Annotated in this window: 101 protein-coding genes, 3 rRNA genes and 3 pseudogenes (2 of these 107 cut by a window edge); 59 read left to right on the top strand and 48 right to left on the bottom strand. The window is 57.6% G+C overall.

The window, feature by feature from the left end:
• The 3 genes in view from znuB to zur are tightly spaced (each overlapping or abutting the next) and all read right to left on the bottom strand, a layout consistent with a single transcriptional unit that may run on beyond the window.
• Positions 1-113, bottom strand: partial view of a zinc ABC transporter permease subunit ZnuB gene (gene znuB / locus ACX3YD_RS16245; RefSeq protein ID WP_090327107.1) — the 5' portion only. The gene continues 676 nt to the left of window position 1, outside the view; the window shows 113 of its 789 coding nt (coding positions 1-113); its start codon is at positions 111-113; its stop codon lies off the left edge, out of view.
• Positions 106-891 carry a zinc ABC transporter ATP-binding protein ZnuC gene (gene znuC / locus ACX3YD_RS16240; protein ID WP_103405372.1) on the bottom strand — a complete coding sequence of 262 codons (786 nt, stop codon included), beginning with the start codon at positions 889-891 and terminating at the stop codon, positions 106-108. Before znuC ends, znuB begins: the two co-directional genes overlap by 8 nt.
• Positions 891-1,373, bottom strand: coding sequence for a zinc uptake transcriptional repressor Zur (gene zur / locus ACX3YD_RS16235; protein ID WP_103405371.1), 483 nt, complete (start codon positions 1,371-1,373; stop codon positions 891-893). The genes znuC and zur overlap by 1 nt, the downstream gene beginning before the upstream one ends.
• Positions 1,374-1,439: 66 nt before the next feature.
• Here zur and ACX3YD_RS16230 point away from each other — a divergent pair, with 66 nt between their 5' ends.
• Positions 1,440-2,360 (top strand): zinc ABC transporter substrate-binding protein, encoded by a 921-nt coding sequence (locus ACX3YD_RS16230; RefSeq protein WP_458960503.1) that lies wholly within the window; start codon positions 1,440-1,442, stop codon positions 2,358-2,360.
• 45 nt (positions 2,361-2,405) lie between these two features.
• Here the strand turns inward: ACX3YD_RS16230 and ACX3YD_RS16225 are convergent, their stop codons facing one another.
• Both ACX3YD_RS16225 and ACX3YD_RS16220 read right to left on the bottom strand, forming a co-directional pair.
• Positions 2,406-3,356 carry a homoserine kinase gene (locus ACX3YD_RS16225; protein WP_103405369.1) on the bottom strand — a complete coding sequence of 317 codons (951 nt, stop codon included), beginning with the start codon at positions 3,354-3,356 and terminating at the stop codon, positions 2,406-2,408.
• 57 nt (positions 3,357-3,413) lie between these two features.
• A complete protein-coding gene (locus ACX3YD_RS16220) occupies positions 3,414-3,704 on the bottom strand; it encodes a DUF2782 domain-containing protein (protein WP_103405368.1) in 291 nt (96 codons plus the stop codon).
• A gap of 74 nt (positions 3,705-3,778) precedes the next feature.
• Between ACX3YD_RS16220 and polA the strand changes: the two genes are divergently transcribed.
• On the top strand, positions 3,779-6,583 hold the full coding sequence (polA, locus tag ACX3YD_RS16215) for a DNA polymerase I (RefSeq protein WP_458960502.1): 2,805 nt from the start codon (positions 3,779-3,781) through the stop codon (positions 6,581-6,583).
• Positions 6,584-6,874: 291 nt separating this feature from the next.
• Here the strand turns inward: polA and yihA are convergent, their stop codons facing one another.
• The gene (gene yihA, locus ACX3YD_RS16210) at positions 6,875-7,516 is read right to left on the bottom strand and encodes a ribosome biogenesis GTP-binding protein YihA/YsxC (RefSeq protein ID WP_047535804.1); all 642 of its coding nucleotides are present in this window, start codon (positions 7,514-7,516) and stop codon (positions 6,875-6,877) included.
• A gap of 191 nt (positions 7,517-7,707) precedes the next feature.
• Here yihA and ACX3YD_RS16205 point away from each other — a divergent pair, with 191 nt between their 5' ends.
• From ACX3YD_RS16205 to ACX3YD_RS16175, 7 genes are all read left to right on the top strand, one after another.
• Complete coding sequence (locus tag ACX3YD_RS16205) at positions 7,708-7,998, top strand: c-type cytochrome (protein ID WP_458960501.1); 291 nt, start codon at positions 7,708-7,710, stop codon at positions 7,996-7,998.
• Between the two features lie 46 nt (positions 7,999-8,044).
• The gene (locus ACX3YD_RS16200; protein ID WP_047535802.1) at positions 8,045-8,668 is read left to right on the top strand and encodes a c-type cytochrome; all 624 of its coding nucleotides are present in this window, start codon (positions 8,045-8,047) and stop codon (positions 8,666-8,668) included.
• A gap of 199 nt (positions 8,669-8,867) precedes the next feature.
• Complete coding sequence (gene dsbA, locus ACX3YD_RS16195) at positions 8,868-9,509, top strand: thiol:disulfide interchange protein DsbA (protein ID WP_103405364.1); 642 nt, start codon at positions 8,868-8,870, stop codon at positions 9,507-9,509.
• 14 nt (positions 9,510-9,523) lie between these two features.
• Positions 9,524-10,402 carry an endonuclease/exonuclease/phosphatase family protein gene (locus ACX3YD_RS16190; RefSeq protein ID WP_103405363.1) on the top strand — a complete coding sequence of 293 codons (879 nt, stop codon included), beginning with the start codon at positions 9,524-9,526 and terminating at the stop codon, positions 10,400-10,402.
• Entirely contained in the window at positions 10,399-12,459 is a 2,061-nt protein-coding gene (locus tag ACX3YD_RS16185; protein ID WP_458960500.1) for a GGDEF domain-containing protein, read from the top strand. The genes ACX3YD_RS16190 and ACX3YD_RS16185 overlap by 4 nt, the downstream gene beginning before the upstream one ends.
• Positions 12,460-12,562: 103 nt before the next feature.
• Positions 12,563-13,342 (top strand): N-acetylmuramoyl-L-alanine amidase, encoded by a 780-nt coding sequence (locus ACX3YD_RS16180; RefSeq protein ID WP_458960499.1) that lies wholly within the window; start codon positions 12,563-12,565, stop codon positions 13,340-13,342.
• 76 nt (positions 13,343-13,418) lie between these two features.
• On the top strand, positions 13,419-15,032 hold the full coding sequence (locus tag ACX3YD_RS16175; RefSeq protein WP_458960498.1) for an EAL domain-containing protein: 1,614 nt from the start codon (positions 13,419-13,421) through the stop codon (positions 15,030-15,032).
• A 6-nt stretch (positions 15,033-15,038) separates the two neighbouring features.
• On the opposite strand, the gene ACX3YD_RS16170 is transcribed toward ACX3YD_RS16175, so the two are convergent.
• Positions 15,039-16,829 carry a KinB sensor domain-containing domain gene (locus ACX3YD_RS16170; RefSeq protein ID WP_458960497.1) on the bottom strand — a complete coding sequence of 597 codons (1,791 nt, stop codon included), beginning with the start codon at positions 16,827-16,829 and terminating at the stop codon, positions 15,039-15,041.
• 7 nt (positions 16,830-16,836) lie between these two features.
• Positions 16,837-18,183: a sigma-54-dependent response regulator transcription factor AlgB gene (gene algB, locus ACX3YD_RS16165; protein WP_047535787.1), complete on the bottom strand. Its 1,347-nt coding sequence runs from the start codon at positions 18,181-18,183 to the stop codon at positions 16,837-16,839.
• Between the two features lie 382 nt (positions 18,184-18,565).
• On the opposite strand from algB, the gene ACX3YD_RS16160 reads away from it, so the two are divergent.
• The 6 genes and pseudogenes from ACX3YD_RS16160 to ACX3YD_RS16135 all read left to right on the top strand — a co-directional run.
• The gene (locus tag ACX3YD_RS16160; protein WP_047535784.1) at positions 18,566-18,853 is read left to right on the top strand and encodes a hypothetical protein; all 288 of its coding nucleotides are present in this window, start codon (positions 18,566-18,568) and stop codon (positions 18,851-18,853) included.
• 72 nt (positions 18,854-18,925) lie between these two features.
• On the top strand, positions 18,926-19,090 hold the full coding sequence (locus tag ACX3YD_RS16155) for a DUF1328 domain-containing protein (protein WP_003170804.1): 165 nt from the start codon (positions 18,926-18,928) through the stop codon (positions 19,088-19,090).
• Between the two features lie 2 nt (positions 19,091-19,092).
• Positions 19,093-19,203: pseudogene (locus ACX3YD_RS16150) on the top strand (inhibitor of vertebrate lysozyme family protein); the annotation flags it as partial.
• Between the two features lie 751 nt (positions 19,204-19,954).
• Positions 19,955-21,286 carry a glutamate/aspartate:proton symporter GltP gene (gene gltP / locus ACX3YD_RS16145; RefSeq protein WP_103405359.1) on the top strand — a complete coding sequence of 444 codons (1,332 nt, stop codon included), beginning with the start codon at positions 19,955-19,957 and terminating at the stop codon, positions 21,284-21,286.
• Between the two features lie 226 nt (positions 21,287-21,512).
• Positions 21,513-22,742, top strand: coding sequence for a nucleoside recognition domain-containing protein (locus ACX3YD_RS16140; protein ID WP_047535748.1), 1,230 nt, complete (start codon positions 21,513-21,515; stop codon positions 22,740-22,742).
• Positions 22,743-22,774: 32 nt separating this feature from the next.
• Positions 22,775-22,852 (top strand): annotated as a pseudogene (locus ACX3YD_RS16135) (outer membrane lipoprotein carrier protein LolA); the annotation flags it as partial.
• Between the two features lie 17 nt (positions 22,853-22,869).
• On the opposite strand, the gene ACX3YD_RS16130 reads toward ACX3YD_RS16135, so the two are convergent.
• The 9 genes from ACX3YD_RS16130 to ACX3YD_RS16090 form a co-directional block, all read right to left on the bottom strand.
• On the bottom strand, positions 22,870-23,496 hold the full coding sequence (locus ACX3YD_RS16130) for an ABC-type transport auxiliary lipoprotein family protein (protein ID WP_103405358.1): 627 nt from the start codon (positions 23,494-23,496) through the stop codon (positions 22,870-22,872).
• Positions 23,493-24,431 (bottom strand): MlaD family protein, encoded by a 939-nt coding sequence (locus tag ACX3YD_RS16125; RefSeq protein ID WP_130208020.1) that lies wholly within the window; start codon positions 24,429-24,431, stop codon positions 23,493-23,495. Before ACX3YD_RS16125 ends, ACX3YD_RS16130 begins: the two co-directional genes overlap by 4 nt.
• A 1-nt stretch (position 24,432) precedes the next feature.
• A complete protein-coding gene (locus tag ACX3YD_RS16120; RefSeq protein WP_103405356.1) occupies positions 24,433-25,236 on the bottom strand; it encodes an ABC transporter ATP-binding protein in 804 nt (267 codons plus the stop codon).
• Complete coding sequence (locus ACX3YD_RS16115; protein WP_103405355.1) at positions 25,233-26,381, bottom strand: ABC transporter permease; 1,149 nt, start codon at positions 26,379-26,381, stop codon at positions 25,233-25,235. Before ACX3YD_RS16115 ends, ACX3YD_RS16120 begins: the two co-directional genes overlap by 4 nt.
• Positions 26,382-26,435: 54 nt before the next feature.
• Positions 26,436-27,464, bottom strand: a complete 1,029-nt coding sequence (locus ACX3YD_RS16110; protein ID WP_103405354.1) for a DUF5924 family protein — start codon at positions 27,462-27,464, stop codon at positions 26,436-26,438.
• Between the two features lie 174 nt (positions 27,465-27,638).
• On the bottom strand, positions 27,639-29,015 hold the full coding sequence (locus ACX3YD_RS16105) for a M16 family metallopeptidase (protein ID WP_458960496.1): 1,377 nt from the start codon (positions 29,013-29,015) through the stop codon (positions 27,639-27,641).
• Between the two features lie 102 nt (positions 29,016-29,117).
• Complete coding sequence (locus tag ACX3YD_RS16100; protein ID WP_458960495.1) at positions 29,118-30,776, bottom strand: Na/Pi cotransporter family protein; 1,659 nt, start codon at positions 30,774-30,776, stop codon at positions 29,118-29,120.
• Between the two features lie 288 nt (positions 30,777-31,064).
• On the bottom strand, positions 31,065-31,832 hold the full coding sequence (locus ACX3YD_RS16095; RefSeq protein ID WP_103405351.1) for a TerC family protein: 768 nt from the start codon (positions 31,830-31,832) through the stop codon (positions 31,065-31,067).
• An 85-nt stretch (positions 31,833-31,917) separates the two neighbouring features.
• On the bottom strand, positions 31,918-33,225 hold the full coding sequence (locus tag ACX3YD_RS16090; protein WP_047535731.1) for a CitMHS family transporter: 1,308 nt from the start codon (positions 33,223-33,225) through the stop codon (positions 31,918-31,920).
• Between the two features lie 321 nt (positions 33,226-33,546).
• Between ACX3YD_RS16090 and ACX3YD_RS16085 the strand changes: the two genes are divergently transcribed.
• Complete coding sequence (locus tag ACX3YD_RS16085) at positions 33,547-33,948, top strand: GFA family protein (RefSeq protein WP_103405350.1); 402 nt, start codon at positions 33,547-33,549, stop codon at positions 33,946-33,948.
• Here ACX3YD_RS16085 and ACX3YD_RS16080 read toward each other — a convergent pair whose 3' ends face one another.
• Positions 33,949-34,275 (bottom strand): DOPA 4,5-dioxygenase family protein, encoded by a 327-nt coding sequence (locus tag ACX3YD_RS16080; protein WP_090466149.1) that lies wholly within the window; start codon positions 34,273-34,275, stop codon positions 33,949-33,951.
• A gap of 84 nt (positions 34,276-34,359) precedes the next feature.
• Here ACX3YD_RS16080 and ACX3YD_RS16075 point away from each other — a divergent pair, with 84 nt between their 5' ends.
• Entirely contained in the window at positions 34,360-34,518 is a 159-nt protein-coding gene (locus tag ACX3YD_RS16075) for a hypothetical protein (protein ID WP_458962112.1), read from the top strand.
• On the opposite strand, the gene ACX3YD_RS16070 is transcribed toward ACX3YD_RS16075, so the two are convergent.
• On the bottom strand, positions 34,508-35,434 hold the full coding sequence (locus ACX3YD_RS16070; RefSeq protein ID WP_458960494.1) for a choline sulfate utilization transcriptional regulator: 927 nt from the start codon (positions 35,432-35,434) through the stop codon (positions 34,508-34,510). The genes ACX3YD_RS16075 and ACX3YD_RS16070 overlap by 11 nt on opposite strands.
• 114 nt (positions 35,435-35,548) lie before the next feature.
• Here ACX3YD_RS16070 and betC point away from each other — a divergent pair, with 114 nt between their 5' ends.
• The 3 genes from betC (at position 35,549) to ACX3YD_RS16055 (ending at position 39,677) form a co-directional block, all read left to right on the top strand.
• Entirely contained in the window at positions 35,549-37,063 is a 1,515-nt protein-coding gene (betC, locus tag ACX3YD_RS16065) for a choline-sulfatase (RefSeq protein WP_458960493.1), read from the top strand.
• Positions 37,064-37,079: 16 nt separating this feature from the next.
• Positions 37,080-38,000, top strand: coding sequence for a choline ABC transporter substrate-binding protein (gene choX, locus ACX3YD_RS16060; RefSeq protein WP_458960492.1), 921 nt, complete (start codon positions 37,080-37,082; stop codon positions 37,998-38,000).
• Between the two features lie 108 nt (positions 38,001-38,108).
• Positions 38,109-39,677 (top strand): SulP family inorganic anion transporter, encoded by a 1,569-nt coding sequence (locus ACX3YD_RS16055; protein WP_458960491.1) that lies wholly within the window; start codon positions 38,109-38,111, stop codon positions 39,675-39,677.
• A 65-nt stretch (positions 39,678-39,742) separates the two neighbouring features.
• Here ACX3YD_RS16055 and aroE read toward each other — a convergent pair whose 3' ends face one another.
• Both aroE and hemF read right to left on the bottom strand, forming a co-directional pair.
• A complete protein-coding gene (aroE, locus tag ACX3YD_RS16050) occupies positions 39,743-40,564 on the bottom strand; it encodes a shikimate dehydrogenase (protein WP_103405345.1) in 822 nt (273 codons plus the stop codon).
• A 13-nt stretch (positions 40,565-40,577) separates the two neighbouring features.
• Complete coding sequence (gene hemF, locus ACX3YD_RS16045) at positions 40,578-41,492, bottom strand: oxygen-dependent coproporphyrinogen oxidase (RefSeq protein WP_458960490.1); 915 nt, start codon at positions 41,490-41,492, stop codon at positions 40,578-40,580.
• A 165-nt stretch (positions 41,493-41,657) separates the two neighbouring features.
• Here hemF and ACX3YD_RS16040 point away from each other — a divergent pair, with 165 nt between their 5' ends.
• Complete coding sequence (locus ACX3YD_RS16040) at positions 41,658-42,635, top strand: NADPH:quinone reductase (protein WP_103405344.1); 978 nt, start codon at positions 41,658-41,660, stop codon at positions 42,633-42,635.
• Positions 42,636-42,765: 130 nt separating this feature from the next.
• Here the strand turns inward: ACX3YD_RS16040 and ACX3YD_RS16035 are convergent, their stop codons facing one another.
• The 3 genes from ACX3YD_RS16035 to ACX3YD_RS16025 form a co-directional block, all read right to left on the bottom strand.
• Complete coding sequence (locus ACX3YD_RS16035) at positions 42,766-43,323, bottom strand: L-threonylcarbamoyladenylate synthase (RefSeq protein ID WP_047535709.1); 558 nt, start codon at positions 43,321-43,323, stop codon at positions 42,766-42,768.
• A 54-nt stretch (positions 43,324-43,377) separates the two neighbouring features.
• Complete coding sequence (gene dprA, locus ACX3YD_RS16030; protein ID WP_458960489.1) at positions 43,378-44,484, bottom strand: DNA-processing protein DprA; 1,107 nt, start codon at positions 44,482-44,484, stop codon at positions 43,378-43,380.
• Between the two features lie 81 nt (positions 44,485-44,565).
• Complete coding sequence (locus ACX3YD_RS16025) at positions 44,566-45,591, bottom strand: LysM peptidoglycan-binding domain-containing protein (protein ID WP_458960488.1); 1,026 nt, start codon at positions 45,589-45,591, stop codon at positions 44,566-44,568.
• 171 nt (positions 45,592-45,762) lie between these two features.
• On the opposite strand from ACX3YD_RS16025, the gene def reads away from it, so the two are divergent.
• The 5 genes from def to ACX3YD_RS16000 all read left to right on the top strand — a co-directional run bounded on the left by def (position 45,763) and on the right by ACX3YD_RS16000 (position 50,422).
• Positions 45,763-46,269, top strand: coding sequence for a peptide deformylase (gene def / locus ACX3YD_RS16020; protein ID WP_034149418.1), 507 nt, complete (start codon positions 45,763-45,765; stop codon positions 46,267-46,269).
• A 70-nt stretch (positions 46,270-46,339) separates the two neighbouring features.
• The gene (gene fmt, locus ACX3YD_RS16015) at positions 46,340-47,299 is read left to right on the top strand and encodes a methionyl-tRNA formyltransferase (protein ID WP_458960487.1); all 960 of its coding nucleotides are present in this window, start codon (positions 46,340-46,342) and stop codon (positions 47,297-47,299) included.
• Positions 47,296-48,606, top strand: a complete 1,311-nt coding sequence (rsmB, locus tag ACX3YD_RS16010; RefSeq protein WP_458960486.1) for a 16S rRNA (cytosine(967)-C(5))-methyltransferase RsmB — start codon at positions 47,296-47,298, stop codon at positions 48,604-48,606. Before fmt ends, rsmB begins: the two co-directional genes overlap by 4 nt.
• 22 nt (positions 48,607-48,628) lie before the next feature.
• Entirely contained in the window at positions 48,629-50,002 is a 1,374-nt protein-coding gene (trkA, locus tag ACX3YD_RS16005) for a Trk system potassium transporter TrkA (protein ID WP_047535697.1), read from the top strand.
• A gap of 102 nt (positions 50,003-50,104) precedes the next feature.
• Positions 50,105-50,422 carry a tetratricopeptide repeat protein gene (locus tag ACX3YD_RS16000; RefSeq protein ID WP_161793959.1) on the top strand — a complete coding sequence of 106 codons (318 nt, stop codon included), beginning with the start codon at positions 50,105-50,107 and terminating at the stop codon, positions 50,420-50,422.
• Here ACX3YD_RS16000 and ACX3YD_RS15995 read toward each other — a convergent pair whose 3' ends face one another.
• From ACX3YD_RS15995 to tag, 3 genes are all read right to left on the bottom strand, one after another.
• A complete protein-coding gene (locus ACX3YD_RS15995; RefSeq protein WP_103406833.1) occupies positions 50,423-50,662 on the bottom strand; it encodes a PilZ domain-containing protein in 240 nt (79 codons plus the stop codon). It lies immediately after the preceding gene.
• A gap of 175 nt (positions 50,663-50,837) precedes the next feature.
• Positions 50,838-51,725: a lysophospholipid acyltransferase gene (locus ACX3YD_RS15990; protein ID WP_047535688.1), complete on the bottom strand. Its 888-nt coding sequence runs from the start codon at positions 51,723-51,725 to the stop codon at positions 50,838-50,840.
• Between the two features lie 40 nt (positions 51,726-51,765).
• Positions 51,766-52,323, bottom strand: coding sequence for a DNA-3-methyladenine glycosylase I (gene tag, locus ACX3YD_RS15985; RefSeq protein WP_103406832.1), 558 nt, complete (start codon positions 52,321-52,323; stop codon positions 51,766-51,768).
• Positions 52,324-52,403: 80 nt separating this feature from the next.
• On the opposite strand from tag, the gene glyQ reads away from it, so the two are divergent.
• The 4 genes from glyQ to ACX3YD_RS15965 all read left to right on the top strand — a co-directional run bounded on the left by glyQ (position 52,404) and on the right by ACX3YD_RS15965 (position 56,825).
• Positions 52,404-53,357 carry a glycine--tRNA ligase subunit alpha gene (gene glyQ / locus ACX3YD_RS15980; RefSeq protein WP_003213601.1) on the top strand — a complete coding sequence of 318 codons (954 nt, stop codon included), beginning with the start codon at positions 52,404-52,406 and terminating at the stop codon, positions 53,355-53,357.
• Positions 53,354-55,408, top strand: a complete 2,055-nt coding sequence (gene glyS / locus ACX3YD_RS15975) for a glycine--tRNA ligase subunit beta (RefSeq protein WP_458960485.1) — start codon at positions 53,354-53,356, stop codon at positions 55,406-55,408. Before glyQ ends, glyS begins: the two co-directional genes overlap by 4 nt.
• Positions 55,409-55,414: 6 nt before the next feature.
• Positions 55,415-55,954, top strand: a complete 540-nt coding sequence (gmhB, locus tag ACX3YD_RS15970) for a D-glycero-beta-D-manno-heptose 1,7-bisphosphate 7-phosphatase (protein WP_047535681.1) — start codon at positions 55,415-55,417, stop codon at positions 55,952-55,954.
• Positions 55,955-56,045: 91 nt separating this feature from the next.
• Positions 56,046-56,825, top strand: coding sequence for a lysophospholipid acyltransferase family protein (locus ACX3YD_RS15965; RefSeq protein ID WP_047535679.1), 780 nt, complete (start codon positions 56,046-56,048; stop codon positions 56,823-56,825).
• A gap of 191 nt (positions 56,826-57,016) precedes the next feature.
• Here the strand turns inward: ACX3YD_RS15965 and ACX3YD_RS15960 are convergent, their stop codons facing one another.
• From ACX3YD_RS15960 to ACX3YD_RS15905, 12 genes are all read right to left on the bottom strand, one after another.
• Complete coding sequence (locus ACX3YD_RS15960; protein ID WP_458960484.1) at positions 57,017-57,988, bottom strand: oligopeptide/dipeptide ABC transporter ATP-binding protein; 972 nt, start codon at positions 57,986-57,988, stop codon at positions 57,017-57,019.
• Positions 57,988-58,971 carry an ABC transporter ATP-binding protein gene (locus ACX3YD_RS15955; RefSeq protein ID WP_047535672.1) on the bottom strand — a complete coding sequence of 328 codons (984 nt, stop codon included), beginning with the start codon at positions 58,969-58,971 and terminating at the stop codon, positions 57,988-57,990. Before ACX3YD_RS15955 ends, ACX3YD_RS15960 begins: the two co-directional genes overlap by 1 nt.
• Positions 58,972-58,973: 2 nt before the next feature.
• Positions 58,974-59,855 (bottom strand): D,D-dipeptide ABC transporter permease, encoded by an 882-nt coding sequence (ddpC, locus tag ACX3YD_RS15950; protein ID WP_047535662.1) that lies wholly within the window; start codon positions 59,853-59,855, stop codon positions 58,974-58,976.
• Position 59,856: 1 nt separating this feature from the next.
• Positions 59,857-60,873 (bottom strand): ABC transporter permease, encoded by a 1,017-nt coding sequence (locus ACX3YD_RS15945; protein WP_047535659.1) that lies wholly within the window; start codon positions 60,871-60,873, stop codon positions 59,857-59,859.
• A gap of 74 nt (positions 60,874-60,947) precedes the next feature.
• Complete coding sequence (locus ACX3YD_RS15940; RefSeq protein ID WP_103406888.1) at positions 60,948-62,528, bottom strand: ABC transporter substrate-binding protein; 1,581 nt, start codon at positions 62,526-62,528, stop codon at positions 60,948-60,950.
• A gap of 153 nt (positions 62,529-62,681) precedes the next feature.
• On the bottom strand, positions 62,682-63,242 hold the full coding sequence (gene ddpX / locus ACX3YD_RS15935) for a D-alanyl-D-alanine dipeptidase (protein ID WP_047535651.1): 561 nt from the start codon (positions 63,240-63,242) through the stop codon (positions 62,682-62,684).
• A 29-nt stretch (positions 63,243-63,271) separates the two neighbouring features.
• Positions 63,272-64,132, bottom strand: a complete 861-nt coding sequence (locus ACX3YD_RS15930) for a MurR/RpiR family transcriptional regulator (RefSeq protein WP_103406887.1) — start codon at positions 64,130-64,132, stop codon at positions 63,272-63,274.
• A 409-nt stretch (positions 64,133-64,541) separates the two neighbouring features.
• A 5S ribosomal RNA gene (gene rrf / locus ACX3YD_RS15925) occupies positions 64,542-64,657 on the bottom strand.
• Between the two features lie 149 nt (positions 64,658-64,806).
• A 23S ribosomal RNA gene (locus ACX3YD_RS15920) occupies positions 64,807-67,698 on the bottom strand.
• A gap of 310 nt (positions 67,699-68,008) precedes the next feature.
• Positions 68,009-69,545: ribosomal RNA gene (locus tag ACX3YD_RS15915) — 16S ribosomal RNA — on the bottom strand.
• Together the 16S, 23S and 5S rRNA genes form the textbook arrangement of a ribosomal RNA operon.
• Positions 69,546-69,935: 390 nt before the next feature.
• The gene (locus ACX3YD_RS15910) at positions 69,936-70,541 is read right to left on the bottom strand and encodes a hypothetical protein (protein WP_458960483.1); all 606 of its coding nucleotides are present in this window, start codon (positions 70,539-70,541) and stop codon (positions 69,936-69,938) included.
• Between the two features lie 809 nt (positions 70,542-71,350).
• The gene (locus ACX3YD_RS15905; RefSeq protein WP_103405974.1) at positions 71,351-72,178 is read right to left on the bottom strand and encodes an AraC family transcriptional regulator; all 828 of its coding nucleotides are present in this window, start codon (positions 72,176-72,178) and stop codon (positions 71,351-71,353) included.
• A 116-nt stretch (positions 72,179-72,294) separates the two neighbouring features.
• On the opposite strand from ACX3YD_RS15905, the gene ACX3YD_RS15900 reads away from it, so the two are divergent.
• Positions 72,295-73,176 carry an EamA family transporter gene (locus ACX3YD_RS15900; RefSeq protein ID WP_103405973.1) on the top strand — a complete coding sequence of 294 codons (882 nt, stop codon included), beginning with the start codon at positions 72,295-72,297 and terminating at the stop codon, positions 73,174-73,176.
• Positions 73,177-73,835: 659 nt separating this feature from the next.
• On the opposite strand, the gene gyrB is transcribed toward ACX3YD_RS15900, so the two are convergent.
• From gyrB to dnaA, 4 genes are read right to left on the bottom strand one after another with little or no spacing between them, the layout of a single operon-like run.
• Positions 73,836-76,253 carry a DNA topoisomerase (ATP-hydrolyzing) subunit B gene (gene gyrB, locus ACX3YD_RS15895; RefSeq protein WP_103405971.1) on the bottom strand — a complete coding sequence of 806 codons (2,418 nt, stop codon included), beginning with the start codon at positions 76,251-76,253 and terminating at the stop codon, positions 73,836-73,838.
• Positions 76,254-76,258: 5 nt separating this feature from the next.
• Positions 76,259-77,362, bottom strand: a complete 1,104-nt coding sequence (gene recF, locus ACX3YD_RS15890) for a DNA replication/repair protein RecF (protein ID WP_047535636.1) — start codon at positions 77,360-77,362, stop codon at positions 76,259-76,261.
• 20 nt (positions 77,363-77,382) lie between these two features.
• Positions 77,383-78,486: a DNA polymerase III subunit beta gene (gene dnaN / locus ACX3YD_RS15885; protein ID WP_047535626.1), complete on the bottom strand. Its 1,104-nt coding sequence runs from the start codon at positions 78,484-78,486 to the stop codon at positions 77,383-77,385.
• Positions 78,487-78,525: 39 nt separating this feature from the next.
• Positions 78,526-80,043: a chromosomal replication initiator protein DnaA gene (gene dnaA, locus ACX3YD_RS15880; protein WP_047535625.1), complete on the bottom strand. Its 1,518-nt coding sequence runs from the start codon at positions 80,041-80,043 to the stop codon at positions 78,526-78,528.
• A 567-nt stretch (positions 80,044-80,610) separates the two neighbouring features.
• On the opposite strand from dnaA, the gene rpmH reads away from it, so the two are divergent.
• From rpmH to ACX3YD_RS15755, 25 genes and pseudogenes are all read left to right on the top strand, one after another.
• Positions 80,611-80,745 (top strand): 50S ribosomal protein L34, encoded by a 135-nt coding sequence (rpmH, locus tag ACX3YD_RS15875; RefSeq protein WP_003213577.1) that lies wholly within the window; start codon positions 80,611-80,613, stop codon positions 80,743-80,745.
• A 16-nt stretch (positions 80,746-80,761) separates the two neighbouring features.
• Positions 80,762-81,163 (top strand): ribonuclease P protein component, encoded by a 402-nt coding sequence (gene rnpA / locus ACX3YD_RS15870; protein ID WP_027926203.1) that lies wholly within the window; start codon positions 80,762-80,764, stop codon positions 81,161-81,163.
• Positions 81,156-81,401, top strand: a complete 246-nt coding sequence (gene yidD / locus ACX3YD_RS15865) for a membrane protein insertion efficiency factor YidD (protein ID WP_081997972.1) — start codon at positions 81,156-81,158, stop codon at positions 81,399-81,401. Before rnpA ends, yidD begins: the two co-directional genes overlap by 8 nt.
• A gap of 2 nt (positions 81,402-81,403) precedes the next feature.
• Positions 81,404-83,083: a membrane protein insertase YidC gene (yidC, locus tag ACX3YD_RS15860; RefSeq protein WP_090466256.1), complete on the top strand. Its 1,680-nt coding sequence runs from the start codon at positions 81,404-81,406 to the stop codon at positions 83,081-83,083.
• Positions 83,084-83,162: 79 nt separating this feature from the next.
• Complete coding sequence (gene mnmE, locus ACX3YD_RS15855; RefSeq protein ID WP_103405969.1) at positions 83,163-84,533, top strand: tRNA uridine-5-carboxymethylaminomethyl(34) synthesis GTPase MnmE; 1,371 nt, start codon at positions 83,163-83,165, stop codon at positions 84,531-84,533.
• Positions 84,534-85,084: 551 nt separating this feature from the next.
• Positions 85,085-86,983, top strand: coding sequence for a tRNA uridine-5-carboxymethylaminomethyl(34) synthesis enzyme MnmG (mnmG, locus tag ACX3YD_RS15850; RefSeq protein WP_103405968.1), 1,899 nt, complete (start codon positions 85,085-85,087; stop codon positions 86,981-86,983).
• Positions 86,980-87,624 carry a 16S rRNA (guanine(527)-N(7))-methyltransferase RsmG gene (gene rsmG / locus ACX3YD_RS15845; protein ID WP_090466262.1) on the top strand — a complete coding sequence of 215 codons (645 nt, stop codon included), beginning with the start codon at positions 86,980-86,982 and terminating at the stop codon, positions 87,622-87,624. Before mnmG ends, rsmG begins: the two co-directional genes overlap by 4 nt.
• An 18-nt stretch (positions 87,625-87,642) precedes the next feature.
• Positions 87,643-88,440: a ParA family protein gene (locus tag ACX3YD_RS15840; protein ID WP_047535615.1), complete on the top strand. Its 798-nt coding sequence runs from the start codon at positions 87,643-87,645 to the stop codon at positions 88,438-88,440.
• Positions 88,441-88,449: 9 nt separating this feature from the next.
• Positions 88,450-89,321, top strand: a pseudogene (locus tag ACX3YD_RS15835) (ParB/RepB/Spo0J family partition protein).
• 148 nt (positions 89,322-89,469) lie between these two features.
• A complete protein-coding gene (locus tag ACX3YD_RS15830) occupies positions 89,470-89,877 on the top strand; it encodes a F0F1 ATP synthase subunit I (protein ID WP_047535609.1) in 408 nt (135 codons plus the stop codon).
• Between the two features lie 16 nt (positions 89,878-89,893).
• The gene (gene atpB, locus ACX3YD_RS15825; protein ID WP_007969902.1) at positions 89,894-90,763 is read left to right on the top strand and encodes a F0F1 ATP synthase subunit A; all 870 of its coding nucleotides are present in this window, start codon (positions 89,894-89,896) and stop codon (positions 90,761-90,763) included.
• Positions 90,764-90,896: 133 nt separating this feature from the next.
• Positions 90,897-91,154, top strand: coding sequence for a F0F1 ATP synthase subunit C (gene atpE, locus ACX3YD_RS15820; protein ID WP_003097235.1), 258 nt, complete (start codon positions 90,897-90,899; stop codon positions 91,152-91,154).
• 58 nt (positions 91,155-91,212) lie between these two features.
• Positions 91,213-91,683, top strand: a complete 471-nt coding sequence (locus tag ACX3YD_RS15815) for a F0F1 ATP synthase subunit B (protein ID WP_047535495.1) — start codon at positions 91,213-91,215, stop codon at positions 91,681-91,683.
• A gap of 12 nt (positions 91,684-91,695) precedes the next feature.
• Positions 91,696-92,232 (top strand): F0F1 ATP synthase subunit delta, encoded by a 537-nt coding sequence (locus tag ACX3YD_RS15810; RefSeq protein WP_047535492.1) that lies wholly within the window; start codon positions 91,696-91,698, stop codon positions 92,230-92,232.
• A 21-nt stretch (positions 92,233-92,253) separates the two neighbouring features.
• Positions 92,254-93,798 carry a F0F1 ATP synthase subunit alpha gene (gene atpA, locus ACX3YD_RS15805; protein ID WP_047535490.1) on the top strand — a complete coding sequence of 515 codons (1,545 nt, stop codon included), beginning with the start codon at positions 92,254-92,256 and terminating at the stop codon, positions 93,796-93,798.
• A 50-nt stretch (positions 93,799-93,848) separates the two neighbouring features.
• A complete protein-coding gene (atpG, locus tag ACX3YD_RS15800; RefSeq protein WP_047535487.1) occupies positions 93,849-94,709 on the top strand; it encodes a F0F1 ATP synthase subunit gamma in 861 nt (286 codons plus the stop codon).
• 27 nt (positions 94,710-94,736) lie between these two features.
• Complete coding sequence (atpD, locus tag ACX3YD_RS15795; protein ID WP_103405966.1) at positions 94,737-96,116, top strand: F0F1 ATP synthase subunit beta; 1,380 nt, start codon at positions 94,737-94,739, stop codon at positions 96,114-96,116.
• Positions 96,117-96,159: 43 nt separating this feature from the next.
• A complete protein-coding gene (locus ACX3YD_RS15790; protein ID WP_047535482.1) occupies positions 96,160-96,585 on the top strand; it encodes a F0F1 ATP synthase subunit epsilon in 426 nt (141 codons plus the stop codon).
• Positions 96,586-96,699: 114 nt separating this feature from the next.
• Positions 96,700-98,067 (top strand): bifunctional UDP-N-acetylglucosamine diphosphorylase/glucosamine-1-phosphate N-acetyltransferase GlmU, encoded by a 1,368-nt coding sequence (gene glmU / locus ACX3YD_RS15785; RefSeq protein WP_103405965.1) that lies wholly within the window; start codon positions 96,700-96,702, stop codon positions 98,065-98,067.
• Positions 98,068-98,265: 198 nt separating this feature from the next.
• Positions 98,266-99,045: a DeoR/GlpR family DNA-binding transcription regulator gene (locus ACX3YD_RS15780; RefSeq protein WP_178083156.1), complete on the top strand. Its 780-nt coding sequence runs from the start codon at positions 98,266-98,268 to the stop codon at positions 99,043-99,045.
• Position 99,046: 1 nt separating this feature from the next.
• Positions 99,047-100,879, top strand: coding sequence for a glutamine--fructose-6-phosphate transaminase (isomerizing) (gene glmS / locus ACX3YD_RS15775; protein WP_458960482.1), 1,833 nt, complete (start codon positions 99,047-99,049; stop codon positions 100,877-100,879).
• Between the two features lie 291 nt (positions 100,880-101,170).
• Positions 101,171-102,022, top strand: a complete 852-nt coding sequence (locus ACX3YD_RS15770) for a TnsA endonuclease N-terminal domain-containing protein (protein WP_454838510.1) — start codon at positions 101,171-101,173, stop codon at positions 102,020-102,022.
• Positions 102,022-104,181, top strand: coding sequence for a Mu transposase C-terminal domain-containing protein (locus ACX3YD_RS15765; protein ID WP_458960481.1), 2,160 nt, complete (start codon positions 102,022-102,024; stop codon positions 104,179-104,181). The genes ACX3YD_RS15770 and ACX3YD_RS15765 overlap by 1 nt, the downstream gene beginning before the upstream one ends.
• Positions 104,182-104,189: 8 nt before the next feature.
• On the top strand, positions 104,190-105,656 hold the full coding sequence (locus ACX3YD_RS15760; protein ID WP_458960480.1) for an ATP-binding protein: 1,467 nt from the start codon (positions 104,190-104,192) through the stop codon (positions 105,654-105,656).
• 160 nt (positions 105,657-105,816) lie between these two features.
• Positions 105,817-107,481, top strand: coding sequence for a TnsD family Tn7-like transposition protein (locus ACX3YD_RS15755; RefSeq protein ID WP_458960479.1), 1,665 nt, complete (start codon positions 105,817-105,819; stop codon positions 107,479-107,481).
• Here ACX3YD_RS15755 and ACX3YD_RS15750 read toward each other — a convergent pair.
• The 5 genes from ACX3YD_RS15750 to ACX3YD_RS15730 all read right to left on the bottom strand — a co-directional run bounded on the left by ACX3YD_RS15750 (position 107,458) and on the right by ACX3YD_RS15730 (position 113,408).
• Entirely contained in the window at positions 107,458-109,164 is a 1,707-nt protein-coding gene (locus ACX3YD_RS15750) for a TniQ family protein (protein ID WP_458960478.1), read from the bottom strand. The two genes, ACX3YD_RS15755 and ACX3YD_RS15750, sit on opposite strands and share 24 nt — an antisense overlap.
• A 427-nt stretch (positions 109,165-109,591) precedes the next feature.
• A complete protein-coding gene (gene copD / locus ACX3YD_RS15745) occupies positions 109,592-110,554 on the bottom strand; it encodes a copper homeostasis membrane protein CopD (protein ID WP_454838515.1) in 963 nt (320 codons plus the stop codon).
• A 3-nt stretch (positions 110,555-110,557) separates the two neighbouring features.
• Positions 110,558-110,941: a copper homeostasis periplasmic binding protein CopC gene (gene copC, locus ACX3YD_RS15740; protein WP_454838516.1), complete on the bottom strand. Its 384-nt coding sequence runs from the start codon at positions 110,939-110,941 to the stop codon at positions 110,558-110,560.
• A gap of 392 nt (positions 110,942-111,333) precedes the next feature.
• Complete coding sequence (locus ACX3YD_RS15735; protein WP_454838517.1) at positions 111,334-112,722, bottom strand: heavy metal sensor histidine kinase; 1,389 nt, start codon at positions 112,720-112,722, stop codon at positions 111,334-111,336.
• Positions 112,719-113,408, bottom strand: a complete 690-nt coding sequence (locus tag ACX3YD_RS15730) for a heavy metal response regulator transcription factor (protein WP_454838518.1) — start codon at positions 113,406-113,408, stop codon at positions 112,719-112,721. Before ACX3YD_RS15730 ends, ACX3YD_RS15735 begins: the two co-directional genes overlap by 4 nt.
• Positions 113,409-113,585: 177 nt before the next feature.
• On the opposite strand from ACX3YD_RS15730, the gene ACX3YD_RS15725 reads away from it, so the two are divergent.
• The 3 genes from ACX3YD_RS15725 to ACX3YD_RS15715 all read left to right on the top strand — a co-directional run.
• Positions 113,586-114,122 (top strand): cupredoxin domain-containing protein, encoded by a 537-nt coding sequence (locus ACX3YD_RS15725; RefSeq protein WP_454838519.1) that lies wholly within the window; start codon positions 113,586-113,588, stop codon positions 114,120-114,122.
• Positions 114,123-114,219: 97 nt separating this feature from the next.
• Entirely contained in the window at positions 114,220-114,471 is a 252-nt protein-coding gene (locus tag ACX3YD_RS15720) for a DUF2933 domain-containing protein (RefSeq protein ID WP_454838520.1), read from the top strand.
• A gap of 2 nt (positions 114,472-114,473) precedes the next feature.
• Positions 114,474-115,343: the beginning of a heavy metal translocating P-type ATPase gene (locus tag ACX3YD_RS15715; protein ID WP_454838521.1), read on the top strand. 1,479 nt of this gene lie beyond the right edge of the window; only the first 870 of its 2,349 coding nucleotides appear in the window; its start codon is at positions 114,474-114,476; the stop codon falls past the right edge of the window.

Genomic DNA, 115,343 nt, shown 5'->3' with positions numbered 1-115,343 from the left:
AAGGTGTCGCCAAAATAAGCCATGCGCCGCCAGACTACGAAGGAACCCAGAGGCCCCGCGACTACCGCCAGGGCCAGACCTGCAAGCAGGGCGTAGAGCAGAAAATCAGCCATGCTTGCAGCTATCTCCATGGACATGGGTATGGCCCGATCCGGGCGCCTTGACCACCGAGCCATGCAGATCGTGGGCGTGGTCGTGATGGTGGTGATAAATCGCCAGGCTTTGTGCGTTTTTTCCGAACAGCTCGACGAAGGCCGGATCGCCGCTGACTTGCTCAGGGTGACCGGAACAGCAAACGTGGCGATTGAGGCAAACCACCTGGTCAGTGGTGCTCATCACCAGGTGCAGGTCGTGCGACACCATCAACACCCCGCAACCGTGGCGGTCACGCAATCGGGTAATCAAACTGTAGAGTTCGGCCTGACCGGCCACATCGACACCTTGCACCGGTTCGTCGAGCACCAGCAGTTCCGGCTCGCGCAACAAGGCCCTTGCCAACAAGACACGCTGCATTTCACCGCCGGAAACACTTTGCACCGGGCTGTCGATCACCTGCCCGGCACCGACTTCCTTGAGGGCCGCCAGGGCCATCGCGCGGTCCACGCCCGGCACCAGACGCAAGAAGCGCAGAACCGAGAGCGGCAGTGTCGGATCGACGTGAAGTTTTTGCGGCATGTAACCGATGCGCAGTTTCGGCTTGCGCCAGACGCTGCCACTGTCCGGTTTCAACAGACCGAGCACAGCGCGCACCAACGTCGTCTTGCCTGCGCCATTGGGGCCGATCAATGTGACGATCTGGCCCGGTTCGACGCTCAACTCGATGTTATCCAGCACACTTTGCCCGGCAAACGTGACGGCAACCTGCTCGAGGCGGATCAGCGCGTTGCTCATCAAGCCCCCTGACAACCTGAGCAAAGACCAATCACTTCGACGGTCTGGCCTTCGACGACGAACCCGACATCCTGGGCGCTGGCGATGATCGCGTCGCTGATGGACTTCTGTTCGAGCTCGATCGCCGCGTGACAGGCGCGGCAAATCAGGAACTGGCCCTGATGCGCGTGCTCCGGGTGATTGCAGCCGATGAAGGCGTTGAGCGAGGAGATCCGGTGAACCAGGCCGTTCTCCAATAGAAAATCCAGCGCCCGGTACACGGTCGGTGGCGCGGCGCGGCGGCCGTCCTGCTCACTCAGCACCGCGAGAATGTCGTACGCGCCCAGCGGTTTGTGGCTTTGCCACACCAGTTCCAGCACTCGCCGGCGCAAGGCGGTCAAGCGCAGGCCCTGGCGCGCGCACAGCGCATCGGCCTCGGACAAAGCGCTGTGAACGCAATGAGAGTGGTCGTGGGGACGGCTGGCAATCGGTGTTTTAGGCATGAGCGGCGACGCGTATGGTGAGAGACGTTATTATGTTACCCGTTCTCGCCTCTTCGAGTGGTCATCGTGTCCCGACTTTTTTCTGTTTTTGTCGCATTTATCGCCAGTTTTCTGCTGATCGGTTCGGCCCACGCCGAAGTAAAAGTCCTCACCAGCATCAAGCCGCTGCAATTGATTGCCACTGCGGTGCAGGACGGCGTGGCGATTCCGGAAGTACTGCTGCCGCCGGGAGCCTCACCGCATAACTATGCCTTGCGCCCTTCCGACGTACGAAAAGTGCAATCGGTGGATCTGCTGTACTGGATAGGTCCGGACATGGAAGGTTTCCTGCCACGCGTGCTGAACGGTCGTACGCTGCCGAGCGTCGCCGTTCAGGATCTGCCGGGGATGAAGCTGCGCCGTTTCGCCGAAGATAGCCACTCGCATGCCGAAGATGCCGACGAACATGATCATGATCACCGCCCCGGCAGCCTGGACGCACATTTGTGGCTATCGCCAACCAACGCCCGTGTCATCGCGGCGAAAATGGCGGCTGACCTCAGTGCCGCCGATCCCGCCAACGCTGCGCGCTATCAAAGTAATCTCAAGGCGTTCGATGAACGTCTCGATGCGCTGGATCTGCGCCTGAAGAAACGTCTGGCCGGCATTGAAGGCAAACCTTACTTCGTGTTCCACGAAGCCTTCGATTACTTCGAGGACGCGTATGGGCTCAAGCACACCGGCGTTTTCAGTGTTGCAGCCGAAGTGCAGCCCGGCGCCCAGCATGTCGCGGCGATGCGCGCGCGGCTGCAGGAAGTGGGCAAGACCTGCGTGTTCAGCGAACCGCCGCTGCGTCCGCGCCTGGCGGAAACCCTGGTGGCCGGGCTGCCGGTGAAACTGGCGGAACTGGATGCGCTGGGCGGATACACGCCCGCGACTGCCCAGGGGTATGAGCAGGTAATGGAAAAACTGGGCAATGACCTGGCAGGCTGCCTGGAGTCGCTATAGGTGACGCGAAATCAGTGGTGAGGGGGCTTACCCCCTCACTACCCATCAAAGAGCGAAAGGTAGCGGCGTATTGACCTTCTGCCGCTGCGCCAACCGCAGTTGGAACTCCATCGGATCATGAATCAACACGTCCTGCCCGGCGAACGACTCCGCTGCGATCAGGCGTGACAGCCAGAAGCGCACGCAAGCCACACGCAGCATGGTCGGCCATAGCTCGGCTTCGGCAGCAGTGAATGGCCGAAGGGCCGCATAGGCCCCCAACAACGCCCGGGCGCGTGGCCCATCGATCAATCCCTCTTCGTCTGAACACCAGTCATTCAAGGCAATCGCCACGTCGTAGAGCATCGGCCCCGAACAGGCGTTGTAGAAGTCGATCAGCCCGGTCAGGTGCGTACCTTCGAACATCGCGTTGTCGCGGAACAGATCGGCATGGATGTTCGCTCGCGGCAGCGCCAGAATTTTCTCTTTTTGCTGAGTGATTTCTTCCAGAGCCCGTTGCAGCAGGTTTTTCTGCTCGGCATTCAGGTGCGACAGAAACTGCGCGCCCTCTTCCTGCATCCAGTCGAGGCCGCGATCGGTTTTGCGCTTGATCATGTTGGCTTGGGTCGCCAGGTGCAGGTGACCGAGCAGCTCGCCGACTTGCGCGCAATGTTGCGCATTGGCTTGCTTGATGTGCTTACCGGCCAGGCGCGGTTGCAACAGCGCTGGCTTGCCGGCCAGTTCGCGCAGGGCAACACCGTCGGTGGTGCGCAAGGCGTAAGGCACCGGCAGATCGGCTTCGTGAAGCACGTCGAGCAGTTCGATGAAGAACGGCATCTCCTGAACTGGACCACGCTCGACCAGGGTCAGGACGAATTCGCCCTGCTCCAGGCTGATGAAGAAATTGGTGTTTTCGCTACCGGCGGCAATCCCCTGGAAATCAAGCAGGCGGCCGAGGCCATAAGGGGCGAGAAAAGCTTCCAGCTCGGGCCGAGCCAGGGGAGTGAACACAGACATGTTTAAACTGCCAGTACGGGCGCCGCCAGTAGGCCAGCGCCGATTGAAATTAAGAAACTATTTCCACTCAAAGATCTTCCACGCCGGAATCAGCATATCCGGCTGATCCGAGCGGATGTAGTTTGCATCGGTGCCATCGGCACGCACAAGAAAGTACGGTTTACCTATTTTCGGCGTGACCTTGATGGCATACAAAAAACCATTCTGCCGATATTCCTGAATGGTTTTATCGCCCTCCGTGCGAATGGTTACTTCCGGATCTGCGGAAGGCGCATTGTCCGCCGCCATGGCGGCTAATGGAGCGATCGCAAACAAGCCAGCCAGCAACAGGCGATTGAGTGTGCACATGATAACCTTGTCCCTTTGTCGTCAACGGTCCCGCTATTCTAGCGCCGGACCCGCCGAAAAGGTTGATCCTGCTCATGAGCCAAGCTCCCCTCGTCCTGGTGGACGGTTCTTCTTACCTGTACCGCGCCTTTCACGCGCTGCCGCCACTGACCACGTCCAAAGGCCTACCGACCGGTGCGGTCAAGGGCGTACTGAACATGCTCAAGAGCCTGCGCAAGCAATACCCGGACAGTCCGTTCGCCGTGGTGTTCGATGCCAAGGGTGGGACATTTCGCGATGACCTGTACGCCGAATACAAGGCCAACCGTCCGAGCATGCCCGACGACATGCGCGTGCAGATCGAGCCGCTGCACCAGAGCGTGATCGCTCTGGGCTTCCCGCTCCTGTGCGTTGATGGCGTCGAAGCCGATGACGTGATTGGCACGCTGGCCCGCAGCAGCGCAGCCGCCAACCGTCCGGTGATCATCTCCACCGGCGACAAGGACATGGCGCAACTGGTCGACGGCCACATTACCTTGGTCAACACCATGACCGGTAGCAGCATGGACGTGGAGGGCGTGAAGGAGAAATTCGGCGTCGCTCCCGAGCAGATCATCGATTATCTGGCGCTCATGGGCGATTCTTCCGACAACATTCCGGGAGTTCCGGGCATCGGTCCGAAGACCGCTTCCGGCCTGCTGGTCGGGGTCAATGGCGGGTTGACCGAGCTCTACGCGCAGCTCGATATCGTACCGACCCTGCCGATCCGGGGCGCCAAGACCCTGCCGGCCAAGCTCGAAGAGCACAAGGAAATGGCATTCCTGTCCTATCAACTGGCGACCATCAAGGTCGACGTGCCGCTGGATATCGGCCTCGACGACCTGAAAATGGGTGACGAAGACCCGGAAAAACTTTACGAGCTCTACAGCCTGCTGGAATTCAAGAGCTGGTTGAACGATCTGCAACGCGACGCCAAGCGTATCGAACTGAGCGCTGCCGCCGAGCCAGAGCCGCTCGCCGATCTGTTCAGCGCCGCCAACGCCGAAGCGCCAGCGGTCACCTCTGAAACCCGGTACGAAACCATTCTTGATCAAGCACGGTTCGACGTCTGGCTGGAGAAACTGCACAACGCCAAACTGTTCGCCTTCGACACCGAAACCACCGGCATCGATGCGCAACAGGCACAACTGGTGGGCCTGTCATTCGCCGTGCAGGCCAACGAAGCGGCCTACATCCCGCTGACCCACTCCTACATCGGCGTGCCCGAGCAACTGGACCGCGACACCGTCCTGCGCGCCCTCAAGCCGATTCTGGAAGACCCGAACAAACTCAAGGTCGGCCAACACGCCAAGTTCGACATGAATATCCTGGCCAACTGCGCCATCGGTGGTGATCAGGCCAACGGCATCACCGTTCGCGGCGTCGCCTTCGACACCATGCTTGAGTCCTACGTGCTCAACTCCACGGCGACCCGCCATGACATGGACAGCCTGGCGCTGAAGTACCTGGATCACACCACCGTGAGTTTCCAGGACATCGCCGGTAAAGGTGCCAAGCAGCTGACGTTCGACCAGATTGCCCTCGAGCAGGCCGGGCCTTACGCTGCCGAGGACGCCGACATCACGTTGCGCCTGCACCAGGCGCTGTTCGAGAAACTCACCGCTATCCCGAGCCTGGCCAGCGTGCTGACCGACATCGAAATCCCGTTGGTGCCGGTGCTGGCACGCATCGAACGCCAAGGGGCTTTTGTCGATGCGGCCCTGCTGGGCGTACAAAGCATCGAACTGGGCGACAAGATGGTAGCGCTGGAGCGCGAAGCCTTTGAGATCGCCGGCGAAGAGTTCAACCTCGGTTCGCCCAAGCAGCTGGGGACCATCCTCTACGAGAAACTCGGTCTGCCGGTGCTGAAGAAAACCGCCAAGGGCCAGCCATCCACGGCCGAGGAAGTACTGGCCAAACTGGCCGAGGACGACTATCGCCTGCCCAAAGTGCTCATGGAATACCGTTCCATGAGCAAGCTGAAAAGCACCTACACCGACCGCCTGCCGGAGCAAATAAACCCGCGTACCGGGCGCATCCATACGTCTTACCATCAGGCGGTGGCGTCCACTGGACGCCTGTCCTCCAGCGATCCGAACCTGCAGAACATTCCGGTGCGCACCGCTGAGGGACGTCGCATCCGCCAGGCTTTCGTGGCCCCGGCCGGTTACAAGTTGCTGGCGGCGGACTACTCGCAGATCGAGTTGCGGATCATGGCTCACCTGTCCCGCGATGAAGGCTTGATGAACGCCTTCCGTCACAATCTGGACGTGCACACCGCGACCGCCGCCGAAGTGTTCAAGGTCGAACTGGCCGACGTCACTTCCGACCAGCGCCGCAGCGCCAAGGCGATCAACTTCGGCCTGATCTACGGCATGGGCGCACAAAAGCTCGGCAAGGACATTGGCGTGGACACCAAGACCGCCAAGGCCTACATCGACACTTACTTCGCCCGTTACCCCGGCGTTCGCCAATACATGGACCGCACCCGCGCACAGGCAGCGGATCAAGGCTATGTAGAGACGTTCTTCGGGCGGCGGCTGTACCTGCCGGAGATCAACTCCAACAAGCCGCAGGAACGCGCCGCCGCTGAACGCACGGCGATCAACGCACCGATGCAAGGCACGGCGGCGGACATCATCAAGAAAGCCATGGTCGCTGTGGATAACTGGCTGGCCACATCCGGCCTCGATGCCAAAGTCATCCTGCAGGTGCACGATGAACTGGTGCTTGAGGTGCGTGAAGACCTGGTCGATCAGGTCAGCGAGGAAATTCGCCTGCACATGAGCGGCGCGGCGAAGCTGGACGTTCCGTTGCTGGTGGAAGTGGGCGTGGGCAACAACTGGGATGAGGCCCACTGAGCCTTTTGACGAGACACTACTCTCCTGCTGCGGCGTAGTGCCGCAGCGGAGCAAGCGAAGGATGATTATTCCGGAAGGCGCTTAGGGTTATTCCAAAGGCATTCGAAAAAAATCTGAACTAATCCGCCAAAACACCACTCAGAGTTACTGAATGGCTGGTGAAGCCCTTCGATGCTCCTATGTTGTGTTAAGTGTTGGCAGATATCTGGACCCCGCCCTAGCGGTCTAGAACTTGAACCCCGGACCTTCCCCCTCCCCATAGAAGTCCGGGGTTTTTTTTGCCTGCAGCTTTTACTCGGCCGCTTCGGCACCCTTGTCCGCCAGCTCCATCCAGTCCGCCAGTACAGTGTAGGCGTCTTCCAGGCCCATGCGTTTTGGCGCCGAAAAAAGCTGAATGGTCACGGCATCGCCCCAACCCTTGCGGATTTCCGACTGCACTTTGAGCAGCGTGTTCTTGGCGGCACCGTAGGTGAGCTTGTCCGCTTTGGTCAGCAGGATATGCATGGGCATGCCGCTGGCGACGGCCCAATCGAGCATCAGCAGGTCGAAGTCGGTCATTGGATGACGGATATCCATCATCAAAATCAGACCCTTCAGGCTTTCGCGGCTGCCCAGGTACGCTTCCAGGTGACGCTGCCAGTGCTGCTTGAGCGGAATGGGTACTTTTGCGTATCCGTAGCCTGGCAGGTCGACCAGACGGCGTTCATCGTCTAGCTTGAAGAAGTTCAACAACTGTGTGCGACCCGGCGTTTTCGAGGTTCGCGCCAGGCTCGCGTGAGTCAGGGTGTTAAGCGCACTGGACTTGCCGGCGTTGGAACGACCGGCGAAGGCCACTTCAAAGCCTTCGTCATCCGGACATTGGTCGACTTTGGCGGCGCTGAGCATGAAGGTGGACTGTTGGCACAGACCGAGGATGGGGTTCTTGAGTTGCATGGGATTTCCGATGTGGGCGGCGCCTGGAATGGGCGCGGCAAGCGGTGTCGCTTCCGTTTCACTGACGCCAGTATATAATGCCGCAGATTTTGTGTGCGCTTTGTCCCAGCGTAGGATGAAGTTCATGAGAGCGATAGACCTTGATTGCGCATTAGAACGCAACACGCTCTCAACCCTGAAAAGGTCGTTTTATGACGAAATGGCTGCTAGTTGCCGGTGTCTTGATGCCGCTTTACAGCGCTCAGGCTACACAGGATCCGGAAGCTGTGTACAACCGTGTTTGTGGTGCCTGTCATTCCGGCCAACTACCCATAGCGCCCCGCAAGGGCGATCAGGCAGCTTGGACGCCGAGGTTGGCGAAAGGTATGGAGACGCTGGTGCAACACGTGACCCAGGGTTTCAAGGCGATGCCGCCGCGTGGTTTGTGCATGGACTGCAGTGCCGAGGATTACCAGGCCATCATCCAGTGGATGAGCGAGTAATCCCGGTCCATAACTCTTTAACCCTTAGCCGTAGTTGGATTAGCTGATGAACAAATTGATCGTGAGTCTGCTGTTGACCGTGGGGATCTCCGGCATTGCCCATGCTGCAGGTGAGCCAGTAAAACCTGGTGACGCCACTGCAGGCCAGGCAAAAGCCGCCGTATGTGGTGCCTGTCATGGCCCGGATGGCAACAGCATGGCGCCTAACTTTCCAAAACTGGCCGGCCAGGGCGAACGCTACCTGACCAAGCAACTGCACGACATCAAGTCGGGCAAGCGCACGGTTCTGGAAATGACGGGCCTGCTGACCAACCTGAGCGATCAGGACCTGGCCGATATCGCTGCCTATTTCTCCAGCCAGAAAGGCAGTGTCGGTGCCGCCGATGAGAAGCTTGTGGCTCGCGGTCAGGATTTGTTCCGTGGCGGCAAAGTGGATCAGGGCATGCCCGCGTGCACCGGTTGCCACTCGCCTAATGGCGCAGGTAACGCGGCAGCCGGCTTCCCGCACCTGGGCGGTCAGCATGCTCAATACGTGACCAAGCAACTGACTGACTTCCGTGAAGGTAACCGTACGAACGACGGTGACACCATGGTCATGCGCAGTATTGCCGCGAAGCTCAGCAACAAAGACATCGAAGCGGTGTCCAGCTACATTCAAGGCCTGCACTAAGACCGGCGAATCGGGCGTTGCGCAGGGAGTCTGTCGCCTGCCACGTTAACGCTCGATTAATCCGTCGCGGCAAGTATAAAAAGGGTGGCTTTGGCCGCCCTTTTTTGTGGCCGCTGCCGTTACACTACAGAACTCAAGCCCGCCAGGACCTGTCTGAAAACAGGTCGCGCGTGGCGATAAAATTGTCCAGGAGTAAAGCATGCGTAATCTGATCATCAGCGCCGCACTCGTCGCTGCCAGCCTGTTCGGCATGACTGCCCAGGCCGCCGAAGCCCCCGTTACCCCTTATGTCGAACTGACTAATCCGGTTCCGGTTGCCGTGCCTGGCAAGATCGAAGTGGTGGAGCTGTTCTGGTACGGCTGCCCGCATTGCTACGCCTTTGAGCCAGTGATCAATCCGTGGGTCGAAAAACTGCCGTCCGACGTGAATTTCGTACGCATCCCCGCCATGTTCGGTGGCCCATGGGACGCCCACGGCCAAATGTTCCTGACCCTTGAAGCCATGGGCGTCGAGCACAAGGTGCACGCTGCGGTGTTCAATGCCATCCAGAAAGAACACAAAAAGCTCACCGACAAGAATGACATGGCGGACTTCCTGGCCACCCAGGGCGTAGACAAGGACAAGTTCCTGGCCACCTTCGACTCCTTCGCCATCAAGGGCAAGATCGTCCAGGCCCGCGAACTGGCCAAGAAATATGAAATCACCGGCGTGCCAACCCTGATCGTCAACGGCAAGTATCGCTTTGACGTCGGTTCTGCCGGTGGTGCCGAACAGGCTCTGCAACTGGCCGACAAACTGGTCGACAAAGAGCGAGCCACCAATAAGGCTGCTGCCAACTAAGCGCGGTACTGAGCATGCGCCGCTGGGGAACCGAACGCGTCGTTGGCCTGCATGATCCGCAGGTCAACGAACACCATCTGGAGTCTACGGGCTTGCCGGCGGACAGCCGTCTTCGCTTGCTCAGCTTCAACATTCAGGTCGGCATCAGCACCGAGCGCTATCGGCACTACCTGACCCGAGGCTGGCAACACCTGTTGCCGCATCCCGGGCGTGCCGACAATCTGCAGAAAATCGGCAATCTGCTCGGCGACTTCGACCTGGTCGCCTTGCAGGAAGCCGATGGCGGCAGCCTACGTTCAGGCTACGTCAACCAAGTCGAACACCTGGCCCAGCTCGGCGCCTTCCCCTACTGGTATCAACAACTCAATCGAAATCTCGGGCGTCTCGCTCAGCACAGCAACGGCGTGCTGAGCCGCCTGCGCCCGTGGGCGATTGAAGATCATCCGCTGCCGGGGCCGAAAGGTCGCGGGGCGATTCTGGTGCGCTTCGGCGAAGGCCCGGAGGCGTTGGTGGTGGTCATGATGCACCTGGCACTGGGCGCCCGCGCTCGCAGCCTGCAACTGGCCTATATCCGTGATCTGATTGGCGATTACAAGCACCAGGTACTGATGGGCGACATGAATACTCATGCCAGCGACTTGCTGCAAAACTCGCCATTGCGTGATCTCGGCCTGCTGGCCCCGCAACTGGAAGCGACCTTCCCCAGCTGGCGTCCGCAGCGCTGTCTGGACCATATTCTGTTGAGCCCGACCCTGACCCTTGAAAAGGTCGAAGTGCTGGCCCAGCCCATTTCCGATCACCTGCCGGTCGCGGTAGAGATTCGTCTGCCGGGTTCGCTCACGGCCGATGCATTGCCCGCGTTGAGTCCTGCCCCTCGCGGATCCCTTGAATGAGCGACGAAACACAGCGCTGGAAAGAGAAATACCTCAAAAGCATCGAACAACAGGAAAAGCTCGAACGTCGCTGGGACGCACGCCTCGACTTGCTGCGCCGCGGCCTGGTACGCAGCACCCTGGCGGCGGAAGGCACCGACCGCGCCGTCGACCAGTGCATGAAGGAAATGCGCGAAGTGGTGCGCACCGACGACATGGACGCCGGCCTGGCCGCCCTGCTCCCGCGCCTGGAAAAAGCCGTGCTCGACTCCGAGCAGCGCCGGGAGACACGTGTCAACCAGACCAGCGCCGCACTGACCGCCTTGGTCACTCAATTGCAAAAATTGCCGCTGCCCCGAGAAGTCCGGCGACCACTGAAGAATTTCGCCAAACAACTGGACAGTCGGGTCAGCCAGGCCCGCGAGATCCCTTTGCTCCTGAGTGAGCTCAGCGGTCTGCAAGGCAAGGCCCTGAGTCAGCTGGATAGCCCGACAGAACCCGATCGACCGGGGCTGTTGCAGCGGCTGTTCGGTCACCGCGAAACCGAGGAAGCGGCCGTCGCCTTGGAGCAGGCCCCCATCGCGCCGTCCGCCGAAGCCGTTTCCGCGCCGGCTGCCGCGACCCCTTCAGTACCTGTGGATCTCGCACCCGCCGTTGACGAACCGCCGAAGGCGCTTCCGGTTTCTCCCGAAGCGGTTTCCACCCCACCGGCCATCGAAACCTCATCGCAAACGACAGAATCGTCAGCCGTACACGCAGTTGTTCCGCCAGCCCCGGAACCTCGACAAAAGCCCGACTCGCCCATCGAGACGACGGCCCCAACTGCTTCAGAGGCACCCAGGGAAGCGGAATCCTCCTCCGTCGCACCAGTGGCGCAGACTGAGCCGGGAACCAACCCTGACGAACTGACCCCGGTGGTGTTTCTCGACACCCTGCCACTTCCGACGCCCATGGCCCAGGCACTGGCGGCCATCGATCCGGAGCAATCCGAGGACGACGTACTCTATGCCCTGCCGGACTCGCCCGAGCCGTCGTACAGCTCGGTCGCCAAACACATCGAAGACACCTTGCTGGGCCTGCTCGACGACCTGACGCTGCCTGAACGTCACCGCCCGCAAGCCGAGTCGATGCGTGACCGCCTGAAAAATGGTTTGAACTGGTACGAATTGCTACCGATCCTCGACGATCTCGCGACCTTGATGCTGGCGATCTCTGATAGCGGTCAGCACGAATTCGAGACTTACCTGCAACGACTCAACGAACGACTCGAGTCGTTCCAGAGCAATCTGCAGGCTGCCAGCGACGGTCATGCCGACAGCCGGTCTGCCGCGCAAGCCATGGACACGCAAATCCGCGAACAAGTCGACGGCTTGCAGAACAGCATGCATGAAGCGGCAGACCTGGATGACCTCAAGCAAGTACTGGAGAACCAGCTCGAAGGCCTGCTGGGCACCATGGACCAGCACCGCAAGCAACGCGACGAGCGTGAGCAGGAGGTGGCGGGCCGCCTCAAAAGCCTGGCCGAACGGGTGGCCCTCATGGAGCAGGAAGCCCTGGGTTTTCGCGAACACCTCGAAGAGCAACGCCAGAAAGCCTTGATCGACCCGCTGACCGGCCTGCCCAACCGCGCCGCCTGGAGCGAACGCCTGGACCACGAAATCAGCGAGTGGCAGCAACACGGCAACACGCTGATGCTGGCGATGCTCGACCTCGATCACTTCAAGCGCATTAACGATAACTACGGTCACCTGGCGGGCGACAAAGTGCTGAAACTCATCGCCAGCGTGCTGCGCAAACGCCTGCGTGGCACGGATTTCATTGCACGCTTCGGCGGTGAAGAGTTTGTCCTGTTGATGCCTTCCACCGTGCCGGCGGCCGGCATGAAGCTGCTGGAGTACCTGCGCGCATCCATTGAAGCCTGCCCTTTCCACTTCAAGGGTGAGCGGGTGACGATCACTATTTCCATGGGCCTGACGGCGTTCAAGCCCGGGGAACATAGCGACCTGGTGCTTAAGAGAGCCGATCAGGCACTCTACCGCGCCAAAAACGCAGGACGAAACCGGGTGGAACTGGGCTGACGGGCAATTGTTCCATTTTGTTTAAAACTGCGCGATGGGCGTCCGCACGCAAGGCAGTACGTTACACTGTTGCATTACTGTCTTGCGTGTATTGCCCTCGACCATGAAATATTTCGCTCTTATCGTGTCGCTGATTCTGCTGGCCGGCTGCGCCAGCGGCCCCCGCTTCGACACCAGCCACCCCTCCGCCAACCACGACAGCCGCATTCAGTTCGTGGTGCTGCATTACACCAATGCATCCCAGGAGCGCTCTCTGCAACTGCTCACCCACGGTGAAGTCAGTAGCCACTACCTGATTGGCGACGACAAGAACGCGACCATCTTCAAACTGATGGACGAAAACCAGCGAGCCTGGCACGCCGGGGACAGCCAATGGCAAGGACGGACCTGGCTCAACTCCAGTTCCATCGGCATCGAAATCGTCAATCCGGGGTTCAAGGACACGCCGACCGGACGTCTCTGGTATCCCTACAGCGAAGCCCAGGTCCAGTCGCTGATCGTCCTGCTCAAGGACATCAGCAAGCGCCACGCCATCAGCCCTCGCAGCATCATCGGCCACAGCGACATCGCACCGCTGCGCAAACTCGATCCGGGGCCGCTGTTTCCCTGGAAACGCCTGGCGAGCGAAGGCATCGGCTTTTGGCCGAACGAGCAAGCCGTCGCGAGGCAACAAGCGATATTCGAGGCACAGTTGCCGAGCATCACCTGGTTTCAGACACAGCTGGCCCGCGTCGGTTACGACACGCCGCAAACCGGCGAACTGGACGTGGCAACCCGCCATGTGCTCGCCGCCTTTCAAATGCACTTCCGGCCGTCACGCTACGACGGAACCCTGGACGCGCAAACGGCAGCCCTCCTTCAGGTGCTTAATCAGACAAAATAATGACGCCCGCCCGGCGGTCAACGCACTTTCTCAATCAGCAGCTATAACTCATTGGTAATCCGTCGGATATTCCAAAATGACTGCTGCTCGAGACATGCTCCGTAGCTGGTTCTATCGCCCCTGGTTTTTGGCGATGCTCGCTGCTGTCTTAAGTGCTTCACTGCTGTTGGCCGGCAGCTACTTCGTGGCCATCCAGCAGGTCGAACAAAACGAAAGTCAGGAAATGAATGCCCAAAGCGAACGTTTCCTCGCCCGCCTGGAGCAACTTTTCGGGCAATTGCGCGAAAGCCTCGATGACCTGGAAGCGCAGCCATTGCGAACCTGCAATGACGAGATGATCGCGACCCTGCAGCAAGTCAGCTTCAATTACCGCTTTGTGTATGAAGCCGCCTATATGGACGCGGAACGGATCTGCTCGAGCCGCCCCCGCCAGGAAGGTTTGTCGCTGACCCGGCCACCGGACATCAAGGGGCCCACCTACAGTTATTGGCTGAACACCACCACTGAACCCGATGAAAACCGTGCGGCGCTGATGCTCGGCCGTGGCAATTTTCGTGTGGCCACGTCTCGCGGCCACTTGACCGACATGGTCGACCTGTCACCGGGCAGCAGTTTGTTGGTGGTTCTCGATCATGGCACCAGGGCGATACCGGTGTTGGGTGACTCACAGGTCTGGTCGCTGACCGAACCTTGGCCACTCAATAGCCGCGACGCACTGCAAGTCACGCAGTACCGTTTGATTTACCGCATGCCCACCGCCAACCCGGAATTCCAACTGGTGCTGATCAGCCCCCGCACGAGCACCCATATACCGCCGATGTGGTGGTGGTTGTTACCGGTCAGTCTGGTGCTGGCTGCCTTTGTCGGCTTCCTGGTGTTCCTGCTGGTACGCCAGCGACAGTCGCTGGATGCGGAACTGACGGGGGCCATTCGCCGCGGCGAGCTGCAAGTGTTGTATCAGCCGATTTTCGATCTCGACAGTCGCAACTGCGTCGGGGCCGAGGCCTTGCTGCGTTGGCGCAGGCCGGACGGTAGCCTGACCAGTCCCGACCTGTTCATCCCCATGGCCGAGAATACCGGCCAGATCCGGCAGATGACCGACTTCGTCCTGCAACGCCTGCTTGAGCAGCTCGGGCAAGTGCTGCGGGCCAATCCGCAGCTCTACATCTCGGTCAACCTGGCGGCGTGTGATGTCATGATCCCGCGCATCGGCCAAGTGATGGCACGCCTGCTCACCTTGCACCGGGTCGCGGCCAAGCAAATTGCCTTCGAAGTCACAGAACGCGGACTGATCGATGTCGAGGTGGCGCGGGAAAACCTGCAAGCCTTGCGGGACGTCGGGCATCAGGTGTTGATCGATGACTTCGGCACCGGCTATTGCAGCCTTGCCTACCTGCAAACCCTGCCCGTGGATTGCCTGAAAATCGACAAGGCCTTTATTGATGCACTGGGTCATGACGCGGCGAGCAGCGGCGTGGCCCCGCACATCATCCACATGGCTCAGTCACTGCACTTGAAGGTCATCGCCGAGGGCATCGAGCATGAATCCCAGGCCGCGTTGTTGAGCAGTGAAGGCGTGAAGTTCGGCCAGGGCTGGTTGTTCGCCCATGCGCTGAGTGCAGTACAACTCATCGAACTGATTACGCGGGGTCGCCGGGTGAACAAGCGACGCCTGGATGACGAGGCCTGAAAGCCGCTACACCGCCAGCGCCATATAGAACTGAGTGCCCTGCCCCGGCCGCGAATAAACCCCCATCCGCCCACCATGCAGCTGCACGATTTCCTTGCACAACGCCAGGCCGAGCCCCGCTCCGCCTTTTTTGCGACCCACCTGCACAAAGGGCTCGAAAATACGCCCTTGCTGCCCGTAGGCGATGCCTTCTCCATTATCTTCGACACTGATAATGACCCGCTCGCCGTGGCGCCGGGCCTGCAAACGGATGAGACCACCACGGGCGGTGTGGCGAAGCGCATTGTCGATCAGGTTATCGAGCACACGGTCCAGTTGCGGCTGGTCGGCCTGCAAGTGCGGCAATGGCCCCTGCATTTCCACCAACAACTCAATGCCCTTCTGCTCGGCGCCCTCGGCAAATCGTAACCGCGCTTGCTCCAAAAGATCCTCGATGGAACAGGGCGCGAGCGTCAGTTTTTGCAAGCCATTCTGGTAACGGGAAAAATTCAGCAGGTCGTTGATCAACTGCATCAGGCGCTGCATCTCTTCGTTCACCGTGTCCAGCAGATCGGCCTCACGGGATTCCGGGGGGAAATGCGTGCGCTCGCGGAACAGGCCGAACGCCATGTGCATGCCGGTGACCGGGGTGCGCAACTCATGGGAAGCGCGCAACACGAACTCGCTGCGTACCCGCTCGAAAGCGCGCTGCTCGGTGACGTCATGCAACACCATCACCGCGCCGAGAATATGGCCCTGGGTATGGCTGACCGGCGTCAGGCTATAGGTCAGCAGGCGCGACTCGCCATCGACCTCGACACTCAAGTCCTCCGGCGCCCGCTCCAGCGTGCCGCCACGCAGCACCAGTTGCAGCTGCTCATCGAGCTCGGGACGCTCCAGGGCGGTGCCCAGCCCTTGGCCGAGGCGATCGGAGTCCCAACCCAGCTGACGTTGCGCTACCGGGTTGAGGTGCTCCAGGCGCCCTTGACGATCTATCATCAGCAGGCCGTCATCGATGCTGTCGAGCACGGCTTGCAACCGCTGCTGGCCCGCCAGCAACTCATCGACGTTCGTGGCCTGATGCTCACGCAGCGCCTCGGCCATGATCCCGAAACGCTTGGTCAACTGGTTCAACTCCACCGCCGAGGAAATCGGCAGCGTGACGTCGAATTTGCCTTGGCCAATATTGTCCGCCGCCTGCGCCAACGCTTCGATGGGCTCCCCGAAACGCCGGGCGATGGCATGAGCGGTCACGAAACCAATGATCAGCACCGCGAGACCGACCAACCCCAGAAGCCCGGCGATCAGCAGCGCTCGCTCACGGGACGAACGCTCCGTGGCGCTGATGTTATCCAGCGCCTGCTTGTGCTCATTGAGCAAACCCGTTCGCAGCGCATTGAATTTTTCAGTGAGCGCCTGGTTGCCACTCAGCACATGCGTCGGTTCATCGGCCGCTTCATACGCCTGGATGAAGCTCAAGTAGTCAGCCTTGGCTTTTCTGAAGCCGTTCTCATTACCTTCGACCGGCGGCTCTTTGGCAATGCCTTGATCCAAAAGCTCGAGGTAATGCTGCTTGGAAGCCTCAAAGGCCGCGGCGTCATGGTTTTCACTGAGCATGATGATCAGTTGATCGCCCAGGGTCTGGCGCAATTTGAGGCCCAGGTCCAGGGTGCTGAAGTTGTTGCGCACCAAGGCTTCCTGGCTCCCGGCCATTTGCATCACGCTGACCAGCCCGAGCAGCAGCCCGAGCAGCGCTACGGTGATGAGCGCGGAAATGCTCAGGAACAGCCGGGTCCGCAACTTCATCGCCAGTTTCATCGGAGGCTCACAAGTTGTACTGCTTGCGTTTGCGGTACAGGGTCGAAGCGTCGATACCCAAAGTCTTCGCCGCTTGATCCAGCGTGCCGGCAGTGGCCAGGACGGCGCCGATGTGGGCCTTTTCCAATTCATCCAGGCTCAACGCCGCGCCGATGCGTGGCGCATTATTGACTGGCGTGTCGGCCATCCCCAGGTGAACGATCTCGACCAGCTCCTGCGGGCAGATAATGCTCGCTCGCTCCACCACGTTACGCAGTTCGCGAATGTTGCCCGGCCAGCGATAGCTCAACAGCGCTTCACGCGCCTCATCGCTGAAGCCCCGGGCCGGACGCGCGTACTCCTTGACGAACCGCGCCAGGAACCGGTCGGCCAGGGTCAAAATGTCTTCTCTGCGTTCGCGCAGCGGCGGCAAGTGCAAGGTGATGACGTTCAGACGATAGAGCAGGTCTTCCCGGAAACGGCCATCGCGGACCATGTCTTCGAGGTTCTGGTTGGTGGCCGCGAGAATGCGTACATCGGCGCGGCGGGTGACCGGATCGCCGACACGCTCGTATTCCTTGTCCTGGATGAATCGCAGCAACTTGGGTTGCAAAATCAAGGGAAAATCGCCGATCTCATCAAGAAACAGCGTGCCGCCGTCTGCCTGATTGACACGCCCCAAGGTGCTTTCGCTGGCCCCGGTGAACGCGCCACGGCTGTGACCGAACAGCTCGCTTTCCATGAGTTCGGCGGTCAGCGACGGACAATTGATGGTGATGCAGGATTTTTTCGCCCGCTTGCTCCAGCCGTGAATCGCCTGGGACAGTTCGCCTTTACCGGTGCCGGATTCGCCGAGAATCAAAATATTGGCATCGGTCACCGCCACCTGGCGGGCGGTTTCGAGCACCACCTTCATCGCCGGACTGTGGGAATCCAGGCCGTCCTTGGGTTTGCGCACTTCGCCTTCCAGGGCTTCCAGACGCGCCGACAATTGCCGGACTTCCAACTGTTTGGCGGTTGCCAGGCGCAATTGATCGGGACTGCAGGGTTTGACCAGATAATCGGCAGCACCGGCCTGAATAGCATCCACGGCAGTGTCCACGGCCGAGTGCGCGGTGACGATCACCACGCGCATCCAGGGTGCCTGAATCCGCATCTGCGCCAGCACATCCAGACCGTTGTCTTCACCCAGACGCAAATCAAGGAAGCACAGGTCGAAGACCTGACGTTGCAACAGCGCGTCGGCCTGCGCAGCACTGTTGGCGGTCGCCACGCTATAGCCCTCGTCTTCCAGGCAATAGCGAAAGGTACGCAGGATGGCAGACTCATCATCCACCAGAAGAATACGACCTTGGTGCTCAGTGGCGGATTCCATTTTCCTACGCTCCTTAATGAATGATCTTGGTTAGTCCCGGAAAAATCGGGCAAGTTGCATGGTTTATTCTGATGCATTCCTTCCATGGCAGGTTAGCTCTCTCCTGACACGATGCCTTGTGTCCATTTCTGACACCTGCGCCCTACGTTCAATTCAAAAATAATGCGACCTGGGTCAAATCGATCGTGCATTACGCACGACGGCGCAAAGGGCCATCGTGCAGGATGCGTCCGCAGCCATTTGCGCAAATTACCTAAAAGATTGATTTATAACGATTTTTATATATAAAAAAGCTGGCATGCAGGCTGCAACAACCTGAGTAATGCAGGGCAACAACAAACGCCCTCAACGAAATGAACCCCAGCGTGGGAGGAGCCTCAGGATGAATTGCCAACGTGCCGCCCAATTGCGTTTCTCGCCACTGCATCTTCAGCAAGGTCTGTTCGCCGTACTCGCGCTGCTGATCACGTTGATCGCCGGCCAGCAGTTCCTGCGCTGGGAGCAGAACCAACAGCAGGAAGCGTCGCGCGTTTCCTTTCAACATCCGACACAGACTCACTTCAGCGCCGCCAGCAGCGGCATGAGCGACAACACCTCCATACGAATGATGGATGTCGATCAGGCTCGGCCAGACGATGAGATGCCTCGTCAGGAGCGCTGGGTGTTCTAGGTTCACACCTTTGGCGCGATCGCCGCGCCGAAACGAGCAACACCTCTAAATAGAAGCGTAAGGAGAATCACCATGTTGAGCTGGGCAATCACATTCTTGATCATTGCCATTGTCGCCGCCGTACTGGGCTTCGGTGGTATCGCGGGCACCGCCACGGGTATCGCCAAGATTCTCTTTGTCGTGTTCCTGGTGATGTTCATTGCTTCCTTCTTCTTTGGCCGTCGCGGTCGAGGCTAAGCATGAACGTTGGGTTAAAGACACTGGCAGCCGCCCTGCTCCTGGGCGGCTGCGCCATCGCCTTGGCTGCCAATGACGGGCAGACGCGGGTCAACCCGCAATGGAATGCCGACTGAAAAAAGATCACGTTGGTATTGAGGCATCGATACCGAATTTGAAACATGAAAGGGGCTAAATGCCTCTTCCACTGCGCCCACCTGAGGAAGGTCGGTGCATGACCAAGGGGTCGGGACGTTCTGCCTGTGTCAGGGGCGGAGTGACCTACGGGCACATGGAGTGCCTGCGCAAGGGCCGGGTCAGGTAAAAGCTGCGACGCAAGTTCGCCGGTCAAGCATGGCTCGACGGACTTGCGGAGAGCTTGCACGCTCACAACGTCGAGCCAGAGCGACGCACTTGTTTAGCCCCCTCCCGCGGAAAATCCCCCTCTCATCCCCTCAAGTACTTTTTCCGGTTGCTCGCGACTGACCGTATATCGAGAAAAATGGCCCTTATTCGCCTGTCAGTTTTCCCTGAACCTCGTGGGATTTTAACGAAATTTATCGTCTATTCTATTGTTCAATAAATAATCAATCTGCGCTGTGATGGCCGGTTCACGGCACTTTTGCCTGCCGAAATGTCACATTCGAACCGATTGGGACGCGGGTTTCAGTTAAAAAACCTCATGCCGATTCGGCATAGGGTAGGCGTTTACGGCATTAGACGTCGCTTCCTTGCATCGGAATAGTTGCGCCTTTTTTCGCCTGCCAGAGAGCCATTAACAAGCGCTCCGGGGCTCCTTATACGGGGGCGGATGCACAGACTTTTTCGCCACAAGCGACCCGGTCCATGCATTCGCTCGAGTCAAACTGAAGTAAGGGTAAAGATATGAAGAAGGCAAAGCTTAGCCTCGCCTGGCAGATCCTCATCGGTCTGGTATTGGGGATAGCAATCGGTGCACTGCTCAACCATTTCAGTGCCGAGAAAGCCTGGTGGGTCAGCAACGTCCTGCAACCGGCAGGCGATATCTTTATCCGACTGATCAAGATGATTGTGATCCCGATCGTGATCTCCTCGTTGATCGTCGGCATCGCAGGCGTCGGCGACGCGAAGAAACTCGGGCGCATCGGCCTGAAGACCATCGTCTACTTCGAAATCGTCACCACCATCGCCATTGTGGTCGGCCTGCTGTTGGCCAACCTGTTCCATCCGGGCTCGGGCATCGACATGAGCACCCTGGGTACCGTGGACATCTCCAAGTACCAGGCGACCGCGGCCGAGGTTCAGCATGAACACGCGTTCATCGAAACCATCCTCAACCTGATTCCGTCGAACATCTTCGCGGCCATGGCCCGCGGCGAAATGCTGCCGATCATCTTCTTCTCCGTGCTGTTCGGTCTTGGTCTGTCGAGCCTGCAACCGGACCTGCGCGAACCGCTGGTGAAGATGTTCCAGGGCGTGTCGGAAAGCATGTTCAAGGTCACTCACATGATCATGAACTACGCCCCGATCGGCGTTTTCGCATTGATCGCGGTGACCGTGGCCAACTTCGGTTTCGCCTCGCTGCTGCCACTGGCGAAACTGGTGATCCTGGTTTACGTCGCCATCGCCTTCTTCGCCTTCGTGGTGCTGGGCCTGATCGCTCGCCTGTTCGGCTTCTCCGTGATCAAGCTGATGCGCATCTTCAAGGACGAGCTGGTACTGGCCTACTCCACCGCCTCCTCCGAAACCGTGCTGCCACGCGTCATCGAGAAGATGGAAGCCTACGGCGCACCGAAGGCCATTTGCAGCTTCGTGGTGCCAACCGGTTACTCCTTCAACCTTGACGGTTCGACCCTGTACCAGAGCATCGCGGCAATCTTCATTGCCCAGCTGTACGGCATCGACCTGTCGATCAGTCAGCAACTGCTGCTGGTCCTGACCCTGATGGTGACCTCCAAAGGCATCGCCGGTGTACCGGGTGTGTCCTTCGTGGTGCTGCTGGCCACCTTGGGCAGTGTGGGTATTCCACTGGAAGGCCTGGCGTTCATCGCCGGTGTCGACCGCGTCATGGACATGGCCCGTACGGCCCTGAACGTGATCGGCAACGCCCTGGCCGTGCTGGTCATCTCTCGCTGGGAAGGCATGTACGACGACGCCAAGGGCCAGCGCTACTGGAATTCCCTGCCGCACTGGCGCAGCAAAGAAAAGCTGCCGGCTGGCGAGATTTCCCGTCACTAACGCAGGCCCCCTGTAAGAGCAGTCGGTCGACGCTCGATTGCTCGCGATGGCAACAGGAGCACCGCGCTCATCCAGAATGCCCGCGTCATCGTTGTCGTTCATCGCGAGCAGGCTCGCTCCTACAGGGGTCCGCGCATGCCGTATTAAACAAACCCCGGAGAATTCCGGGGTTTGTCGTTTCTGGCCACCCCGCTATCATTCGCGCATCTTCTGGGGGATTTAACTGATGCTAAACGGCCTTTGGCTTGGCTTCTTCATCGTGGCAGCCGTGTCGGCGCTGGCGCAGTGGTTGATCGGCGGTAACGCCGGGATTTTCGCGGCGATGGTGGAAAGCATATTCGCCATGGCCAAGTTATCGGTCGAAGTCATGGTCTTGCTGTTCGGCACACTGACCCTCTGGCTGGGCTTCCTGCGAATCGCCGAAAAAGCCGGGATCGTCGAATGGCTGGCCAGGGCCCTTGGCCCGCTGTTTCTGCGCTTGATGCCGGAAGTCCCGCCCGGCCACCCCGCCATCGGCCTTATCACCCTGAACTTCGCCGCCAACGGCCTGGGCCTGGACAATGCCGCCACCCCAATCGGCCTCAAGGCCATGAAAGCCCTGCAAGAGCTCAACCCCAGCGCAACGGTCGCCAGTAATGCGCAGATCCTGTTCCTGGTGCTCAACGCTTCTTCCCTGACCCTGCTGCCGGTGACGATCTTCATGTACCGCGCCCAGCAAGGCGCGCCCGACCCGACACTGGTGTTCCTGCCGATCCTGTTGGCCACCAGTTGCTCGACCATCGTCGGCTTTCTATCCGTGGCGTTCATGCAACGCCTGCGTATCTGGGACCCGGTGGTGCTGGCCTATCTGATCCCCGGCGCCCTCGCCCTCGGTGGCTTCATGGCGCTGCTGGCGACGCTCTCGGCCACTGCGCTGGCCGGTCTATCGTCGATCCTCGGCAACCTGACGCTGTTCGGGCTGATCATGGTGTTTCTGGTGATTGGCGCACTGCGCAAAGTGAAGGTTTACGAGGCATTCGTCGAAGGCGCGAAAGAAGGCTTCGACGTGGCGAAAAACCTGCTGCCGTATCTGGTGGCGATGCTGTGTGCCGTCGGAGTTTTGCGCGCATCCGGAGCCCTGGATTTCGGTCTCGACGGGATTCGTCATCTGGTGCAATGGGCGGGCTTCGACACCCGTTTTGTCGATGCGCTGCCGACCGCGATGGTCAAGCCGTTCTCTGGCAGCGCCGCCCGGGCGATGCTGATCGAAACCATGAAGACCTCCGGCGTGGACAGCTTCCCGGCGCTGGTCGCGGCGACGGTTCAGGGCAGTACTGAAACGACGTTCTACGTGCTGGCGGTGTACTTCGGCTCGGTCGGCATCCAGCGCGCGCGGCATGCGGTGGGGTGTGCATTGCTGGCGGAACTGGCGGGGGTGCTGGGCGCCATCGGCGTTTGCTACTGGTTCTTCGGTTAACGGATCCCCCCGTAGGAGCGAGCCTGCTCGCGATGATCGTGAACGATGACACGGGGCACCTGACACCCCTCGGTGCTCTCAGGTTCATCGCGAGCAGGCTCGCTCCTACAGAGGGTCTGTGTAGACTTCAAAGTCGCGCTGGCGGCGCGAGTTTCTGTCCTTGCTCAACCGCCCAACCTACCACTTGCGCCGTCAGTTGATCGGTCGCCTGACCGAACCCGGTCACTACCGCCGGTACCTTCACATCGCTCAGCGGCTGGCGCACTTCAAAGCGTTTACTGGCGAGGATTCGCTGGTCGGCGCCACGCACCAGCAAGGCATCCAGACGCACCACCACGCTGGCGCTGGTGCCCTGATATTCGGTCTGAAATGCCTGCAGACTGCCGCCCAGCTCCAGGTCTGCCTGGAAATTGCTGTCGTCGGTGCTCAGCAGCGTCACGCGGCCATCACGCTGAAACCCGTCGAGCAGACGATTACGCAACAGCACCGGTGCCGGATCGCTCCAGCGCGACGCCTTGTAGCTGATGATCACATTGCCCTGGGGGATCACCGCAATGTTCGGGCTGTTCAACGCTTCGCTGGCCTGGGGTTTGTTCAGGCGTAACGACCAGCGCTGCGGCGTCCCATGGCTGCTGGTGGCTGCGCTTTGGGCGGACGGCAATCGATAGACATCGAACGGTTCGGACTTGGGCAGGATCGAGCACGAACTGATCAGCGTGAAGCTGGCGAGGAGGGCAAGACGGGTCAGCTTCATGGGGTAAATTCCTTGTTCTTGTCACTGCCCAGCAGGTAGCCGCTGGGGTTGGCCTCCAGACGCTGGGAGATGGCGCGCAGCGAGCTCAGGGTTTCACGCAACTCCCGCACAGCCGGGGCCAGGCCATTGAGGCCCTGCATGCCGCTATTGAGCGAGTCCTGATTGGTGGCCAGCAGTTTGTTGATGGTCGCGCTGCTCTGTTCCAGCGACTTCATCGCCTGCTCGGCGCTGCCGAACATCTGCTTGCCCTGATCATTGAGCAAGCCATTGGCGTTGCGCATCAGCGCCGACGTCTGCTCCATCATGGTGCTGGCCTGCTTGCCGACCGACGCCAGTTGCTTGATCGCCTGACCCAGGTCGCCACGCTGATCGGCGATGGTGCCGGTGGTTTGTTCCAGATGCTCCAGGGTCTTGCTGATGCGCTCGATGTTTTCTTCGGAAAACATCTGATTGGCGTTGTGCATCAGCATGTTCACCCCGGACATCAGGTCATTGCTGTCGTTCAGCAAACGGGCGATGGGCGAGGGTGCCGCGATGATGGTCGGCAATTTGCCGTCCTTACCCTTTAACGCCGGGCTTTGCGGCGTGCCGCCACTGAGCTGGATGATCGACGTCCCGGTCACGCCGGTCAGCGCCAGTTTGGCCTGGGTATCTTCCTTGATCGGGGTGTCGCCACCCAGGCGAATCCGCGCCAGCACCCGGCGCGGGTCTTTCGGGTCCAGTCGCAACGACACCACGTCGCCGACCTTGATCCCGCTGTACTGCACGGAACTGCCCTTGGACAGGCCGCTGACCGCCTCGTTGAACACCACTTCGTAATCCTTGAACTCGGTGTCGACACTGGACTTGGCCAGCCACAGGCCGAAGAGCAGGGCGCCCGTCACCACAATCACGGTGAACAGGCCGATCAATACATGATGGGCTCGGGTTTCCATGTCAGACCTCGTTGAACTGTTTAGCGGCACTCAACGCCGCGCGGCCGCGAGGGCCATGGAAGTATTCGTGAATCCACGCGTCGTCGGTTTCCGAAACCTTGTCGATGGCGTCCGCCACCAGCACCTTCTTCTGCGCCAGCACCGCGACCCGGTCAGTGATGGTGTAGAGCGTGTCGAGGTCGTGCGTCACCAGGAACACGCTCAGGCCCAAGGCATCGCGCAGGGTCAGGATCAGTTGATCGAAGGCCGCGGCGCCAATCGGATCGAGGCCGGCGGTGGGTTCGTCGAGAAACAGAATGTCCGGGTCCAGCGCCAAGGCCCGCGCCAGCGCCGCACGCTTGATCATGCCGCCGGACAGGGAGGCGGGGTATTTGTCCGCCGCCGACAGCGGCAACCCGGCCAACGCCAGTTTCACCGCCGCCAGGTGCTCGGCATCATTGCGGCTCAGGCCGGCGTGTTCGATCAGGGGCAGGGCGACGTTCTCGGTCACCGTCAGCGATGAAAACAACGCGCCTTTCTGGAACAGCACGCCGAACCGCCGTTCGACCAACGAGCGCTCGTGCTCGGACAGGGTCGGCAGGTTCTTGCCAAAGACTTTCACCACACCCTCGCTGGGCTGGCGCAAACCGACAATGCTGCGCAGCAGCACCGACTTGCCACTGCCGGAGCCGCCGACGACGGCAAGGATTTCGCCCTTGTACAAATCCAGATCGAGGTGCTCGTGCACACTCTGGCGACCAAAGCGATTGCACAGCCCGCGGACTTCGATCACCGCCTCGGCAGGCGCTCGGGGTAAACGGCTCACCAGCTCATCTCCATGAAAAACAGCGCAGCCACGGCGTCGAGCACGATCACCACGAAGATCGATTGCACCACGCTCGATGTGGTGTGCGCGCCGACAGACTCGGCGCTGCCGCTGACCTTGAAGCCTTCCAGGCAACCAATGGCGGCGATCAGGAAGGCGAAGATCGGCGCTTTGACGATCCCCACCAAAAAGTGCTGAACACCGATGTCCGATTGCAAAAGCGATAAAAACATCGCCGGCGAAATATCCAGCGTCACCGCGCAGACCACACCACCGCCGACAATCCCCGACAGCATCGCCAGAAAGGTCAGCATCGGCAGCGAGACCAGCAGCGCCAGGACCCTCGGCACCACCAGCAACTCCATGGGATCGAGGCCCAGCGTGCGAATCGCGTCGATTTCTTCGTTGGCCTTCATCGAGCCGATCTGCGCGGTGAACGCACTGGCGGTGCGCCCGGCCATCAGAATCGCGGTGAGCAACACGGCGAACTCGCGCAGAAAAGAAAACGCCACCAGGTCCACGGTGAACACCGTGGCGCCGAATTTGGCCAGCACCGTCGCCCCGAGAAACGCCACCACGGCGCCCACCAGAAACGTCAGCAGGGCAACGATGGGCGCCGCATCGAGGCCGGTCTGCTCGATGTGCGCCACCATCGGCGTAATGCGCCAGCGCTTGGGGCGAAACAGGTTGCGGGCGATGGTTTCCAGAATCAGGCCGACGAAGCCGAGCAACTGCAGGGTGTCTTGCCAGACCGCATCCACGGCACGGCCGATGCGAGTCAGGAGTTGAACGCCGACGCTGATTTCCGGTTCCTTGATCGGCACACAGAAATCCGTCAGCGAGCGGTAGACCGTTTGCAACAACGCGCGGTCGGCAGAAGAAATGGTGCAATCGGGGTGTTCGGCTGAGCGGCCCAGGCGCTCGGAGCCCAAGAGTTCAACCAACAACGACGCACCTGCCGTATCGAGGGCACCGAGGCCGTTGAGGTCGATGCGGGTGCTGTCGTCGTATCGACCTTCGAGCTTTTCGCTCAGCAGTTTGAGGTCGGCGTAATGGGCGAGCGTCCAGTCCCCTGTGACCCGTATCTGGGGCGGGGTGCGCGAGGTATCCAGTTGGGCATTGCCCGCCGCAGTGTTGCTGGTCATAAGCTCCGTGCTTTTTCGGCTGTTACGCTGACCTACGTAATAGCACGAACCGCATTACTTTTCTTTGATCGCTGTGCTGTCGGTGACCTTGAAGCGCAGCACGCCGATCAATTGGCCGTCCTCGGTCAACACCCGAACCTGCCAATTGCCTGCGGGGTTGCCGGGGAAGTTCTGCTTGTGGGTCCAGGCGCGGTAGCCTTCCTTGCGACCGCCATGAATATCCAGAGGGATGCGGTCGACTTCTTTACCGTTGAACTGCCAGACGTGATAAATGCGCTCGTCCAGGCCACGGGGGGCGTTGATCGCAGTGTAGGCGTACAGACCGCCGCCTCGAATCTGCTCGGCGCTGACCTCTTCCAGGCTGTCACCGGGGGTGCGGTCCTGCAATTGCATGCTGATGGCCACGTCGGTCATCCACAGGGTCGCTGGCGGCACCCACGACCGCAGCACCCAGCCAACGCCGCCGATCCCCACGGTAATGCTCAGAATCGCCAAGGCGTTACGCAGGGTCCGAATCGGGAAAATCGAAGCGAGGCTCGGGAACGACAGTACGACGGCGGTGCCCAGCGCCAGTTTGAAACTCTGGGACGTGGTCAGGTGCATGATCACGGGGAGGGCGGTGAGCAAGGTGGCGAACAGCGTCAGGGTATGCAGTGCCAGGAACGCCCATCGCCGTGGCGCCAGCCATTTGTAGTAGAGCGGATCGGTGATGGAAATCAGCGCCGCGATCCCCAGCAACCCGGTGAACAATAATTGGCCGCTGTTCCAGGTGGTGGTGATGAAAAAGAACGGCAGGACGAAAAACAGGCTTTCCTGGTGGATCATCTGCGTCGCATAACGCAGCAGGGGCTGGGGAATTTCCCGCTTGAAGACCTTGGTGAACAGTTTGGTCAGGCTGTTTTCCAGCATCAGCCAGACCCAGCTCACCAGCATGATGGTGGTGATCCAGCTCGCCAGACCTTGCTGACGGTCCACCAGGATGAAGCTGCAGACCCCGGAGATAAAACCACCGAGCGCAATGACCCCGGGGTAGCGCTTCATCAGTTCGAGGATGCGCTGGATAAAAAGGGTCAGGGTCGGCATTCGGCGGTTCACAGTAGTCGTAGGAAAAATCCCCGACAGGTTACCGCTGGCAGGGCAGTGTGGCGAGAGGCCACTGACTTCTGTGGCGCTGGCTGCCAAGGCCCCGCGTTTACCCAGACCACACCCGTTATCGTTAACGGCCTTCGCCGGCAGGCCAGCTCCTACGGGGTTCAGTCATCGGGTGCGGTGAAAGCGCCAAGCCGCCAGGCTCAATAACAGCAGGCCCAACACCCCACCGATCGCCCACAACACCTGGTCATAACTCATCAACGGCTTCTCGATCCGCAGATAGCCGGGTTGCATCAGCAACTCGCGCATGGCCTTGTTGGCTTCCTCCAGCGTTACGCCTTGCAGCTCCCGGGCCGGGTCGACGAAACGTCCGTCCTCATAGTCCCCAAGGGCGCCCCAATAGTAATCGGCCAACGCGCTGTTGCCTTGCACGGCCCAGGCCTGGCGGGCGATGGCGGCCTGTTTGAGGCGGTTGAAGGTCTCGGCATTGAGACCGTCCTTGAGCAACCCGGCTTTCAATTGATCCAGGACCTGTTGCGCCTCGGCCACATCGTCACGCTCCAGATCGGCGTTGAGGCTCATGAAGCCCACGCCACCGAATACCTCGCGCTCGGCCCAGGGGCCATAGGACAAGCCATGCTCCAGACGTAACTGACGATAGAGCGCCCAGTCCAGATAGTCCTTGAGCAGGTCGAAGGTGACATCGTGCTCATCTTCCTGAACCGGCTCCGGTACCAACCAGTGCAGTTTGGCGCCGCCGCCGACAAAGCCCTGGGTCAGGTCGCGCTCATGGGCGGCGCTGGCCTGGATCTGTGGCAGAGGCGGGTGGTCGGTGGGATTGATTGCCTCGAGAGCGCCGTACGTGCGCTCCAGATAGGCCGGCAGTAATCGGTCGAGGTCGCCGACGACGATCAGCGTCATGTTGTTCGGCGCGTACCAGTCCTTGCGCACCTTCTCCAGTTGTTCATGGGTCAGGTAGTCAACTTCTGCCCGCTCCTGGCATTTGAGCCCCAGTTCCACCGCCAGTTGGTTGCTGGCGGTGTGGCCCAGGTCCTGGCGATCCAGCCAGCGCTGCAGGTGAGAGTAATGGCCACCGTCTTCGCGCTCGACCACCTGCTTGGCGGCGTTGATGGCGTTGTCGTCGAAACGGGTCTGGGTCAGCAGCGCCAGCAGCAGGTCGAGCACCTGGCGCTGGTTTTTCGCCGGGGCCTCGATCACGAACGTGGTGTCGGCATTGCTGGTGTAGGCGTTCCATTCACCACCCAACGCCTGCATGCGCTCTTCGAGGCCACCTTCACCGCTGGCGTCGATGCCGCTGAACAACAAGTGTTCAAGCAGGTGTGGCAGTTCCTTATCGGCGCAGCTGAAGTCATCCAGGCCGACGCCCACCACCAGCCGAATCGCCACATGACCGCGTTCCATGCCGGGCTTGAGCAGCAATTGCAGACCGTTGCGCAGGGAATAACCCTCGACCTGGAAGCGATCCAGGGCAAATGAAGGGAATGAGCCAAGCAACAGACAGGCGAACAACAGACAACGCATAACGAGCTTCCCGGCAACCCATCGGAGATCCATTTCGTCCTTGCCCGCGAAGACGGCCTTGGAACTGAATCAATGCTACTGACTGACCACACTGCCAGACGTTCAAGGCGAATGTGTTATGTCGGTCAAATCGTCGACAGCCAGCGCACCGGTTTCGGACGTTTCCAACACCACATAGGCGCTGCTGCAGAACAGTGAGTTCAGACGCTTCATATCGGCGATCAGCTCCAGGTGCAGCGAACTGGTCTCGATACTCTGCACAATCTTACGTTGCAAACGGCTGACATGCGCATGGGCCATGCGGCGTTCCTGAGCGCGAAAGCGACGTTTCTCGCGTAATAACTGACGGGCACTTTCTTTGTCGGCGCTGAGGAACACCGACAATCCCAGGCGCAGGTTGGAGATCAACTGGCTGTGCAACCCTGCCAACTCTTCCACGCCCACTTCGGAAAACGACCGACGCTGGGACGTTTTCTGCTGCTGCACCTTGCGCAGCATGCGTTCGATCAAGTCGCTGGCGAGCTTGAGGTTGATCGCCAGCTCGATAATTTCCGCCCAGCGTCGACTGTCCTGATCGCTGAGGTCTTCCCGGGGCATTTGCGCCAGATACAGTTTGATCGCGCTGTAGAGCGCCTCGACGTCATCGGTCAGACGCCGCATCTCCTGGGTCACGGCCGTTTGCTTGCCGTTCAGCACATCAAGCATGGCTTCCAGCATATTGTCGATCAGATCCCCCATGCGCAGGGTTTCCCGGGCGGCATTGGCCAATGCCAGGCTTGGCGTGTCCAACGCCGTCGGATCCAGGTGCCGGGGTTTGGCCATGCCGTTGGTTTGCGGACGCTCCGGCAGTACCCACGCACAGAACCTGGCCATCGGCCCGACACTGGGCAGCAGGATCAGGCAACGCGCCGTGTTGTAGAGCAGGTGGAAACCAATGACCATTTCCTGCGGGCTGAAGTCCAGGCTATCGATCCAGTGTACCAGCGGGTCGAGCACAGGAATGATCAGCAACAGGCCGATCAGCTTGTACAACAGGCTGCCCAGCGCCACCTGGCGGCCGGCGGCGTTCTGCATGCTGGTGCTGAGGAACGCGAGAACGCCGCTGCCAATGTTGGCGCCGATCACCAGGCCGATGGCCACCGGCAGGCTGATCACGCTGGCGCCGGCCAGGGTTGCGGTCAACAGGACCGCCGCCAGGCTCGAGTAGGAAATCATCGCGAACAGCGCGCCGACCAGGGCATCGAGCAGGATATCGCCGGTCAGCGAGGCGAAGATCACCTTCACCCCTTGGGCGTGGGTGATGGGTGCCGCGGCTTCGACGATCAATTGCAGCGCCAGAATGATCAAACCCAGGCCAATGGCCACACGGCCCATCTGACCCAGCCGGGTCTGTTTGCGCGACAGGAAAAAAATCACCCCGAGAAAGATCAGCAGCGGCGACAGCCATGACAGATCGAAGGTCAGCACCCGCGCCATCAGCGCCGTGCCGACATCGGCGCCCAGCATGGTCGCCAGCGCCGGGGTCAGCGCCATCAGGCCCTGACCGACAAACGAGGTCACGAGCATGGCGGTGGCGTTGCTGCTCTGGACCATGGCCGTCACCACGATCCCCGCGATGAACGCCAGCCCGCGCCTGGACATGTTCTGGCCAATCACGTGGCGCAGGTTGGAACCGTAAACCCGCAGGATGCCGGTTCGGACGATGTGCGTGCCCCAGATCAACAGGGCCACGGCAGATAATAAATTGAGCAGGGTGAGCATACAGGCCCCCTGTGGTGGTAGCGCCCCAAAGGAGCAAGTTGACGGTGCCGCGCTTTTTTCTACGTTCTGTACTTAAGCTGTAGTTGGCTAACGGTCCTGGCGCCAGCATCGCACAGCTAAAGTAGCGATTGAAACAAAACCGTCATGAGACCCTGGCCCTCCGGCCACCCAAAACAACTGTGGGAGCGAGCCTGCTCGCGATGGGGCCCTCACATTCAACATTGATGTTGACGGATGGACCGCTATCTCGAGCAAGCTCGCTCCCACAGGGTGTTGCGTATTACAGGGTTACTGGCCCGGGATGTCCTTGCGCAGTTTCACCGGGTCTCGCTGCTTTTTCTTTTTCGCAATTGCGGTGCGCATCTTGATGTTGATTGCTTCCACCGCCAGCGAGAACGCCATGGCGAAGTAGACGTAGCCTTTTGGCACGTGCACGTCGAAGGATTCGGCAATCAGCACCGTACCGACCACCAACAGGAACGACAGCGCCAGCATTTTCAGCGACGGGTGTTTGTCGATGAAATCGCTGATGGTGCCGGAAGCCCACATCATCACCAATACGGCCACGATGATGGCCGCGACCATGACCGGTACGTGGGAGACCATGCCGACGGCGGTGATCACCGAGTCCAGGGAGAACACGATGTCAATGATCGCGATCTGGATGATGGTGTAGAGGAAGTTGCCCCCCGCGCCACTCGGCTCGTCGTTGGTTTCGTCCTCACCTTCCAGCGCGTGGTACATCTCCTGCGAGCTTTTCCACAACAGGAACAGGCCACCGAAGAACAGGATCAGGTCTCGCCCGGAAATACCCTGGCCGAACACGACGAACAGGTCGGCTGTGAGGCGCATGACCCAGGTGATCGACAGCAACAATAGAATCCGCGTGACCATGGCCAGCGCCAGCCCGAAAATCCGGGTGCGCTGTTGCATGTGCTTGGGCATGCGGCTGACCAGGATCGAAATCATGATGATGTTATCGATACCGAGGACGATTTCCAGGGCGGTCAGGGTAAAGAAGGCAACCCAGATTTCAGGGTTGGTCAGCCATTCCATGTGTATTCCTTTGAGCGAGTGTTAAACCACGAAGGGTCCGGGCCTCAAACCACAAAGCCTGGACCCGAAGTGGTGAGTCTTGGGCTTATAGAGTGCTGAACAGCGGGAAAATCCCCATCAGCAACGCGGCAACCAGTATGCACATGCACACCAGCACTGCCCACTTCAGGGTGAAGCGCTGGTGGTCACCGAAATCGATACCGGCCAGGGCCACCAACAGGTAGGTCGATGGTACCAGCGGGCTCAGCAAGTGGACGGGCTGACCGACGATCGAGGCACGTGCCATTTCCACTGCGGTAATACCGTAGTGGCTGGCGGCTTCGGCAAGTACCGGTAACACGCCGTAATAAAATGCATCGTTCGACATGAAGAACGTGAACGGCATGCTCACCAGCGCCGTGATCACGGCCAGGTAAGGGCCGAGGAAATCAGGGATCACTGCCAGCAGGCTTTTCGACATGGCATCGACCATACCGGTACCCGACAGGATGCCGGTGAAAATGCCGGCGGCGAAGATCAGCCCGACCACCGCCAACACGCTGCCGGCATGGGCCGCGACACGATCTTTCTGCTGTTGCAGGCACGGATAGTTGACGATCATCGCGATACTGAAGGCCACCATGAACAGCACAGGCAGCGGCAACAGACCGGCGATCAGGGTGCACATCAACGCCAGGGTCAGGGCGCCGTTGAACCAGATCAGCTTCGGCCGACGGGCATCCGGAAACTGCGAAACACTGATTTCACTGTGGTCGATTTCATCGCCAACCAGGTGCAGCTCACCCAGACGCGCCCGTTCACGCTTGCCGTAGAAGTAGGCAATGACCAGGATCGCCAGCACACCGGCAGCCATCGCCGGAATCATCGGCACGAAGATCGCCGACGGGTCCACATGCAACGCACTGGCCGCACGGGCCGTCGGGCCACCCCACGGGGTCATGTTCATCACGCCACCGGCGAGGATGATGAGGCCGGCCATGATCCGCGGGCTCATGCCGATGCGGCTGTAGAGCGGCAGCATGGCGGCCACGCAGATCATATAAGTGGTCGCGCCGTCACCATCGAGGGAGACGACGAGCGCCAGTACGGCGGTGCCGACCGAAACTTTCAACGGGTCGCCCTTGACCAGCTTGAGGATCTTGCGCACGGCCGGGTCGAACAGACCCGAGTCGATCATCAGGGCGAAGTACAGAATGGCGAACATCAGCATCACGCCGGTCGGCGCAAGCTTGGTAATGCCTTCGAGCATCATCGGGCCGATCTTCGGGGCAAAACCACCGAATAGGGCGAAGACGATCGGGATGATGATCAGGGCGATCAGCGCGGACAGGCGCTTGGTCATGATCAGGAACATGAACGTGATGACCATGGCGAAGCCAAGGAAAGTCAGCATGGGAATACTCCAGGCGTAGCGCGGCTAGGGAAAGGGCGGATCGCGCGGGATCAGCGCAAAACGGCAAGCACGAGGCGTACGGGCGGAGTTAGAGCGAAGCGGCGGGTAGCAGAGGGCATCAGGATCACCATTGTTGTTGTTAAATGGGCCAGGCGAGCAATCGAACGCTCGTGTTGGCCAACCGGTCTGTGCCGGCAGTGGGGGCGATCCTAATCGGGGAAGCTTTCAGCCAGCTTTCGCCGATGAAAGCTTTGACCGGATGTATAACCGGTCGTCGGACAGGTTTTGAGCCCATCGATTCGGGCCCTGGAGAAAAACGAGATGAATGCGCTTCACACCGGCGGTTGCCACTGCGGACAACTGCGCTATCAATTCAGCGGGCCATTGCACGATATCGCCCACTGCCATTGCTCGATTTGCCGTCGGGTCAGCGGCGGTATCGTGACGACCTGGATCACCGTGCCGGCGTCCGCCTTTCAATGGGTGGCCGGAACACCGACGCGATACGACTCATCGGCAACCTGTGCACGATATTTCTGCGGTCACTGTGGCGCGCAACTGGCGCTGGTGACCCACCTGAGCCCTGCGAGCATCGACGTGACCATCGCCACCCTCGACCATCCCGAACAGGCGCCGGCCGAACGCCATATCTGGACCGACAACCGCTTGCCCTGGCTGCACCTGGATGAGCATTTGCCGGGCGAGCCCGAAGAAAGCATCTGATCAAAAAATAGACAGGTCCAGTGGGCGAATCGCGCCCATCCAGATGGCGTGCTCGCTGTGATCCAGCAGATCGTCGCCGGTGTCCGGGTGCAGGAACACCACAAGCCCCTTGCGGTTGAGCGCCAGCCAGGGCAACACATCGCCGATGAGCTCAGGCTCGAAGGCCAACTGGCAACTCCAGTCCGGATGCGGGCCGACCAAGCGCTCGTGGACGCGGCCCATCTTCAGCGGGAACAGCTGTGCTGCCTGCTCACATAACGCCCGTGCCTGATCGATGGTGCTGGCATCGAAGTAAACATGGGCGTGATAGCCCTTGATCCGTTGCATGTGAATCCCTCCAAAACCCAGTCGAACCCTCACCGTTTCCCACAGCTCACACACCCTATACGCAGGAAATAACGGAGCCTGACCATGAAAAATGCTGAAACACCGGTGGTGAAAGTAGTGCTATATGGTGCCATGAGTAGCCTCGGCCGCGCGCCACGGCCGAGCTTGCGCACCATGACCGACGAGCAGTTTAAGGCCGAGCCAGTCAAACAAAGCGTGGCGTGGCTGACCATTAAGGATTGAGCGATTGCGCACTGCGGGCCTGCTCGGCCATCAACCAGTCGACAAACTGTTGAATCAGCGCCCCGCGCCGCTTGCGTTGCGGCAGGACCACGTAATAGCCCAGCCTGGATATCACCGTCTCGGCGATGGGGCGGCACAACAGGCCCTGCGCCAGCAAGTTATCCACAAGGTGGCGCCAGCCAATGGCCACGCCCTGACCGCCAATTGCGGCCTGTATCAGCAGGGTGTAGTTGTCGAAGCGCAACTGGCCCGGCGCCGGGGCAGAGGTGATGCCCAATTCGCGAAACACGCCGCTCCAGTCAAACCAGTTGCTGCTGTTTTCACCGCGAAGGTGCAGCAACGGAAACTCCAGCAGCGACTGGGCAGGCAAGGGCAGGGATCGCTCACTCAACAACTGCGGGCTGCACACCGGGAACACTTCTTCACTGAATAGCCAATGGCTTTCTCCCTGTTTGAAGCGGCCATCACCGAACAGCACCGCCACGTCGATATCGGTACGTAGCATGTTATGGCTGCGCTCACTGGTCACCAGGCTGACATCCACTTGCGGGTGGGCCTCGTGAAAGCGGTGCAGGCGCGGCATCAGCCAATAGGCCGCGAATGCGAAATCGGTGGCGACCTGCAGCACCTCATGCTGTTGTTGTGCGCTGATAGCGCTTAATCCGGCATCGATTTGCTGCAAACCGAGCTGAACTTGCTCGAAAAGAACCGTCCCGGCCTCGGTCAGTTCGATACCGCGATAGATGCGGTCGAACAGACGGGTCGCCAGTTGCTCTTCCAACCGCTTGATCTGCTGGCTGATGGCCGGTTGCGTGGTGCCGAGTTCAACGGCCGCGGCGGTGAAACTGCGTTGGCGGGCCGCGGACTCGAACGCGCGAAGCAAATCCAGGGACAGATCACCCAGGGCGTCATACATAAGCTGTGCTTATCCTAGTCATTGCCGTGCAGGGGCTTTACCGCAATGTGCATGGGTTACATGCTCGATCGCAGCACTCTCGCATAAACATCCACTATGGAATGCCGCGATCACATGAAGCGCAAGAACATTCTTTTCATCATGGCCGATCAGATGGCCGCGCCAATGTTGCCGTTCTACGGTCCTTCGCCGATCAAACTGCCTCATCTCAGTCGCCTCGCCGCCCAAGGCGTGGTATTCGACGCCGCTTACTGCAACAGCCCTCTGTGCGCGCCATCGCGCTTTACCTTGGTCAGCGGCCAGTTGCCGAGCAAAATCGGCGCCTACGACAACGCGGCGGATTTCCCGGCCGATGTACCGACCTATGCCCACTACCTGCGTCGCCTCGGCTACCGCACCGCGCTATCGGGCAAGATGCATTTCTGCGGCCCGGACCAATTGCACGGCTATGAAGAACGTCTGACCAGCGATATCTATCCGGCGGACTACGGCTGGGCGGTGAACTGGGATGAGCCAGACGTGCGCCCGTCCTGGTATCACAACATGTCTTCGGTGTTGCAAGCCGGCCCCTGCGTGCGCACCAATCAACTCGATTTCGACGAAGAAGTGGTGTTCAAGGCCCAGCAGTATCTGTTCGATCACATCCGCGAAGAGGGCGACCAGCCGTTCTGCCTGACCGTTTCGATGACTCACCCCCATGATCCGTACACCATTCCAAAAGCCTTTTGGGATCTGTACGACGATGCCGATATCCCGTTGCCTGTGACGCCGGATCAACACGAACTCGACCCGCATTCGCAACGTTTGCTCAAGGTCTACGACCTGTGGAACAAGCCGCTGCCTGTGGATAAGATCCGTGACGCCCGCCGCGCCTATTTCGGTGCGTGCAGCTATATAGACAGTAACGTCGGCAAACTCCTGCAAACACTCGAAGAAACCGGGCTTATCGATGACACCATCATCGTGTTCTCCGGCGACCACGGTGACATGCTCGGCGAGCGGGGCCTCTGGTACAAAATGCACTGGTTTGAAATGGCGGCTCGCGTGCCCCTGTTGATAAGTGCCCCGGGGCAATTCAGCGCCGGTCGGGTCAGCGCCTCGGTGTCCACTGCCGACCTGCTGCCGACCTTCGTCGAACTGGCGGGCGGTTCGCTGGAATCGGGCTTGCCGCTGGATGGCCGCTCACTGGTTCCGCACCTGCAAGGGCAGGGCGGTCACGACGAAGTGTTCGGCGAATACATGGCCGAAGGCACCATCAGCCCGTTGATGATGATTCGCCGCGGCGCCTACAAATTCATCTACAGCGAAGACGACCCTTGCCTGCTCTTCGATGTGCACAATGACCCGCACGAATTGGAAGAACTCAGCCAGTCGCCGCAACATCGCCAGCTGTTCGACGATTTTCTCGCCGAAGCGCGGGCCCGCTGGGACATTCCCGCGATCCACCAACAGGTGCTCGCGAGCCAGCGACGCCGGCGTTTCGTCGCCGATGCGCTGACCATCGGCAAGCTCAAGAGCTGGGATCACCAGCCGCTGGTGGACGCCAGTCAGCAGTACATGCGCAACCACATCGACCTCGATGATCTGGAGCGTAAAGCACGTTATCCACAACCCTGCCAAAACCAATAATGTTGAGGGGAAGTCCATGCAAAGGTTATCCACAGTACTGACGGTCGGGCTCCTGGCGCTGGGCAGCGCTTCGGCATTTGCCGACCAGAGCTGCGAGACGGTGAAAATGGCCGATCCTGGCTGGAGCGACATCGCCGCGACTAACGCCATCACCGGGTTTCTGCTGGACGGCATGGGCTACAAGGCCAAGGTCGACACCCTCGCGGTGCCGATCACCTATGGCGGGCTCAAGGATGGCCAGGTCGATGTGTTTCTGGGTAACTGGATGCCGGCGCAGCAGGGCTTCTACGACAAATTCGTCGCCACCGGCGATGTCACGCAACTGGCGAAGAACCTCGACGGCACCGAATTCACCCTCGCCGTCCCGGACTACGTGTGGGATGCGGGTGTGCATAACTTTGCCGACCTGAACAAGTTCGCCGACAAGTTCGACAAGAAGATCTACGGCATCGGCTCCGGCGCGCCAGCGAACGCCTCGTTGCAGGAAATCATCAAGAAGAACGACTTCGACATGGGTCAGTGGAAACTGGTCGAATCCAGCGAACAGGCCATGCTCGCCGAAGTGTCTCGCGCCGTGAAAAAACAGAAGTTCGTGACCTTCCTCGGCTGGACCCCGCACCCGATGAACGTGCAGTTGAAAATGCATTACCTCAAGGGTGGCGAGCAATACTTTGGCGACACGGGCAGCGTCCACACCTTGACCCGCAAAGGTTATGCACAGGCCTGTCCGAACGTTGGCAAGCTGCTGACCAACCTGAGTTTCACCCAGGAGATGGAAAACAGCATCATGGCCGAGGTGGTAAACAAGAAAGTCAGCAATGCCGACGCGGCCAAGGCGTGGATCAAGGCCAACCCGGCGGTGCTGGACCAGTGGCTTGATGGCGTGAAGACCGTGGACGGCAAGGATGCATTACCAGCGGTGAAAGCCAAGCTCTGACAATACCTGTGTGGCGAGGGGGCAAGCCCTCTCGCCACAGCAAGCTCCCTCGCCACATAATTTTTGTCGCCCTGCTACCCTTGCGAAAACCCCCAACCGAGAGGACCCATGGCCCTTCCCAGCCGCCACTCACTCTTTCCGTTCCTCACCTGGTTACCCCGGCAAACCCGCGCCAGCGTTGGTCGCGATCTGATTGTCGGCCTCAGTGGCGCGATTCTCGCGTTGCCACAATCCATTGCCTACGCGCTGATTGCCGGCCTGCCACCGGAATACGGTCTGTACGCGGCGATCATCCCGGTGCTGATTGCCTGTCTGTGGGGTTCGTCGTGGCATTTGATCTGCGGTCCTACGGCGGCCATCTCCATTGTCCTGTACGCCAGCGTCAGTCCTCTGGCCGTCCCCGCGACGCAGGACTACGTCACTTTGATCCTGCTGCTGACATTCCTGGCCGGGATTTTCCAATGGCTGCTGGGTTTGTTGCGGTTCGGCGCATTGGTGAATTTCGTATCGCACTCGGTGGTGCTGGGCTTCACGCTGGGTGCAGCCGTGGTGATCGCCGTCGGCCAATTGCCTAACCTGTTGGGACTGGACTTGCCGAGCCAAGCCACTGCCCTGGACAGCTTCATCAATTTGTTCAGGCATCTCGACAAGGTGGACAAACCGTCGCTCGTGCTGGGCCTGGCCACCGTCGTGGTCGGCGCGATCCTGAAACTGTTGCTACCGCGCTGGCCGACCCTGTTGATCACCCTGATGCTGGGCGCGCTGCTGGTCTGGCTCTGGCCCGCGATGTTCGGTCATGTGCAACGGGTCAGCGCCTTCACCGGAAAGTTACCGCCGTTCAGCCCTTTGCCGCTGGACCTCGACCTGATCTTGCGCCTGCTGCCCAGTGCCGTGGCCGTGGGCATGCTCGGGTTGGTGACCAGCCTGTCGATCGCCCGCTCGCTGTCCGCCCGTTCACAGCAGTTGCTCGATGCCAATCAGGAAGTACGCGCCCAAGGCTTGTCGAACATTGTCGGGGCCTTTTTCTCCGGATCGCTGTCAGCCGGTTCGTTCACCCGCTCAGGCCTGAGCTATGACGCGGGTGCTTGTTCGCCGTTGGCGGGAGTTTTTTCGGCGTTGTGGGTGGCGCTGTTCGCGATCTTCGGCGCCAGCCTGATCGCGCACATCCCGATCCCGGCCATGGCCGGCAGCATCCTGTTGATCGCCTGGGGCTTGATCGACCATCGTGGCATTCGCGCCTTGCTGCGGGTCAGCCGTGCCGAGTTCGTGGTGATGGCGCTGACCTGCGTCGCGACCTTGCTCCTGGAATTGCAGACGGCGATCTATGCCGGCGTGCTGGCCTCGCTGTTCTTCTACCTCAAGCGCACCTCGCAACCGCGGGTTCAGCATATACGCGAGGGTGATGAGGACATTCTGCGGGTCGGCGGCTCAATCTTCTTCGGCGCCAGCCATTACTTGCAGGTGCGTTTGCAACGGATGCACGGCGCGCGGGTAGTGATCGAGGCGCAGCAGATCAACTTCATCGACTATTCGGGCGTGGAAATGCTGCACCAGGAAGCGCGGCGATTGCTGCGCCAGAATCGCAGCCTCACGCTACGACAGGCGCGACCGCAGGTGGTGGAGGAATTGAGAAAGCTCGAAGGGGCGGAGAAATGCCCGATTCGGTTTGAAGATTGAAACGCATCGGCCATTGATAAAAACGGACTCTGTGGCGAGGGGGCTTGCTCCCTCGCCACAAAGGCCTAGAGGGCCAACTGCCGACGCAGCTCGGCCAGCACCGGCGCCGTATCCGGGCGCACACCGCGCCACAGGAAAAAAGCCTCCGCCGCTTGTTCGGCGAGCATGCCCAAGCCATCCATCGCCACCGCTGCACCGTGTTCGCTGGCCCAGCGGCAGAAGGAGGTCGGTTCCTTGCCGTACATCATGTCGTAGCACACCGTTTTGCCCGGCTCGATCAGGCTGCTGGCAATCGGCGGGACTTCGCCCGAAAGGCTGGCGGACGTCGCGTTGATGATCAGGTCCACCGATTCCTGCAACCAGTCAAAACCGCTGGCCGATACCGGGCCCAGGTCGCAGAACAGCTCCGCCAGCAACTCGGCCTTGTCCACCGTACGGTTGGCGATGATCACCGACGCCGGTTGCTCCGCCAACAAAGGCTCCAATGCACCACGCACCGCGCCGCCAGCACCGAGCAGCAGGATGCGTTTGTCCTTGAGGCTGAACCCGGCGTTGACCGTCAGGTCGCGCACGAGGCCGGCACCGTCGGTGTTATCGCCCAGCAGACTGCCATCGGCCAGTTTACTCAGGGTATTCACCGCCCCGGCCCGTCGTGCCCGCGCCGTCAGGCTGTCGGCCAGAAGGTAGGCTTCTTCCTTGAACGGCACTGTGACATTGGCCCCACGACCCTCGAGGAAAAACGCCCGGGCACAGCCGGAAAAATCGTCGAGCGGCGCCAGCGAGGCGCTGTAGTCGAGTTTCTGCCCGGTCTGCTCGGCAAACAGGCGATGGATCAATGGCGACTTGCTGTGACCAATCGGGTTGCCGAATACGACGTAACGGTCCATCAGGATTCCTCGTTCAGGCCTTGACCAACCAATCGCGGTCTTGCAGGAAGTATTCAGTCAGGCGTGCTTCTTCGCTGCCCGGTTCGGCTTTCCAGTCATAACCCCAGCGCACTTGCGGCGGCAGGGACATGAGGATCGACTCGGTACGCCCGCCCGATTGCAGGCCGAACAAGGTGCCACGGTCGTAAACCAGGTTGAACTCGACGTAACGCCCGCGGCGGAACTCCTGGAACTCTCGCTGTTTGGCGGTGAACGCGTCGTTCTTGCGCCGTTGCACGATCGGCAGATAAGCCTCGATATAGGCGTCACCGATGGCGCGCATGAAGGCGAAACTGGTGTCGAAGTCCCACTCGTTCAGGTCATCGAAAAACAAGCCGCCGATGCCCCGTGGCTCGTGGCGATGCTTGATGTGGAAGTAGCTGTCGCACCAGGCCTTGTAGCGTGAATAGACCTCCGGACCGAACGGCGCGCAGGCTTGCTCGGCGATGCGGTGCCAGTGCACGCAGTCTTCTTCATTACCGTAGTAAGGGGTCAGGTCGAAGCCACCACCAAACCACCAGACCGGCTCTTCGCCTTCTTTTTCGGCGATGAAAAACCGCACGTTGGCGTGGGAGGTCGGTACGTGCGGGTTGTGCGGGTGGATCACCAGGGACACGCCCAGGGCTTCGAACCCGCGCCCGGCCAGTTCTGGCCGATGGGCACTGGCGGACGGGGGCAGACCGCTGCCGAAAACGTGGGAAAAATTGACGCCGCCCTTTTCGATGACTGCGCCGTTTTCGATCACCCGCGTACGTCCGCCTCCACCGGCAGGCCGGTTCCAGGCGTCTTCGACGAAGCGCGTGCCGCCGTCTTCGGCTTCCAGGGCAGCGCAAATGCGGTCTTGCAGGTCGAGCAGGTAGGCTTTTACGGCCTCGGTGCGGGTAGTCATGGCATCACCTTGGATCGGGCAAAGCTACACGGCGCTCCATTGGAGCTCAGCCGGCGCAAAAGGGCGCGTAGCATACCACCGCCGATGCGCTCGTCGCAGTTGACGAAGATCAAGCTTAGGAGTCCGATAGGACGCTTTGGTAGAAACGATCTCAGGAGAGTGCAGATGGCAAAGCGTATTCAGTTCCGTGCCCACGGTGGCCCCGAAGTGCTCGAGTATGTGGATTACCAACCCGCCGAGCCCGGCCCGCAGCAAGTTCGGGTGAGCAACAAGGCCATCGGCCTGAACTTCATCGATACCTATTACCGCAGCGGCCTCTATTCGCCGCCGTCCCTGCCATCGGGCGTGGGTGCCGAAGGGGCGGGCGTGGTCGAGGCGGTCGGTAGCGAAGTCACCCGATTCAAGGTCGGTGATCGCGTGGCCTATGGCAGCGGTCCGTTGGGCGCCTACAGTGACGTGCATGTATTGCCCGAAGCCAACCTGGTGCATCTGCCGGACGCCATCAGCTTCGAACAAGCCGCCGGGGTCATGCTCAAAGGCCTGACCGTGCAATACCTGCTGCGTCAGACCTACGAACTCAAGGGCGGCGAAACCATCCTGTTCCACGCTGCGGCTGGTGGCGTGGGCTCCCTGGCGTGCCAATGGGCCAAGGCATTGGGCGTGAAGTTGATCGGCACCGTGAGTTCAGCGCAGAAAGCCGCACTGGCCAAGGCCAATGGCGCCTGGGCGACCATCGACTACAGCCATGAAAACGTCGCACAGCGCGTACTGGAATTGACTGACGGCAAAAAGGTCCCGGTGGTGTACGACGGCGTCGGCAAAGACACCTGGCTGACTTCGCTCGACAGCGTGGCGCCCCGGGGTCTGGTGGTGAGTTTCGGCAATGCGTCCGGTGCGGTGGACGGGGTGAACCTGGGGATTCTGGCGGCGAAGGGTTCGCTGTACGTGACCCGCCCGACACTGGCGACCTACGCCAACAACGCCGAGAACCTGCAGCGAATGGCCGACGAACTGTTCGAGATGATCATCAGCGGCAAGCTGACGGTCGATATCAGCCAGCGTTATCCACTGGCTGAAGCGGCGAAGGCACAGACCGAGTTGTCGGCGCGACGCACGACCGGGTCGGTTGTTCTGTTGCCTTAAGATTTTCAGCGACTGGCAGGGCCTCATCGCTGGCAAGCCAGCTCCCACAGGTTTCGGTGGTGAATACAAATACTGTGGACACCCGAAATCACTGAGGGAGCTGGTTTGCCAGCGAACGATGACGCGAACGTCAACCCGCGCGCATGACCTGTCCGGTCGCCAGATCGCGAATCACACTCGGATTCTTGCGCCCACCCAGATTCCCGCCCAACACCAGATCAAGCTGTCCACGGAAATACTGCTCCACGCGAATCCGCGTGCGCGCCGCCGGCCGACCCTGAGGGTTGGCGGACGTCGATACCAGCGGCCCGACCAGTGAGCACAAGTCCCGCACCAGCGGGTGATCGCTGACCCGCAGGGCCACGGTTTCATGCACCCCGGTAATCCACTGCGGCAACATGTTCTGATGCGGCACCAGCCAGGTGTTCGGCCCCGGCCAGGTGCTGGCCATGCGGTCCATCCACAGCTCTGGGAAGTCTTCGAAGAGGAAGTCGAACTGACGGATGTTGTCGGCGACCAGAATCAGGCCCTTATCCACAGACCGGCCCTTGAGCAGCAACAGCCGCTCCACGGCCTCTTCGTCCCACGGGTCGCAACCCAGACCCCAGACGGCTTCGGTTGGGTAGGCAATCACCGCCCCGGCGCGAATTGCTTGCGCGGCTTGTTGCACACGCCAACTGTTGACCATGAAAAACACTCCAGAATAAGGCTCTGCGCAGTTTACCGATCTTGTTTATAAAACCTAGCTCACTCGTGCAAACCAGCGGCCGTTTTCGCAAACCGCACGCCCCTCCATCTCCAATTCCGTCAATTCCCCCAACACTTTGGGTAAGGGCCAGCCGCACGCATCGGCCAGTGCTTCACTGGAGAGTGGCGCGGCGTGAAGCAGGGTCAGCAACGGATGAGGCGCAGCCGTCGCAGACACTTCTGTGGAAAACGGCAGCTGCTGCCAGCCACGCAGGGCTTCGAGGATGTGCTCGACGGTTTCCACCAGCACGGCACCGTCGCGGATCAGTTGATGGCAACCGCGGGCGCCGGGGTGATGGATCGACCCGGGAATCGCATACACCTCACGCCCCTGTTCCGCCGCGAGCCTCGCGGTAATCAACGAACCGCTGGCCACACTGGCCTCCACCACCAGCACGCCGAGGGACAAACCGCTGATGATCCGGTTGCGTCGCGGGAAGTTGCTGGCGGTCGGACCGGCATCCAGCGGGAACTCCGAAAGCACGGCGCTACCGGTGGCAATCATCGCGTCGGCCAGTCGTCGATTGCGCTGTGGATAAAACTTTTCAAGGCCCGTGCCAAGCACGCCGACCGTTTGCCCGCCAATGTCCAACGCCGCCTGATGAGCGGCCGCGTCGATGCCCAGGGCCAGACCGCTGGTAATGACAAATCCGGCGCCGGCCAGGCTGCGGGAAAACGCTGCGGCGGTGTCCATGCCCGGTCGTGACGCACGACGACTGCCGACCATCGCCAACTGCGGTTTTTCCAGAATGCCGGGGTCGCCGGCGACGAATAACAGCGGCGGCGCGTCGCTGATCTGCGCCAGCAGTGAAGGGTAGTCAGGCTGGTCCCACATCAGTAAATGCTGGCCCGGACGCTCTAGCCAGGCCAAAGCATGACTGGCGCCATCGCGAATTTCAGGGCAGCGCCGGGCCTCGGAACAGGCCAGCGGCAAACCCAGCGCACGCCAGGCACTGGCGGGTGCGCTGATGGCTTTGGACGCCGAACCGAACGCCTCCAGCAGTTTCTTGAAACGCGCCGGCCCCAGTTCAGGTAGACGGTGCAGACGTAAACGAGCTTCCAGTTCCGCAGGGGAAACCGGTGCAGTGGCAAGCATCGACATGGATCATCCTTGATCGTTATGAGCATCCGTACAAACGGGAATAAGCTGTGGATAACTCTGTTGGTAACTTGTGAAGCACGCTTACGGATTTCGTACCTTGTCCATCACCGCCAGCGAGCGCGATGCGTTGAGTACCAGCCCGTAGCTCAGCTTGTCGTAGGTGCGGAAAACCATCAGCAGTCCGGCGCGCTCATCGGGAATTTTCAGCGGCTGGCCGGTGATCCGGTCGCGCACGGTTTCGCCGGTCTTCATTACCTCCAGGACATTGCCTTCGGCCAAACCGTCGCGCTGGCCCTTGTTCAGGGTGACCACGTCGAGCGCGCCCACCTGAGTGACGCCGCGCGGGACATCGATGATCAAGCCGTTGATTTCTTTTTTCGGTGCACTGGGCATGAAGGTCGTGTTGATCGAGCGTTCTTCACCGCCGAACAAGCGGTCGCCGAGGCGCACCTCCTGAGTCGTGCGCTGCAGCGCCAGCGTGGCGACGTCGCCTTCGGTGGCGAGGATTTCGCCGCTGCCGATGTCATCCGCGTTGATCCCCAGAAATGCCTGGGTCTGTGGATCGGTGTAGGTTTTGCCCTGACGGAAGATGCCGTAGACCGGCTGTGCCGGGTCGAATTGGCCGCGAGCGAAGATGCGATCGCCAACGCCGCTGAGCACCCGTTCGGCGTCCCCGGCCACGATGTAGGGCGCCTTGTCGAAATCCTCGACCTTGTCGACGATGCGATTGCTCAGCAGAAAGCTTTTGATCGACCTCAGGGGAATGCTCGGGATGGCTTCCGCCACCGGGCTGCTGCGCACCCGTGGCGAGAGCTTGAGGGTGCCTCGGGACGCACCGCGATCGAGGGTCAACCGTGGCTGGCCATTGACGTAGACGAGCGACAGCGAGTCGCCGGGATAAATGAGGTCGGGGTTTTCGATCCGCGGATTGGCCTGCCAGAGCTCGGGCCACTGCCACGGGTCACGAAGGAATTTTGCCGAGATGTCCCAGAGCGTGTCCCCTGGGACCACTGTGTATTGCTGTGGAAAACCTTCCCTGAGTTGCACTTGCCCATGCGCCCAGCCTGCCGAGGCCAGAAGGAGCAAGGCGAGTAGTGATTTCCTCATGCGGTGAATCCCTTTATTATGTGCGTTCGCGTGAAACGCCAGAGCCGTCAGTGGCTCGCTCCCGGCTTGCTTATGAATAGAAGGGAGCTACGTTTTACATAGATAGCCTGCATCTTCGGACTCGCCAGGCCATCGATCCGACCTTACTTCACACGTGCAGTCATCAAGCTTATGGCCATTTTAAACATCCTCGAATTCCCTGATCCGCGCCTGCGCACTATCGCCAAACCAGTGGCCGTAGTGGACGACGAAGTGCGTCAGTTGGTCGATGACATGTTTGAAACAATGTATGAAGCACCAGGCATCGGCCTCGCCGCGACCCAGGTCAACGTGCACAAACGTATCGTCGTGATGGACCTCTCTGAAGACCGCACCGAACCGCGCGTGTTCATCAACCCGGAGCTCGAGCCCCTGACCGACGACATGGGTCAGTATCAGGAAGGCTGCCTGTCGGTGCCGGGTTTCTACGAAAACGTCGATCGCCCACAACGGGTCAAGGTCAAGGCTTTGGACCGCGACGGCCAACCTTACGAACTGATCGCCGAAGATCTGCTCGCGGTGTGCATCCAACACGAATGCGACCACCTGAACGGCAAATTGTTCGTCGATTACCTGTCGACGCTCAAACGCGACCGGATCAAGAAGAAGCTGGAAAAGCTACACCGCCAGAACGCTTGATGCCCTCCTTCAAAGGCTTGCTGCGGCAAGCCTTTTTCTTTTCAAGATGCTTTGCAATAGAGAGCCCTTCATGACTGAGCCACTGCGCATCGTCTTTGCCGGCACCCCGGAATTCGCCGCTGAACACCTCAAGGCCCTGTTGAACAGCCCTTATGAGATCGTTGCGGTCTACACCCAACCGGATCGCCCGGCAGGTCGTGGCCAGAAGCTGATGCCGAGCCCGGTCAAGCAGCTTGCTCTGGAACACAACCTCCCGGTGCTGCAACCGCCAACACTGCGCAACGAAGACGCCCAGGCTGAACTGGCCGCACTGAAACCGGACTTGATGGTGGTGGTCGCCTACGGCCTGATCCTGCCGCAAGTGGTGCTGGATATTCCGCGCCTGGGCTGCATCAATAGCCATGCCTCGCTGCTGCCGCGCTGGCGCGGTGCGGCGCCGATCCAGCGCGCCGTGCAAGCGGGCGACGCCGAGAGCGGCGTGACCGTGATGCGCATGGAAGCGGGACTCGACACCGGGCCGATGCTGCTCAAGGTCATCACGCCGATCAGCGCCGAAGACACTGGCGGCAGCCTGCACGATCGCCTGGCCGAAATGGGCCCGCCTGCGGTGATTCAAGCCATTGCCGGCCTATCTGCCGGCACGCTGAAAGGCGAAGTGCAGGACGACAGCCTGGCCACCTATGCGCACAAGCTGAACAAGGACGAAGCCCGTATCGACTGGACCCGCCCGGCGATTGAGCTGGAGCGCCTGGTCCGAGCTTTCAACCCATGGCCGATCACCCACAGCACATTGAACGGCGAAGCGCTGAAAGTGTTGGCCGCGAGCCTCACGCAAGGAAAGGGCACACCCGGTGAAATCCTCGGCGCCAGCAAGGACGGGCTGATCGTCGCCTGTGGTGAGCAGGCGCTGTGCCTGACCCGCCTGCAATTGCCCGGCGGCAAAGCGCTGAACTTCAGCGACTTGTTCAACAGCCGTCGTGAGAAATTCGCGGTGGGCACCGTCCTCGGTCAAACGGCGGACGCTCAATGAACCCGCGTCTGGCCGCCGCCAAGGCACTGGCTGCTGTTCTCAGCGGAAAAGCCTCTCTCAACAGTTCGCTGCCTACGCAAATGGACAAGGTCGAAGATCGCGATCGCGGTTTCACCCAGGACCTGGCGTTCGGCACCGCACGCTGGCAACCGCGATTGTCGGCGCTGGCGGCCAAACTGTTGCAGAAACCTTTCAAGGCAGCGGACGCCGATGTTGAAGCCTTGTTGCTGGTCGGCCTCTACCAGTTGCTCTACACCCGCGTGCCGGCCCACGCCGCCATCGGAGAAACCGTCGGTTGCGCCGACAAGCTGAAAAAGCCCTGGGCCAAAGCCTTGCTCAACGCCGTGCTGCGCCGCGCCCAACGGGAGAGCGAAACGCTGCTGGCGGAGCTGGAACACGACCCGGTAGTGCGTACCGCTCATCCGCGCTGGCTGCAAAAATCCCTGAAAGCGTTCTGGCCGCAACAATGGGAAGCCATTTGCACGGCGAACAATGCTCACCCGCCGATGATCCTGCGCGTCAATCGACGCCATCACACCCGCGATGCCTACCTCGGCTTGCTGAGCGAGGCCGGTATCGCCGCCCGTGCATGCCTTTACAGCCGCGATGGCATCATCCTCGACGCCGCCACCGACGTGCGCAGCCTGCCCGGGTTCGCCGAAGGCTGGATCAGCGTGCAGGATGAAGCGGCGCAACTGGCCGCCGATCTGCTTGACCTGGCGCCCGGCCAACGGGTGCTGGACGCCTGCTGCGCACCGGGGGGCAAAACCTGCCACATCCTCGAAGCCGAGCCGGCATTGGCAGGCGTGGTGGCCGTGGATCTGGAAGCCAAACGCCTGGTACGCGTGCGTGAAAACCTCGAACGCCTGGGCCTGAGCGCCGAGCTGATCGCCGCCGACGGTCGCGACACCGCCGCCTGGTGGGACGGCAAGCCGTTCCAGCGCATCCTGCTGGACGCGCCGTGCTCGGCCACCGGCGTGATTCGCCGTCACCCGGACATCAAGCTCACCCGCCAGCCCGATGACATCGCCGCACTGGCGCTGCTGCAAGGCGAGCTGCTGGATGCCCTGTGGAAAACCCTGGAGGTCGGCGGCATTTTGCTCTACGCCACCTGCTCCACACTGCCGACCGAGAACACTGAAGTCATCGGAGCCTTCCTTGCCCGCACGCCGGGCGCCCGAGAACTGGACCTCGCGACGGCGGCCGGGATCAAGCAACCCCACGGTCGCCAATTGCTCGCACAAGAAGGCGGCCACGATGGCTTCTATTACGCCAAGCTGATCAAGATCGCCGCTGCGCGCGGTTAAACGGATTCAATGGAGTGACTGGATGAAAATCATCATCCTCGGTGCAGGGCAAGTCGGCGGTTCGCTGGCGGAGCATTTGGCCAGCGAGGCCAACGACATCACGGTGGTCGACACCGACAGCGAGCGCCTGCGCGATCTCGGCGACCGCCTGGACATCCGCACGGTGCAGGGTCGCGGCTCCCTGCCGACAGTACTGCGCCAGGCTGGAGCAGACGACGCCGACATGCTGGTGGCCGTGACCAACAGTGACGAGACCAACATGGTCGCTTGCCAGGTGGCCCACACCCTGTTCCACACTCCCACCAAAATCGCCCGCGTGCGCGAAGCGGCGTACCTCACGCGCTCTGAACTGTTCGATAACGAAGCGATTCCGGTGGACGTGCTGATCAGCCCGGAACAAGTGGTCACCAATTACATCAAACGCCTGATCCAGCATCCGGGTGCATTGCAGGTGATCGACTTCGCCGAGGGCAAGGCGCAACTGGTTGCGGTGCGGGCCTACTACGGCGGACCGCTGGTGGGTCAGCAATTGCGGCAGTTGCGCGAGCACATGCCGAATGTCGAAACCCGCGTGGCGGCCATTTTCCGTCGTGACCGGCCGATCCTGCCCCAGGGCGATACGGTGATCGAAGCGGACGACGAAGTGTTTTTCATCGCCGCCAAAGCGAACATTCGCGCGGTGATGAGTGAAATGCGCCGTCTCGACGAAACCTACAAGCGCATCGTCATCGCCGGCGGCGGGCAGATCGGTGAGCGATTGGCCGAAGCCATCGAAAGCCGTTACCAGGTGAAAATCATCGAGATGAACCCGGCACGCTGCCGCCATCTCTCGGACACCCTCGACAGCACCGTCGTGCTGCAGGGCAGTGCCTCCGACCGCGACTTGTTGATAGAAGAAAACATCGCCGATGCGGACATCTTCCTGGCCCTGACCAACGACGACGAAGCCAACATCATGTCGTCGCTGCTGGCCAAACGCCTGGGTGCGAAGAAGGTGATGACCATCATCAACAACCCGGCCTATGTCGACCTGATTCAGGGCGGCGACATCGACATCGCCATCAGTCCGCAACTGGCGACCATCGGCACCTTGCTGGCCCACGTGCGCCGTGGCGACATCGTCAGCGTGCACTCACTGCGCCGGGGCGCGGCGGAAGCCATCGAGGCCATTGCCCACGGTGATGCGAAATCGAGCAAGGTCATCGGCAAAGCCATCGAGAACATCGGCCTGCCGCCGGGCACGACCATCGGCGCGATCATCCGCGACGAAGAAGTGATCATTGCCCACGACGACACGGTGATCGAAACTGGCGACCACGTGATTCTGTTCCTTGTGGATAAAAAGCATATTCGGGATGTGGAGAAGCTGTTTCATGTGGGACTCAGTTTCTTCTGATCGGCATTCTGCAGCGGCCTGACTGGCCTCTTCGCGGGCAAGCCCGCGAATGCGATCCACAGAACGCATGGATATCCCTGAATAATCTCAACAAGGAATTCACTGATGATCGAATCCCTGGAAAAAATGCTCGCCAAGGGTGTGGATAACTCATTGCTGCGCTTCGGCCTGGGCAAGGGCTACCTGGATCTGGGGGAGAACGCCAAGGCTGTGGAGCATTTCCAGCGTTGCGTCGAGATTGATCCGAAGTATTCGGCCGCGTGGAAGCTATTGGGCAAGGCTCATCAGGCCCTGGAGAACTATCCCGCCGCAAGACAGGCCTGGGAGCAAGGCCTGGAGGCCGCCAAAGCCCATGGCGACAAACAGGCCGAGAAGGAAATGACGGTATTCCTGAAAAAGCTCGATCGGCAGGCGCACTGATCAGAGATAACGCAAATCAATGCCTTCGGCATCCACTTGCACCACTTCCATGCGCACACGCGGCGCGCCGGCGGGCAAGCCCTGCACCTGTCCGTAAACCACCGCGCCCCTGGGTAGCGCCGACAAGGCCGGATGTTTGACGTAGACACCCGTGGCCGACAGATTGCGCGTCTGGCCCAGGCATTCGCCGAAGCTGTCATGACTGATCTTGATGCGAAATGATTTGCGGTGTTCGGACATCTACAGCGCCCTTATGAACGTACTGTGGATAACTTGTAGGAGCAGGCTCGCTCCGGGCGGCGCTCCGACGATGCTCGTGAACGATGACGCGGGAAGTCTGATTCCCCGTGGTGCCCTCAGGTTCATCGCGAGCGGGCTCGCTCCTACAAGTTATCCACAGACTGTGCCAATTGTTTCAATACCAGCGCTCTTCGCCGGGCGGACGCTTCTTGAAGCGCTTCATGCTCCACATGTACTGGCTTGGATACGCCCGCACATAACGCTCGACCACCTTGCTCATGGCGGCACAGGATTCTTCGGTGTCAGTGCTGTACATGGCCTCTGGCGCGGCTTCGAGGATCACTTTATAGCCTGATCCGTCTGGCAGGCGCAGGGCGTGCAGAAAGACGCCGACCGCTTTGCCGCCCGCGAGCATGTTCGGTACGAATTTGCTGGTCAGTGCCTGAGTGGCGAAGAACGGCACGAAGATCCCGGCGGATTCGGCCGGTTCCGGGTCGGCGGGAATGCCCACTGCACCACCTTTGCGCACTTCCTTGATGACGCTGAGAATGCCTTCCTTGGTGGAAGCGGCCACTTTGTTGCCCAGTTGTACCCGCTGCTTGCGCAACAATTCATCCACCGCCTTCAATTTGGGCGGACGGTAGAAAATGATCGGTTTGCACTGGCTGCAATAAAAGTGGTTGAGCACTTCCCAGTTGCCCAGGTGGCTGGTGATGCCGACCACGCCCTTGCCGGAGGCGAGTGCATCCTTCAGAACGTCGAGCCCCTCGACTTCACGCACCAGGTCGATGGAGCGCTGGGCCGGCCAGATCCAGGCGCAGGCGCTTTCGGTCAGTGACTTGCCGATGTCTTTCAGACTCTGGCCGACCAGACGCTCACGTTCGGCGGGGTCCATCTCCGGAAAGCATTTGGACAGGTTGATCCGCACCACGTCGCGGGAACGGTTAGGGGTTTTCCACATCACCCAGCCAATCGCCGAGCCGACAGCCTGCACCGCCCGCCACGGGAGCAGGGCAAACAGCCGCAGAGCGCCTACCAGCAAGGCGCCTTTAAACTTATCCACAGGTCACTCCTGATCTTGTGCTGTGCGCGAGGCGGCTATTCTAACCGCCGTTCGCCAGCAGCGCGTAGCGGTCGCAATCGCGCGTGTGATCCATGACCATGCCCGAAGCCTGCATCAGGGCGTAGCAAATGGTCGGGCCAACGAAGGTGAACCCCGCCTTTTTCAGGCCTTTGCTCATCGCCACCGCTTCGGGGGTGATGGCCGGGACTTCGGTGCGATCCTTGAAATGATTGACCTTCGGAACACCGCCGACGAACGACCAGAGAAACTCGACAGGGTCTTCCAGCGCCAGCCAGGCCTGGGCATTGCGCCGGGCCGCGTTGAGTTTGAGACGATTGCGGATAATGCCCGGATCGAGCATCAAATCATCGATTTCGGCGTCGCTCATCTGCGCCACGCGCTGCACGTCAAAGCCGTACATCACCCGGCGATAGTGCTCGCGTTTGCGCAAAACGGTGATCCAGGAAAGCCCGGCCTGGAACCCTTCGAGCAAAAGCAACTCGAACAATCCCTGCGCATCGCGTAGCGGCGTGCCCCACTCCTGATCGTGATAAGCCATGTACAGCGGATCTTCGGAACACCAAAAGCAGCGTGGCATAAGGCTCCAGGGGGCGTGCGCAGCAATGAATCGGGTATACTCCCGCTCTTTAAATCGCAGCCCAAGAAACAGGTGAATTCGTGAGCCAGCCTACGCCAGCCGTGCGTACCTTCCAAGACTTGATCCTCGCCCTCCAGCAATACTGGGCCGAGCAAGGTTGTGTGGTACTTCAGCCCTACGATATGGAAGTAGGCGCCGGCACTTTCCACACCGCAACATTCCTGCGCGCCATTGGCCCGGAAACCTGGAACGCCGCCTATGTGCAGCCAAGCCGTCGCCCGACTGACGGCCGCTATGGCGAAAACCCGAACCGTCTGCAGCACTACTACCAGTTCCAGGTAGTCCTGAAGCCGAACCCGGACAATTTCCAGGAGCTGTACCTGGGCTCCCTCAAGCACGTGGGCCTGGACCCATTGGTGCACGACATCCGCTTCGTCGAAGACAACTGGGAGTCTCCGACCCTCGGTGCCTGGGGTCTGGGTTGGGAAGTCTGGCTCAACGGCATGGAAGTGACGCAGTTCACTTACTTCCAGCAGGCGGGCGGCATCGAGTGCTACCCGGTCACGGGCGAGATCACTTACGGCCTCGAACGTCTGGCCATGTACCTGCAAGGTGTGGACTCGGTCTACGACCTGGTCTGGGCTGACGGTCCGTTCGGCAAAGTGACTTACGGCGACGTGTTCCACCAGAACGAAGTGGAGCAGTCGACCTACAACTTCGAACACGCCAACGTCGAGAAGCTGTTCGAGCTGTTCGATTTCTATGAAAGCGAAGCCAAGCGCCTGATCGAACTCGACCAGCCGTTGCCGTTGCCGAGCTACGAAATGGTGTTGAAGGCGTCCCATACCTTCAACCTGCTGGATGCGCGCCGGGCAATCTCGGTGACCGCGCGTCAGCAATACATTCTGCGTGTGCGCACCCTGGCGCGTTCCGTTGCGCAAGCCTACCTGCTGGCTCGCGCCAAGCTGGGCTTCCCGATGGCAACCCCGGACCTGCGTGATGAAGTACTGGCCAAGCTGGAGGCTGCACAATGAGTGCTCTGGATTTTCTGGTTGAATTGGGCACTGAAGAACTGCCACCCAAAGCCCTGAACACCCTGGCCGAAGCGTTTCTGGCCGGCATCGACAAGGGCCTGCAAGCGGCCGGCCTGAACTACGAGACCAAAACCGTTTATGCCGCGCCACGTCGCCTGGCGGTGCTAATCACCTCGCTGGCCACCCAGCAGCCCGATCGCAGCATCAACCTCGATGGCCCGCCACGTCAGGCCGCGTTCGATGCCGAGGGCAATCCGACCCAAGCGGCACTGGGCTTTGCCAAGAAGTGCGGCGTCGATCTGAGCGAAATCGATCAGAGCGGCCCGAAACTGCGCTACAGCCAAAACATCGCCGGCAAGCCGACCGCGAGCCTGCTGCCGACCATCGTTGAAGATTCGCTGAACGACCTGCCGATTCCCAAGCGCATGCGCTGGGGTGCTCGCAAGGAAGAATTCGTTCGCCCGACCCAATGGCTGGTCATGCTGCTCGGTGACCAGGTCATCGACTGCACCATCCTCGCCCAGAAGGCCGGCCGCGATTCCCGTGGTCACCGCTTCCACCATCCGGAAAGCGTGCGCATCGGTTCGCCGTCCAGCTACCTGGCTGACCTGCGTGCCGCTTATGTGTTGGCTGACGCCAACGAGCGTCGCGAGATCATCAGCAAGCGCACCGAAGAGCTGGCCACCCGTCAGGAAGGCACGGCGATCGTGCCGCCGGACCTGCTCGACGAAGTGACCGCGCTGGTTGAATGGCCGGTGCCGCTGGTGTGCTCGTTCGAAGAGCGTTTCCTCGACGTACCGCAAGAAGCCCTGATCACCACCATGCAGGACAACCAGAAGTATTTCTGCCTGCTGGATGCCGACGGCAAGTTGCTGCCACGTTTCATCACCGTGGCCAACATCGAGAGCAAAGACCCGCAGCAGATCATCGCCGGTAACGAGAAAGTGGTTCGTCCACGCCTGACCGACGCCGAGTTCTTCTTCAAGCAAGACAAGAAGCAGAAACTCGAAGACTTCAACCTGCGCCTGCAAAACGTGGTGTTCCAGGAAAAACTTGGCAGCGTCTATGACAAGGCCGAACGCGTTTCCAAACTGGCCGCGTTCATCGCTCAGCGCATCGGTGGCAATGCCGCGTGGGCGGCTCGCGCCGGCCTGCTGTCCAAGTGCGACCTGGCGACCGAAATGGTCGGCGAGTTCCCGGAGATGCAAGGTGTCGCCGGTTACTATTACGCCCTCAACGATGGCGAGCCAGAAGATGTTGCCCTGGCGCTGAACGAGCAATACATGCCGCGCGGTGCCGGCGCCGAGCTGCCGACCACCCTGACCGGTGCGGCCGTGGCCATCGCTGACAAGCTGGATACCCTGGTCGGTATTTTCGGCATCGGCATGCTGCCTACCGGCAGTAAAGATCCGTACGCCTTGCGCCGTGCCGCATTGGGTGTGTTGCGCATTCTGATCGACAAGAAACTCAACCTCGACCTGAACGACGCCGTGGCCTTCGCCGTGAATGCCTTCGGTGCCAAGGTCAAGGCTGCCGGCCTGAACGACGCGGTGCTGGAGTTCATCTTCGACCGTCTGCGTGCCCGTTACGAGGACGAAGGCGTCGACGTCGCGACCTACCTGTCGGTGCGTGCCCTGAAGCCGGGTTCGGCCCTGGACTTCGACCAGCGCGTACAAGCGGTAGAGGCCTTCCGCAAGTTGCCGGAAGCCGCTGCCCTCGCTGCCGTGAACAAACGCGTTTCGAATCTGCTGAGCAAGGTGGAAGGCTCCGTGCCAACCGTCGTGGAAGCCAAGTACTTCGACAATGCCAACGAGTTCTCCCTGTACTCGGCGATCCAGCAGGCAGACCAGGCGGTTCAGCCTATGGCCGCAGCGCGTCAGTACAGCGAATCGCTGGCACGCCTGGCCGCCTTGCGCGAGCCGGTGGATGCGTTCTTCGAAGCCGTGATGGTCAACGCGGAAGACGCGAAAGTTCGCGCCAACCGTTATGCGTTGCTGGCGCGTCTGCGTGGGCTGTTCCTCGGCGTCGCCGATATTTCGTTGCTGGGGTAAGACTGTTTGAAACTGCTGATACTCGATCGGGACGGGGTGATCAACTACGACTCCGACGCTTACATCAAGTCAGTGGAGGAGTGGATACCGCTCCCCGGGTCGATCGAAGCCATCGCGCAGTTGAGCAAGGCCGGCTGGACGGTAGCGGTTGCTACCAACCAGTCCGGCATCGCTCGCGGCTATTACGACATTGCCACCCTGGATGCCATGCACGAGCGCTTGCGCTCGCTGGTGGCGGAGCAGGGCGGTGAAGTCGGCCTGATCGTCTACTGCCCACACGGGCCCGACGATGGCTGTGATTGCCGCAAGCCAAAACCCGGGATGTTGAAAAACATCGCCGCACATTACAACGTATCGCTGACTAATCTATGGTTCGTCGGCGATAGTCTCGGTGACCTGGAAGCTGCCAAAGCCGTCGATTCTCAGCCAGTTTTGGTAAAGACCGGAAAAGGCGTGAAGACTTTGGGCAAGACCCTTCCGGTAGGCACATTGATTTTTGACGATCTGGCGGCGATAGCCGCAGAACTTATCCACACATGCCCTTGAGTAAGTGTGCGCTTCAATTGGTCCTGACCAGGGATGAAAGGGAAGTGCGCTTTATATAGGACGGGCAGTTCCCGCAACGGTAAACGTCACCATGTCGATATTGCAGGCCATCAGAACCTTCCTCTTTTACCTGCTGCTGGGCACCAGTTCGTTGCTGTGGTGCAGCCTGAGCTTTTTTGTCGCGCCGTTTTTGCCATTCAAGGCGCGTTATCGCTTCATCAACGTTTACTGGTGCCGCTGCGCCTTGTGGCTGAGCAAGGTGTTCCTGGGTATCCGTTACGAAGTGAAAGGCGCCGAGAACGTGCCCGACCAGCCCTGCGTGATTCAATCGAACCATCAGAGCACTTGGGAAACATTCTTTCTCTCGGCCTACTTCGAGCCGTTGAGCCAGGTGCTCAAGCGCTCGTTGCTGTATGTCCCTTTTTTCGGCTGGGCCATGGCCATGTTGCGACCGATTGCAATCGACCGTGACAACCCGAAAGCCGCACTCAAGCAAGTCGCAAAGAGGGGCGATGAGTTGCTCAAGGATGGCGTCTGGGTGCTGATCTTTCCTGAAGGAACACGGGTCCCTTACGGCACCATCGGGAAGTTCTCTCGCGGCGGTACCGCACTGGCGGTCAATGCCGCACTTCCGGTGCTGCCCATTGCCCACAACGCCGGCAAGTTCTGGCCAAAAACCGGCTGGGCGAAGAAGCAAGGTGTCATTACCGTGATCATCGGCAAGCCGATGCATGCCGAGGGTAGCGGGCCGCGCGCCATTGCCGAGCTTAACGATCGGGTTCAGGCCTGGAACGAGCAGATGCAACGGGAAATGGGATCACTTCCACCCGCCCCACAAGCCCCGGTGGCCAGCGATCAAGTGGCTGTCTGAGTTCTGTGGATAACCTGTGTGCCGTTTTGCTGATACAGGCCGCATTTTTCTGTTAAGACTATGATTTAACTATATATTTCTTAACTTCATAAAATTCTGAAAAATGTGCATAGGTTTTTCAGAAGGTCAAAAAACCGGCTAATAAAGCCGGTTTTTTTATGCGCCACAACAGGCTGTCCGCCGACAGGAAATCAGCCTTGTAAATGACACCGCGCCCGCTGCCGCTCGTCTCCCTGCAGGACCTGGGGTTTGTCACAGCCAACGGTGCACAGGCTGCACCGTTCTCGAAAGAAGCAGCCAGTCGGCAGATGACGGTTACCCGGCAATTCGGTAGGCGCCGCCACCTGCTCTGCATGCAGCGCAACGCCCAGTCGTGGAACTGCTTCGAGCAACAGGCGGGTATAGGGATGGCGTGGCTGATCGAGCACCTGGGCAGCCTGGCCCAGCTCGACGATTTGCCCCAAATACATCACCGCAACCCGGTCTGCCATATGACGCACGACGGACACGTTATGGGAAATCAGGATGTAGGTCAGGTTGCGGGCGCGTTGCAGCTCTGCGAGCAGGTTGAGGATCTGCGCCTGAACCGAGATATCCAGCGCCGATGTGGGTTCGTCGAGGACGATAATATCCGGGTCGGAGGACAGGGCCCGGGCAATGGCAATCCGCTGACGCTGGCCGCCGGAGAACTGGTGGGGGAAGCGATCCAGGTATTCCGGGCGGATACCGACCTGGGACGCGACCTTGGCTGCCACCTCACGCATCTGTGCCCGATCGCCATGACCCCGGGCGTACAGTGGCTCGGTGATGATTCGCCAGATCGGCAGACGCGGGTCGAGCGAAGACTGGGGGTCCTGGAACACAATCTGCACGTTGTTGCGGCCTTCGCTGCCGGTGCGACTGGCCCAGTTCAAATCGCCGCTGCTGGGCGCAATCAAGCCCATCAACAACTGCGCCAATGTGCTTTTTCCACAGCCTGACTCACCCACGATCCCCAGGGTTTCGCCCGCTCGTACCTGAAGATCAATGCCATTGAGAGCGTGAGCAAAGCCTCGCGGCCGACCCAGCCAGTCGTTACTGACGGGGAAACGCACACGAACATCGTTGATTTGAAGAATCGGGGGAGCCATGTCGATAGCCCTATGAAGGACAGCATTGTTCATCACGAAAGCTCCTTGACGGGCAACCAGCAAGCGCTTTTACGTTGGTCGTTGATGGCATTGAGGGTAGGACGTTTGGCACAGACTGGCATGGCGTAAGAGCACCGCTCCTGAAACGTGCAGCCCTCGGGTAAAGAGGCGAGGTTGGGGACTTGCCCGGGAATGGTCAGCAACGGCTGGCCCGGCTCCACCATTTCCGGAAGGCCGCTGAGCAGCCCACGGGTATAGGGGTGTTGCGGATTGTTCATCACGTCGACGGTGCGGCCTTCTTCGACCACAGCGCCGGTGTACATGACATACACCCGGTCACAGAACTGCGACACCAATGCCATGTCATGGGTGATGAGCAAAATGGCAGTCCCCCGTTGCCTGGCCTTTTCTCGCAGCAGCAACAGCACCTGGCGTTGCACCGTCACGTCGAGCGCGGTGGTCGGCTCGTCGGCGATCAAGAGTTGCGGTTCACAGGAGAACGCCAGCGCAATCATCACCCGTTGACGCATGCCCCCGGACAGTTCGAACGGGTAGCTCTCCAATACGTGCTCTGGGCTGGCGATGTGCATGTCGCGCAACAGGGCAATCGCCTTGAGCCGCGCCTGGGCAGCACTGATTTTCTGGTGATGGATGATCACATCGAGCATTTGTCGACCGATACGCCGGGTCGGGTTCAGGGCGGTCATCGGCTCCTGGAAAATCATCGCCGCATCGCGTCCGCGAATCTGCAGCAGTTCCTTTTCAGGCGTTGTGAGCATGTCGCGGCCGAGCATGCTGAGGCTGCCCGCGGTAATGCGATAGCTGCGCTCGGGCAGCAGACGCATGCTAAGCATGGCCGTGACCGACTTGCCCGACCCGGACTCGCCCACCACGCCGACGATTTCGCCGGGATTGACGTGCAACGTCACGCCGTTCAAGGCTTTCACATTGTTTTTGTAAGCCGGGAATTCCAGGCTCAGATTGTCGATGGCCAGCACTGGGCTCGAAGTCTGCATTGTCATTTCCCCTGTTGCCGTGGGTCGAGCAGGTCGCGTACACCATCGCCCAGCAGGTTGAAACCGGTGGCGGTGATCAGAATCGCCATGCCTGGAAAGGTCGAATACCACCAGTTATCGAGGATGTAATTGCGCCCGGTGGCGACCATTGCGCCCCATTCGGCGGTTGGCTGTTGCGCGCCCAGGCCGATGAATCCAAGGGCCGAGGCCATGAGGATGGCGCTACCGATATCCAGGCTCAGTTGTACCAGCAAGGGCGGCATTGCGTTTCGCGCCACGTGCCAGTGCACCACGTGCCAGCGTCCGGCCCCGAACGTATGGGCGGCCTTGACGTACCCCATCTGTCGAATACTCAAGGCCTGGCCACGGGCCAGTCGTACGTAGGATGGGATTCGCACCAGGGTAATGGCCAGCATGGCGTTGAACAGACTCGCGCCCAATGCGGCCGCCAATGCCATGATCAGCACCAGTGACGGGACCGACAGCATGATGTCCATCAGGCGCATGATGAAGGCGTCGAAACGCCCACCGATCACCCCCGAAAAGCACCCCAGCAGCCCGCCGATGAAACAGGAGGCGAAAGCCACGAACAGGCCGACGCCCACCGACTGCTGGCTGCCGAACAGCACCCGGCTGAACAGGTCGCGACCCACTTCATCAGTGCCAAACCAATGGTCGGCGGATGGCGGCGCCAGGCGTTCGCCAAGGTTCAGTGCATTCGGGTCGTGGCTGGCGAGCCAGGGCGCGAAGATCATGCACAGCAGTACGATAGAAGTGATCAACAGGCCCGCCATGGTCAGCGGGCTCCGGCGGATCTGGTAAGCCAGGTAGGCGAGTTTTTCAGCCCTGCGCGGGCCACGTGCCGCCGTCAGAGTCACAGACATTTCAATTCACCTCGCCGATGCGTGGGTCGATCACGCGATACAAAAGGTCGATAGCCATGTTCAACAGGACATAGATGAACGAAACCAGAATCGCAAAGCCCATCACCGCCGGGAAATCCAGCGACTGGATCGACTTGACCACATAGGCCCCCATGCCGGGCCAGGCAAATACGGTTTCGGTCAGTACCGCGCCGTACAACAAATCACCCAGGGTCAACCCAAGGACGGTCACCGAAGGGATGAGGGCGTTGGGCAGGGCGTGACGCAGGATCACTGTCCACCGGGACAGGCCATAGGCGCGCGCGGTGCGGATGTAGTCTTCGCCTAATTGATCCAGCATGGCCGAGCGGATCTGCCGGGCGACTACCCCCAGGGTCACGAAGCCCAGCGTTGCGGCTGGAAGAATCAGGTGTTCGGCCGCATCGAGAAACAGTCGGACATCGCCCGCCAACAGCGAGTCGATCAGGTAAAAACCCGTGATCGTCGGTGGCGGCGAGAGCCCTTCAGATAGCCGGCCACCACCGGGCAGCCAGCCCAGATGGCCGTAGAACAACACGATTGCACCCAGGCCGAGCCAGAAGGCCGGGGTGGAAATACCGGTGACCGCCAGGGTCCGGGCGATCTGATCGATCAGCCGGTTGTGGTAAACCGCTGACAACACGCCCAGTGGCACACCGACCAGAATCGCTAACGTCAGTGCGACCAGCGCCAGTTCCAGTGTGGCCGGGAAGAACGCTTGCAAGTCTTCCAGGACGGGACGGTTGGTGCGTATCGAGGTTCCCAGGTCCCCGTGCAACAGATCCATCAGGTAGCGACCGTATTGTTGATACAGCGGCAGATCCAATCCCAGTTGATGACGGATGCCGGCCACGAGAGCGTCGCTGGCGCGGTCGCCGGCGATCAATCGGGCAGGGTCGCCCGGGATCAGGTGGGAAATTGAAAAGGTAATCAGCGAAACACCGAACACGACCAACATCAAGCCGAGCAGGCGCTTGCGCAACAATGTCAGGAAGGCCATCTGGCACCTCAGTTACACGAGCGACGAAATCAGAAGCCGCGCCAGCCGCCGGGGGCTGGCGCGAAGGAGCATGTTTACTTGCTCATGCTTCCCAGGTTGAACACCTGTTCGAGCATAGGGTTGAACACGTAGCCCTTGACCGAATCACGCATCGGCAGGGAGTAGCTCTTCTGATAGAGGTAGGCATAGACGCTGTCGTCGAGCACCTTTTTCTGCGCAGTCTGGTAAAGCTCGACGCGTTTGGCGGTGTCGCTGACAGCGGCCGCTTCGCGAATCAGCTTGTCGACTTCCGGGTTGCTATAGAACGAGCGGTTGCCTTGCAGGCCCTGCATCTTGGAGTCGAACCAGAAGTTCATGAACATGTACGGGTCAGCGAAGTCCGGGCTCCAGGTCCCCACCGCGATGTCGTAGTCGGCCTGGCCAACGCGTTCACGCAGGGTGGCGTTGGCGGTTTTCTCCAGTTTGAGGTTGATGCCCAGAGGGGCCAGGGCCGCCTGCAAGGTCAGGCCGATCGGTTCCCAGTTGGCGTCCTTGTCCGAGTACATGTAGTTCAGGTTGGTGATCTTCTGAGGGGCCTTGGCCAGGCTGTTCTTCGCGGCGGCCAGGTCCTGCTTCATCACTGGCAGCGAACTGTCGTAGCCCCACATGCCATCCGGTATCGGCCCGTTCAGCAGCTTGGCCTTGTCCTTGAGAATGCCCTTGACGATGCCGTTGTAGTCCACCGCTTCGGTAATCGCGCGACGGGCGTTGACGTCCGTCAGAGGCCCCTTCTTGTTGTTCAGGTACAGGTAAGTGACGCGCAACGAAGGAAAATCCTTGACCACTACGCCGGGCTTGCCGCCCAGTGCGCCCAATTGGTCTTCGGGCATGTCTTCGATGATATCCAGGTCCCCGCGCTCCAGTTGCAGCCGACGCACGGAGGGCTCCGCAATCGTCTTGAGGATCACGGTCTTGAACGCAGGCTTGGGACCGGCGAAGTAGGGATTCGGCTCCATCGTGACGGACTGGCCCTTTTGCCAACTGGTCAGGCGGAAAGGACCGGAGCCTGCGGTGTGGCTGGACAGCCAGGCATTGGTTTCGGCGCCCTTGTTGGCCACCAGCGGGTTAACGATCGAGGCGCCGTTGTGGGCCAGGGTGAACAGGAAGGGGGCGAACGGCGTTTTCAGCGTAAAGCGGATAGTCTGCGGGTCGATCACCGCCACCACCATGTCCTCCGGGAATGCACCGGACGGCCCTTGCTTGAGGGTCATCAGGCGATCGAAGGAAAACTTCACGGCAGCGGCATCCACTGCGGTGCCGTCATCGAACTTGTTGCCGGGCTTGATCTTGAACTCCCAGACCAGGTTGTCCGGCGACACGGTCCAGCTTTCCGCCAGATCCCCTGTCACTTCGGTGCTGCTCTTGTCACCGTCGGTTTTGTAGCTCACCAGACGCTGATAGGACGGGTAGGTGATGGTCCAGTCGTTGTTATCGAAGGTTACCGCCGGGTCGAGCGTTTGTGGGTCGGCGGGCTTGCCGATGACCAGAGTGTCCTGAGCCGTCGCTGCCGAAGCGGCTTGCCAGGCGCCCAGGCTCATCGCGCTGCACAGTAGACCAAGCAGCAGCTTGCTGGTGCGTGGAGAGGTTTTTCGGGTCACGGTGTTCATTGGGGTCATGCCGGTTTCCTTAATCATTCGATGTATGGAAGTACGTCAGGTTTTTTATAAAAGCTATAACCGGGCAGTTGCAGGTGAAGCAGGTAACGCTTGTTGTTATCGCGTAGCGTTGGCGTCGAAACTCTGTGGTTTCGTTATCGGTTTGTTGCAGTATTAGTTGTTCGAGAATGTGGTCTGGTTGTCTTCCAGCAAGGGGTAATCATCGGCATCCGGAAGTTCGTAATGCCACCATTCAGTGGGAATTGCGCAGAACCCGGACGCGAGCATGATTCCCAGCAACAGCAGACGATTGCGTTGCACGTGAACGGGAAGGTCGGGGTAGAACTGATGGGACTTCTCTTCCATGGTGTCGAAGGCGCTGCCCATATCCAGCGGCTGTCCATCGCTGCCCACCAGGGTCAAATCCACTGCCACGCCACGGCTATGGTGGGAGCCCAAATGGGGATCGCGCACGTAGTTACCGTCAGGCAATGCCTCCCACAATAGAAACTGGGCGAAAGGTGGACGGTAGGCGTCATAAATACGCAGTGTGTAACCGGCCAGCCGAGCCAGTTCACTGGCCTTGCCCAGGCAGTCGGCCGCTTGACGATGCAGCAGGCAACGGGCACTCGGGTAAATCACCTTTCCAGCCAGATTGTCGGCACTGGCGTAGATCAGATCGATTTGCACCTGATATCGCTCGGCATCAATCTCTACAAGGGGGCTGTTGTTCACGCAAAAACTCCAGTTGGGATTGGATGGATCTAGCCTTCGAACTGGCCGAAAGCTTTTTGCAATTGTCGGTTTTTGCTCAGGCGTTCATCGAGGCGGTCGCCGAATTTTTCCGCTACGGCCGACACCATCAGGTTCAACAGGCAGGCCAGCGGGGCAGGGGAGTCCCAGAACTGCCCGACATCGGTTTTGAGTTGCAGCAGATCCAGCGGGTAGTCACGTGCCCACGGGCATTGCAGATCGGTGATCAGGGCCAAGGGCAGGTTGTTATCGATGGCGGCGTCGCAGAAGGTCCGGGTCACACTGGAATAGGCCCGGAAATCCGAAATGATTGCGTAGGGGTTGGCAAAGCCGGAATTCAGGGTTTCGGCGTAGATGCCGGACAAGCCGTCGACGTAGTAGACCTTGGGCCGGATGTATTCGAGGTGGCTATGAAACGCGGTGAGAATCCCGCGGGTCGACTGGATGCCGAGAATGAATACCGCATCGGCTTCGTAGATGCGCTGCACGATTTCAGCGAAGGCACTGCTGCGCGCCAGGCCATAGACGTGCCGGATGGCCTCGATCTCGCGACTCATGGAACGGTCGAGTGCGTCTTCTCGAGTGCTTTCGGTGCGAAAGGCGCCGATCCGGTCGGTGATCAACCACGACGCCGGCGCTTCGCCGCGCAGACTCTGTTTGACCTCATCGATGTTCTGATAACCCAGCGAACGGAAAAAACGCCCCACGGAAATGCCAGTGGTGGATGCCTGCTGCGCGATGCTGTCGGCCGACTCGAACGGTAGCTGATCCGGGTTTCCCAACAGGTAACTGGCAATGCGTTTGCCAGTCGGGGTCAGGTTCGAGAACTCTTGCTCGAGCAACTGAAGGAAGCTGTTCTTTTCTGTAGACATGTCAGCGCACCGATCGAGGGATTGTTATTGCGGTGTCATTATCGTTAAACATGTTACATGTATAACATTTATCATCAAGACAACACCACGTTTTTTTCAGACGCGTTACGCCGAATCCCGAATCCCGGAAAAGTCCGAAAAAAAAACCAGCGCAATGCGCTGGTTTTTTTGTTTGGAAAACTCTCGGGAGGGGGAGAGCTCAGCGAATGTTCGGCGACACTCGCTGCAGGGACAAAATCAGTTCCAGAACGGACGCTATTCCCAACCTAAAGAAAAACCCATGATCGCAGGCGTCATGCAGGCCTTGGCACCGAACAAACCATTTCATCCATACCAATCTCAGGATGCTTTTTCGAGGACAAAAACAAAACCCCTACCTGCATGCGCAGATAGGGGTTTTGGAATTTAATCTTGACGATGACCTACTCTCACATGGGGAAACCCCACACTACCATCGGCGATGCATCGTTTCACTGCTGAGTTCGGGATGGGATCAGGTGGTTCCAATGCTCTATGGTCGTCAAGAAATTCGGGTACCGAACCGTCTTTCGACGCTTCAGCAAATTGGGTATGCGATAGTTTGTGCGGCTTTTGTGAGTGGTTGCGAACTTTCGGTTCATTGCGTCTTCACACACCGCAATCTGGCTCTTAAGCGCAAATTGCTTGGGTGTTATATGGTCAAGCCTCACGGGCAATTAGTATTGGTTAGCTCAACGCCTCACAGCGCTTACACACCCAACCTATCAACGTCGTAGTCTTCGACGGCCCTTCAGGGGACTCAAGGTCCCAGTGAGATCTCATCTTGAGGCTAGTTTCCCGCTTAGATGCTTTCAGCGGTTATCTATTCCGAACATAGCTACCCGGCAATGCCACTGGCGTGACAACCGGAACACCAGAGGTTCGTCCACTCCGGTCCTCTCGTACTAGGAGCAGCCCCTCTCAAATCTCAAACGTCCACGGCAGATAGGGACCGAACTGTCTCACGACGTTCTAAACCCAGCTCGCGTACCACTTTAAATGGCGAACAGCCATACCCTTGGGACCGGCTTCAGCCCCAGGATGTGATGAGCCGACATCGAGGTGCCAAACACCGCCGTCGATATGAACTCTTGGGCGGTATCAGCCTGTTATCCCCGGAGTACCTTTTATCCGTTGAGCGATGGCCCTTCCATACAGAACCACCGGATCACTAAGACCTACTTTCGTACCTGCTCGACGTGTCTGTCTCGCAGTCAAGCGCGCTTTTGCCTTTATACTCTACGACCGATTTCCGACCGGTCTGAGCGCACCTTCGTACTCCTCCGTTACTCTTTAGGAGGAGACCGCCCCAGTCAAACTACCCACCATACACTGTCCTCGATCCGGATAACGGACCTGAGTTAGAACCTCAAAGTTGCCAGGGTGGTATTTCAAGGATGGCTCCACGCGAACTGGCGTCCACGCTTCAAAGCCTCCCACCTATCCTACACAAGCAAATTCAAAGTCCAGTGCAAAGCTATAGTAAAGGTTCACGGGGTCTTTCCGTCTAGCCGCGGATACACTGCATCTTCACAGCGATTTCAATTTCACTGAGTCTCGGGTGGAGACAGCGCCGCCATCGTTACGCCATTCGTGCAGGTCGGAACTTACCCGACAAGGAATTTCGCTACCTTAGGACCGTTATAGTTACGGCCGCCGTTTACCGGGGCTTCGATCAAGAGCTTCGCGTTAGCTAACCCCATCAATTAACCTTCCGGCACCGGGCAGGCGTCACACCCTATACGTCCACTTTCGTGTTTGCAGAGTGCTGTGTTTTTAATAAACAGTCGCAGCGGCCTGGTATCTTCGACCGGCGTGGGCTTACGTAGCAAGTACTTCACCCTCACCGGCGCACCTTCTCCCGAAGTTACGGTGCCATTTTGCCTAGTTCCTTCACCCGAGTTCTCTCAAGCGCCTTGGTATTCTCTACCCAACCACCTGTGTCGGTTTGGGGTACGGTTCCTGGTTACCTGAAGCTTAGAAGCTTTTCTTGGAAGCATGGCATCAACCACTTCGTGTTCTAAAAGAACACTCGTCATCAGCTCTCGGCCTTAGAATCCCGGATTTACCTAAGATTCCAGCCTACCACCTTAAACTTGGACAACCAACGCCAAGCTGGCCTAGCCTTCTCCGTCCCTCCATCGCAATAACCAGAAGTACAGGAATATTAACCTGTTTTCCATCGACTACGCTTTTCAGCCTCGCCTTAGGGACCGACTAACCCTGCGTCGATTAACGTTGCGCAGGAAACCTTGGTCTTTCGGCGTGGGTGTTTTTCACACCCATTGTCGTTACTCATGTCAGCATTCGCACTTCTGATACCTCCAGCAAGCTTCTCAACTCACCTTCACAGGCTTACAGAACGCTCCTCTACCGCATCACCTAAGTGATACCCGTAGCTTCGGTGTATGGTTTGAGCCCCGTTACATCTTCCGCGCAGGCCGACTCGACTAGTGAGCTATTACGCTTTCTTTAAAGGGTGGCTGCTTCTAAGCCAACCTCCTAGCTGTCTAAGCCTTCCCACATCGTTTCCCACTTAACCATAACTTTGGGACCTTAGCTGACGGTCTGGGTTGTTTCCCTTTTCACGACGGACGTTAGCACCCGCCGTGTGTCTCCCATGCTCGGCACTTGTAGGTATTCGGAGTTTGCATCGGTTTGGTAAGTCGGGATGACCCCCTAGCCGAAACAGTGCTCTACCCCCTACAGTGATACATGAGGCGCTACCTAAATAGCTTTCGAGGAGAACCAGCTATCTCCGAGCTTGATTAGCCTTTCACTCCGATCCACAGGTCATCCGCTAACTTTTCAACGGTAGTCGGTTCGGTCCTCCAGTCAGTGTTACCTAACCTTCAACCTGCCCATGGATAGATCGCCCGGTTTCGGGTCTATTCCCAGCGACTAGACGCCCTATTAAGACTCGCTTTCGCTACGCCTCCCCTATTCGGTTAAGCTCGCCACTGAAAATAAGTCGCTGACCCATTATACAAAAGGTACGCAGTCACAGAACAAAGTCTGCTCCCACTGCTTGTACGCATACGGTTTCAGGATCTATTTCACTCCCCTCTCCGGGGTTCTTTTCGCCTTTCCCTCACGGTACTAGTTCACTATCGGTCAGTCAGTAGTATTTAGCCTTGGAGGATGGTCCCCCCATATTCAGACAAAGTTTCTCGTGCTCCGTCCTACTCGATTTCATGACCAAGAGATTTTCGCGTACAGGGCTATCACCCACTATGGCCGCACTTTCCAGAGCGTTCCGCTAATCTCAAAGCCACTTAAGGGCTAGTCCCCGTTCGCTCGCCACTACTAAGGGAATCTCGGTTGATTTCTTTTCCTCAGGGTACTTAGATGTTTCAGTTCCCCTGGTTCGCCTCTTAAGCCTATGTATTCAGCTTAAGATAACCATCTTATGATGGCTGGGTTCCCCCATTCAGACATCTCCGGATCAAAGTCTGTTTGCCGACTCCCCGAAGCTTTTCGCAGGCTACCACGTCTTTCATCGCCTCTGACTGCCAAGGCATCCACCGTATGCGCTTCTTCACTTGACCATATAACCCCAAGCAATCTGGTTATACTGTGAAGACGACATTCGCCGAAAATTCGCATTGCTCAAAGAGCAACTCACAAATTTTACCTTAGCCTGATCCGTTACCAGTGAAAGTAACGTTCAGCCTATCTTTCTATCACATACCCAAATTTTTAAAGAACGATCTAGCCAAAGACTAGAAATCAATATTCACACTGGAATATTCATTTCTAAACTCTAACGAAGCAGACCACCTTAAAAGCTGGCCTCTCGTCTTCTTCAATGAATCAAGCAATTCGTGTGGGAACTTATGGAGCAGCTGAGTCGTCGATTAAGGAGGTGATCCAGCCGCAGGTTCCCCTACGGCTACCTTGTTACGACTTCACCCCAGTCATGAATCACACCGTGGTAACCGTCCTCCCGAAGGTTAGACTAGCTACTTCTGGTGCAACCCACTCCCATGGTGTGACGGGCGGTGTGTACAAGGCCCGGGAACGTATTCACCGCGACATTCTGATTCGCGATTACTAGCGATTCCGACTTCACGCAGTCGAGTTGCAGACTGCGATCCGGACTACGATCGGTTTTATGGGATTAGCTCCACCTCGCGGCTTGGCAACCCTCTGTACCGACCATTGTAGCACGTGTGTAGCCCAGGCCGTAAGGGCCATGATGACTTGACGTCATCCCCACCTTCCTCCGGTTTGTCACCGGCAGTCTCCTTAGAGTGCCCACCATAACGTGCTGGTAACTAAGGACAAGGGTTGCGCTCGTTACGGGACTTAACCCAACATCTCACGACACGAGCTGACGACAGCCATGCAGCACCTGTCTCAATGTTCCCGAAGGCACCAATCCATCTCTGGAAAGTTCATTGGATGTCAAGGCCTGGTAAGGTTCTTCGCGTTGCTTCGAATTAAACCACATGCTCCACCGCTTGTGCGGGCCCCCGTCAATTCATTTGAGTTTTAACCTTGCGGCCGTACTCCCCAGGCGGTCAACTTAATGCGTTAGCTGCGCCACTAAGAGCTCAAGGCTCCCAACGGCTAGTTGACATCGTTTACGGCGTGGACTACCAGGGTATCTAATCCTGTTTGCTCCCCACGCTTTCGCACCTCAGTGTCAGTATCAGTCCAGGTGGTCGCCTTCGCCACTGGTGTTCCTTCCTATATCTACGCATTTCACCGCTACACAGGAAATTCCACCACCCTCTACCATACTCTAGCTTGTCAGTTTTGAATGCAGTTCCCAGGTTGAGCCCGGGGCTTTCACATCCAACTTAACAAACCACCTACGCGCGCTTTACGCCCAGTAATTCCGATTAACGCTTGCACCCTCTGTATTACCGCGGCTGCTGGCACAGAGTTAGCCGGTGCTTATTCTGTCGGTAACGTCAAAACAGCAAAGTATTAATTTACTGCCCTTCCTCCCAACTTAAAGTGCTTTACAATCCGAAGACCTTCTTCACACACGCGGCATGGCTGGATCAGGCTTTCGCCCATTGTCCAATATTCCCCACTGCTGCCTCCCGTAGGAGTCTGGACCGTGTCTCAGTTCCAGTGTGACTGATCATCCTCTCAGACCAGTTACGGATCGTCGCCTTGGTGAGCCATTACCTCACCAACTAGCTAATCCGACCTAGGCTCATCTGATAGCGCAAGGCCCGAAGGTCCCCTGCTTTCTCCCGTAGGACGTATGCGGTATTAGCGTCCCTTTCGAGACGTTGTCCCCCACTACCAGGCAGATTCCTAGGCATTACTCACCCGTCCGCCGCTGAATCAGAGAGCAAGCTCTCTTCATCCGCTCGACTTGCATGTGTTAGGCCTGCCGCCAGCGTTCAATCTGAGCCATGATCAAACTCTTCAGTTCAAACATCTTTGGGTTTTGAGAAAACCCTAAACTTGGCTCAGCAATCGTTGGTTACATCTTTGATTTCTCGCGGAGTAACTTGTGATGCTGATAATCTGTTGACTAGCAGTCTGACTCCACAAGCACCCACACGAATTGCTTGATTCAGTTGTTAAAGAGCGGTTGGTTAAGATCTTTCGTCTCAACCGAGGCGCGCATTTAATAGCGCCCCTCAGACAACACCCTTAAAAGCCACTGATTTTATTAATAAAATCAATTACTTAAGCTTCAAACAACTTCAGGTTGCTCGTTAGCGGGAGGCAAATAGTACAGTATTAAAATGTGCTGTCAACCCCCCCCACCTATAATTTTCCCAGCGAGCTGGCCGTGCACACTGGCACCAGATGTGGGCTAACGGATTTGGCGAATACCCGATGGCCGTGGTAATCGCCGACGATGCTGAGGCGATGTTGTGCAGGCCGGTTTCGTCTTACCTGTCTTCTGCGACTGCAATGCACTCATTGCCGAACGCAGGGCACACAGACACTGATGGGCGCTGACTGGATCGCCGACGCTGTCAGTACAGGCAATTTCAAAGAGCGAAGCCCAGAGCAGTCCGGCACGAGCTAACCGCGCCTCATTGGCCAGGTAGGGAAGAAGATCCTCTTGAGGGATGTCGATAAGTGTGGACAGTACCCTCAATGTTCGGTTGAAACCGAGCGCGCCGAGTTGGTCTGAGGCATCGTTGAGGCAGGGATCGGTTTGCAACAGTACGCAGAAAGCCAGTATGCGCTGCTCGACGGCATCCAACCCGATCAACTGGCCGAGCGCCTGTACATTCGCCTGCAGCCTATCCGGGTAACCTACTAAGAGGAACGTCAGGTCGAAGGCCAGCGCCGGGCTGAAATCGTCTGCATCGACCAACTCTTGCAGGCCAAGCTCTGCAGCGATTTCATCGTCGTTGAAATGATGTCGCTGAATGAAGTTTCGGTGTCCGCCGAGATCGAGCATCAGCATGAACACCCATTTCAGTGACAGCGCACACGTATCGGAGGAGTGTGGCCCTGATGCGCGGAGGGTGGTAGAACTGGCCGAACGACGACGTATGGACAGGAGGCATTTCCTGTACCGAATGTAGCGTCATTCTGGCGCAGGAGCGCGTCATCTTATGTCGCAACCATATGGAAGCAACCTCTAATCCCGTCTAGCGATAGCAGGAGATCCGATCGCTCGTTGCACAGGTAGGTGTTGAGCAGGGCTGTAAGGGCGGGCAAAGAATTCCATTTGAATAAGGTAGGCGCACCACGAGCGCCAAATCGCAGCAGTTTACCGACTCAAATAGAGGTGGGTTTTCTGTCCTAACTTGACGTCGGGGACTTTGGCCAAGTCGCTTAACTTCGACCGAAGCAATTAACTTTGACCACCTACAATGTAGGGTCACAAAATAGACGATTTGGGAGCCCCAGCAAACGCTGGCAGAAAATCATCTTTTTTGTGAAACCGTCGGTTGAGATTCACAAAATAAATGAGAAAAGCCTACTCGCCTCACAGAATAGATGCGTCCGAGTAGAAACGTTCTCACCTTCAGCCTCAACTGTCCAACCGTCCATGCCATTCTGCCTACAAGAAAAAAGGTACGTCCGAATACTGCGAGCCCGATACAAGAGTTGAGAGAGGTCGCAGTTGCTGACTACTCGAAACCATACGCTTTCCAGTACGATCAGGCCTGGTTCGACGCCGCGAAGATCAGCGTCATTCTCTTGATAAGGGGATGCACGGGAAGGGAAGTGCAGATTGGCGAGGGCCACACCTTCCAGATTCCAGCACTAAGGTAATGGTGGTGCGCTGCATTTCTGGTCGAATTTGGACTCCAACACCTTTTGTTCTAAGGCATATCGACTGGGCACTTCACCCAGTACACGCTTGAATACCGTTGCGAATGCACTTGAACTGCTATACCCCAACTCTATTGCGACCTGCGTAACTGACTGGCCGTTTCCAAGTCTAACAACAGCCGCGAGCAAGCAGGCTTGTTGTCTCCATTCGATATAGCTGATGCCGGCTTGTAGTCGAAAGTGGCGGGTAAAGGTGCGGCGGCTCATTCCGGTGCGCTGCGCCATGTCGTCGATGCCGATCTCCAGTGAAGGGTGGGCCAAGAAATCGCGGCACACTCGAGCAAGACGAGGTTCAGTCGGTAAGGGCGCACTGAGCGATAGCGCAGGCATCCCGGCAATCTCGTGCAGCAACAAACCCATCAGATAGCCATCGCGTCCATTTTTGTCATAGCGCACGGGTATATCGATGGCCTTCTCCAATAATTGCCGCAGTAGCGGCGATACATCGAAAACCTGGCAATGAGCCGGTAGTCCCAGGCGCTGCGCAGCCTGTTTGCGGATATAGGTGTTGAGCATCGTGACAGGGCCACGCATTTGCATAGCGTGAGGTCGCTGGGACGGTACCCATATGCCGCGCAGGGGCGGAACGACCCAGCTGCCTTCGTCGGTGAATATAGTGATGACGCCGCGTGCGGCATAAGCGAATTGTCCACGCTGATGGATGTGCGACGGGAACAGCTCACCGTCTGCATAGTCGTTTGCGGTCACGACAGCATCGCGCGGTATGTTTTGGTAGGGATCTAGCGCTGTTGTTTGCATGGCCTAATTTTAATGATATTTGGCCCTCGCCAGAAAGCGGGCCAATCCGATTTCTTGCATATTCCCAGAGGTGCAGAGCATTTAAAACTCACTATTTAGGGAAAGACACGCGAACCATGCAGAAAAAACACTTGTTGCTTGCCGTCTTGGTGACGGCCGTTTGGGGATTGAACTTCCCCATTACAAAACTCGGTCTTACCGATATTGACCCCCTGCTGTTGACTGCGATTCGCTTCACGCTGGCCGCCTTACCCTGTGTGTTTTTCGTGAAGCGTCCGCAAGTTGCCTTCCGCTGGCTTGCGGCCTATGGATTGATCTTCGGCGTAGCGATGTGGGCCTTGATTAACCTGGGTATCGCATTGGGTGTGCCGCCCGGTAGTGCCTCGCTGCTGATCCAGTTCAGTGCATTCTTCACGCTCGGTTGGGGTGTGCTGTTGTTCCGTGAGAGCTTATCAATGCCTCAATTGTTCGGCATCGTGCTGGCTGCGATAGGGCTGGTTGGAATCCTTCAGGGCAGTCCCGGTGAGGCCACCATGATCGGTTTTGCATTAGTGATCGTTAGCGCTGTGGCATGGAGCGTTGGCAATGTCGTGATCAAAATATCAAAGGTGCATCAGATTTTCGCCTTCGTGGTGTGGGCCAGCTTGTTTCCACCAATTCCGCTATTTCTAATGACTTGGTTGTTGCATGGCTCGGCTCCATTTATAGCCTTGCCTTCGCATTTGAATGCGGTTACGACATTTTCACTAGCTTTCCAGGCCTACGGCGCGACGCTCTTCTGCTACTGGGGATGGAACCTGCTATTGCGTGAGTACCCTGCATCGCGGGTGGCGCCGCTGTCGCTGCTGATTCCCGTGTTTGGCATCATCAGCTCCATTCTCATACTCGACCAACGCCCCAGCGTCTCAGGCTGGGCCTCCATCGCATTGATTCTTTTTGCGCTTGCCGTTGGTTCAAGGCCAGGACGTCTCTTGCTGGTACGCCATCGTGGCCTCTGACACGCGATACATGCGACGAAGTTGATGTGGTACGACCGCCCATCTTCAAGATTAAAGCCATCCCACTTCCAATCCTCATTGTCACCCTGAGCGCCTTTCTCTGCCTGAACTGGCGCCAGATCGCCGTTGAATCGATGGGGTCGTAGATGTGAACACCAGTGAATGTCTGGCTTCACCCTGACACTACCTGTTCAGCGCAATAAACACCTTGGTGTTGGCGCTGATGAGATTTTGACCCAGGCTGCTGGAATTCATTGCCCCACCCGAATACTCAGCAAACGATGGCCTTGCTCGGTAAGCGTTCCGGGAACACACCTTCCGAAGTCCAGCGTAACAATGGTGTCCGCTTGTTTTTAAGCGGACGTGACTTGCTCGATATCGACATTGCAGCTACCCGAATCCATTTGTGGAAGAAGTTCACCCATCAGGTTCCCGCCAAACAAAATCCCGGCACAACGGCCCTGATATAGGCGCCTTCCTCGGACACTCCCTAAGCGTGTTGGTCCCAGCACCTTGCCTTGCAGAAGGCAAATACCGAATTTCGAGCGCATAAAAAAGGCCAATACAATGAATTGGCCTTTTTTGTCGCTTCCCTGTCAGAGGAGCGTCTGATCAACTATTTGTTAAAACGATCAACAAATTTGTGATCCTACACTGAATCAGAAGTCCAGGTTGGAAACCGCCAAGGCGTTGCTTTCGATGAAGTCACGGCGAGGTTCGACCGCATCACCCATCAGGGTGTTGAAGATCTGATCTGCACCAATGGCGTCTTCGATGGTGACTTTGAGCATGCGGCGCGAACTTGGGTCCATAGTGGTTTCCCACAGCTGATCCGGGTTCATCTCGCCCAACCCTTTGTATCGCTGGATGGTGTGGCGCTTGGTACTTTCGGCCATCAGCCACTCAAGGGCTTCCTTGAACTCGGTGACCTGCTTCTTGCGCTCGCCACGCTGGATGTACGCGCCATCGTCCAGCAAGGTGCTCAGTTGGGCCCCCAGGGAAACGACGGTTTTGTAGTCATTGCTGCCGAAGAAGTCGCGGTTGAAGGTGACGTAGTTCGACAGGCCGTGGGAGATCAACTCGACCTCTGGCAGCCAGACGTTACGCTCACGGTCTTCACGCAGGCTGGCCTTGTAGACCAGGCCGGACTTCTCGACGGTGCGCAAACGCACCTCGTACTGAGCCAGCCAATCCTGCATCGCTGCGTGATCGGACAGCTGCTCCAGGCTGACGGCCGGCAGGTAGATGAAGTGCTCGGTCAGTTCCTGTGGGTACAGACGCGAAAGACGCTTGAGGGTCTTCATCACCAGGCGGAAGTCATTCACCAGACGCTCAAGGGCTTCGCCGGAGATACCCGGTGCTTCCTCGTTCAAGTGCAGGCTCGCATCCTCCAGGGCCGACTGCGTCATGTACTCTTCCATGGCGTCGTCGTCTTTGATGTATTGCTCCTGCTTGCCTTTCTTGACCTTGTACAGCGGCGGCTGAGCGATATAGATGTAGCCACGCTCAATCAGCTCCGGCAACTGACGGAAGAAGAAGGTCAGCAGCAAGGTACGGATGTGCGAACCGTCGACGTCAGCATCGGTCATGATGATGATGTTGTGATAACGCAGCTTTTCGATGTTGTACTCGTCGCGACCGATGCCGCAACCCAGCGCAGTGATCAAGGTGCCCACTTCCTGGGAAGAGATCATCTTGTCGAAACGCGCCTTCTCGACGTTCAGGATCTTGCCCTTGAGGGGCAGAATGGCCTGAGTCTTGCGGTTACGACCCTGCTTGGCGGAGCCGCCAGCAGAGTCACCTTCCACGAGGTACAGCTCAGACAGGGCAGGGTCTTTTTCCTGGCAGTCAGCCAGTTTGCCCGGCAGGCCGGCGATATCCAGCGCACCTTTACGACGGGTCATCTCACGAGCCTTGCGCGCCGCTTCACGGGCACGGGCGGCGTCGATCATCTTGCCGACCACGAGCTTGGCTTCGTTCGGGTTTTCCAGCAGGAAGTCGGAGAAGTACTTGCCCATTTCCTGTTCAACCGCGGTCTTCACTTCGGAAGACACCAGCTTGTCTTTGGTCTGGGAGCTGAACTTCGGATCCGGCACCTTCACCGAAATGATCGCCGTCAGGCCTTCACGGGCATCGTCGCCAGTGGTGGCAACTTTATGCTTCTTCGCGAGGCCTTCGGCTTCAATGTAGGTGTTCAGGTTACGCGTCAGTGCGGAACGGAAACCCACTAAGTGAGTACCGCCATCGCGCTGTGGAATGTTATTGGTGAAGCACAACAGGTTCTCGTTGAAGCTGTCGTTCCACTGCAGGGCGATTTCCACGCCGATGCCGTCTTCACGCTGGATGTTGAAGTGGAACACCTGGTTGACCGGAGTCTTGTTGGTGTTCAGGTATTCAACGAACGCACGCAGACCGCCTTCGTACTTGAACAGTTCTTCCTTGCCGCTGCGCTCATCCTTGAGGACGATGCCGACACCGGAGTTGAGGAAGGACAGTTCACGAATCCGCTTGGCCAGGATGTCCCAGCTGAAGTGAATGTTCTTGAAGGTTTCGCTGGAAGCCTTGAAGTGAATCTGGGTACCGGTGGTTTCACTGTCACCGACAATCTTCATCGGCTCCTGCGGAACACCATGAACGTAAGTCTGTTCCCAGATCTTGCCGCTGCGGCGTACGGTCAGGACCAACTGTTCGGACAACGCGTTCACAACCGACACACCTACACCGTGCAGACCGCCGGATACTTTGTAGGAGTTGTCGTCGAACTTACCGCCGGCGTGCAGTACGGTCATGATGACCTCGGCTGCCGAAACGCCTTCTTCTTTGTGCACGTCTACCGGGATGCCACGGCCGTTGTCGCGAACGGTGATGGATTCATCCGGGTGGATGATGATGCTGATGTCGTCGCAGTGGCCGGCCAGCGCTTCGTCGATCGAGTTATCGACCACCTCGAACACCATGTGGTGCAGACCACTGCCATCGTCGGTGTCACCAATGTACATACCGGGACGTTTGCGTACGGCATCCAGGCCTTTCAGCACTTTAATGCTCGTTGAGTCGTACGTATTTTCTTCGCTCAATGCCTTCACTCCCGATGGTCGTGGGTCTGGGTGATACGGCCCTGTTCCACGTGGAACAGAGCGACTGGCGTTTCCGTCTGCCAGCCTTCCCTCAATAATTCGTGATCTACACAGGTGATAAACACCTGGCAGCGTAAGTCTTCCAGCAAGCGGCAAAGCGCGCGGCGGTGCTGCTCGTCCAGCTCGGACGGCAAGTCATCCACCAGATAAATACACTGACCGCGACGGGCCTGGCTGACCAGGTGCCCCTGGGCAATCCGCAATGCACAGACCACCAACTTCTGCTGGCCGCGGGACAATATATCCGCGGCATTATGAGCGCCCAATCTGAGGCGCAAATCAGCGCGTTGTGGTCCGGCCTGGGTATGCCCTATTTGCTGATCCCTCTGAAGGGACCCGGCGAGCACAGCGCTCAACTCACGGTCCTTGTCCCAACCCCGGTAATAGCTGAGCGTTAAGCCCTCGAGCTCAACCAGTTCGCTCAAGGTCTGTTCAAAGACTGGTTTCAAGGCTTTGATGTAAGCGCGGCGGTATTCATCAATTTCAGCGCTGGCCTGGCACAGCTCCCTGTCCCAAACCGCTTGCGAAACGGCGTCAAGTGTACCATGCCGCAGCCAAGAGTTTCTCTGGCGCAGGGCCTTCTGCAAGCGCTGCCAGGTGGACATGAAACGGGGTTCCACGTGGAACACGCCCCAGTCGAGAAACTGTCGACGAATCTTCGGCGCGCCTTCCAGCAAGCGAAAACTGTCGGGGTTGATCAACTGCAATGGCAGGATTTCCGCGAGCTGAGCTGCGCTACGAGCGTTCTGCCCATCGATGCGGATCTGAAACTCCCCTTGGCGGTCGCGCGAAATGCCCAACGCACTATGCCCACCCTCGGCCAGCTCAACCTGCCCGAACACCGTGCACGCCAATTGCTCATACTGAATGACCGGTAAGAGGCGGGTGCTGCGAAACGAACGGGCAAGCCCCAGCAGGTGTATGGCTTCCAGAACACTGGTTTTGCCGCTGCCGTTGGCGCCGTAAAGAATATTGATTCGGGGGGAGGGGGAGAAGGTCACCGGGTGCAGATTGCGCACCGCGGTGACCGAGACGCGACTTAAGGACATCTAGCTTCTGCTGAGCATGATTACAGACGCATCGGCATGACAACGTAGGCCGAATCGTCGTTGTCGGACTCTTGCACCAGCGCACTGCTGTTAGAGTCGGACAGGATCAGACGAACCTGCTCGGTAGTCATTACGCCCAGCACATCGAGCAAGTAGCTGACGTTAAAGCCGATCTCGAGGGAGCCACCGTTATATTCAACGCCGACTTCTTCTTCCGCCTCTTCCTGTTCCGGGTTGTTAGCCTGGATCTTCAACTGACCATTCGCCAGTTGCAGGCGGATACCGCGGTACTTCTCGTTGGACAGAATCGCGGTGCGGCTGAACGCTTCGCGGAGCGCCTGGCGGTCACCGAGTACCAGCTTGTCGCCGCCTTTGGGTAGAACGCGTTCGTAATCCGGGAATTTACCGTCGACCAGTTTCGAGGTGAAGGTGAACTCGCCGGTGGTGGCTCGAATGTGGTGCTGACCCAGGACAATACTGACGATGCCGTCCGGTTCAGTCAGCAGTCGGGCAAGTTCAAGGATACCTTTACGCGGCACGATGACCTGATGGCGATCCGGCTGACCTATGTCGGCCTGCATCGAGCACATGGCCAGACGGTGACCGTCGGTGGCGACAGCGCGAATGACACCGGCAGAGACTTCCAGCAGCATACCGTTGAGGTAGTAACGAACGTCCTGCTGGGCCATGGCGAAACTGGTGCGCTCGATGAGGCGACGCAGTTTGCTTTGCTCCAGGCTGCAGGTCAGCGAACCCGGACCTTCTTCGACCGTCGGGAAATCGTTGGCCGGCAGGGTCGACAGGGTGAAGCGGCTACGACCGGCCTTTACCACCAGCTTCTGCTCGTCGAGCTTGATGTCGATCAGCGCGTCGTTCGGCAGGCTTTTGCAGATATCCATCAGTTTGCGCGCAGGCACGGTGATGGAACCTGGTTCGGCAGGCTCTTCGAGTTGAACACGACCGACCAGCTCGACTTCCAGGTCGGTACCGGTCAGCGACAGTTGCTGGCCTTCGACAACCAGCAGCACGTTGGAGAGCACCGGCAAGGTCTGGCGGCGCTCGACGACGCCTGCGACCAGTTGCAGGGGTTTCAACAGGGCTTCGCGTTGAATGGTGAAATGCATGGTCTAGTCCCTTGCCTTAATAAGCTGCGCTGGTGTTCATCAAGTGGTCAGTGTACGCAGCAGGTTCTTGTAGTCCTCGCGGATGTCCGCGTCGGATTCCTTAAGTTCGTTGATCTTGCGGCAGGCGTGCAAAACCGTCGTGTGATCGCGACCGCCAAACACATCGCCAATTTCCGGCAGGCTGTGGTTAGTCAGTTCCTTGGACAACGCCATGGCGACCTGGCGTGGACGGGCGACCGAACGCGAACGGCGTTTGGACAGCAAGTCGGAGATCTTGATCTTGTAGTACTCGGCGACCGTGCGCTGAATGTTATCCACAGAGACCAGTTTATCTTGCAGCGCCAACAAGTCCTTGAGGGATTCGCGAATCAACTCGATGGTGATGTCGCGGCCCATGAAGTGAGAGTGGGCAATCACGCGTTTGAGTGCGCCTTCCAGTTCCCGGACGTTGGAGCGAATGCGCTGGGCAATGAAGAACGCCGCATCGTGGGGCAGTTCGACTTTGGCCTGGTCGGCCTTCTTCATCAGGATCGCCACACGGGTTTCCAGCTCCGGCGGCTCGACGGCTACCGTCAGGCCCCAGCCGAAGCGGGATTTGAGGCGCTCTTCAAGGCCTTCAATTTCTTTAGGGTAGCGGTCACTGGTGAGAATGACCTGCTGGCCACCTTCAAGCAGAGCGTTGAAGGTGTGGAAAAACTCTTCCTGGGAACGCTCCTTGCGGGCGAAGAACTGAATATCGTCAATCAGCAATGCATCCACCGACCGGTAGAAGCGCTTGAACTCGTTGATCGCGTTCAGTTGCAGCGCCTTGACCATGTCAGCCACGAAGCGCTCGGAATGCAGGTACACAACCTTGGCGTTCGGGTTCTTCTTTAATAGATGGTTACCCACAGCGTGCATCAAGTGGGTTTTACCCAAACCGACACCGCCATAAAGGAAGAGCGGGTTGTAACCATGCTTGGGGTTGTCCGCCACTTGCCAGGCCGCGGCCCGGGCCAGTTGGTTGGACTTGCCCTCAACGAAGTTCTCGAAGGTGAAGGTACGGTTCAGGTAGCTGGTGTGCTTGAGCGCGCCTTCGACCTGCACGGTGCGTTGTTCGGAACGAACCGGTGCCTGCTGGGAGCTGGCGCCCGCCATCGGATCGAAGCTGTCGCGCGAAGGCTCTTCTTCAGTAACTTCGGCGACTTTTTGCGTCGCACGCTTCGTCGGTGCCAATGCCGGCGGTGGTGTGCTGACCGGTGCAGCCGCAGCCTGAGCCTGGGATGCTGCAGCCGCCAGCGGAGCATTCGGCGCGGCACGCGGTGCCGAGCTGCGTTTGCTGCCTATTAATAAGGAAAGCGCTGGCGCCATGCCATTGCCATGCTCGTCCAGCAACTCCAGGACGCGGCCCAGGTATTTTTCGTTGACCCAGTCCAGCACGAAACGATTGGGCGCATAGACACGCAACTCGTCGCCTTCGGCTTCGACCTGTAGTGGACGGATCCAAGTGTTGAATTGTTGGGCAGGCAGCTCATCGCGCAATAGCTCCACGCACTGCTGCCAAAGTTCCACTGACACGGATATCCCCTAAGTTGAAAGCCGGTGAGGCAAAAACAAGCGGCCATTGTAGCGACCAGACGCTGACTTATCCACATGAAGCTTGATCACCGGCCAAGAAGAATCAACGCTTTATACGCAAAAAAGACGACCAATGGTCTGTGCATAAGGTCTGTGGATAACCGGGTCTGAGCTCATTGCACAACTGGGGGGGAAACTCGGTGGATAACCTGCCTGTGGATAAGACGCCCTTTCGCACACAGGTTATCCGACAGTGCAGCACAGGCTGAACACGGTTTTCCACTGTAGTTGTCATTCTCTGTACATCAGGTGTTAAAAGGGCTGAAGCCAGTTATCCACAGATGGCCGTGGCCCTAGCTTTTATAAGCTTTACAGAAAAGCTTTAAATACTTTCCTTCTTTAATCTTATGTTTGGCTAAGGCCGGTCGCACCGCAAAACGTCCAGAGATCTATTTATAAGGAAACGTTGGTTGGAAATTGACCTAGAGGCTTGCTTTCTCTAGAATCCCCGGTCTCTTAAAACGGGGGCCATTCCGGCCCGTTGTGGACGAACCAGGTAACACGACAATGAAACGTACTTTCCAACCAAGCACTATCAAACGCGCTCGTACCCACGGTTTCCGTGCTCGCATGGCTACCAAGAACGGTCGTGCCGTCCTGTCGCGTCGTCGCGCCAAAGGTCGTGCGCGTCTGGCCGTTTGATAATCCGGCACTGGAGGTGAGTCAGGACTTCAGTCGGGAAAAGCGTCTGCTTACTCCCCGGCATTTCAAGGCAGTCTTTGACTCCCCTACCGGCAAGGTTCCGGGGAAAAATCTCCTGCTCCTTGCGCGCAACAACGATCTTGATCACCCCCGTCTCGGGCTGGTTATCGGGAAAAAGAGCGTAAAGCTCTCCGTCGAGCGCAATCGCCTCAAACGTCTGATGCGCGAATCGTTTCGCCTGCACCAGGATTCACTGGTCGGTTGGGACATTGTTATCGTCGCGCGCAAAGGTTTGGGTGACGTAGAAAACCCCGAATTGATTCAGCATTTCGGAAAGCTCTGGAAACGACTGGCACGCAGCACGCCGGTACCAGCAGTCAAAACCGAAACTGTAGGGGTAGACAGTCCAGATGCGTAAACTGGCACTCGTTCCGATCCAGTTTTATCGCTATGCCATTAGTCCCCTGATGGCCAATCACTGTCGTTTCTACCCCAGTTGTTCCTGCTACGCGTTAGAAGCCATTGAAAATCATGGCCTTCTGCGCGGTGGCTGGCTGACCTTTCGTCGTTTAGGTCGCTGTCATCCGTGGACTCCCGGTGGTTATGACCCGGTTCCACCTATCCCTACCTCCCGTTCTTCTTCGATGGCCGAGTAATCATGGATATCAAACGCACGATCCTGATCGTCGCCCTGGCAATCGTGTCCTACGTTATGGTTCTTAAATGGAACCAGGACTATGGCCAGGCTGCCCTGCCGACTCAGAATGTTGCTTCCAGTACTTCCGCACCGGGCCTCCCGGATACGGCAACTGGCAATAAAGCGTCCGTCAGTGACGACATTCCGCACGCCGCAAACGATACCAGCGCACCTGCCGAAACTCCGGTAGCGGCGAGCACCGACCTCATCCAGATCAAAACGGATGTGCTCGATCTGGCCATCGATCCACAAGGTGGTGATGTCGCCCAACTGAAGTTGCCGCTGTATCCACGTCGCCAGGACCATCCGGAAATTCCATTCCAGTTGTTCGATAACGGCAACGAGCGGACTTATCTGGCTCAGAGTGGCTTGATCGGCAGCAACGGCCCGGACGCAAGTCCTGCCGGTCGTCCGGTTTACTCCTCGGAGAAGAAGATCTATCAACTGGCTGACGGTCAGGACCAATTGGTCGTGGACCTGAAGTTCAGCAAGGATGGCGTCAACTACATCAAGCGTTTCACCCTGAAACGCGGCCTGTATGACGTAACCGTTTCCTACCTGATCGACAACGAGAGCACTCAGCCTTGGTCCGGTGCAATGTTCGCGCAACTGAAGCGTGATGCCAGCTCTGATCCGTCGTCCAGCACCGCCACCGGCACTGCGACTTACCTGGGCGCCGCCCTGTGGACAAGTTCCGAGCCGTACAAGAAAGTGTCCATGAAGGACATGGACAAAGGGCAACTCAAAGAAAACGTGACCGGCGGTTGGGTAGCCTGGCTGCAACACTACTTTGTGACTGCCTGGATTCCGGCCAAGGGCGAAAACAACGTCGTCCAGACCCGTAAAGACAGCAAAGGCAACTACATCATTGGTTTCACCGGTCCGTCCTTGACCGTTGCGCCAGGTGCCAAGGCTGAAACCAGCGCTGTTCTGTACGCCGGTCCGAAAAGCCAGGCGGTGCTGAAGCAGTTGTCCCCAGGTCTGGAACTGACCGTTGACTACGGCATCCTGTGGTTCATCGCTCAACCGATCTTCTGGCTGCTGCAACATATCCACGCCATTGTGGGTAACTGGGGCTGGTCGATCATCTTCCTGACCATGCTGATCAAAGGGATTTTCTTCCCGTTATCGGCCGCCAGCTACAAATCCATGGCTCGTATGCGTGCAGTGGCTCCGAAACTGGCCGCGCTGAAGGAACAACATGGCGACGACCGGCAGAAAATGTCGCAAGCCATGATGGAGCTGTACAAAAAAGAGAAGATCAATCCGCTGGGTGGTTGCTTGCCAATCCTCGTGCAGATGCCGGTTTTCCTTTCCCTGTACTGGGTTCTGCTGGAAAGCGTTGAAATGCGCCAAGCGCCGTTCATGCTGTGGATTACTGACCTGTCGATCAAGGACCCGTTCTTCATTCTGCCGATCATCATGGGTGCAACCATGTTCATCCAGCAGCAGTTGAACCCGACTCCTCCGGATCCGATGCAGGCCAAAGTGATGAAGCTGATGCCAATCATCTTCACCTTCTTCTTCCTGTGGTTCCCGGCTGGTCTGGTGCTGTACTGGGTAGTGAACAACTGCCTGTCCATCGCCCAACAGTGGTACATCACTCGTAAGATCGAAGCAGCTACCAAAGCGGCTGCCTGACTTACACTGTGGATAACCACTCAAGACGCCCCCTAGTGGGGCGTTTTGCTATCTGTCACTTTTGTCTGGATACCGGTTTATGAGCGCTCCTCGTGAAACCATCGCCGCCGTCGCCACCGCCCAAGGTCGCGGAGGCGTTGGCATTGTCCGCATTTCCGGGCCGTTGGCCAACGCTGCAGCCAAGGCCTTCAGTGGTCGTGAGCTCAAGCCAAGATTTGCTCATTACGGGCCGTTCCTCGGCGCCAATGACGAGGTGCTGGATCAAGGCATCGCGCTGTATTTCCCAGGACCCAACTCGTTCACTGGCGAAGATGTCCTGGAACTGCAGGGACATGGCGGTCCTATTGTTCTGGATATGCTGCTCAAGCGCTGCCTGGAGATGGGCTGTCGCCTCGCGCGGCCGGGTGAATTCAGTGAGCGCGCTTTCCTGAACGACAAACTCGACCTGGCCCAGGCCGAAGCCATTGCTGACTTGATCGAAGCCAGTTCGGCTCAGGCGGCGCGAAATGCTCTGCGTTCCCTGCAGGGTGCGTTTTCGGCACGTGTACATAACCTCACCGAACAACTGATCGGCTTGCGGATTTATGTCGAAGCCGCGATCGACTTCCCGGAAGAGGAAATCGACTTCCTAGCCGATGGCCACGTGCTAAGCATGCTCGACAAAGTTCGTGACGAGTTATCCACCGTGATGCGCGAAGCCGGGCAGGGCGCATTGTTGCGTGACGGCATGACGGTCGTGATTGCCGGTCGACCGAATGCCGGCAAATCCAGCCTGCTCAATGCCCTGGCGGGTCGTGAAGCGGCAATCGTCACCGAAATTGCCGGCACTACTCGTGATGTCCTGCGCGAACATATCCACATCGATGGCATGCCCCTGCATGTAGTCGATACCGCGGGACTGCGTGACACCGACGATCATGTGGAAAAGATTGGGGTAGAGCGGGCATTGAAAGCCATTGGCGAGGCTGATCGCGTGCTTCTGGTCGTCGATGCAACGGCCCCGGAGGCTATTGATCCCTTTGCATTGTGGCCGGAATTCCTCGAGACCCGCCCCGATCCGGCCAAGGTCACGCTGATCCGCAACAAGGCTGATCTCACGGGTGAAACGATCGCCCTGGATATCAGTGACGATGGCCATGTCACCATCAGTTTGAGCGCCAAGTCCGCCGGCGCAGGACTGGAGCTGCTGCGTGATCACCTCAAAGCCTGCATGGGTTACGAACAGACTTCGGAAAGCAGCTTCAGCGCACGCCGGCGACATCTCGAAGCATTGCGACATGCCAGTGCGTCCCTCGAGCACGGTCGCGCTCAACTGACATTGGCGGGCGCTGGGGAATTGCTCGCCGAAGATTTGCGCCTGGCTCAGCAATTTTTGGGCGAAATCACTGGCGCCTTCAGCTCCGATGACTTGTTGGGCCGGATCTTCTCCAGCTTCTGCATCGGTAAATAGTCACCTCGTTGTCCACAGACAGGCCATTCGTGCCTGTCTGTTCCCTCCCTTTTTCACACCAGCCTGCTATGCCGAGCGGAATTCTTTCTGCTCAGGCGGATTTTCTGCGCCCTGGATTCCTTCAATCCGCAGTTTTCTGTGGATTAAGCCCTGTGAATAACCGCCGCTAAGGGCAGTTGATAACAGGGCCTGAAAACTGAAGATAACCGCCTCTGTGGATAACCATCACTTTAATCCACAGGCTTACACCGGTTATCCAAGGGCCTCCTTGGCACATGACCACAGGGTTTTGAATCTCTGTACACATTGAAAATAAAGGCCTGTATCAATCTATCCACAGAAAGGTCGGTCAGTAGAAATAAACATAAAAACAAAGATTTAATAAATTTCTCTCTTTTTAATTTCTATAACTCCGACTTCTCCACAGCTGGTTAAATTTTGTGCAAAGGGTTCTTTAGGAAGGACGAAGTCCCTATACTTGTCGACCAGGTCCGAAAACCTGAGCTCAAACTATTCCTGAATTACCTACTTAAGCAGGCACGAGGTGCGTGGTGGATTTCCCTTCCCGTTTTGAAGTGATCGTCATCGGCGGCGGTCATGCCGGTACCGAGGCAGCACTGGCCTCAGCACGCATGGGGGTCAAAACCCTGTTGCTGACGCATAACGTGGAAACCCTCGGTGCCATGAGCTGCAACCCCGCTATTGGCGGTATTGGCAAAAGTCACCTGGTCAAGGAAATCGACGCCCTCGGCGGCGCGATGGCCATGGCTACCGATAAAGGCGGCATCCAGTTTCGCGTGTTGAACAGCCGCAAAGGCCCGGCGGTGCGCGCAACCCGCGCTCAGGCGGATCGGGTTCTGTACAAGGCGGCAGTGCGCGAAATCCTGGAAAACCAGCCGAACCTGTGGATATTTCAACAGGCTGCGGACGATCTGATCGTCGAGCAGGAGCAAGTGCGCGGTGTTGTCACGCAAATGGGTCTGCGTTTCCTCGCCGATTCCGTGGTGTTGACCACCGGTACCTTCCTCGGTGGACTTATCCACATCGGTTTGCAAAATTTTTCCGGCGGTCGAGCCGGTGATCCGCCGTCGATCGCCCTGGCTCAACGCCTGCGTGAGTTGCCGCTGCGTGTCGGTCGCCTGAAAACCGGAACGCCGCCGCGTATCGACGCCAGGTCTGTGGATTTCTCGGTGATGACCGAGCAGGCCGGCGATACGCCGATTCCAGTGATGTCGTTCATGGGCTCCAAAGAGCAGCACCCACAACAGGTCAGTTGCTGGATTACCCACACCAACGCGCGAACCCACGAAATCATCGCTGCGAACCTCGACCGTTCGCCCATGTATTCCGCTGCGGGTGAAATCGAAGGCATCGGCCCGCGTTACTGCCCGTCGATCGAAGACAAGATCCATCGTTTTGCCGACAAGCAAAGCCATCAGGTCTTCATCGAACCGGAAGGCTTGACCACCAACGAGCTGTACCCGAACGGGATATCCACATCCTTGCCGTTCGATGTGCAGTTGCAGATCGTGCAATCGATCCGTGGGATGGAAAACGCGCATATCGTGCGTCCGGGCTACGCCATCGAGTACGACTACTTCGATCCGCGGGACCTGAAATACAGCCTGGAGACCAAGGTGATCGGCGGTCTGTTCTTTGCTGGACAGATCAATGGCACCACCGGTTACGAAGAGGCCGGCGCCCAGGGTTTGCTGGCCGGAACCAACGCAGCACTGCGTGCGCAAGGCAAAGATGCCTGGTGCCCGCGTCGCGATGAGGCCTACATCGGTGTGCTGGTCGATGACCTGATTACTCTCGGTACTCAAGAACCGTATCGGATGTTCACTTCTCGTGCCGAATACCGTTTGATCCTGCGCGAAGACAACGCCGACCTGCGCTTGACCGAAAAAGGTCGCGAACTGGGCCTGGTGGATGACGAGCGCTGGGCGGCCTTCTGTAAAAAACGCGAAAGCATCGAACTGGAAGAGCAGCGCCTGAAAAGCACCTGGGTACGTCCGGGCACCGAGCAAGGTGATGCGATTGCGGAAAAATTCGGCACTCCGCTGACCCACGAATACAACTTGCTGAACCTCTTGAGCCGTCCGGAAATCGACTACGCTGGTCTGATCGCCGTGACCGGTGGGGGGGCAGAAGATCCACAGGTCGCCGAACAGGTCGAAATCAAGACCAAGTACGCCGGTTACATTGACCGCCAACAGGATGAAATCGCTCGTCTGCGCGCCAGTGAAGACACCAAATTGCCTGTGGATATCGATTACACGAACATTTCCGGTCTCTCCAAAGAGATCCAGAGCAAGCTCGGCGCGACCCGCCCTGAAACCTTGGGTCAGGCCTCGCGTATTCCGGGCGTCACGCCGGCAGCTATTTCGCTGTTGATGATTCATTTGAAAAAACGCGGCGCGGGCCGTCAGTTGGAGCAAAGCGCTTGAGTTCGTTGGTCACCTCGCAACATGCAGAAGAGTTATCCACAGGTGCTCGCCAGCTCGGTGTCGCTCTGACTGAAACCCAGCACGCGCAGCTGCTGGGATATCTGGCCCTGTTGATCAAATGGAACAAGGCTTACAACCTGACCGCCGTGCGCGATCCGGACGAAATGGTGTCCCGGCACTTGCTCGATAGTCTGAGCGTAATGTCGTTCATCGAAAACGGTCGCTGGCTCGATGTGGGCAGTGGCGGCGGTATGCCGGGCATTCCATTGGCGATCCTGTTTCCAGAGTCCCAAGTGACCTGCCTGGACAGCAATGGCAAGAAAACCCGCTTCCTGACCCAGGTCAAACTCGAGCTCAAACTGGATAACCTGCAAGTTATCCACAGTCGTGTCGAAGCCTTCCAGCCTGCACAGCCATTCAATGGGATCATTTCCCGGGCATTCAGCAGCATGGAGAACTTCACAAACTGGACTCGCCACCTCGGCGACACCGAAACACGTTGGCTGGCAATGAAGGGCGTTCATCCCGCTGATGAGCTGGTAGCATTGCCGGCAGACTTCCACCTCGATAGCGAACACGCCCTGGCCGTACCCGGTTGCCAAGGCCAACGCCATCTGCTGATACTGCGCCGCACGGCATGATTGGGAACACAAGCAAGAATGGCTAAGGTATTCGCGATAGCGAACCAAAAGGGTGGTGTGGGCAAGACCACCACCTGCATCAACCTCGCAGCATCCCTGGTCGCGACCAAGCGCCGGGTATTGCTGATCGATCTCGATCCACAGGGCAACGCCACCATGGGAAGCGGTGTGGATAAACACGGTCTGGAAAACTCGGTCTACGACCTGTTGATTGGTGAATGCGACCTGGCCCAGGCCATGCATTTCTCCGAACACGGTGGTTACCAGTTGTTGCCGGCCAACCGCGACCTGACCGCCGCCGAAGTGGTTCTGCTGGAAATGCAGATGAAGGAAAGCCGCCTGCGCAGTGCGTTGGCGCCGATCCGCGAAAACTACGATTACATCTTGATCGACTGCCCGCCGTCGCTGTCGATGCTGACGCTGAACGCACTTGTCGCGGCCGATGGGGTCATTATCCCCATGCAGTGCGAGTACTTCGCGCTGGAAGGGTTGAGCGACCTTGTGGATAACATCAAGCGTATCGCCGAGTTGCTGAACCCCGATCTCAAGGTCGAAGGACTGCTGCGCACGATGTACGACCCGCGCCTGAGCCTGATGAACGATGTATCGGCACAGCTCAAGGAACACTTCGGTGATCAGCTTTACGAGACCGTCATTCCACGCAATATCCGTCTGGCCGAAGCCCCAAGCTACGGCATGCCGGCGCTGGCGTATGACAAATCATCGCGTGGCGCCGTTGCCTACCTGGCTCTGGCGGGCGAAATGGTTCGTCGTCAACGCAAAAACTCACGCATCGCCGCTGCCCAGCCAACTTAAGGAATCCCCATGGCCGTCAAGAAACGAGGTCTCGGACGTGGACTGGATGCACTGCTGAGTGGTCCGACTGTCAGCGCGCTGGAAGAACAAGCGATACAAGCCGATCAACGCGAGCTGCAACATCTGCCGCTGGATCTGCTCCAGCGTGGCAAGTATCAGCCTCGCCGCGACATGGATGCACAGGCGCTCGAAGAGCTGGCGCAGTCGATCAAGGCCCAGGGCGTCATGCAACCGATCGTGGTGCGCCCGATCGGGGGGGGCGCTTCGAAATCATCGCCGGTGAACGCCGTTGGCGAGCCAGCCAGCAGGCCGGTCAGGAAACGATCCCGGCAATGGTCCGCGATGTACCGGACGAAACCGCGATCGCCATTGCGCTGATCGAGAACATCCAGCGCGAAGACCTCAATCCGATCGAGGAAGCGGTAGCCCTGCAGCGTTTGCAGCAGGAATTCCAGCTGACCCAGCAACAAGTGGCCGAAGCTGTGGGCAAATCCCGAGTGACGGTGGCCAATTTGTTGCGCCTGATTTCTTTGCCGGAAGTCATCAAGACGATGTTGTCTCACGGTGATCTGGAAATGGGGCATGCACGCGCTTTGCTCGGTTTGCCGGACAATCAACAGGTTGAAGGGGCGCGACATGTTGTCGCACGCGGGCTGACTGTGCGCCAAACTGAGGCACTGGTTCGCCAGTGGTTGAGTGGTAAACCGGAGCCTGTTGAACCGGTAAAACGGGACCCGGATATCGCTCGTCTGGAGCAGCGTCTGGCCGAGCGCCTAGGCTCTGCGGTGCAGATTCGCCACGGTAAGAAGGGGAAAGGGCAGTTGGTAATTGGCTACAACTCCCTGGATGAGCTACAAGGTGTACTCGCTCATATTCGCTGAAACATTTCCTCATGTAGCGCGCAGTCGGAAATCACTACCTGATAGTTGAATAGGTGCTGAACCGCCCCTATACTCTGCGCGCATTTTGTCGGCACAAATTATGCCAAGTTGTTGCATTTCGGCAGCCGACCATTGGAGAGCAATAGTGATGGAAACCCGCACGCCAAACCGCTTGCCGTTCCATCGTTTGGCAGTTTTTCCGGTGTTAATGGCTCAATTTGTCATTTTGCTCATTGCTGCTTTGGCGCTCTGGCAATGGTATGGAGTCGTTGCCGGGTACTCGGGACTTTGCGGAGGCCTGATAGCCTTGCTGCCCAATGTTTATTTCGCTCACAGGGCATTTCGGTTTTCCGGCGCCCGAGCAGCTCAAGCCATCGTCCGGTCTTTTTATGCCGGCGAGGCGGGCAAACTGATTTTGACGGCAGTGCTCTTTGCATTGACGTTTGCAGGTGTGAAGCCATTGGCGCCGCTAGCTGTATTCGGCGTCTTCGTGTTGACCCAACTGGTCAGCTGGTTCGCGCCCCTGCTGATGAGAACAAGACTTTCGAGACCTTAGGGCGTTTGAGGCAACCATGGCAGAAACAACCGCTTCGGGCTATATCCAGCACCACTTGCAGAACCTGACTTTCGGTCAGCACCCTACCGGCGGCTGGGGCTTTGCCCACACCGCAGCAGAAGCCAAGGAAATGGGCTTCTGGGCTTTCCACGTCGATACTCTCGGCTGGTCGGTCGCACTGGGTCTGATTTTCGTTCTTCTTTTCCGCATGGCGGCCAAGAAGGCGACTTCCGGTCAGCCAGGGGCTTTGCAAAACTTCGTTGAAGTATTGGTCGAATTCGTCGATGGCAGCGTGAAAGACAGCTTCCATGGCCGTAGCCCGGTGATTGCGCCGCTGGCACTGACCATCTTCGTCTGGGTGTTTCTGATGAACGCCGTCGACCTGGTACCGGTCGACTGGATTCCTCAGTTGGCCATCCTGATCTCCGGCGACCACCACATCCCGTTCCGCGCCGTGTCGACCACCGACCCGAACGCAACTCTGGGTATGGCGTTCTCGGTTTTCGCACTGATCATTTTCTATAGCATCAAGGTCAAGGGCCTCGGCGGCTTCATCGGCGAGCTGACCCTGCACCCGTTCGGCAGCAAGAACATCTTCGTTCAGGCCCTGCTGATCCCGGTGAACTTCCTGCTGGAGTTCGTGACCCTGATCGCAAAACCGATTTCCCTGGCTCTGCGTCTATTCGGCAACATGTACGCCGGCGAGCTGGTGTTCATTCTGATCGCCGTGATGTTCGGCAGCGGTCTGCTCTGGCTCAGTGGCCTGGGCGTAGTTCTGCAGTGGGCGTGGGCTGTGTTCCACATTCTGATCATCACCCTGCAGGCGTTCATCTTCATGATGCTGACCATCGTTTACCTGTCGATGGCGCACGAAGAAAACCATTAAGACCAGTCTCGACTAGTCTGATGTCCCTCCCGGTCAAACGGGAGGGTGCTCCTCACGGGGCATCTGAAACGATTTGTTTTACCGCTTTAATCTAAAAAACCTAAACCATACGACGTAAAAGTCGGGAGGAAAGATGGAAACTGTAGTTGGTCTAACCGCTATCGCTGTTGCACTGTTGATCGGCCTGGGCGCACTGGGTACCGCAATTGGTTTCGGCCTGCTGGGCGGCAAGTTCCTGGAAGGCGCAGCGCGTCAGCCAGAAATGGTTCCAATGCTGCAAGTTAAAATGTTCATCGTTGCCGGTCTGCTCGACGCCGTAACCATGATCGGTGTTGGTATCGCTCTGTTCTTCACCTTTGCGAACCCGTTCGTTGGTCAGATCGCTGGCTAATTACTCGGATCTTCCGAGTAATTTGGTGTGATGGACAACGTAACTGCGAGGTGTTGGCGTGAACATTAATGCGACCCTGATTGGCCAGTCCGTTGCGTTCCTGATTTTTGTACTGTTCTGCATGAAGTTCGTATGGCCTCCGGTCATCACGGCACTGCACGAACGTCAAAAGAAGATCGCGGATGGACTGGACGCTGCCAGCCGAGCAGCTCGCGACCTGGAGTTGGCCCAAGAGAAAGCGGGTCAACAACTGCGCGAAGCGAAAGCTCAGGCAGCTGAAATCATCGAGCAAGCCAAGAAGCGCGGTACTCAGATCGTCGACGAAGCCCGTGAACAGGCTCGCGTCGAAGCTGACCGTGTGAAGGCTCAGGCTCAGGCCGAGATCGAACAGGAGCTGAATAGCGTCAAAGACGCGCTGCGCGCCCAAGTGGGTAGCCTGGCCGTTGGCGGTGCCGCGAAGATCCTGGGTGCCACAATCGATCAAAACGCGCACGCAGAGCTGGTTAACCAACTGGCTGCTGAAATCTAAGCGAGGGCGATCATGGCAGAACTGACCACGTTGGCCCGACCTTACGCTAAGGCGGCCTTCGAGCACGCTCAGGCCCACCAGCAACTGGCCAATTGGTCAGCCATGCTCGGCCTGGCAGCAGCGGTGTCGCAAAACGACACCATGCAGCGCGTGCTCAAGGCCCCGCGACTGACGAGCGCAGAAAAGGCCGCCACGTTCATTGACGTGTGCGGCGACAAGTTCGATGCCAAGGCACAGAATTTCATCCACGTCGTTGCCGAAAACGACCGTCTCCTGCTTCTGCCGGAGATCGCCAACCTGTTCGACCTGTACAAGGCCGAGCAGGAGAAATCGGTAGACGTAGAAGTGACCAGTGCTTTTGCATTGAACCAAGAACAGCAAGACAAACTCGCCAAGGTTCTCAGTGCACGACTCAACCGGGAAGTGCGCCTGCAAGTCGAGGAAGATTCATCCCTTATTGGGGGTGTTGTCATCCGCGCCGGCGACCTGGTTATCGATGGCTCGATTCGCGGCAAAATCGCGAAACTGGCCGAAGCATTGAAATCTTGAGTTTGAAGGGGCAGCAGAGCAATGCAGCAACTCAATCCTTCCGAAATAAGTGAAATTATCAAGGGCCGCATCGACAAGCTCGATGTGACCTCCCAAGCCCGTAACGAAGGCACTGTCGTCAGCGTATCTGACGGCATCGTGCGGATTCACGGTCTGGCCGACGTCATGTACGGCGAGATGATCGAGTTTCCGGGCGGCGTCTTCGGTATGGCACTCAACCTGGAGCAGGACTCCGTAGGTGCCGTTGTATTGGGCGCATACCAGTCTCTGGCTGAAGGCATGAGCGCCAAGTGCACCGGCCGCATCCTGGAAGTTCCGGTTGGTAAGGAACTGCTGGGTCGCGTTGTCGACGCACTGGGTAACCCAGTTGACGGCAAAGGTCCGCTGAACAACACCGAGACCGATGCGGTCGAGAAAGTTGCTCCAGGCGTGATCTGGCGTAAGTCGGTAGACCAGCCTGTACAGACTGGCTACAAGGCTGTCGATGCCATGATCCCTGTCGGCCGTGGCCAGCGTGAGCTGATCATCGGTGACCGTCAGATCGGTAAAACCGCTCTGGCGATCGACGCGATCATCAACCAGAAAGACAGCGGCATTTTCTGCGTCTACGTAGCGATCGGTCAGAAACAATCGACCATCGCCAACGTGGTTCGCAAGCTGGAAGAAAACGGTGCACTGGCTAACACCATCATCGTTGCTGCCAGTGCTTCCGAATCGGCTGCACTGCAGTTCCTGGCACCGTACTCCGGTTGCACCATGGGCGAATACTTCCGCGACCGCGGTGAAGACGCGCTGATCGTTTATGACGATCTGTCCAAGCAAGCAGTGGCTTACCGCCAGATTTCCCTGCTGCTGCGCCGTCCACCAGGCCGTGAAGCTTACCCAGGCGACGTGTTCTATCTCCACTCCCGTCTGCTGGAGCGCGCATCCCGCGTTTCGGAAGAGTACGTAGAGAAGTTCACCAACGGCGCAGTGACCGGCAAAACCGGTTCCCTGACCGCACTGCCGATCATCGAAACCCAGGCTGGCGACGTTTCCGCGTTCGTTCCGACCAACGTGATTTCCATCACCGACGGTCAGATCTTCCTGGAATCGGCCATGTTCAACTCCGGGATCCGTCCTGCAGTGAACGCCGGTGTTTCGGTATCCCGTGTGGGTGGTGCCGCTCAGACCAAGATCATCAAGAAGCTGTCCGGTGGTATCCGTACCGCTCTGGCTCAGTACCGTGAACTGGCGGCATTCGCCCAGTTCGCTTCTGACCTGGACGAAGCGACCCGTAAGCAACTTGAGCATGGTCAGCGCGTTACCGAGCTGATGAAGCAGAAGCAATACGCGCCAATGTCGATCGCCGACATGTCGCTGTCGCTGTATGCCGCTGAGCGTGGGTTCCTGACTGACGTCGAAATCGCCAAGATCGGCAGCTTTGAACAAGCGCTGATTGCTTACTTCAACCGCGATCACGCCGATTTGATGGCGAAGATCAACGTGAAGGGTGACTTCAATGACGAAATCGATGGCGGCCTGAAAGCCGGTATCGAGAAGTTCAAGGCCACCCAAACCTGGTAAGCCGCAGCGGGAGCCGCAAGGCTCCCGCTTGCTAACCTGATAGGTGTTACATGGCAGGCGCAAAAGAGATTCGCAGTAAGATTGCGAGCATCAAAAGCACGCAAAAGATTACCAGCGCCATGGAAAAAGTGGCGGTCAGCAAAATGCGCAAGGCACAAATGCGCATGGCTGCTAGCCGTCCTTATGCGGAGCGCATCCGCCAGGTTATTGGTCATCTGGCCAACGCTAACCCGGAATATCGCCACCCGTTCATGATCGACCGTGAAGTAAAGCGCGTCGGTTATGTCGTAGTGAGCAGTGACCGTGGTCTGTGTGGTGGCTTGAACACCAACCTGTTCAAGGCTTTGGTCAAGGACATGGCGGTAAACCGCGAAAACGGCGTCGAGATCGATCTGTGTGTAGTTGGTAGCAAGGGTGCGGCTTTCTTCCGTAACTTCGGCGGTAACGTCGTTGCAGCTATCAGCCACCTGGGTGAAGAGCCGTCGATCAATGATCTGATCGGCAGCGTCAAGGTGATGCTGGATGCCTACCTGGACGGCCGTATTGACCGCCTGTCCGTGGTATCCAACAAGTTCATCAACACCATGACACAACAGCCTACCGTGGAGCAGTTGGTTCCGCTGGTGGCAACCCCGGATCAAGAACTCAAGCATCACTGGGACTATCTCTACGAACCGGATGCCAAGGAGCTGCTCGACGGCTTGATGGTCCGTTACGTGGAGTCGCAGGTCTACCAGGCGGTGGTCGAGAACAACGCGGCTGAACAAGCTGCGCGGATGATCGCGATGAAGAACGCTACCGACAACGCCGGTGATTTGATCAGCGATTTGCAGCTGGTCTATAACAAGGCGCGTCAGGCTGCGATCACCCAAGAGATCTCGGAAATCGTCGGCGGCGCTGCCGCGGTTTAACGGTTCAAATATTCAGAGGATCCAGCTATGAGTAGCGGACGTATCGTTCAAATCATCGGCGCCGTTATCGACGTGGAATTTCCACGCGACAGCGTACCGAGCATCTACAACGCGCTGACAGTTCAAAGCGCGGCCGCAACCACTCTGGAAGTTCAGCAACAGCTGGGCGACGGCGTGGTTCGTACCATCGCGATGGGCTCCACCGAGGGCTTGAAGCGTGGTCTGGACGTCGTCGACTCCGGCGCAGCCATCTCCGTACCAGTCGGTAAAGCGACCCTGGGCCGGATCATGGACGTTCTGGGCAACCCGATCGACGAAGCAGGTCCAATCGACACCGAAGAGCGCTGGGGCATTCACCGTCCTGCGCCAACCTTCGCAGAACAAGCCGGTGGCAACGAGCTGCTGGAAACCGGCATCAAGGTTATCGACCTGGTTTGCCCGTTTGCCAAGGGCGGTAAAGTTGGTCTGTTCGGTGGTGCCGGTGTAGGCAAAACCGTAAACATGATGGAACTGATCCGTAACATCGCCATCGAGCACAGCGGTTATTCCGTGTTCGCCGGTGTGGGTGAGCGTACTCGTGAGGGTAACGACTTCTACCACGAGATGAAGGACTCCAACGTTCTGGACAAAGTGGCACTGGTTTACGGTCAAATGAACGAGCCGCCGGGAAACCGTCTGCGCGTAGCACTGACCGGCCTGACCATGGCCGAGAAGTTCCGTGACGAAGGTAACGACGTTCTGCTGTTCGTCGACAACATCTATCGTTACACCCTGGCCGGTACTGAAGTATCCGCACTGCTGGGCCGTATGCCTTCCGCAGTAGGTTACCAGCCGACCCTGGCTGAAGAGATGGGCGTGCTGCAAGAGCGTATCACTTCGACCAAGCAAGGTTCGATTACTTCGATCCAGGCCGTATACGTACCAGCGGACGACTTGACTGACCCGTCGCCAGCGACCACCTTCGCCCACTTGGACGCCACCGTCGTTCTGTCCCGTGACATCGCTTCCCTGGGTATCTACCCAGCGGTAGACCCACTGGACTCGACTTCGCGTCAGCTGGATCCGAACGTGATCGGCAACGACCACTACGATACCGCTCGCGGTGTTCAGTACGTGCTGCAGCGCTACAAAGAACTGAAGGACATCATTGCGATCCTGGGTATGGACGAGCTGTCGGAAGCCGACAAGCAGTTGGTAAACCGTGCTCGTAAGATCCAGCGTTTCTTGTCGCAGCCGTTCTTCGTGGCTGAAGTCTTCACCGGTGCTTCTGGTAAATACGTTTCCCTGAAAGACACCATTGCTGGCTTCAAAGGCATCCTCAACGGTGACTACGACCACCTGCCAGAACAAGCGTTCTACATGGTTGGCGGCATCGAAGAAGCGATCGAGAAAGCCAAGAAACTGTAATCCCAGCGCCCGGCAACGGGCGCTAATTTAGGTTGAGGCAATCATGGCTATGACAGTCCATTGCGATATCGTCAGCGCGGAAGGGGAAATCTTTTCCGGCCTGGTCGAGATGGTGATTGCGCACGGTGCACTGGGTGATCTTGGTATCGCTCTGGGTCACGCGCCGCTGATCACTAATCTGAAGCCAGGTCCGATCCGCTTGGTCAAGCAGAACGGGGAAGAGGAGGTGTATTACATCTCCGGTGGCTTCCTCGAGGTTCAGCCGAACATGGTCAAGGTTCTTGCCGACACCGTGCAACGTGCTGCCGACCTGGACGAAGCCTCCGCTCAGGAAGCCGTAAAGGCTGCCGAGAAGGCCTTGCATGAGCGGGGCGCGGAATTCGACTACGGTTCTGCTGCCGCACGTCTGGCCGAGGCTGCAGCTCAGCTGCGCACCGTCCAGCAGATCCGCAAGAAGTTCGGCCACTAAGGCCTCGCTTGTTGTGTGATTGATAAAAAAGGGTAGCCTCGGCTACCCTTTTTTCTTTTCTGATGTTCACCATTATGGTCGCAGCCGCTGACCACCCAGGATTGGTAGCCAGTCATGTCTCTTGAAATCGTTATTCTCGCCGCCGGTCAAGGCACGCGTATGCGCTCGGCGTTGCCCAAAGTTCTGCACCCGATCGCCGGCAACTCGATGCTCGGCCATGTTATCCACAGCGCCCGGCAACTTGATCCACAACGCATTCACGTGGTGATTGGCCATGGAGCCGACGCAGTGCGTGAGCGTCTGGCTGCGGATGACCTGAATTTCGTTCTTCAGGACAAACAACTCGGCACAGGCCATGCGGTGGCCCAAGCGGTCCCTTTTATCAAATCCGACACCGTGCTGATTCTTTACGGTGATGTGCCATTGATTGAAGTGGAAACCCTGCAACGACTGCTCCAGAAGGTTGGGCCGCAGCAACTGGGCCTGCTCACCGTGAACCTGGACGATCCGACCGGTTATGGCCGCATCGTGCGTGATGCGGCGGGTAACGTTACCGCTATCGTTGAGCAGAAGGACGCCACTGAAGCCCAGCGCGCAATCACTGAAGGCAATACGGGCATTCTGGCCCTTCCCTTCGAAAGCCTGGGTGGCTGGATGAGCCGACTGTCCAACAACAATGCCCAAGGCGAGTATTACCTCACGGACGTCATCGCCATGGCGGTGAGCGACGGATTGGTGGTGGCGACCGAGCAACCTCAGGATGCTATGGAAGTGCAGGGAGCGAATGACCGCAAACAGCTGGCTGAACTTGAGCGTCATTATCAGCTGCGTGCCGGTCGTCGTTTGATGGCCCAGGGTGTGACGCTGCGAGACCCTGCTCGTTTCGACGTCCGAGGAGAAGTCAGCGTCGGCCGTGACGTGTTGATCGATATCAACGTGATTCTAGAAGGCAATGTCGTCATCGAAGACGACGTGGTGATTGGTCCTAACTGCGTGATCAAGGACAGCACCTTGCGCAAAGGCGTGGTGATCAAGGCCAACAGCCATATCGAAGGCGCGATTCTGGGTGAAGGCAGCGATGCAGGTCCATTCGCACGGTTGCGCCCAGGTACGGTGCTGGAAGCTCGGGCGCATGTGGGTAACTTTGTTGAACTGAAAAACGCCCACTTGGGCGAAGGCGCCAAGGCCGGACACCTGACTTACCTGGGGGATGCCGAGGTCGGTGCGCGTACCAATATTGGCGCCGGCACCATCACCTGTAATTACGATGGCGCCAACAAATGGAAAACCGTGTTGGGCGAAGATGTGTTCATCGGTTCCAACAATTCGCTGGTCGCGCCTGTGGATATCTCTTCCGGTGCAACCACTGCGGCCGGTTCGACCATTACGCAGAATGTGGATAACGCACAGTTGGCCGTGGGCCGTGCGCGCCAGAAGAATATCGATGGCTGGAAGCGGCCCGAGAAAATCAAGAAGAGCTAAGTTATCCACAGAACGCTGAAATCTAAGGATCGCAGCCTGCTTCAGCGCCTACAGGGCAATATTAATATTCTGTAGATGTTGAAGCAGACTGCGATCCTTTGTGTTTTATCCACAGATAAATTTTCTTTGCACAGCTTGACGAAGTTTCGCCGATAGGTTTTGATTGGTTACGTTATCTTTCGAAACGAAACTTACTGAATTATGTCGAAGCGCAATACACCTCAGCGTCGCCACAACATCCTTGCCTTACTCAATGAGCAAGGCGAAGTCAGTGTGGATGAGTTGGCCAAGCGCTTCGAAACCTCCGAAGTTACGATTCGCAAGGATCTGGCAGCCCTTGAAAGCAACGGTCTGCTGCTTCGCCGTTATGGTGGTGCGATCACCATGCCCCAGGAGCTGGTGGCCGATATCGGTCAGCCGGTCTCCAAATACAAACAGGCCATTGCCCGTGCTGCGGTGACACGAATCCGCGAACATGCGCGGATCATCATCGACAGCGGCAGCACTACCGCTGCGATGATCCCGGAACTCGGTCAACAACCGGGCCTGGTGGTGATGACCAACTCACTGAATGTGGCCAATGCCTTGAGCGAACTCGAGCATGAGCCAGTGCTGTTGATGACCGGTGGGACCTGGGACCCGCATTCCGAGTCCTTTCAGGGTCAGGTTGCCGAGCAGGTATTGCGCTCTTACGACTTCGATCAGCTGTTCATCGGAGCTGATGGCATCGATCTGGTCCGCGGTACAACCACCTTCAATGAATTACTTGGACTGAGCCGGGTCATGGCTGAAGTCGCCCGAGAAGTGGTTGTCATGGTGGAGGCCGACAAAATCGGTCGCAGAATTCCCAATCTGGAACTGCCCTGGAGCAGTGTTCATACCCTTATTACCGATGATCGCCTGCCGCTTGAGGCACGGGATCAGATTCAGGCGCGCGGCATCACGTTGATCTGCGCCGCTATCAGTCAGGAGAAATAGCATGTGTGGAATTGTCGGCGCAGTCGCAGAACGTAATATCACCGCCATCCTGGTCGAAGGCCTGAAGCGTCTGGAATACCGTGGGTACGACAGTGCCGGCGTGGCGGTCTACACCAACGACGCGAAACTCGAACGCCTGCGTCGTCCGGGTAAAGTCAGCGAGTTGGAACTGGCGTTGGCTGAAGCACCATTGATGGGGCGCCTGGGTATTGCCCATACCCGTTGGGCGACACACGGTGCGCCGTGCGAGCGCAACGCGCATCCGCATTTTTCCGGTGACCTGGCGGTGGTGCACAACGGCATCATCGAAAACCACGAAGCCCTGCGTGAACAACTCAAATCGCTGGGTTACGTGTTCACGTCGGACACCGATACCGAGGTGATCGCGCACCTGCTGGACCACAAACTCAAGGACCTGCACGACCTGACCGTCGCGCTCAAGGCAACGGTCAAAGAGCTGCACGGTGCCTACGGCCTGGCAGTGATCAGCGCTCGCCAGCCAGATCGCCTGGTCGCTGCCCGTAGCGGGAGTCCGCTGGTGATCGGCCTGGGTCTGGGTGAAAACTTCCTGGCGTCCGACCAGTTGGCACTGCGCCAGGTCACTGACCGCTTCATGTACCTGGAAGAAGGCGACATCGCCGAAATTCGTCGCGACAGCGTGCAGATCTGGGACGTTGACGGCAAGGCTGTCGAGCGCGAAGCCGTGCAGTACCGTGATGGCGCAGAAGCGGCCGATAAAGGCGAGTTCCGTCATTTCATGCTCAAGGAAATCCACGAGCAACCGTCCGTTGTACAGCGCACCCTGGAGGGGCGTTTGAGTCAGACTCAAGTCCTGGTACAGGCATTCGGTCCACAAGCGGCCGAGTTGTTCGCCAAAGTTCGCAACGTACAGATTGTCGCTTGTGGCACCAGTTATCACGCTGGCATGGTCGCTCGTTACTGGCTTGAAGAGCTGGCCGGTATTCCGTGCCAGGTCGAAGTGGCCAGTGAGTTCCGCTACCGCAAAGTAGTGGTGCAGCCGGACACGCTATTCGTAACCATCTCCCAATCCGGCGAAACCGCCGACACCCTGGCCGCGCTGCGCAACGCCAAGGAGTTGGGGTTCCTCGCCAGCCTGGCAATCTGCAACGTCGGCATCAGCTCGCTGGTGCGTGAATCCGATCTGACCTTGCTGACCCAGGCCGGTCGCGAAATCGGCGTGGCCTCGACCAAAGCCTTCACCACGCAATTGGTCGGCTTGCTGCTGCTGACTTTGTCTCTGGGGCAGGTTCGCGGCACGTTGAGCAAAGGCGTTGAAGCAACGCTGGTCGAAGAGTTGCGTCGCTTGCCAACCCGTCTCGGTGAAGCGCTGGCCATGGACAGCACCGTGGAGAAAATCGCTGAGTTGTTCGCCGAGAAAAATCACACCCTGTTTCTCGGGCGTGGTGCGCAATTCCCGGTAGCGATGGAAGGGGCGCTCAAGCTCAAGGAGATTTCCTACATTCACGCCGAAGCCTACCCGGCTGGCGAGTTGAAGCATGGTCCGTTGGCGCTTGTGGATAACGACATGCCAGTCGTGACCGTGGCACCGAATAACGAGCTGCTGGAAAAGCTGAAGTCCAACCTTCAGGAAGTCCGCGCCCGTGGTGGCGAGCTAATCGTCTTCGCGGATGAAAAGGCAGGCATGACCAACGGTGAAGGAACGCACGTCGTACACATGCCACACATCCACGACATCCTGTCGCCGATCCTCTACACCATTCCGCTGCAGCTGCTGTCGTACTACGTGGCCGTGCTGAAAGGCACCGACGTTGACCAGCCACGCAACCTGGCGAAGTCGGTGACGGTGGAATAAGTTATCCACAACTGTTCGAGTCCTTTGGTTTTAAACAATTAAGAGCGACATAAAACAAATAAGCGTGACATAAAACAATTGAGGCTGACACAATGGCAAACCCTTGAAATAGAGGGGTTTGCCATTTTTTTGGCCTGTCCGTTCATCAGGTCCCGCTCCGTCGTGTGTGACATGCAATACCATGCGTACTCGGCTTACGGCTGTCTCTCCTGCTCAGGATTTCCTAGGAGTTGGTTAGAGGATTCCTGAAGGGAGGGCGCGGGCCTTCCTATTGTTAGGGAGTTTGCTGTGATGCGCCGCCGGATCAAAACGCAGGCCGACGTAGATCGTTATGTGAAACAAGGTCTGGGACAAGGAGAGCGAGAGAGCTATCAGCCCTGGCTGAGAGTCCAGGATGTCCCCTCCCGTGGGCGATCTCATAAGGTCCTCGGTTCGATCGTTGACCGCGTTTACCACCTACTCTCAGATCTCGAATACGCCTTTTGGCTGCAGCTGGATTTCTCCGAGAATGTCGTCGATATCCGGGAGCAATTTCCACTGTTTCCCGTACCCGCGCTTCAAGCTATCGCCTCTTCCAAGGGGATTAAATATCCCTTGTACGTTGGTACAGACGTCCCCTTTGTGATGACCACAGACTTTGTGATCACCATCCGCGAGCCAGATGGCTCGACTAGGCTGGTTGCGCGTACCGTTAAGCCGCACCAAGAAGTCACTAGTGGCGAAGACCTATTACGGACGTGGGAAAAGCTCGAGATTGAAGAAGAGTATTGGAGGGCCCAAGGGGTAGGCTGGAATGTTGTGACAGAGCAAAATCTTCCTACCACTGTGACTAGAAACCTTGAATGGTTAAGGAAGGGGGGGCCTATTCACGACCGATGGGAGGATGAACACGTCTGCGGCCACTTCATTGCGGAGCTCATTCGTGCTCAGCACTTTGGCTGGACGCTCGGAAAAACTCTAAGACATGTCTCCGGAAGGCTGATGACTCCATACGAAACTTGTGCACAGATGTTTCGATACGTTGTATGGCAAAAACTTATATCCATTGATCTTATGCAACCAATTTCAATAACTGGGCCTTTTCCAGAGATTAAAGTTTTGGAAAGTCCGCTTTCCGAAAATTACATATCTGAGGTGGTATGATGTCCGGATTTTTTTCTAAAAATCAAGTTGTCATGTCCGTGACTGAACCGGCTCTGTTGCCAGGCGACTCGCGCATTCTCCACATAGATAATAAATCAGATTTGGTGGTATTGATCACATTAGAGCCTACTCTCAAAAGGCCTTGGTCGATGCCTGCGACTGAATTATCCGACTGGTTGCGATTCGGACACGTCAAGCTAGTTGAGAGCGAAATTCCAAAATATATGATGATCGATGAAGATAGCATCCCCGCTAACCTCAAAGAATATCGAGATCAGCGATGGGAAAAAATCAGGCCGCTTTTGACGCGAGCACGCCCCGAGGAAGTTCTCTATCCGAGCTCTATGGGAAGCTTGGTATACGCCCACGCCAGCCTTATCGGAGTCCCAGCCAAGTCGATTTACCGAATACTATACAAATACTGGGCGTTCGGGATGCTGAGGAATGCGCTATTGCCTGACCGGTCCAAAATCGGGTCACCCGGCAAGATAAAAACATATAAGCCCGGAGTTATTCCTGGACGTAAACCTAGGCATCTCGGTGAGATAATACCCCAAACAGCAAAGCTGTTAACCGAGTCGGATAGAAACTGCATACGCGCGGGCTACGTGCTTTTTGTTAAGAAGAAATTAGATACTATAAGCGGAGCATATATTGAAATGCTCCGAAGATTTTATAAGAAAAAGCAGCTTGATGGTTCGAAAGAGGAGCTGCTTCCTACCGGCCAGATTCCTACAGAGCGCCAATTTGGAACTTGGGGTAAGAGGTATTTTGATGACCTTGCCGTACTCAAAGGACGAGCCGGTTCGATTGTGTGGAACAAAGATCACCGGGCAATTCGAGGCACCGTGAGGGAACGTTTGCATGGGCCAGGACATCTGTTCGAAATTGATGCCACAATCGCTGATGTCTATTTAGTTAGCCGGTATAACAGACATTGGGTAATAGGTAGGCCTGTCGTTTATGTAGTCATCGACAGCTTCTCCGGAATGATTACGGGAATCCATGTTGGCTTGGAGGGCCCAAGCTGGAATGGAGCACGTCAAGCATTATTTAATGCTTTTACCGACAAAGAAAAATACTGCAAGGCCTACGGTGTAGATCTGGAGGAAGACGAATGGCCTTGCAATCATCTACCACATGAGATTTTCGCAGATCGAGGTGAGATGATAGGTCAGGCCGCCGAAGGTCTCGTGTCCGGCCTCAAAATTGACTTGGGGATTGCTCCTCCATACCGTCCAGATTGGAAGCCAATCGTGGAAAGTGCGTTCAAAGTGTTGAATGACACTATCCAGATTGAGTTCATTCCAGGCGCTGTTATCGCTAGAGAGACGGAGCGTGGAGCACGAGATTATCGCCAAGATGCGGTTCTCGACATTAAGGAGTTTACAGAGATCATCATTAGAGGCGTCCTTCACTATAACAAGTTTAACAGGCAGCCTGCTCGCCTTACTCGCGATATGATTGCTGCTGGCGTCGAACCGACCCCAATTTCTATATGGCGATGGGCGTTAGAAAATCACATTGTCGAATCCAATGTACAATCGGAATCGCTCGTGTATTTGCACCTGCTTCCCCGAGAAGTTGGGAAAGTACATAAAGGCGGAATTCTCTTCAAAGGCATGTTTTACGTCTGTGATTGGGCGATAGAGCAAGGGATGTTCGCGCGTGCTCGCCATCGTGGTGTTTCTGATATCACATGTTGGTTTGATCCAAACTATACGGAGCACATTTGGGTACAAGGACCAGACAAAGCATTTGTCCGGTGTGACCTCCGGCTCTCAGAAGCTCGTTACCGAGAGTTTCGTATAGAAGAGGTTGAGGACATGCTTGCGATATTGAATCAAGAACCGCCTTCGAAAAAACGTGAAAAGCTGGAAAGCAAGGTTGCTTTGAAATCTGCGTCAGTAGACATAGTCAACGCAGCAAAGCGGGAGAAAAAGGCAACCCCTGCACCCGCGAGTAAGGCGGAAAAGGTTGCGGGTATCAAAGCTAACCGAGCTTCTGAGAAAGCTTCGCTCAGGGAACAATCACCCGTCCCAGAGGGTGTTAGGAGTAACAGCAGCCATGGCGTCGATGCGGAGTCGTCCACAGCTCCAACAACTGAACGGACGGCCGAAATCATCAGCCTGTTGAGCCGTCTAGGTCCTACTGCATGAGGTGTGAAATGACAGCGGGGTCTGTACAAGCCGTATACCGCGACTCTCCATTGCTTGATTACCAGGGAAATCTGCTGATTGAGGCTTTACCTCCTGTCTTGACCGAGAAGGAGGCCATGCATGCTCTGATGCATTTTCCTCCGGCCGTAACGGATGAAGAGCGCAAGCTAGATCGCTCTCTCAGGCTCCATGGCGTTGATCGACTTCGTTCGGTGGTGCACCCGCTTTTCATACATCTCGACTTGGAGTCTGACTTTTCGGCGCTGATTCGTGGCGGATACGTTGGTCGGAATCCCCTGTCCCCGGATACTGTGAGGCACCTGCACTCGTTATCCACAAATAAACGCCTAACCATCGGTTTCAAGTCTTCTGCTACCACGTTCAGCCTGACCGGCCTGAGCGGTGTGGGAAAATCGACTGCTCTGGATTCGGTCTTGAAGCTTTATCCACAGACCATCATCCATCGTCAGTACAAAGGGATTGCCTTTGTTCAAACGCAAATCACTTGGCTCAAATTTGATTGTCCGTTCGACGGTTCGCTTGGTGGCCTATGCCGGGCGTTTTTTAGAGCGGTGGACAAGGCGATTGGTAAAGAGCGATATGCGAATAGCCTGGGTCGCATGAGCATCCCCAGCATGATCCAGCTGATGGAGCAGGTGGCGAGCACCTACTACCTTGGCGCGCTCATAATTGATGAGGTGCAAAACCTTCGCTCCGCTAAATCTGGGGGCAAGGACAACATGCTCAATTTCTTTGTGAACCTTATAAACGTGATTGGGATACCGGTCGTGTTCGTAGGGAATAACTCGATGGTGGGCTTGTTCTCCGATGTCATGCGCAATGCCAGGCGCAGCAGCGGGTATGGGCTGGTCGAATTCCAGCGCTTCGAGCGGGGGGATCTTTGGACTATGTTCGTTACCCGATTATGGGAGTCTTACAACTGGTGCCAGAAGGACAATCCTCTAACCGAAGACATCTTGGACACGCTTTTCGACCTGTCCCAAGGGATAACTGATTTTGCGATCAAGCTGCTAGTCCTTGGACAGCGTGAGGCGATTCAAAGCAGGGAGGAAATAGTGACGCCCAGCTTGCTGCGCCGTGTGTCCAACTCCCGAATGAAAATTCTGGCACCCGCGCTTGCGGCTCTGCGCAGTGGTGATCCGAGACAAAAAAGCCGATTTGATGATCTTCTCCCTGTGAAGGACCAAATCGACGCGATGATGCTTTGGAATGCTTCTTCAACCCCTGATAGGTTCGCATTGCTGGAAACTATGCGTGGGCTCCAAGCCCCACCCCCCACGGTGCCCACGAAGGTGCAGGCAAGTGCACCCGTTCAGAAAGTAGGACCGTCAAAAGCCGCTGAAATCAGTGATCACTCTGACCCAAGCGCGTACCTAAATGCCAAAGGCTGGTTGACCAACAATGTTCTCGAGTTTTCCAGCATATACAAAATGACCAGTACCTCAGGTGCTTAGAAATGTCGGTCGCGATGGGTTTCTTTCCAACTCCCTTCCCTGACGAGACGCTCCATAGCATCTTGAGTAGGTATTGCAGGTTAGGGGGATGGGTTGGCTTTTCCGTACTGCGAGAAGACCCGTCTGAAGTAATTCATTTCGCGCGTGCTACTGCGCTTCCATGCGGCATCACAGAGTTGGTAAAAAAATAGGATTAGGTTCTCCTTTTTCTGTCGAAACGCTGATTGATGAACATACGCTTGCAGCTTACTTCAGACCGTTCCTATCCACTCTCCAGGCTAAGGCTGTCGCGACACAGATGGCAGACGGCCCCGCCCTCGCTCTTGAACTGCGGCTTGGCATAGCCGCGAGTATGCTCGCCAAATTTCAGCGGATTCGGTACTGCGAAGTTTGCACGCAGGTCGATGCCACTAATTTCGGTCAACCTTATTGGCATCGTGCTCATCAGCTCCCAGGCGTGTGGGTCTGTCCCCATCACGCCAAGGTGTTGGCCGTAATCGATGCTCGTTGGAGCAGGCATCACTTAGGAACTCCGTTTCTTCCCGATGACGATGCTGTCAAACGACACTCGTACAAGCCCCAGATTGATCGACAGTCAACGTCCGAACTGCGCAACCTCGCCCTGCTTTCTCAATCATTATTACGCGCAAATCTCAGCCCGCTGATTCCGGAGAATTTGCATCACAACCTTCAGACGGAGTGTGTAGACAAGGGGTTTAGCGATGGTCATCGATTCAGGCTCAAGAGGCTTGCTCATGCGGCAGCTGATTACTTTAGGCTGCTGCCGGATGCGGAGGAGTTTCTAAGCTTGTCATCGCCAGACGAAGAAACTGTTCCCGCTTGGATTATGAAACTTCTGCGCAAGCCCCGTTTCAGCCATCACCCATTGAAGTATCTGATCCTGATGAGGATTCTGGGACTTCAATGCGACCAGCTGGCGGGTGTCGACCGGCCGCCGTCGGAGGCGCTGAAAGTTCGTGAACGGGATGATCCAGTCAGCGATAGCAGCTTTGGTCACTTTGTGATTCCTGAAGGATCGTGCTCATTAAGGCAGCTTTCGCGGCTTAATGGAGCATCCGTTGGGGCAATTAAGACCGCTCTGATACGACAAGGAATAGCTGTTCGGCAGTTTCCCAGAGTGGTGACGCCTGCTCTGATAGCCGACATTCAAAACAGGGCTACCGCAGGCGAAAGCTCCACAGCAATAGCCTCTGTCTTGGATATTTCACCGTCCTCGGTTAATCGTGCAATTCGCATCGATCCAGCAGTACAGCGATGCAGGTCAGCGCATAGGTTTGAAGAGCGGCGAGCGCAGAGCCGTGGAGCTTTTCTTGCTGACATTAAAGAAAAAATGCCGCGAGGGTGCCCCGACTACATGTGGCTGTACCGTAATGACCGCGACTGGCTGCGCACAATCATTGCTGAAAGCCACGCTGCACGAGCATTGAGAGTGCCAAGGGTCGATTGGGAGGACCGGGATCAAAAATTGAGCGCCAGGATCTTCGAGTGTGCTGCTCTCTTGCGCAGTCGACCAGGCAAGCCTCGACGAATTTCAGTCGCGATGATCGGTAGTGAACTGTCAGCCACTGATGATTTTGAAAAGCGCCTTCATCACCTTCCACAATGTGATGCAGCCCTAACTGCGATCCGAGATACCCCCCACGGGTTCTTAGAGCGAAGACTGCGCTGGGCGATCAGCGAGTCGCTACTTAGAGGAACCAGCTTGGCCCCTTCTAGACTTCAGCGTTTGATAGGGCTCAAAAACCGCAACCCATTGTTCGATAGGCTTCGTCTGAAGCTGCTAGCTGACGATGTTGGCCGATGATTCGCTGTCTTCAAACTCCGAATAGAGACCTGGCACCTGCTCGGGACGCGGCCTTTTCTTTTTATAGGCTCTTCCACCATAGTTCCCATCGGCCTCGGGTGGGCCTTCGAAGCGGTTGCTTACCGACAACTTTGAGAGTTCGAACTGCGGGTCAAATCTCGCTGATGTGAGTCCTGCCAAATCGAGGTCGTAAAAGTCAACGATGATTCGGCAACGGTATATGTTGATGCCTGTCGTTACGCTGAGCGTTCGAAAACCCGGTACGAGTTTGAAGCGAGCCAATTCCATTATCCCCCACAGAACTCTCCTAAGGTGAAAATGCCAAAGTGATTCCATGTGCTGTTCGAGCTGTGATTGAACCAGTGGGTAGTCGACAGGCAGATCCCGGCCCCGGGCAATCTTTTTAGGCAACAGCTTCAACATCCGTTCGCGATTAACTCTCAACGGTTTATAGGCATTGATACAGTAAAGTGCGTCAACCTTTTGCTCAATGATGGAGGCATACTCAGCGTCTTTCGATGCAGTGGGTGGCGATTGGACTGAGCTAGGATCGATGACCGTTTGCAGCCATCTATGGTCATGATTGTAAAGCCATGTCGTGGCGGTATAGGCCTTTGTCCAAAAACCATCCGCCACAAGAGTGGGCCATCGTTTACGAACTTGAAGGATTTTCTCTCGATAAGTTCGTTTTTTACTAGCGCTGTCATCGTCGGTATTAGTTGAAGGTGATGATGACGACAGAAGGTTGGCTGCGACCTCGATCTGATCTCTGAAGTTGGCGAAATCTTTAAACAAAAACATGATTAGCAAGATATGTCTGCTAATCGGCATGTCCAAGTAGCCGTTGAGTACGCTAAATCTGATCCAATTGCTTTTTCTACCTAGTTGGTAGGCTTGATCAGCTCGCTGAATAAACTCCTCGCCAAGCTGTGTGACCATAGACTCCTCAAGCCTTTTTAGACTAACTAGACTGCCGTAGTTGTAACCTCTTTTTATGGCTTGACGCCGATAAGCCATCGAAAGGATGCTGCCTTCGATAGGCAACATTCCGCTTTCAAGTACTGCATTAGCAAGAATCGCATACTGATGGTAATGAACATCAGTCGTTTTTTTAGCTTCGCCGCTATCACACGACCATCCACATTCACAAGGTAGCCAAAGAATACTCAGCAGCTGACCTGCTCTGAGGAACGGTCGAAAGCATTCTGGACATGACTTGAGCAAGTCAACGCCATGTTTCCAGCATGACGCCACTTTCGGGGCCTGATGCGACCTGCGCCAGTAGGCTACGCCATGTTCTCTTGCATCGCTCTCTACACAAAGCAAGCAAAGTCGGGCCTCCCCGTGATCATCAACCGCCCTGCGAGGGATCCTGGATGCTGAGGATATTGGTTGAGATTTGGCAACGGTTGCGTTGTCTGGTCTGCCAAGAAACGGCTGATAAAGCGGTATCAATGTATTCTGGCTGATGATAGCTGCGAGTGCTTTTTGTGGATCGCCCGGCAGGCGGTTGACCAGAGCGTTGACCTGCTTGGGCAAGATGGCTTCGAGTCGGAAAGGCGTGGTGCCGAAAAGATCATCATAGGTCTTATACAGCGATTTGTTACCCACTAGAAAATGATAGCGGGAGACTCTCGAATATAAGGTCTCGTCTGGCAGCGAAGCCGGAAACAGTGAAATCAATGGCAGAATTTTCGAGGGTAACAGCCTTTTTCGGATGCGTATTTTTATAACAAAGCGGCAGCGTGCGCAACTTTTCCTTAAAGTCATATCATAATGTGATATCGAAAAAAGAATTGAGCCATGATCCTGCCCGTGCAGACTACGGACGAGTGGCCTATAGCGGGTAATCTATTGGCGCAGACTGTCAAAATAGCAAAAAGGCCATCTCTTGTGGGTGAGGGGGCTTGGAAAGTGTCACTTTATGGGAAATTATTCTCACGATTATAAATTATACTCGCAAATATAATTCGCCATAAATCTCGATCCACGACTCGAGGCTATAGCTCGATTGCAACGATGGGCTCAAAGATCAGATCGATGACTTGAGTCCACCGAGGATGTGTGCAGGCCCGCCTTAGACAGATAGCTGTAAACAACATGTGGTTTATTAATTTTGGACCGAGCTCATATCCATCTCCGCGCTCATATCAATCTCCGGGCTCAAAGTTCCTAGCCAAGCGACTAGACACACTATGATTATTGCTACCGAGAACTCTATGGCCATACTGCGCCGCAAAGCATTAACGGCACCAGTGTATTCTCCGCTCTGGATCGATCGCTCTAAAAGTGGGCTCAAGTGAAAACGGTTCATCGTGGCTAATACGAGCATTGCTGCAAATAGTAAAATTTTCAAACAAAGCAATGCCCCATAAGTGCTAAACACCACACCATCTAGTGTTGGGCCTACCACGAATAAATAATTCACTACGCCGGTAATACCTAGGCTCACTACGATCAATGCACCTGCTGACTCAAACCCGGTAAGCACTCGAGAGAGAATTCGCACCTCTTGTTCGCCATTGAGTATCTTCGTACGCAGCAATAAAGCGAATGCTGCCAGAGCCCCCAGCCAGCCTCCCGCTGCCAACAGGTGGAAGATGTCGCTGGCGAAATGTAAGTAACGCCGATAGCCTTCATCCATAGCACCATGCCCAGTCCAGGCGAGAGTGGCTAGCGCGACGGCACCGCACAAGGTAGCCACCCACAGGCTGAGGGTCGGAAAGCGTTTGTTTAGCGTCAAGCCTATCCCCGCTAGAACCAGGGCAGCTATTCGGATCATCCACATGAGCCCGACGTCGGTCCCCATAAGCACCATTTCGAAGATATGGCGATGAAGCTCCATAAACTCGGAAACGCCACTCATTGCCTTGGCAAGTAACAACATGGCCGCGAGAGACAGAAGTATACCAACAACGACAGTGCCGAAAATTAGCGACTCAAAGTTCAAGACAGTGCCGGACACTCGCTCTTTTCCCCTGAGGCTGTACAAACCAAAAATGGCCAATCCAAACAGCAGCATGAGGTCCATATAAAGAGCGAAGCGAACAGTGATGTTGATTGAGTCGCTCATGGATCATTTCACTTTAAAAACAAGTTTGCCAGTTACGGGATGAGTGTCAGAAGAGACTGCCCGCCATTCGACCTTGTAAGTGCCAGTGGTTAGCGGAGCAGCGGGCGTGATGATCATCACTTTTGGATCGTCACCGCCGGAAACACCAGCTTTAACACCCATTGGAGAATTCGGCATGCCCGGCATGTCGGTCATGATCAGTTTGGCACCAGAGAATTGAGTCGTCAGATTCTCAGAGAAGTGCAGCTCAATTTTCGAAGGTGCTGCGGAAGTCGAACCTTCCGAAGGAGTGGAAGAAATAAGTTTTGGATGCGCTTGAGCGACTGCGCTCATCAGCAAACCAGCGGTAAGCGCAACAGCTACGGTTGTAGCTTTAAAGAATGACATGCAAGACTCCTCACAGCATGAGCTGTTGGTTCGAGGTTTGGTTGGGGGAGATCTAGTTTTTATTTCTCGATTCTTGTTAACACCACAGACGAATACCAAACGTAGGCCGCGTCCGATACGCATTGCACATAGAGAGCAGGTCAAGGCCCCGCGTCACAGTGTCGCTACACGATGCCACATGAAGGCCGACCGTTCGATTACAATTCAGTCAGCTTGGGGCTGGTTCGCTGGCCCAGATCGGGGTGCAGGCTACTCACTTTTACTATCCCCCTGACGGGACCGTTCAGAGGCCTTAAGACAAGTCAGTCCATCTGGGGCAAGGGGGGCGCTAACCTTTGCTCCCAATCTAGCGTTTGATCGCCGATTACGAGCAACGCTCTCCACTTTGAGGTTTAGGTCCCCGTCAGGCCGGTGCTAGGGAGCTCAAAATGGAAGGCTGTTTTTCCGTTTGATGAAGTGCACCAGATCTTGCCCTCATGAGCTTCAATGATCGACCGCGTAATTGAGAGCCCCAGTCCAGCGTTGCTTGGGCTTCCTTCGCGCCGCGCCGGATCTACTCGGTAGAATCGATCAAAGAGCTTTTCAAGGTGTTCGGGCGCAATGATTTCTCCTGGGTTTTCCACGACCACTAATGTCGACATCCCTTTCTGTTGGATATCAACATTGATGGTCTGCCCCTCCGGGGTGTACCGCAGGGCATTAGAAAGCAAATTCGAGATAGCTCTGTGCAACATCAACACGTCACCCCGGACACTTCCTTGCCCAGAAACCGTAAGGTTGATACCGCGCTCATCGGCCAGCAGACGGTAGTACTCAAGAAGCTTCTCCACGACCGCCAATAGGTCTATCGGTTTGTTCTCATGCGTGATCAGACCGTTGTCTGACTTGGCCAGGAAGAGCATGTCATCGATCATCCGCGACATACGCTTCAAGTCATCCAGATTCGAATACAGATTGTCTTCGTAGTCCTCGATACCCCTTTTTCTAGAGAGCACCACTTCGGTATGAGTCATCAGATTACTCACCGGCGTACGCAGTTCGTGAGCAATGTCAGCAGAGAAATTTGATAACCGGACAAAAGCGTCATCCAGCCTGGATAACATCGCATTAAACGACAACACCATCTGCTGAAGCTCTTTTGGTACCGGCGCTAAGGGGATGCGCTCTTTGAGTGATTTGGCCGACATTGAGGCAGCGACCCTGGTCACCTGGCGAATAGGACGCATGCCACTGCTGGCAACCATCCAGCCCAGGGCAGCACTGACGAGCGCGCTGATCACCAACCCTATCCAGAACCATCGCTGAAGCGTCGCGAAGAAGAACATATGCTGAGTAACGTCAAAGATCAAAATGACGGTCAGTGGTTTGTCTTGCGCCCTAACGATGGCTTGTCCCGTCACACCACGGAACATCTGCTCTTGGTCCTGCCATTCCCAGACATTGTTGCTTGTCGTCGTGCGGAACTCCTCCGGAACATCTACTGGCCCGGGATCAGCGAAAAGCAACCTACCGTCACCATCTATAATCAGGGCCGTCAGGTCACGGTGAGCACCGAGCAACGCCTGTAGCTCAGGCTTAAAATCGCCGAATTGATCGATGCTCTTCAGCTCTCCCAAAATTCTTTGGGTTGAGTGGAGCTTTTCGTTTAGGGCCTGCTGATCCAGCATTTTGAAATGATGCCGGCTGAGGTTATTGAAACTGAGCCCGGCAACGGTGAGCACAGCCGTTACCGCAAGCATGAACATCAGGCTCATGCGCGTCGTTAGGGATAGACGGTTCATTCGGATTCCGAATCTGGTGCATCCAGCATGTAGCCCATGCCACGCGAGGTCTGGATCAACTTGACCTCAAAGTCATCATCAATCTTCGCCCTGAGCCTGCGCACAGCAACCTCGATAACATTGGTGTCGCTGTCGAAGTTCATGTCCCAGACTTGCGAGGCGATGAGCGACTTCGGCAGCACTTCACCTCGGCGACGGAGCAGCAGTTCCAGGAGTGCAAACTCTTTGGCCGTAAGATCTATGCGTTTGCCTCCCCGAATGGCCCTGCGTTTGAGCAGGTCAACCTCAAGATCGGCAATTTTCATATGAGTTTGCGAGGGCACGTTGTTACCACGGCGGAGCAGTGTCCTGACTCGAGCTAGCAATTCAGAAAATGCGAAGGGTTTGATGAGGTAATCATCAGCTCCGAGCTCAAGACCCTTGACTCGATCTTCAACACGATCTCGTGCAGTCAGAAAAAGTACCGGAACGTCCTTTCCTGACAGGCGCACCCTCCGAAGGACTTCCCATCCATCCATCCCCGGCATCATGACGTCCAGAATCAGCAGGTCATATGCTTCGCTTAAGGCGTGTTGAAGGGCCTCAGTTCCGTTGGTGAAACGATCGACATTGAACCCAGCCTCAGTAAGGCCCTGTTGCAAATAGATACCTATTTTCGGTTCGTCTTCAGCAACCAGAAGTCTCATGGGATGGCTCTCAAGTGATGATGAGGCTGAGTTTGCATCGAATCAGCCGAGCCAACCAGAAACTGACAGAAAAGTAATCTTGGCTTCAGCTTGATGTCAGCCAGCATTGTCTAGGTTTGGAACACTTTCACCTGCTCATCCGGCTCTCTAGCCAGTGCTACTCACTCTGAGGTTCCTATGAAAGCTAAATTTGCCATCCCGGTTATCGCTGCAATAACGCTTCTACTCGGTTCTACAGCCATGGCCAACGTGGGCCACGGGAAAGATGACAGTGGCCAGTTAGGGGCGTCTGCCGACGTTACTCGTACGATTGAGATGAAAATGGGCGATATTTTCTTTGAGCACAAAAACATTGATGTCAAACCTGGAGAGACGGTTCGCTTCGTCCTGCGCAATGAAGGTTCGCTACTGCATGAATTCAACATAGGCAAAGCAGCTGCCCATGCCACGCATCAAAAAGAGATGGCAGCTATGTTCCAGAACGGCACGCTCAGTCCTATCGGAAAAGGGCAAGACATGAGTGATATGGGACACAGCATGGGTGGTATGAAGATGGTCGGGATGGAGCATGACGATCCCAACAGCATTCTGATCGAACCAGGGGCAACCAAAGAGCTTATCTGGACCTTTCCCAAGAGCACAGGTCTGGAGTTTGCCTGCAATGTTCCCGGACACTATCAGTCGGGAATGGTGGGGCAGTTTGAAGTGAAATAAACGTGGCTTGATTCATATCACGGCCTCAAAGCGAGCGTTGACTACTCTCAGTCGCATAAGTCACCGCAACTCTTGCGAGGACAGAGGGGACTGCATCATGACCAATCTTCCGCATTCGGTTGAAAACGCGCGTTCCTCCTTCTGGAGGAGCAAAACGGGTGTCGTACTGTTCATGCTGGTTGCGATCGGTGTTTTCTATGTCATCCGGGAACACTTCAGCCATGTCTCACCTTATCTGCCCTATCTGATTCTGTTGATCTGCCCGTTGATGCATTTTTTCGGGCACGGCCATGGCGGTCACAACCGACACGAGAGTTCGCAAACCAACAAGGATGATAAGGGGAACTAGTCATGTCTGACGCCACGAGTCACCTCGAGCATAATCATGCCCATCCGGTAAAACTCCACGATGGAGATCTACGCGATCCGGTGTGCGGCATGGCTGTTATCCCTCCGAGCAAGTTCAGTGAGCTTTATGAGGGGCAGACCTATCAGTTTTGCAGTCTGAAGTGCCAAGAGAAGTTTCGAGCTGATCCTGATCGCTATGTCGAGAGCCCATTTGCTCCAGAACACTCTAGCCAGCCAGAGCCGCAGGCGGGTACTGAATTCACGTGCCCCATGCACCCAGAGATACGTCAGTCAGGCCCCGGCATCTGCCCTAAATGTGGCATGACACTGGAACCGGTCATGCCTGGGCTGGAAGAGGAAGAAAACCCCGAGTTCAAGGATTTCACCCGTCGCTTTTGGTGGTCGTTGCCATTAACCGTGATAGTGACCGTGCTCGCCATGGCTGGACATTCCCTGCAACTCTTCCATGGGACTACCCAGAACTGGATCGAGCTAATCCTTGCAACCCCCGTGACCCTATGGGCCGGTTGGCCCTTTTTTGTGAGGGGCGTGGCATCCATTCGTCATCGCAGTCCCAATATGTGGACCTTGATTGGCCTGGGGACAGCGGCTGCGTATCTTTACAGCGTCGTAGCCACCCTGTTTCCCCAGAGTTTTCCTGTCACCTTCATGCAAGATGGCCGTATCGGCGTCTACTTCGAAGCCGCAGCAGTGATCATCTCGCTGACCTTATTCGGGCAGATGCTTGAACTCAAAGCTCGATCACAAACGTCTGCGGCTATTAAGTCTCTTCTTGGTCTGTCTCCGAAAACCGCACGCAGGATCAATGCCGATGGCACAGAGGAAGACATCCCTCTGACGCATGTGCATAAG

It is taken from the genome of Pseudomonas fluorescens group sp. PF-1 (genome assembly GCF_054481335.1).
Note: the sequence above shows the minus strand (reverse complement) of the source record. Positions and strands in the feature narration are given on the sequence as shown.

What these genes read in the sequence shown, in the direction of transcription:
- dsbA (WP_103405364.1), top strand. Translation starts at nt 8,868, where the DNA reads ATGCGTAATCTGATCATCAGCGCCGCACTCGTCGCTGCCAGCCTGTTC.
- ACX3YD_RS15905 (WP_103405974.1), bottom strand. Translation starts at nt 72,178, where the DNA reads ATGCAAACAACAGCGCTAGATCCCTACCAAAACATACCGCGCGATGCT.
- atpB (WP_007969902.1), top strand. Translation starts at nt 89,894, where the DNA reads ATGGCAGAAACAACCGCTTCGGGCTATATCCAGCACCACTTGCAGAAC.
- ACX3YD_RS15810 (WP_047535492.1), top strand. Translation starts at nt 91,696, where the DNA reads ATGGCAGAACTGACCACGTTGGCCCGACCTTACGCTAAGGCGGCCTTC.
- ACX3YD_RS16225 (WP_103405369.1), bottom strand. Translation starts at nt 3,356, where the DNA reads ATGTCTGTGTTCACTCCCCTGGCTCGGCCCGAGCTGGAAGCTTTTCTC.
- ACX3YD_RS16200 (WP_047535802.1), top strand. Translation starts at nt 8,045, where the DNA reads ATGAACAAATTGATCGTGAGTCTGCTGTTGACCGTGGGGATCTCCGGC.
- ACX3YD_RS16095 (WP_103405351.1), bottom strand. Translation starts at nt 31,832, where the DNA reads ATGGAATGGCTGACCAACCCTGAAATCTGGGTTGCCTTCTTTACCCTG.
- ACX3YD_RS15720 (WP_454838520.1), top strand. Translation starts at nt 114,220, where the DNA reads ATGACCAATCTTCCGCATTCGGTTGAAAACGCGCGTTCCTCCTTCTGG.
- atpG (WP_047535487.1), top strand. Translation starts at nt 93,849, where the DNA reads ATGGCAGGCGCAAAAGAGATTCGCAGTAAGATTGCGAGCATCAAAAGC.
- choX (WP_458960492.1), top strand. Translation starts at nt 37,080, where the DNA reads ATGCAAAGGTTATCCACAGTACTGACGGTCGGGCTCCTGGCGCTGGGC.
- ACX3YD_RS15770 (WP_454838510.1), top strand. Translation starts at nt 101,171, where the DNA reads ATGCGCCGCCGGATCAAAACGCAGGCCGACGTAGATCGTTATGTGAAA.
- ddpC (WP_047535662.1), bottom strand. Translation starts at nt 59,855, where the DNA reads ATGTCTGTGACTCTGACGGCGGCACGTGGCCCGCGCAGGGCTGAAAAA.
- ACX3YD_RS16185 (WP_458960500.1), top strand. Translation starts at nt 10,399, where the DNA reads ATGAGCGACGAAACACAGCGCTGGAAAGAGAAATACCTCAAAAGCATC.
- atpE (WP_003097235.1), top strand. Translation starts at nt 90,897, where the DNA reads ATGGAAACTGTAGTTGGTCTAACCGCTATCGCTGTTGCACTGTTGATC.
- ACX3YD_RS15730 (WP_454838518.1), bottom strand. Translation starts at nt 113,408, where the DNA reads ATGAGACTTCTGGTTGCTGAAGACGAACCGAAAATAGGTATCTATTTG.
- ACX3YD_RS15960 (WP_458960484.1), bottom strand. Translation starts at nt 57,988, where the DNA reads ATGAACAATGCTGTCCTTCATAGGGCTATCGACATGGCTCCCCCGATT.
- ACX3YD_RS16180 (WP_458960499.1), top strand. Translation starts at nt 12,563, where the DNA reads ATGAAATATTTCGCTCTTATCGTGTCGCTGATTCTGCTGGCCGGCTGC.
- ACX3YD_RS16140 (WP_047535748.1), top strand. Translation starts at nt 21,513, where the DNA reads ATGCTAAACGGCCTTTGGCTTGGCTTCTTCATCGTGGCAGCCGTGTCG.
- yidC (WP_090466256.1), top strand. Translation starts at nt 81,404, where the DNA reads ATGGATATCAAACGCACGATCCTGATCGTCGCCCTGGCAATCGTGTCC.
- ACX3YD_RS16040 (WP_103405344.1), top strand. Translation starts at nt 41,658, where the DNA reads ATGGCAAAGCGTATTCAGTTCCGTGCCCACGGTGGCCCCGAAGTGCTC.
- ACX3YD_RS15755 (WP_458960479.1), top strand. Translation starts at nt 105,817, where the DNA reads ATGCGGCATCACAGAGTTGGTAAAAAAATAGGATTAGGTTCTCCTTTT.
- rsmB (WP_458960486.1), top strand. Translation starts at nt 47,296, where the DNA reads ATGAACCCGCGTCTGGCCGCCGCCAAGGCACTGGCTGCTGTTCTCAGC.
- ACX3YD_RS16025 (WP_458960488.1), bottom strand. Translation starts at nt 45,591, where the DNA reads ATGAGGAAATCACTACTCGCCTTGCTCCTTCTGGCCTCGGCAGGCTGG.
- ACX3YD_RS15760 (WP_458960480.1), top strand. Translation starts at nt 104,190, where the DNA reads ATGACAGCGGGGTCTGTACAAGCCGTATACCGCGACTCTCCATTGCTT.
- ACX3YD_RS16130 (WP_103405358.1), bottom strand. Translation starts at nt 23,496, where the DNA reads ATGAAGCTGACCCGTCTTGCCCTCCTCGCCAGCTTCACGCTGATCAGT.
- mnmE (WP_103405969.1), top strand. Translation starts at nt 83,163, where the DNA reads ATGAGCGCTCCTCGTGAAACCATCGCCGCCGTCGCCACCGCCCAAGGT.
- ACX3YD_RS15840 (WP_047535615.1), top strand. Translation starts at nt 87,643, where the DNA reads ATGGCTAAGGTATTCGCGATAGCGAACCAAAAGGGTGGTGTGGGCAAG.
- znuC (WP_103405372.1), bottom strand. Translation starts at nt 891, where the DNA reads ATGAGCAACGCGCTGATCCGCCTCGAGCAGGTTGCCGTCACGTTTGCC.
- ACX3YD_RS16205 (WP_458960501.1), top strand. Translation starts at nt 7,708, where the DNA reads ATGACGAAATGGCTGCTAGTTGCCGGTGTCTTGATGCCGCTTTACAGC.
- ACX3YD_RS15930 (WP_103406887.1), bottom strand. Translation starts at nt 64,132, where the DNA reads ATGTCTACAGAAAAGAACAGCTTCCTTCAGTTGCTCGAGCAAGAGTTC.
- polA (WP_458960502.1), top strand. Translation starts at nt 3,779, where the DNA reads ATGAGCCAAGCTCCCCTCGTCCTGGTGGACGGTTCTTCTTACCTGTAC.
- ACX3YD_RS16070 (WP_458960494.1), bottom strand. Translation starts at nt 35,434, where the DNA reads ATGTATGACGCCCTGGGTGATCTGTCCCTGGATTTGCTTCGCGCGTTC.
- algB (WP_047535787.1), bottom strand. Translation starts at nt 18,183, where the DNA reads ATGGAATCCGCCACTGAGCACCAAGGTCGTATTCTTCTGGTGGATGAT.
- betC (WP_458960493.1), top strand. Translation starts at nt 35,549, where the DNA reads ATGAAGCGCAAGAACATTCTTTTCATCATGGCCGATCAGATGGCCGCG.
- ACX3YD_RS15910 (WP_458960483.1), bottom strand. Translation starts at nt 70,541, where the DNA reads ATGCTGATGCTCGATCTCGGCGGACACCGAAACTTCATTCAGCGACAT.
- yidD (WP_081997972.1), top strand. Translation starts at nt 81,156, where the DNA reads ATGCGTAAACTGGCACTCGTTCCGATCCAGTTTTATCGCTATGCCATT.
- copD (WP_454838515.1), bottom strand. Translation starts at nt 110,554, where the DNA reads ATGAGCGACTCAATCAACATCACTGTTCGCTTCGCTCTTTATATGGAC.
- recF (WP_047535636.1), bottom strand. Translation starts at nt 77,362, where the DNA reads ATGTCCTTAAGTCGCGTCTCGGTCACCGCGGTGCGCAATCTGCACCCG.
- ACX3YD_RS16160 (WP_047535784.1), top strand. Translation starts at nt 18,566, where the DNA reads ATGAATTGCCAACGTGCCGCCCAATTGCGTTTCTCGCCACTGCATCTT.
- ACX3YD_RS15725 (WP_454838519.1), top strand. Translation starts at nt 113,586, where the DNA reads ATGAAAGCTAAATTTGCCATCCCGGTTATCGCTGCAATAACGCTTCTA.
- ACX3YD_RS16075 (WP_458962112.1), top strand. Translation starts at nt 34,360, where the DNA reads ATGAAAAATGCTGAAACACCGGTGGTGAAAGTAGTGCTATATGGTGCC.
- yihA (WP_047535804.1), bottom strand. Translation starts at nt 7,516, where the DNA reads ATGCAACTCAAGAACCCCATCCTCGGTCTGTGCCAACAGTCCACCTTC.
- ACX3YD_RS16080 (WP_090466149.1), bottom strand. Translation starts at nt 34,275, where the DNA reads ATGCAACGGATCAAGGGCTATCACGCCCATGTTTACTTCGATGCCAGC.
- tag (WP_103406832.1), bottom strand. Translation starts at nt 52,323, where the DNA reads ATGCCACGCTGCTTTTGGTGTTCCGAAGATCCGCTGTACATGGCTTAT.
- ACX3YD_RS16115 (WP_103405355.1), bottom strand. Translation starts at nt 26,381, where the DNA reads ATGACCAGCAACACTGCGGCGGGCAATGCCCAACTGGATACCTCGCGC.
- ACX3YD_RS15790 (WP_047535482.1), top strand. Translation starts at nt 96,160, where the DNA reads ATGGCTATGACAGTCCATTGCGATATCGTCAGCGCGGAAGGGGAAATC.
- rpmH (WP_003213577.1), top strand. Translation starts at nt 80,611, where the DNA reads ATGAAACGTACTTTCCAACCAAGCACTATCAAACGCGCTCGTACCCAC.
- dprA (WP_458960489.1), bottom strand. Translation starts at nt 44,484, where the DNA reads ATGTCGATGCTTGCCACTGCACCGGTTTCCCCTGCGGAACTGGAAGCT.
- ACX3YD_RS15735 (WP_454838517.1), bottom strand. Translation starts at nt 112,722, where the DNA reads ATGAACCGTCTATCCCTAACGACGCGCATGAGCCTGATGTTCATGCTT.
- copC (WP_454838516.1), bottom strand. Translation starts at nt 110,941, where the DNA reads ATGTCATTCTTTAAAGCTACAACCGTAGCTGTTGCGCTTACCGCTGGT.
- ACX3YD_RS16190 (WP_103405363.1), top strand. Translation starts at nt 9,524, where the DNA reads ATGCGCCGCTGGGGAACCGAACGCGTCGTTGGCCTGCATGATCCGCAG.
- ACX3YD_RS16125 (WP_130208020.1), bottom strand. Translation starts at nt 24,431, where the DNA reads ATGGAAACCCGAGCCCATCATGTATTGATCGGCCTGTTCACCGTGATT.
- atpD (WP_103405966.1), top strand. Translation starts at nt 94,737, where the DNA reads ATGAGTAGCGGACGTATCGTTCAAATCATCGGCGCCGTTATCGACGTG.
- ACX3YD_RS15945 (WP_047535659.1), bottom strand. Translation starts at nt 60,873, where the DNA reads ATGGCCTTCCTGACATTGTTGCGCAAGCGCCTGCTCGGCTTGATGTTG.
- ACX3YD_RS16105 (WP_458960496.1), bottom strand. Translation starts at nt 29,015, where the DNA reads ATGCGTTGTCTGTTGTTCGCCTGTCTGTTGCTTGGCTCATTCCCTTCA.
- ACX3YD_RS15765 (WP_458960481.1), top strand. Translation starts at nt 102,022, where the DNA reads ATGTCCGGATTTTTTTCTAAAAATCAAGTTGTCATGTCCGTGACTGAA.
- ACX3YD_RS16100 (WP_458960495.1), bottom strand. Translation starts at nt 30,776, where the DNA reads ATGCTCACCCTGCTCAATTTATTATCTGCCGTGGCCCTGTTGATCTGG.
- ACX3YD_RS15900 (WP_103405973.1), top strand. Translation starts at nt 72,295, where the DNA reads ATGCAGAAAAAACACTTGTTGCTTGCCGTCTTGGTGACGGCCGTTTGG.
- ACX3YD_RS16220 (WP_103405368.1), bottom strand. Translation starts at nt 3,704, where the DNA reads ATGTGCACACTCAATCGCCTGTTGCTGGCTGGCTTGTTTGCGATCGCT.
- ACX3YD_RS16170 (WP_458960497.1), bottom strand. Translation starts at nt 16,829, where the DNA reads ATGAAACTGGCGATGAAGTTGCGGACCCGGCTGTTCCTGAGCATTTCC.
- glmS (WP_458960482.1), top strand. Translation starts at nt 99,047, where the DNA reads ATGTGTGGAATTGTCGGCGCAGTCGCAGAACGTAATATCACCGCCATC.
- ACX3YD_RS16090 (WP_047535731.1), bottom strand. Translation starts at nt 33,225, where the DNA reads ATGCTGACTTTCCTTGGCTTCGCCATGGTCATCACGTTCATGTTCCTG.
- glyS (WP_458960485.1), top strand. Translation starts at nt 53,354, where the DNA reads ATGAGTGCTCTGGATTTTCTGGTTGAATTGGGCACTGAAGAACTGCCA.
- glmU (WP_103405965.1), top strand. Translation starts at nt 96,700, where the DNA reads ATGTCTCTTGAAATCGTTATTCTCGCCGCCGGTCAAGGCACGCGTATG.
- hemF (WP_458960490.1), bottom strand. Translation starts at nt 41,492, where the DNA reads ATGACTACCCGCACCGAGGCCGTAAAAGCCTACCTGCTCGACCTGCAA.
- ACX3YD_RS16110 (WP_103405354.1), bottom strand. Translation starts at nt 27,464, where the DNA reads ATGCCGACCCTGACCCTTTTTATCCAGCGCATCCTCGAACTGATGAAG.
- ACX3YD_RS16085 (WP_103405350.1), top strand. Translation starts at nt 33,547, where the DNA reads ATGAATGCGCTTCACACCGGCGGTTGCCACTGCGGACAACTGCGCTAT.
- fmt (WP_458960487.1), top strand. Translation starts at nt 46,340, where the DNA reads ATGACTGAGCCACTGCGCATCGTCTTTGCCGGCACCCCGGAATTCGCC.
- ACX3YD_RS15830 (WP_047535609.1), top strand. Translation starts at nt 89,470, where the DNA reads ATGGAAACCCGCACGCCAAACCGCTTGCCGTTCCATCGTTTGGCAGTT.
- ACX3YD_RS15955 (WP_047535672.1), bottom strand. Translation starts at nt 58,971, where the DNA reads ATGCAGACTTCGAGCCCAGTGCTGGCCATCGACAATCTGAGCCTGGAA.
- atpA (WP_047535490.1), top strand. Translation starts at nt 92,254, where the DNA reads ATGCAGCAACTCAATCCTTCCGAAATAAGTGAAATTATCAAGGGCCGC.
- gltP (WP_103405359.1), top strand. Translation starts at nt 19,955, where the DNA reads ATGAAGAAGGCAAAGCTTAGCCTCGCCTGGCAGATCCTCATCGGTCTG.
- dnaN (WP_047535626.1), bottom strand. Translation starts at nt 78,486, where the DNA reads ATGCATTTCACCATTCAACGCGAAGCCCTGTTGAAACCCCTGCAACTG.
- ACX3YD_RS16035 (WP_047535709.1), bottom strand. Translation starts at nt 43,323, where the DNA reads ATGGTCAACAGTTGGCGTGTGCAACAAGCCGCGCAAGCAATTCGCGCC.
- ACX3YD_RS16175 (WP_458960498.1), top strand. Translation starts at nt 13,419, where the DNA reads ATGACTGCTGCTCGAGACATGCTCCGTAGCTGGTTCTATCGCCCCTGG.
- ACX3YD_RS16055 (WP_458960491.1), top strand. Translation starts at nt 38,109, where the DNA reads ATGGCCCTTCCCAGCCGCCACTCACTCTTTCCGTTCCTCACCTGGTTA.
- ACX3YD_RS16155 (WP_003170804.1), top strand. Translation starts at nt 18,926, where the DNA reads ATGTTGAGCTGGGCAATCACATTCTTGATCATTGCCATTGTCGCCGCC.
- zur (WP_103405371.1), bottom strand. Translation starts at nt 1,373, where the DNA reads ATGCCTAAAACACCGATTGCCAGCCGTCCCCACGACCACTCTCATTGC.
- trkA (WP_047535697.1), top strand. Translation starts at nt 48,629, where the DNA reads ATGAAAATCATCATCCTCGGTGCAGGGCAAGTCGGCGGTTCGCTGGCG.
- ACX3YD_RS15940 (WP_103406888.1), bottom strand. Translation starts at nt 62,528, where the DNA reads ATGACCCCAATGAACACCGTGACCCGAAAAACCTCTCCACGCACCAGC.
- ACX3YD_RS15965 (WP_047535679.1), top strand. Translation starts at nt 56,046, where the DNA reads ATGTCGATATTGCAGGCCATCAGAACCTTCCTCTTTTACCTGCTGCTG.
- def (WP_034149418.1), top strand. Translation starts at nt 45,763, where the DNA reads ATGGCCATTTTAAACATCCTCGAATTCCCTGATCCGCGCCTGCGCACT.
- aroE (WP_103405345.1), bottom strand. Translation starts at nt 40,564, where the DNA reads ATGGACCGTTACGTCGTATTCGGCAACCCGATTGGTCACAGCAAGTCG.
- ACX3YD_RS15995 (WP_103406833.1), bottom strand. Translation starts at nt 50,662, where the DNA reads ATGTCCGAACACCGCAAATCATTTCGCATCAAGATCAGTCATGACAGC.